Source organism: Mesorhizobium sp. W067 (assembly GCF_054719525.1).
Window position 1 is genome coordinate 4485972 of record NZ_JBTTII010000001.1, and the last position, 115343, is coordinate 4601314.

Genomic DNA, 115343 nt, shown 5'->3' on the forward strand with positions numbered 1-115343 from the left:
ATATGGTCGAGCTTGTCGGCCTGCGCCTGGTCGATGCCATCGGCGAAATCCTTAAAGTAGCCGCAGCTGTAGACCATGCGCTCGTCGAGGAAGAGCCGGTAAAAGGCATTCGAAATGTCGTAGTGATGCTGGATCGCCTCCTGGCTCGACCCGCTGACATAGGGGTTGCGACCCGACAGATCGGTGCGTGCACTCATCTGCTTGCGTGACAGGAGCACCGCCGGCAGGTCGCGCAGGATCGCCAGCTTCGGCAGCGACTTGAGCTTGGTCCTGAGCTTGCCTTGCGACGGCAGTGCGTAGAAATCGAAAATCGTCCCGTCTTCGATGTCTATCGTCTTGGAGATCCACATCTCGATCAGCGTCGACAGCGATGGCCGCTTCACCACCTGCCAGACGATGTCCTGGTCGTTGATGGTGAGCACGGGCCCGATGGCGGGACCGATCCGCTCGCCGGTCCACAGCTTGACCGCAAAACCCGGCTTCAGCGTTTCGATCACCGTTCGCACGATGCGCGCGGCCTTCTCGGCTGCCTCCATGGCCATCCTCCCGAGTCCTGACAATCCACCTTGCATGGATTTTGCCCGCCCTCGCGGCTCTTCGCAACCCGGCGCAAAAGGCGGCTCGCCAGCTATTTCAAATCGGCATCTTGTTTTTTGCTGCAACGCACCCCATCATCTGTACGTGTTCAACAAATCGAAAGGAGGTGATCCGATGTCGAGTGATTTCGTTTTCCAGAACGTGGCCTCAGCGGATTGCACTTTCGGGAAGCAGTCTTCCCGTTAAGGCGCGATAAGCGCGGCGGGTGACCTCGGTCGCCGCCATTGGCCGCGCCACGGACGGAAACACGGAAGGCCGCCGGCTTCGTCAAGAAGCGGCGGCCTTTTCCATTTCCGGATTGTGTGTCGAAGCAGATCAGAATCCGGTCACGCCAGCATCCGCGCGCTGATCGTCTTGTCGACGCCGTGATAGGGCGGATTGAACAGCTTGCCTTCCTGCTCGTAGGTCCAGACCTTGAACAGCGAGAGTTGGTGTGGGCCGAAACTGTGCAGCAGCGGGACATCCGTGGCATCGCGGCCGCGCGCGATGACGACGCGGCCGATCCTGGGTTTGTTGTGGCGCGGGTCGAACGTGTACCACTTGCCGTCGAGGAACACTTCCATCCAGGCTGAAAAATCCATCGGCGCCGGGTCGGCCGGTACGCCGATGTCGCCGAGATAACCGTTCACATAGCGGGCCGGGATGTTCATGCAGCGGCAGAGCGTGATCGCCAGATGGGCGAAGTCGCGGCATACACCAACCTGCTCCTCATGCGCTTGGGCTGCGGTACGCGTCGACCGCGCATAGCCATAGCCGAAGGACAGCCGGTTGTGGACATAGTCGACGATCGCCTGCACCCGCGCCCAGCCGGAGGGAACATGGCCGAAAAGCTGCCAGGCCAGACTGCTCAGATGATCGGTCTCGCAATAGCGGCTGCCGAGGAGGTAGCCGAGCACATCGTCCGGCAGTTCCGCCACCGGCACTTCCCTGGCCAGCGTGTTGACCGCGTCAGGCTCCCCGCTGTCCTCGACGGCTGCGTCATAGAGAATGCGGAAACTGCCGGCGGGTGCGGTGAAGCGGCGGCAGGTATTGCCGAACAGATCGTGATAGACCTTGCTCGGCACTGAAGGCGACGTCAGCACGCGCGTCTGCCGTTTGATGTCGGCCTGACGATCCCTGTGGATATCAAGCAGCGAGATGACCGGCGTGGCGCCGACGCATTCAATGGCGATTTCGTAGCCGAGCCGGATCAGCACAATGATTGCCCCTTCGATCCCGTGGAAAACAGTATGCTCAAAACGCCAGAGGCGGGACCATGGTTCCCTGGAACTATCGAAAAGGCTCTCCCGCGGCTTCCCAGGCAGGCGTGGCGACGTTACGGTCGCACGACATGTTTCGACCCTCCCGAAACGATCCCTAACCCCGTGGAAAATCTGATGTTTGCAGGCAGAAAATTCGCCGCGTTGCTGTTCGATATGGATGGCACGGTGCTCAATTCGATCGCCTCGGCCGAGCGCGTCTGGGCGGCGTGGGCGCTTAAGCACGGTCTCGACGTCGAAGCCTTCCTGCCGACGATCCATGGCGTGCGGGCGGTCGAGACCATCACCAGGCTGGCGCTTCCCGGCCTCGACCCTGTTCATGAGGCGTTTGTGCTGTTGCAGGCCGAGTCGGACGATGTCGAAGGCGTGCTGCCGATCGCCGGCGCCGTGCCGTTCCTCAACGCTTTGCCGCCAGAGCGCTGGGCGATCGTCACCTCGGCGCCGCGCCCGTTGGCGCTGCTGCGCATGCGGGCCGCCGGCATCCCGGTTCCCGCCTTGGTGGTCGCGGCCGAGGATGTGTCGCACGGCAAGCCGGCGCCCGACTGTTTCCTGCTGGCGGCAAAACGGCTCGGCGTCGATATCGGCGACTGTCTGGTCTTCGAGGACGCACCGGCCGGTATCGCGGCGGCGGAAGCAGCGGGCGCGTCGGTGATGGTGATCAGCGCCACTCACCAGCATCCAATGACGACTCAGCACAACTCGATTAGCGGCTACGAAACCGTCTCTATCGCCATCGATGACAGCGGCTGGATGACGCTGGGAGCACAGCGCAGCGCGGCCTGAGGAACTGGAGGACTGGAGGACTGGAGGACTGGAGGACTGGAGGACTGGAGGACTGGAGGACTGGAGGACTGGAGGACTGGAGGACTGGAGGACTGGAGGACTGGAGGACTGGAGGACTGGAGGACTGGAGGACTGGAGGACTGCTATGCGCCTTTTTCTTCAACTCTTCAGTTCACCAGTTCCCCAGTTCTTCCGTTCCTGAACCCCTAGAAATCGCTAGCCAGTCCCTTCACTTCCCAGTCGCCGTAGCGGCCGGGTTCCTTGCCGCCGCGGCCGCCGATTTCCTTCGGCAACGCAGCTTCCTTCTGGCGATACGCTTCACGGCGCGCCTCGGCTTCAGCCAGCGCCCGGCTGGCCGCCGGCGTCAGGTCCTTCTCCCGGTCGGCATCAGCTTTGCTGGGTTGGTCGGTCATGCGATAGTCCGGGCGGATTGAAACGAAGGGCGGCGTTTCCCATCATATAGCCATGAGTTCACCCCGATCGACCTTTTTTTGCCACGGCCGCACAGGGAGCAGATGATGAGAACGCTACGCACCACCATGCTCCTGGCCGCGATGACGGCGCTGTTCATGGGCGTCGGTTTTCTGATCGGCGGCACCGGCGGCATGATGATCGCCTTCCTGGTCGCCGCGGGCACCAATCTGTTCAGCTACTGGAATGCCGACAAGATGGTGCTGTCGATGAACCACGCCGTCGAGGTCAACGCGAAGAACGCGCCCGAATTCCACGCCATCGTCGAGGCGTTGGCCAAGCAGGCCGGCCTGCCGATGCCCAAGACTTATCTGATCGACAATCCGCAGCCGAACGCCTTCGCCACCGGCCGCAATCCCGAGAACGCCGCGGTCGCGGCCTCGACCGGGCTGCTGGAGCGCCTGTCGCATGAGGAGGTGGCGGCAGTCATGGCGCATGAGCTGGCCCACATCCAGCATCGAGACACGCTGACCATGACCATTGTCGCGACACTCGCCGGCGCCATCTCGATGCTCGGCAATGTCGCCTTCTTCTTCGGCGGCAGCCGCGACAACAACAACCCGTTCGGCTTTGTCGGCGTGCTGGTGGCGATGCTGGTCGCGCCCTTCGCCGCCATGATCGTGCAGATGGCGGTCAGCCGCACCCGCGAATACGAAGCCGACCGGCGCGGCGCCGAAATCGTTGGAAATCCGCTTTGGCTGGCATCAGCGCTTGACAAGATCGCCCGCGGCGCCGAACGCATCCGCAACCCGGATGCCGAACGCAATCCCGCGACCGCGCATCTCTTCATCATCAATCCCCTTCACGGCGAGCGAATGGACAGCCTGTTTTCGACCCACCCGAACACCGACAACCGCATCGCCGCGCTGCAGGCGATGGCGCGCGACATGGCAGGCCGCCAGCCGGCGCCGCGCCAGGCGCCGACGCCAGAGCAAACAGAAGAATTCCCGGCCGATGTCGAGCAAGGCCCGTGGGGCAAGGCAGCACAACCCACGCCGCCGACCAAACCGGCCAAGCCGAAAGCCAATCCGTGGGGCCGCAACCCGACCGGACCCAAAGGTCCGTGGTCGTGAGCGGCGCCAGACCCCGGCCCGCACATTCAGGCGTTCGCGAAAACAGCTCGGACGAATTCGTCGCCGGCCTCGCCGCGCGCAAGGCAGCGGCGCGGCTCCTGGCCGCCGTTATCGACGCCAAAACGCCGCTCGACGGGCTGACGGACCACGAGAACGGCCATCCGCAATACAAGGTGCTCGACCTGCGCGACCGCGGCCTGGTGCGCGCCATACTGGTGACCGCGCTGCGCTACCGCATGACCATTGCCGGGCTCCTCGCCCGCCGCCTTGAAAAGCCGCTGCCGCCCAACGCCACAGCTTTGTCGCACATCCTGCATGTTGCGGCGGCGCAGATCCTGTTCCTCGACATCCCCGACAGCGCCGCCGTCGATTTGGCTGTGACCCACGCCAAGTCGGACCCACGCACGCAGCGCTTTTCCGGCCTCGTTAATGGCGTGCTGCGCACTTTGGTGCGCGCCAAGGAGACCGAACTGCCGGCAGCTCTTGCCGCCACCGACGAGGCGCCAAAATGGTTCTCCGACCGGCTGAAGGCCGCCTATGGCGCCGAGATGACCAGACAGATCCTGGCGGCGCATCGCGTTGAGGCGCCGGTCGATTTCACGGTCAAGGCCGATCCCGAATTGTGGGCCGAAAAGTTCGGCGGCATCGTGCTGCCGACCGGCACGGTGCGAGTGGAAAAGCTCAGCGCCTCCGTCACCGAACTGCCGGGCTTCAGCGAAGGCGCATGGTGGGTCCAGGACGCCGCCGCCAGTTTTCCGGCGCGGCTGTTCGGCGATGTCAAAGGATTACGCGTCGCCGACCTCTGCGCCGCCCCCGGCGGCAAGACCGCTCAGCTTATCCTTGCCGGCGCCAAAGTCACCGCCTTGGACACCTCGAAGAACCGGCTGGCGCGGCTGACGCAGAACCTCGAACGGCTTGGGCTGTCCGCCGAGATCGTGCAGGCCGATCTGCTGAAATACCAGCCGGCGGAGCTTTTCGACGCCGTCCTGCTCGACGCGCCCTGCTCTTCCACCGGCACGGTTCGGCGCCACCCGGACGTGCCATGGACCAAGACGGTAGCCGACGTCGAAAAGCTAGCCGATCTGCAAGCAAAGCTGCTCGCCCGCGCCGTCACTTTGGTCAAACCGGGCGGCCGGATTGTTTTTTCCAACTGTTCGCTGGACCCGATCGAAGGCGAGGATCTGTATCGCGCCTTTCTGGCCGGCAACAAGACCGTCGCCGACGATCCGCTGCAGCCCGGCGAAATCGCTGGCATCGACGCCTTCCTGACCCCGCAAGGCACGCTGCGCACCACACCCGCCGATCTTGACCTTGGTTCGCCAGGGGTTTCCGGCCTGGACGGCTTCTTCGCCGCCCGCATGCGACGTGTCGCCTAGGATTTTGTCGGCAGAGCCGCAGCCCTTCGTGACTTCGTCATCCACGGGCGGAGCAAGGAGCGTAGCGACGCAGCGCAGACCCGAGGATGCCATGCCGCGACACATGAGCGCCGCTACGACGCAGAATTCTGCTCCGCTGCAACCCACGGCCAAGGTCACGGAATGGATCCCAGGGCCTCCGCGACGGAGCTTCGCTCCTGCTTCGCCCTGGGATGACGAAGTGCGAATGCCTCGACTAATCCCGAACGGCTGCGCCCCCTAAAGCATGTCGTCCAGGGACCAGTGCTTCCCCCACCTTGCATCGATCTCATCATCGACATTCTGGTAGCGGATATCGGTGGAGAGCCGGATACGCCCCTCCGCACTCTGGTTGGTCGTCGAGGCGTGGATCATGTAGGGCGAGTGGAGGACGACATCGCCGGCCTCGAAGTCCGCGATCAGCCAGCGTGTATCGAACCGCTCCGCCATGTCGGGCAGGTCCTTCGACACCCAGCCGCCCTCGCTCATGTTCCTGTTGTAGGCGCTGATGCGCTCCTGCGGGCTCAGCCCGGCATTGTCCCTGGCGAACCGGGCCTCCATGTCGAGGCCGATGGCGTGCGATCCCTCGAGATAAACCAGGCCGCCCATGTCGACGGGAACGTCGCCGATCGGGATCCAGGCCGTGACGATGCGGCTGGTGCCGCCGCGAAGATAGACGAGATCGTAATGCGCCGGCGTCGCCACGGTGGTGCCCGGTTGGGTGAAGCGCATGATCTTGCGCTTGTGCAAATAGGACAGCCCGCCGACGAACGCATCCATCAGCCGGGCCATCCGGGGCTGTGCGCAGAACCCTTCATAGGCGGTGGAGCGAACCAGCGCCATCAACCGGCGATCGGCGAGCTGACGGTCGAACGTGCCGGCCGCCAGGCCAAGCGCGGGATCGGACCCGGGCTGCAGCAAGCCGGTGTCGGCCAGATACGAAAACACCCAGCCGCGAAAATCTATGACGTCGCGGCGCGGCAGGATACCTTTCAGCCAGACATAGCCTTGCTCGGCAAGGAGGCCTCGAATGGCATCGATGCCGATCCCGGCGTCGGTTGGCACGAGATGACCCAACCGGTTCGGCGCCATCGATAATGTCTTGCCGTTGGCGTTCAGATCGATTGACGCAACAGGACTCCGTCGTTGCATGCCACCTGTTGAGCTTGACATTTCAGCCACCTGCGATTTTCCATCCTTAGCTGGAAATGCCATACTGTTTGCACACTCGCCCATGGACGTAACGAAGCCATGGACTTTTCGCTCATGAACGATCTCTCTTACGCACTCTACAGATCCGCACCGGCCGCGGCCGGCGGCCTGTCGGTTACAGGGATTGGTCGGCATCGCGTCACGCAGGCGATCCAAGCGCGCAAATTGCCGGAATTCGCCGTGGTGCTGATTGAGAACGGTCAAGGCTGGCTTGAAACCAGGACTGCCGGCATGCAGACGATCCAAGCGCCGGCCCTGTTCTGGCTGCTTCCCGGGAGGATGCATTCCTACGGGCCGGACGCATCGGGCTGGCTCGAACGCTGGGCGCTCTTCGACGGCGCCTTGATACGCGATTTCACCCGGCTGCGGCTGATTGCCGAGGACGCCCCTGTCGTCCCCTTGCGCGACCTCGGCAAAATGCAGCGGCTGTTCGACAGGCTGCATGGTGAGCTGTCGCTCGATACGATGCTGAGCCAGGCAGAAGCCGCCGCCACGATGCATCGCATCGTCGTGCGTGCCGCCCGCCAGGCAATGGATTGGAACAACCGTCAACGAAACCCCAGCCTCCAGGATGCCGCCGACATGCAGCCCATCGTCGACGAATTGCGCCGCTGCGCGTGCGACCCGGTCGATCTCGATGCCTTCGCCGCGAAATTCTCGATGTCGCCGGCAACCTTGCGGCGCAGATTTGCGCGGGCAGCCGGCATGTCGCCCAAGGCCTTCCAACTGCGCACGAGGCTCGACCGCGCCAAACAGATGCTGGCCGCCTCCGATTCGCCCATCGAGTCCATTGCGGCCGCCGTCGGCATCCACGACGCCTTCTATTTCTCCCGTCTGTTTCGCGACCGCGAAAACTGTTCGCCCAGCGAATTTCGGTCTCGCCACAACCGCAAGTGAGTGCAGGATTGCCGGGCTTAAACCCGCGAAGCGCTTGACTTTTTTCGGGGTGGGTCGGTGGCCGGCAGCGTGAGGCGCTTCACGTCGGCGGAATTCGACTTCGCATAAGTTCTTGAATCATATAAGCTTGTGCTGGGGTACCGGAACATGATGCCGAAAAGTGTGACGCGGTTTTCGGGCGACATCATGCTCTATCTCCAGGCGACGAGGAGGGGTTTTGGCACTGGCTGCCGGCAGCACGACACGTCTGTGGACGCTTGTCGCTAAGGAGTTTTGGCGCAAGACGCGCCGGCGCCTTCGCGCGGGGCCAGTTTATCGCTGGCGCTATTCCGGGCGCACGCCCGAACGCGTCCTGATTGCACCGCCCGACCTCAGGCTCGCCGATCCGCAGATCGCGCTCGAGATCTACTATGGCCGCTATCCGCTGTCGGGACACCTCGTCGAGACCGGCGGCAAATCGCCATTCCAGATCGATGTCGCCAATCGCGGCTGGGTGAAGACGCTGCACGGCTTTCGTTGGCTGCGCCATATGCGCGCCGCCGGCACCGAGCTGGCCGCCGCCAATGCACGCGCGCTTGTCTCCGACTGGATCGCCATGCATGGCAACCAGATTTCCGGCATAGCCTGGGAGCCCGGCACCACCGCCAAGCGAGTCATTGCCTGGTTGCAACACTCCTCGGTTGTCCTACAAGGGGCCGAATTTCCGTTCTATCGCGCCTTCCTGAAATCGCTCGCCGTGCAGATCCGCTATCTCCGCTCGATGGCGCGCGAAATGCCGGACGGCAAGGACAGGCTGCGCGCTCGCATCGCGCTTGCCTTCGCCGCGCTGTCGCTGCCGGCGCCGGCCTCGGCACTGCGCGGCGCCACCCGCAACCTGGCGGAAGAACTCGACCGCCAGATCCTTCCCGACGGCGGCCATATTTCGCGCAACCCGATGGCGGTTCTCGAACTGCTCGCCGATCTCCTGCCGCTGCGTCAGACCTATGCCAATCAGGCCGAAACGCCACCGGCAGCCCTGATGGGCGCCATCGACCGCATGCTGCCGGCGCTCCGTTTCTTCCGCCATCAGGATGGCAGCCTGGCCCGCTTCAACGGCATGGGCGCGACCATCCACGACCGCATTGCCACCATCTTGCGCCACGACGACACCGCCGGCGCGCCGCTGCTGCACGCGCCGCATTCCGGCTATGAGCGGCTGTGTATGGGCGGCGTTACGGTGATTGCCGATACCGGCCCGTCGCCGGCCGTCGATGTGTCCAACGCCGCGCATGCCGGGTGCCTGGCCTTCGAACTCTCGTCCGGTCGCCAGCATTATATCGTCAATGCCGGCATCGACACCTATGGCGCTGCCGAGTTCCGGCCGCTGGCCCGTGCCACTGCGGCGCATTCGACCGCCACCATCAACGACACCTCGTCGGCGCGGTTTTCCCATTCGCTGCGCGTCAACGACCTGCTCGGCTCACCCTTGCTCGGCGGCCCGCAGCATGTGCCTTGCAAGCGCATCGACCAGAAGGGCACGCAAGGCTTCATCGCCCGCCATGACGGCTATATGCAGCGCTTTGGCTTCCTGCATGAGCGCGAGCTGAAACTGTCGAGCGAGGGCAATGTGCTCGCCGGCAGGGATCGCTTCCTCCGCCCGGGCGGTGCGGCGATCCGCAACAATGGCCGCGACTTCGTCGTGGTGCGCTTCCACATCCACCCTGACATCAACCTTTTGCAGGACGAGCATGACCGCCTGGTGCTGACCGCCGACCAGGCCGACACCTGGGTGTTCACCTGCACCGAAGTGGTGCCGGAGGTCGAGGAATCGATCTATTTCGCCGGCCTTGGCGGCCCGCGCCGCAGCCGCCAGATCGTGCTCGCCTTCAAGGCCTCGGAGATCGCCGAGGTGCATTGGCAGCTCACGCGCACCGGCATCGCCGGCTATCCCGAGAACAGCTGAGCGTCGTTGCCGGCGCCGGCTTGATCGAGCTTCCGGCTTGATTTCCTGACCTCATGTGCTACGGCCCGGCAACGCTCTCCAATCAGCCCTGAAAGGCCGCCAGCCCATGGCCGTCTCCGCCAAGAACATTCCGGCACCCGACCTCGTTCCGGTCCGCCGCGCCCTGCTTTCCGTCTTCGACAAGACCGGCCTGATCGACTTCGCCAAAGGGCTGGTCGCGGCCGGCGTCGAGCTGGTCTCGACCGGAGGCACGGCAAAGGCGATCGCCGAGGCGGGGCTGGCGGTGCGTGACGTCTCGGAACTGACCGGCTTTCCCGAGATCATGGACGGCCGCGTCAAGACGCTGCACCCGTCGGTGCACGGCGCGCTGCTCGGCGTGCGCGACGATCCCGAACACGCCAAGGCGATGCACGATCACGGTATCGAGCCGATCGATCTGCTCGTCTGCAATCTCTACCCGTTCGAGGCGGTCCGCCGCTCCGGCGCCGACTATGCCGCTGTTGTCGAGAACATCGACATTGGCGGCCCGGCGATGATCCGCGCCTCGGCCAAGAACCATGCCTATGTCGCCATCGTCACCGATCCCGGCGATTATGCCTCGGTGCTGAACGCGCTGGAGATGAACATCGGCTCGCTGTCGCTGGATTTCCGCCAGAAGCTGGCGGCAAAGGCCTTTGCCCGCACCGCCAGCTACGATGCGGCGATCTCCGGCTGGTTCGCCGAAACGCTGGAGATCGAGCATCCGACCTGGCGCGCCTTCGGGGGCAGGCTGGAAAGTGTCATGCGCTATGGCGAGAACCCGCATCAGAGCGCCGGCTTCTATGTCAATGGCGACAAGCGGCCGGGGGTCGCCACGGCTCGCCAGTTGCAGGGCAAGCAGCTGTCCTACAACAACATCAACGACACCGATGCCGCCTTCGAGCTGGTGGGCGAGTTCGACCCCAACCGCTGCGCCGCCGTTGCCATCATCAAGCACGCCAACCCGTGCGGCGTCGCCGAGGACGCTTCGCTGGCTGCTGCCTATGCGAGAGCGCTGGCCTGCGACCCGGTTTCGGCCTTTGGCGGTATCGTCGCCATGAACCGCATCCTCGATGCCGAAGCGGCGCAGGAGATCGTAAAAACCTTCACCGAGGTGATCATCGCGCCGAACGCGTCGGAGGACGCTGTCCGCATCATCGCCGCCAAAAAGAATTTGCGCCTGCTGGTCACCGGCGGTCTGCCCGATCCGCACGCCGGCGGCATCACTGTGAAAACCGTCGCCGGCGGCATGCTCGTCCAGGGCCGCGACAACGCGGTGGTCGACGATTTCGAACTGAAGGTGGTGACCAGGCGCGCGCCGACGGCGGCCGAGATGGCCGACCTCAAATTCGCTTTCCGCATCGCCAAGCACGTCAAGTCGAACGCCATCGTCTATGCAAAAGACGGCGCTACCGTCGGCATCGGCGCCGGCCAGATGAGCCGCGTCGATTCCTCGCGCATCGCCGCCCGCAAGGCGCTCGACGCCGCCGAGGCGGCGGGCTTGGCCGAGCCGCTGACGCAAGGCTCGGTGGTCGCCTCCGACGCTTTCTTCCCTTTCGCCGACGGGCTCATATCCGCGATCGAAGCCGGCGCCACGGCGGTGATCCAGCCCGGCGGCTCGATGCGCGACGACGACGTTATCGCCGCTGCCGACGCGCATGGCATCGCCATGGTGTTTACCGGCGTGAGGCATTTCAGGCATTGAGCGCCTCTGCCTTTTCCCACAAGGGGAGAAGGAAAAGTGCGGCGCTATTCCACCGGCTGATCCGCCGGGTACGGCGTCCAGATCAATATCGCGATCCCAACGCCCAGGAACAGCACGATGGCCGCCATGCCGAGCCGCGCCGAGCCGCTGGCGAGCGTGATCGACGCCACCATGAACGGCGCCAGGAAACTCGTGGCCCTTCCGGCCAGCGCATAGATGCCGAAATAGCGGCCGGATTCGGCTGCGGTCACGCTGCGCGCCATGTAGGAGCGTGACGACGCCTGCACCGGTCCGAACGCCAGCCCGATCAACAGGCCATAGAAAATGTAGGCCTTTTCCGCCGCCGTGCCGAACAGGCCGCCACTATCGGCTCCCGGCATCATCCAGGCGCCGAACAACGTGTAGCCTGGCCCGGTCGAAACGATGCCGATGGTGGCGATGCTGAGCAGGACGAGCGAAATCATCACGATGGTCTTGGAGCCAAGCGCGGTGTCCAGCCATGCGGCAACCAGGCAGCCGACGATGGCGATGACGTTGAGAATAATGCCGAACATGCCGATCTCGGTGATCGACCAATGGAACATCGCTGCCGCAAAGGTGCCGCCCAAAGCGAGCAGCGCATTGACGCCGTCCTGATAAATCATGCGGGCGACAAGGAAGCGGAAGATGCCTTTGCGCCGGCGCACTTCAGTCAGCGTCGACTTCAGCTCCGACAGCCCCTCGCGCACCGCCGGCCCGATCGGAATGCCTTTGATGGCGTCCGGCGTGAAGAAGAACATCGGCAGGATGAACAGGAAATACCAGCCAGCCGACAGCGGCCCGGTGGCGCGCGCGTCCTCGCCGAGTTTCGGGTCGAGCCCAAAGAGCGGGTCGATGCCGATGATCGTCTTGCCGGTCTCCGACGAACCCGCCAGACAGGCGACGACAAAGATCAGCGCGATCATGCCGCCGAGATAACCAAGTCCCCAGGCAATGTTGGAGACGTGGCCGATCTCGCTCTTCGGCACCAGGCGCGGCATCATCGAATCGTTGAACACGGTCGAGAATTCCGCCGCGACCGAAGCGAGAGAAAAGAACAGCACCACCAGGAAAAGGTTCGAGCCGGGAGCGGCGAACCATAGCAGGCAAAGGCTGATGATCTTGATCGAGGCGAAGAACGCAATCCACGGCTTGCGCGGCCCGGTCTGGTCGGCAATCGAGCCGAGGATGGGCGACAAAACGGCAATGACCAGGCCCGCAACAGCGATGCCGTAGCCCCAGGCCGCCTGGCCTGAGACCGGATCGCTCGCCATGCGCGAGACGAAATAAGGCCCGAAGATGAAGGTGGTGACGACGGTGAAAAACGGCTGCGCCGCCCAGTCGAAGAACATCCATCCCCAGATGCCACGCCCGGATGCCCGCTGCACTGCATCTACCGCCGCCATGATGATTCCCCCGGACACCGCGCTTGTCGGACGCCATGTCTGCATGTTTCGAATGCTCATGCAAACCGCCAAAGATTCGCGCTGCCCCTCACCTGGATGTCGCCGCTGTCTACCTGCATAGAGACGCGAAGAAAGGCGCCGCGCCTCTACCTCCCCCTTGTGGGGACGTCGGACCGAAGGTCCGGGTGGGGTCGGTGCCGCACCCCCACCCCGCTGCTTCGCAGCGACCCTCCCCACAAGGGGGAGGGCAAAGTCCCGAGCCTCACATCCCCGTCAGATCGCTCATCAGCCCCGAAGCCACCGACAGCCTGGACACGGTGATATCCCCGCCTTCGGTCAGCGCCTGCAGCCGCTCGCGAATGCGCGCCACGCGCTCGCCGCCGGCTTCCAGCCAGGCCGCCACAGGATCCGCCGTCCCGGCATGGCCGGCGAGAGCCGCCACCGCGATGCCGCGCCGCGCCGCGCCGATCGTGTCGGTGGCGCGCGACAGCGCCAGCTGGTCGTAATAGTCCGACGGCGTGATAGAACGCGCCGCCTCTTCGACGCGCGGAATGCGGAAGGCATCGCTGACGGCGAAGAACGCCTTGGCCGAGGCGACGACGTCGGCATTGGCCGTGCGCGCCGTCAGTGCGATGTCGGGGATCAGTCCCGCCACATCGGCCATTGCCAGCTGCCCGGCGAGCTTTTCCGGGGCGCCGGCCTTGAACAGGCCATACCGCCTCTCCTCGACCCGCTCGCGCGAGAAGGCCGGCAGCAGCGAGAGCAGCTTCGGCTCCAGCGCCATGCGCGCCTCTTGCAGTTCGGCAATGCGCTGGCCGAGCGCTGCGGTGCCGGCATCGTTCTTCAGATACCAGCCGCTGGTCACGAAGATAAGCCGGCTGACGGACTGGTAGAGATCGAGCTGCGCCTGGCCGTCGATGTGGCTGTCCAGCGCATCGATCTCCCGATAGAGCGCCGGCAACGCGAAGCCGTCGCGCACCACGGCGAAGGTGCGCACCACGTCGGCCGCGCTGCGCCCCGTGGCTTCCTGCAGCCGGTTGACGAATGACGGTCCGCCGCGATTGACGAGATCGTTGGCGACGACGCGGGCGATGATTTCGCGGCGCAGCCGGTGGCCATGGATCTCGGCCGCATATTTCTTCGCCATCCGGTCAGGGAAATAGCCCATCAGATCGCGGTCGAAATGCGCGTCGTCAGGCACGTCGCTGGCGACGATGTCGGAAAACAGCACGATCTTGGCATAGGCGAGCAGCACGCCAAGCTCCGCCCGGGTCAGCGGCTCGCCACGCGCCTCGCGCTCGGCAAGGGCGGCCGGCGACGGCAGCGTCTCGACAGCGCGGTCGAGCAGGCCCCGAGCCTCCAGCGCCGCCATGAACCGGCTCTGGTGCGCGATGTCAGCAAGGCCGCGCTTGCGGGCGATGGAAAGCGCCAGCGTCTGTTCGTAATTGTTGGACAGCACGAGGCCGGCGACCTCGTCGGTCATCTCGGCCAGCAGCTTGTTGCGCGCCGGCCGGGTCAGCGATCCCTTGCGCATGGCGGACGCCAGCGCGATCTTGATGTTGACCTCGACGTCGGAGCAGTTGACGCCGCCGGAATTGTCGATGGCATCGGAGTTGCAGCGACCGCCATTCATGCCGAATTCGATGCGGGCACGCTGCGTGACGCCGAGATTGGCGCCCTCACCGATCACTTTGGCCCGCACATCGAGCGCGGTGATGCGGATGGCGTCATTGGCGCGGTCGCCGACTTCGGCATTGGTTTCGCCCGAGGCCCGTAAATACGTGCCGATGCCGCCGAACCACAGAAGGTCGACGTTCGCCTTGAGGATGGCGGTCATGATCTCGGCCGGGGTCGCGGTGGTCTTGGCGAGGCCAATCGCCGCCGCCGCTGCCGCAGGCAGCGTGATCGACTTCTGGCTGCGCGAGACGATGACGCCGCCTTCCGACAGCTTGGTCTTGTCATAGTCCTGCCAGGACGAACGCGGCAGCGCGAACATGCGCTCGCGCTCGGCCATCGACGCCACTCTGTCTGGATCGGGATCGATGAAGATGTCGCGATGGTCGAAGGCGGCGATCAGCCTGGTCTGCGGCGACAGCAGCATGCCGTTGCCGAACACGTCGCCCGACATGTCGCCGACGCCGACGACGGTGAAGGGGGTGGTCTGGATGTCGCGGTTGATCTCGCGGAAATGCCGCTTGACCGCTTCCCAGGCGCCCTTGGCGGTGATGCCCATCTTCTTGTGGTCGTAACCGGCCGAGCCGCCGCTGGCGAAGGCGTCGTCGAGCCAGAAGCCGTGGCTTTCGCTGATGGCGTTGGCGGTGTCGGAAAAGGTCGCCGTGCCCTTGTCGGCGGCGACGACGAAATAGGGATCGTCGGGGTCGCGCCTGACAACGCCGGCCGGCGGGATGACACCGTCCAGCCCGATATTGTCGGTAATCGACAACAGGCTGGAAACGAAATTCTTGTAGGCCGAGGTGCCGGCCTCGAAGATGGCGTCGCGGCCGGCGCTCATCGGCAGCTTCTTCGGATAGAAGCCGCCCTTGGCGCCGACCGGCACGATGACGGCGTTCTTGACCTGCTGCGCCTTGACCAGGCCGAGCACCTCGGTGCGGTAATCCTGGGCGCGGTCCGACCAGCGCAGGCCGCCGCGCGCAACCGGGCCGAAGCGCAGATGCACGCCTTCGACCTCGGAACCATAGACGAAGATCTCGCGCCACGGCCGCGGCGCTGGCAATCCTTCGACCGCCTGCGAGTCCAGCTTGATCGCCAGCGACTGGCCCCGCGCCTTCGTTCCCGCAACGAAATGGTTGGTGCGCAACGAGGCTTCGGTCAGGTTGAGATAGCGGCGGATGATCGTGTCGTCATCAATGTTAGGGACTTCCTCCAGCGCGTCCTTGATCTTGGCCTTGAGGTGCTTGGCGGCGATCACGCCTTCCGTCTCGGCGGTCGGGCCGAGACGAGCGACGAACAGCGCATGCAGGCCGCGCGCAATGTCGGGATAGCGGTTGAGCGCGGCCGCGATGAAATCCTGGCTCTGCGGGATACCGGCTTGCTGCAGGTAGCGGCCATAGGCGCGCAGAATGCTGACTTCGCCCGACCACAGGCCGGCGGTCTGGGCAAGCCCGTTATAGCTGTCATTGTCGATGTCGCCGCGCCAGACCGACAGGAACGCGTCCTCGAACAGCGCGCCGCCATCGCTGAGGTCGATCGGCTTGCCGTAGCTGTTCTCCAGTTCCATGTCGTGGACGAAGACGGTGTCGCCGCCGTCCTCGCCAACTTCGAAGGTGCGCTCGCTGATGACGCGGAAGCCGATGTTTTCCAGCACCGGCACGCGACGCGACAGCGCTACCGGGCTGCCGTGGTGGTAGATCTTCAGCGCTGCCTGATGCGGTTTCTGCTCGGCATGGCGGTAATAGTCGATGGCGATCGGGTTGGCGGTGCTGATGCCGGCGATGCGCCCCGCATCCTTCAGCGCGACGGCCGCGCTGAAGGAATCGCGATAGCTCTCAGGCAGACGCGCGGCGATCGCCTTCAGCGATGGATCGCCGCCGACGGCTTCCGCGGCTTCGGCCAGCGCGTCGTCCCAGGTTCGCACGATGTCGCGGATCGCCGCTTCGATCACCGCCTGCTCGACCTTCGGCGTCTTGCCGCCGGAGCGGCCGATGATGAAATGCACACGCGCCAGCCCGCCCTCGGGGAAAGCCGGATAGTAAGCCGACAAACGGCCCTCGAAGACGGTCTTGAGATAGGTGCCGATCTTCTCGCGCACGACGCTGTCATAGCGGTCGCGCGGCACGAAGACGAGGATCGAGACGAAGCGGTCGAACTGGTCGGCGCGCACCAGCGCCCGCACCCGCGGCCGCTCGACCAGGCCGAGAATGGCCGCGGCGTGCTTCTTCAGGATCGGCACCGGCACCTGGAACAGTTCGTCGCGCGGATAGCTCTCCAGAACGTTGATCAGTGCCTTGCCGGAATGGTCGTGCCGGTCAAAGCCGGACTTGGCGATGATGGTCTCGGCCTTTGACCTCAGATACGGGATTTTCATCACCGAGCGCGTGTAGGCAGTCGAGGTGAACAGGCCGACCATGCGCAACTCGCCGGCAAGCGTGCCCTTGGCGGTGTAGGTTTTGACGCCGATATAATCGAGATAAATGCGGCGGTGCACCAGCGACTTGGCGTTGGCCTTGGTGACGATCAGCGGCTCCGGCCCATGCAGGAAGGCACGGATTTCGGGCGTCGTCGTCACCGCCTCGGTGCCGCGCCGGAGCACCAGCACATCCGGGTCGGCGAGGATGCCGAGACCGGGTTTGTCGGCGCGCTCTAGATTGCCGCTCTCCGCGCCGCCGGAATATTTGAACTCGCGCATGCCAAGGAAAGTGAAATTGTCGTCGCGCAGCCATTCAAGGAAGGCGATGGCCTCGGCAACGCTCTTCTTGTCGAGCGGCACGGCGGAATAGCGGAATTCGGAAATCGCCTGGTCGAGACGGGCGAGCATCGGCTTCCAGTCGCTGACGGCGGCGCGCACCTGGTTGAGCATCTTGCGCAGGCGGTCGGCCAGCGCGTCGGCCTGCTCCGCCGTCAGGCGCGGAATATGGACATGGACGACGCTCAGCCGGTCGTGATTGCCATCGTCCTTGAGGGCGCTGCCGTCGCCGAGGATCTCGTCGACGCCGGCCTTGCCGTGACGCACGACGATGACCGGATGGGTGACCAAAGTCGGTTCGCCGGCAGTTTCTGTGATCTCGCCGAGGATCGAATCGAACAGGAACGGCATGTTGTCGTTGACGACGGTGATGATCGTCATCGGGCGGCCCTCGCGGGAGACGCCCGACCCGGCATCGACGGCGACGACACTTTGGCCCTTCTTGTGGGCGGCGACCGCACGTCCTGCCAGGTCGGCGGCGCGCTCCAGGTCGGCGGCGTCATAGGCGGCAATGTCTTCGGCCGGCGCGCGGGCCAGCAGATAGTCGGCGAGCCTGGCCGGCTTCCCGTCGGGTTTCACCCCGGCAGTGGCTGTTTTCTTCGGCTTAGCTGCGGATTTCACGCTCGCCATGTTGTCCTCCCGTCACATGCTTTTACGACTATGGTAGCAGATGACCGCTGTTTGGCGACAAAGGTTTGACGGCTCGATAAGAATTACAGGAATTCGACGGTCAGGCGGCGGTGAACCAGGAGGAGACCCCATGTCCGGCAAAATCAGCGCACTTGACCTCGGTATCGCGGAGCTGAGCGAGGCGACAAAAGCCTATTTCGCCAAATGCGAGGAAAAGCTCGGCCTGGTTCCCAACGTGCTTCTTGCCTATGCCTTCGACGAGAAGAAGCTGCGCGCCTTTACCGACACCTACAATGATCTGATGCTGAGTGAATCCGGCCTGTCGAAGCTGGAGCGGGAGATGATCGCGGTCGTCGTCTCCTCGATCAACCATTGCTATTATTGCCTGACCGCGCATGGCGCGGCGGTGCGCCAGCTCTCCGGCGATCCGGCTCTCGGCGAGATGATGGTGATGAACTTCCGCGCTGCCAATCTTTCACCGAAACAGACGGCGATGCTCGAATTCGCCGTCAAGCTGACGGAACAGCCGGCAAAGATCGTCGAGGCGGACAGGGAAGCACTGCGCAACTCCGGCTTCACCAACCGCGACATCTGGGACATCGCCTCGACCGCCGCCTTCTTCAACATGTCGAACCGCGTGGCGGCGGCCATCGACATGCAGCCGAACGACGAATACCACGCCATGGCGAGGTGAGGGTTAAGTGGTTCGAGCTTCTATCTTTGCAGCCGCCATCGTATCGGTTTTGCTGGTAGGCCATGAAACGCATGGTGAGACAACCGCCCCCGCCGGCGCATCCATTTCCCTTCCCTACCAACCAACCGCGGGACAAGTCTGGCTTGTCGAAATAGAGCGGACGAAGACGATTGCCGATCGCGGCGTCACCTCAACGGAAAGAGGCAGGATCAGCGGTCGATATGAAGTGATAGAAAGCCGCGAAGGCGGCTATTCCTCTGCCTGGACCACTACAGAACTTAGCAGCGGGCCAGTCCCGCTTTACAATTGGGCTACCGTCTCGGCGCTTCGCGGAATGCGCATCGAGTTCGATACCGACATTCGGGGAGCGCCTGTTGCCCTGAAGAGTTGGCCAGCTTTTCGAGACGTCGTCGAGAAGGAGCTGTTCGCACTGCCCAAATACGCCAATCACGAAGCAGCTCAAAATACGATTCGTAAGTTTTTCGCGGGTCTAACTCCCGAGACGGCTGTTCCTTACTTCCTACAGGAACTTGATATCATAGCGGCCTGCCAGAACAGCGATTTACCCATAGGCAGGGAAACAGCGTCGACCGACACGACGCTAAATGAAGCCGGTGACCCCTTCGCCAATTCGCGCTCGAGTCTGCTCGTTGGCGTCGATCAGATTGCGCGGACGGCAACGTTGAAATTCCACATGACCTCGGATGCCGAGAAACTCTCCGGGGTTCTTGTCGACACGGTCGAGAAACTGAATCCAGAAACGGGTAAAACGGAGAAGCAGATCGTCCGTACCGATGCTGCGGTTCACAAATCAAACACAGCTGACTGCACGGTCGACATCGATAGCGGCGTGACCAGACATGTTTTGTACGAGGAAAAGCTTGAGGCAATTGGGCAGAACAGGACAAAGGTGTTCGGCGACATATGGAACATAACTGTTACGCCGACAGCTAAATAGAGAGTCGTAACGGCGGCCATCGATATGCGGCCGAACGAACGATATCACGCCATAGACGAGATAACTCATGACCATAGACACCTCAGGCAAATGGTGGGTTGGAGGGAACCACGGACATCGCAGAATACCTGGAGGGGTATGCCTCCGAAGGATATGAGGTTCACGACTTCAGGCTCGCCCGCTGCAAGTGCGGTTCCATCTCGTTTCTCCTCGATGCCGACGATGACGAGGGTGTAGCGCGACGAACATGCACAGCCTGTGGCTCCGAGCATCTTATCTGCGACAGCGAGGAATTTTGGGACGAAGCCCAGCCGGAACGATGGGCGTGCACCGAGTGCGGCTCCGAAGCTGCAAACATCGGCGTCGGGTTTTCCATCTACCCGGGACGTGGCGGCGTTCGCTGGCTTTATGTTGGCGAACGATGCGCGCCTGTGGCGTTTTGGGATGCTTCGCCGGCTGGAAAGTGGGCACCGGCGACAGCATGGACCTGTTGGACAAAGTCTAGTTTTGAGGTGCCATAGAAAGGCGATCAGGATCGCGCCGCGATGGCCGCGGCGGCGCCGGCCATCGTCGTGGCGCTGACGCGGTTGGCGATCTTCATGGCGCGCTTGCTTTTCAACAGCTTGCGCGCCTGTGACGCCGCGATCACCCAGGCGAGATCGATGGCGATGAGCACAACCGCCATCGTCGCCGTCAGTTCGACCCAGCCGATGACGCTGACCGAAGCAAGGTCGATGATCGTCGGCAGCAGGGCCAGATAAAACATCATGATCTTGGGGTTGCCGAGCGTCACCGCCATGCCGGCAAAGAAGAGCTTGAGCGGCGAATCCTCACGCGGCATCTCGCCTTCCCTGGCCTCGACCGGCGCCGTCCACATCTTCCAGGCGAGGTAAGCGAGGTAGGCGACGCCCACCCATTTCACGACGACGAAGGCGAAATGAAACGTCTGCGCCACGACCGCCAGCCCGAACACCGCCAGCGACAACCAGATGCCCTCGCCGATCCACATGGCAAGCAGGAACGGGAACACGTCGCGAAAGCCCTTCGAGATGACGCGGGCGACAAGGGCTGCGATCGACGGTCCGGGCGAACCGGCGGCGACGAACAAAGCGGCGGCGAAGATCAGGAGCGAGGTGAGGTGCATGACGGAGCCTTCGAGCGTTGGATGGCGAAGAATATCCGATCGGCGTCAATTTGGCACCCCTCTGCCTGATGGGCCAACGAACGCGACACATTTCGGAGATCGGACTTGCCCGTGCCAGCGGTTTGAGAAAGGATCGCGGCCGTGAAATCAATCGTCATCCACGCCGCAAAAGACCTGCGCATCGAAGAGACCGATTCGGGCGCGCCTGGCGCCGGACAGGTCGAAATATCGGTCGAGGCCGGCGGCATCTGCGGCTCGGACCTGCACTACTACAATCATGGCGGCTTCGGCGTGGTGCGCCTGCGCGAGCCTATGATCCTCGGACATGAGGTCGCCGGCACGGTGAAGGCGCTTGGCGCCGGCGTCTCCAGCCTCGCCGTCGGCGACCGCGTCGCTATTTCGCCCAGCCGGCCCTGCAATGCGTGCCGATACTGCCTGAAGGGCGTGCAGAACCAATGCCTCGACATGCGATTCTACGGCAGCGCCATGCCGATGCCGCACATACAGGGGGCCTTCCGCCAGCGCCTCGTCGCCGAGGCTTGGCAGTGCCACAAGATCGCCGATTATGTCTCCATCAACGAAGCCGCCTTTGCCGAGCCGTTCGCGGTAACGCTGCATGCCGTCAACCGCGCCGGCTCGCTGCTCGGCAAGCGGGTCTTGGTCACCGGCTGCGGGCCGATCGGTGCGCTCAGCATCCTTGCCGCACGTGTCCACGGCGCGCGTGAGATCGTCGTCACCGATGTCATGGACGCGGTTCTGGCCAAGGCCAACGAGATCGGCGCCGACCGCACCATCAATGTCGCCACAGATGCCGACAAGCTCGCTGGCTACAATGTCGAGAAGGGCAGTTTCGACGTCATGTTCGAATGCTCCGGCAATGAGCGCGCGGTGCGAGCCGGGCTCGATGTGCTGAAGCCGCGCGGGGTGCTCGTGCAGCTCGGCCTAGGCGGCGACATGTCGCTGCCTCAGAATCTCATCGTCGCCAAGGAGATCGAAATGCGCGGCTCCTTCCGTTTCCACGACGAGTTCGCGCTGGCCGTCGATCTGATCAACAACCGTCGCGTCGACGTTAAGCCGCTGCTGACCGGCATCTATCCAATGGACGAGGCGGTTGCGGCTTTCGAGATCGCCGGCGACCGCAACAAATCGATGAAGGTACAGATCGCCTTCGCCTGAGCAGGGCGAGACACCCTATGAACCTTGCCCGCTCGGCATCTTGCCGCTAGAAGAACCGTCCCGACATTCATTTCGAGCTTCATTTTGCCTCAGTAACCGCCGGTCTCGCCAACTCCCCTGATCACACTTGGCAGGGCGCCGCACTAAGCGGTGCCTGCTCCATTTCACGTGTTCCTCAGGCGGCGGTTCGAGACCGGTTTGGCACTGCTGAACCGTTGTCGCGCGCTTTGCCGCCCGTGACAGCTGATTTCCGACATAGCTAGCTCTCGCCACGCCGTGCCCGCATGGGCATCTCGCCATTGCCGACCTGAAGAACTTCCACACTGGAAGGTCTTCCGGCTTGTCCCAACATCTCGCTATCCACTTGGCAATCACGCCCGAAATCGCGCCTCGACCCCTGGTCCACTGCAACCGCTGCAGCGCCGTGAAAGCCTATCGCTGCAGCGACAAATTCCGCGTCAACGCCAATGGCAAACGCATTGATGTCTGGCTGATCTATCGCTGCATCGACTGCGACAATTCGTGGAATTTCGGCATTTTCGAACGCTGCAACCGCCGCGACATCGAACACGCGCTGCTGGCAGCGCTCGAAAGCAACGATCCGGCCCTCGCCCGCCGCCATGCCTTCGATGTCGTGGCTTTGAAACCGGGTCAGCCGCGTCGAGGAGTTTCCCGATGTCGCCGTTCACAAACACCGGCTCGGCGGCGAAGGCCGACCCGCAGCCGCGCTTGAAATCAGGCTTGGGCTGGAAATGCCGACATCGCTGCGGCTCGACCGTCTGCTCGCCGGCGAACTCGGCATCTCCCGATCAAGGCTTCAGGCGCTGGAGGAGAAACGATTGCTGGTTGTTGTTCCCGAAGGCGCCAGAGCTTTGCGCAAGCCGGCCGGCGACGGCACGGCGATTCGCATTGACCTGGCCGACGAGCCGGATCGTGAAGCCATCATTTCGGCTGCCGTGGGTGAATGACAAGAGGGGCGAAGCACCGGTGCTTCGCCCCTCTCGAATTTAGACAATCAGACGATTACGCCGCGCCCACAACCTTGGCCGACTTCTCGAAGCGCTTGCGCTCGTTCGGGTCGAGATAGAGCTTGCGCAGGCGGATGGTCTTCGGCGTCACCTCGACCAGCTCGTCGTCCTGGATCCAGGCCAGCGCGCGCTCCAGCGTCATGCGGATCGGCGGCGTCAGCTTCACCGCCTCGTCCTTGCCGGCGGCGCGGATGTTGGTCAGCTTCTTGCCCTTCAGCACGTTCACTTCGAGGTCGTTGTCACGGCTATGGATGCCGATGATCATGCCCTGATAGACCTTGACGCCCGGGTCGATGACCATCGGGCCGCGGTCTTCGAGGTTCCACATGGCATAGGCCACTGCCTCGCCCTGTTCGTTGGAGATCAGCACGCCGTTGGTGCGGCCCGGCAGTTCGCCCTTGTAGGGCTGGTAGGCGTGGAACAGCCGGTTCATCACGGCGGTGCCGCGCGTGTCGGTCAACAGTTCCGACTGGTAGCCGATCAGTCCGCGCGTCGGCGCGTGGAAGACGATGCGCTGACGGTTGCCGCCCGAAGGCCGCAGCTCGACCATCTCGGCCTTGCGCTCCGACATCTTCTGCACGACGATGCCGGCGTGCTCCTCGTCGACGTCGATGACGACTTCCTCGACCGGCTCCAGCAATTCACCGTTCTCGCCCTTCTGCATGACGACGCGCGGACGCGACACGGCGATTTCAAAGCCTTCGCGGCGCATCGTCTCGATCAGCACGGCCAGCTGCAATTCGCCGCGGCCGGAAACGAAGAACGAATCCTTGTCGGGCGATTCCTCGATCTTGAGCGCGACATTGCCTTCGGCTTCGCGCAGCAGGCGGTCGCGGATGACGCGGCTGGTCACCTTGTCGCCTTCAGTGCCGGCGAGCGGCGAATCGTTGACCAGGAAAGACATGGTCACGGTTGGCGGATCGATCGGTTGCGCATGCAACGCCTCGGTCACCGCCAGGTCGCAGAACGTGTCGGCGACGGTGCCTTTGGACAGGCCGGCAATGGCGACGATGTCACCCGCCTGCGCCTCTTCGATCGGCTGGCGCTCGAGGCCACGGAACGCGAGGATCTTGGAGATGCGCCCGGTTTCGATCTGCGTGCCGTCATGGTGGAGCACCTTGACCGCCTGGTTGGACTTCAGCGTGCCGCTCTCGATACGGCCGGTAATGATGCGGCCGAGGAACGGATTGGCTTCCAGGATGGTGCCAATCATGCGGAACGGGCCGGGATGAACGCTCGGCTCCGGCACATGCTTGATGACGAGGTCGAACAGCGGCGCCAGGCCCTGGTCCTTCGGGCCTTCCGGATTTTCCGAGACCCAGCCATCGCGGCCAGAACCGTAGAGGATCGGGAAGTCGAGCTGCTCGTCGGTGGCGTCAAGCGCTGCAAACAGGTCGAACACCTCGTTGACCACTTCGACGTGGCGGGCGTCCGGACGGTCGATCTTGTTGATGACGACGATCGGCTTCAGGCCGACCTTGAGCGCCTTGCCGACGACGAACTTGGTCTGCGGCATCGGGCCTTCGGCCGCGTCGACCAGCACGATCGCCGAATCCACCATCGACAGGATGCGCTCGACCTCACCTCCGAAATCGGCGTGGCCGGGGGTGTCTACGATGTTGATGCGGGTGTCCTTCCAGTCGACCGAGGTCGCCTTGGCCAGGATGGTGATGCCGCGTTCCTTTTCGAGGTCGTTGGAATCCATGGCGCGCTCGGCGACGCGCTGATTGTCGCGGAAGGAACCGGATTGCCGCAGCAATTGGTCGACGAGGGTGGTTTTTCCATGGTCGACGTGCGCGATGATCGCGATATTACGAATTTTCATTTTGTGGTCTCGGGAGCGTTGCAGGCAGCAGGCCAAAAGGCGCCGCCTCTTTCGGTTGCGCGGCTCATACAGGGTTTTTCGCAATTGCGAAAGAGGAGGCGCACCACCAAATACTCATCAAATCTTAAGCATCTCGGTGTGAGATGGTTTTGTTAACCAAGGCGGGAACCTTTCTGGGCCCGGGTAGTTCGAAATTCATGACCGACAAACTCAACCGATTTTGGCCCCTCATCGCTTCGGTCGCATTCGCTGCCGTGCTGGCGGCCAATGCCGCTCAATCGGCCGCCACGGTGAAGGAAGCCAATCCGGCTTCGTCGTCCGACCGGACGGCCGAGCAGATGTTTGCCGACGCCCCTGATGGCGTCGACCCCGTGGTCACCGGCCCGGTCAGCGCCTCTTTCAAGCAGAGGCAGCAGGTTGCAGGCTGCGACAGCGCGGTGTGGCCGAAGATTCCGACGGTTTGCTACCCGGACTGACGGCTGCCCATTCCAGGCATAGCGATCCTTCGCACCGACCCAAAGGCTTACGCCGACCGCACCGGATCGAGCGTCACCTTGTAAAGCTCGATGTCGTCGCGATCCATCAGCCGCACGGTCAGCTGCTCTGTCGCCCCTGAAATGTCCACCAGGCCAAAGAACTGCAGGCCGGCCGAGGGTGGCAGGTTCTGGCCCTGTTCGGTGGTCGGCGCCTTGATGAATTTCAGCTCCGGGCCGAAGGTCATGTCGAAATCATTGGGACCGAAGGTACCGGCGTGGATCGGGCCCGAGACGAATTCCCAGAAAGGATTGAAATCCTGGAACCGCGCCTTGTCGGGGTTGTAATAGTGCGCCGCCGTGTAGTGGACATCGGCGGTCAACCAGACCGTGTTGGTGATGCCGGCAGTCTTGATGTAGCGCAACAGGTCGGCGATCTCGAGCTCGCGGCCTTTGGGCAGGCCATTGTCGCCATTGCTGATGGCTTCCGCGCCGACCTTCTTGGCGCCGTCGTCCCAGACGACGAGGCCGAGCGGCATGTCGGCGGCAATGATCTTCCAGGTCGCCCTGGAATTCGTCAGCTCGCGCTTCAGCCATTTCGTCTGCTGTTCGCCCAGCATGCGTGACTGCGGCGTCATGTCCTCCTGCATGTCGGGGCCGTTCGGGCCGCGATAGGAGCGCATGTCGAGGAAGAACACGTCGAGCAGCGGCCCATGCGCGATCTTGCGGTAGACGCGGCCGGGCTCGGACGGCTCGTAGCGGATCGTCGTCATCTCATGGAAGGCGCGCGCCGCACGCGCCGCGAGCACATGGATGGATTTTTCGGTGTAGCGGCTGTCGGCGCCGAGATTCTTCGAATCCGACCAGTTGTTCAGCACCTCGTGATCGTCCCACTGGTAGAAGGTCGGGCAGATGGCGCTCAAGGCCAGAACGTTTTTGTCCATCATGTTGTATTTCCACTGGTCGCGGTACTCATCCAGCGTCTCGGCCACCTTGCGCTTGCCGTCGATCAGGACGACGTTTTTCCACTTGCCGCCGCCAGGCAGGTCTACCTCGTCCTTCATGGCGCCATCGGCATAGATGGTGTCGCCGGAATGCAGGAAGAAATCCGGCGTGTGCCTGGCGATGGTGGCGTAGGTTTTCATGCCGGTCTCATCGATTCCCCAGCCCTGGCCGGCCGTGTCGCCCGACCAGGCGAATTTTATGTCGCGCTTCGAGGCGGGTGCTGTGCGGAAACGGCCGACGATCGGTTCGGAAACGGCGTTGATATCCGACAGGTCGGCGGCAGTCATCCGGTAGAAGATATCCTGGTCGGAGGCGAGGTCGGTGAGCAGGCGCTTGACCGTGAAGTCGCTGGCCGGCGAGGTATCGAGCGGCGCCAGCCGCGTCGCATTGGCGAAGTTTTCCGTCGACGACACTTCGAACATGACGCGCGAAGGCCGGTCGGTGCGCGTCCACACCATGCCGCTCGAGGCATCGACATCGCCGGACTGGACGCCATGGGTGAAGGCCGGGCGCTGGCTGGCGCGCGAATAATAGGGCAAAGCGAGCCCCGATGCGCCGAGCAGACCGGCGGCGCTGGCAGAGGTGACGAAAGCGCGGCGGGTCAACGAGATCTTGTTCATGGCTGTCTCCTGATGGCTTCGAACGGTGCCAGCAAGCTCCAGCTTCAATGTTTCAGCCACATCTCGGGAAGATGAAACTTTGATAACAATCGACAGGTGATCTCCGCCCTTGAGGGGGGAGATGTCGCCGAAGGCGACAGAAGGGGGTCGCCTCGCTTGGAGCGCCGACCTCCTATGCGCAAGAGGCTGAGTCCGGTCGCACGGACCCCCTCTGGCCGCTTCGCGGCCATCTCCCCCCTGAGGGGGGAGATTAGTACCGCGCCTTACGCCGCTTGCGGCTCCGGATCGAAAGCCGGCCTGCTCGTATTGATCAGCAGCGACAGACACGCAGCCACGATCGCCGTCAAGCCGGCGATCAGGAAGGCCAGTTCGTAATTGCCCTGCAATTCGCGCATGGTGCCGCCGAAGGCAGCGGCGGTGGCGGCCCCCACCTGGTGGCCGGCGACGATCCAGCCGAACACGATCGGGCCGCTGCGGTCGCCGAAGGCCTCGTTGGCGAGCCTGAGCGTCGGCGGCACGGTGGCGATCCAGTCCAGACCGTAGAGCACGGCGAAGATGATCAGGCTGGTCGCCGAGAAGCCGGAATAGGGCAGATAGATCAGCGCCAGGCCGCGAATGCCGTAGTAGACGCCGAGCAGCTTGCGCGGGTCGAAACGGTCGGTGAGCCAACCCGACAAAGTCGTGCCGATCAGGTCGAAAATGCCCATCAGCGACAACAGGCCCGCGGCCTGCACCTCGGGGATGCCCATGTCGCCGCAGAAGGAGATCAGATGCGTGCCGACCAGCCCGTTGGTGGTGAAACCGCAGATGAAGAACGTGGCGAACAGATACCAGAAGACGCGGGTGCCGGCAGCGCGGCGCAGCGTGTTGAGCGTATGCGCCAGGAAATTGCCTTGCGATGCCGGCGACACCGGCGGCACGTCATCCGCCCCGGCGCCATAGCGCACCATGCCGATCGAAGCGGGACGCTCCGGAACCAACAGCCAGACCAGCGGCAGAAGACAGGCAGTGGCGATCGAGACGGCGGTAGCGACGGGCTGCCAGCCGCCCGACTGGGCGAGCGATGCCAGCAGCGGCAGGAACACCAAGAGGCCGGTGGCGCTGGAGGCCGACATCAGCCCCATCACCAAGCCGCGATTGGTCTTGAACCAGCGGTTGACGATGGTGGCGCCGAGCACGGTGGCGACCGCGCCGGAGCCGATACCTGAAAACACGCCCCAGGTGAGGAACAGATGCCATGGCTCGGTCATCAGCAGGCTGAGCGCGGTCGAGCCCGACATGATCACAAGCGAGGCAAGCAGCGTGCGGCGCAAGCCGATACGCTCCATCAATGCGGCGGCAAACGGCCCGGTCAGGCCGTAAAGGAAGATGCCGATCGCGGCGGCAATCGAAACCGTATCGCGCCCCCAGCCGAAGCTTTTATCCAACGGCAGCATCATCACCGAGGGTGCGGAACGAAGCCCGGCCGCGATCAACAAGCAGAGGAAGATGACGCCAACCACGACGAAAGCGTAGCGCTGGCCAAAGGGACGGGATTGAGCTATCATGTTACTGACCGGTACGTTGCAGGGTGAGGACATGTATACGTACCGATCGGTAACACGTCAATCGAGTCATACCATGCCAACGGACAAAAATATTGAACTGACCATCAAAGACGGTCATGCAGCCGCACCGCCCAAGGCTGCCAAGAAAATCCTCGACGTGGCGTACGACCTGTTCTACCGCCGCGGCATCCGGGCGATCGGCGTCGACGAGATCGTCAAGCGCGCCGGCGTCACCAAGCCCAGCCTCTACCGCAGCTTTCCCTCCAAGGACGAGCTTGCCGCTTCCTATCTCAGGCAATATGACCGTGAGTACTGGGAGCGTTTCGACGAAGCCGTGGCTGCCCATCCCGGCGACCCGCGGGCACAGCTCAGGGCTTTCCTGACTCGCGTCGGCAAGCGCACGCAAAGGCCGGACTATCGCGGCTGCGGCATGACCAACGCGGCGGTGGAATATCCCGAACATGGCCATCCGGCGCGCGTCGTCAGCGAGGCCAACAAGCAGGAGTTGCGCCACCGCCTGCGCGCGATGGCCGCAGCGATGGGCGCTAAAGACCCTGACACGCTCGGCGACGGCCTGCTGCTGTTGATCGAAGGCGCCTATATCAGCGGCCAGCTCTTCGGCCTCGGCGGCCCGGCGCAATCGGTGGCCCACAACGCCGACCTGCTGATCGAAGCGAGCTTGAAGAAATAGCATTTTCTAACGTTGGCGCCGCCCCTCACCTGCCGGCATCCTTTCCCGGAAATGGGGCGAGGAACGCTCTCATCACGATTTCGCCAATTGCCAGCGTTGCAAGGTTGTCGCCAGCGGCGCAGCCGGCCACTTTCTCCCGTTCAGGGGGAGAATTGCCCGGCAGGGCGATGTGGGTGGCGCCAACGTTGAGATTGGCACGCTAGGCCGGCCGCAGATTTGGCGATAGGCTGGGGCGAACTTCACGGGAGACGTCCGCATGCGAACCCTGCTGCTTGTTCCATTCGCCCTCGCCGCCCTATCCCAAACCGCCCATGCCGACGGAATATCCAGCGTCTACACCGACCTCGACTCGCAAAAGGATTGCGTCACCTATGCGCAGGCCGAGGAAGGTGACGGCGACTGGGCCGAACTCGCCTGCTCCGGCTATCGCGGCTATCCCGTGCTGATCGCCTATGACGATGCGCGTGAATCGCTGTTCTACGGGTTTCCGCCCGGCGGCGAGATGACCTCGGTCTGGGAGAGCTTTTCCGGCTTCAACTCGTCCGGCGCCAGGGTCGAATGGCGCATCGAGACCAAGGGCGACGTTGCCGTTCCCTTTGCTGTCATCCACCGCCGCTCGATCAGCAATCCCGAGGACGAGAACAAGCCGACCGAAGTGCTGCTCGTCGCCAAGGTCGCCCAGATGGAAGCCCGCGACGGCTGCACCATCGGCCTCGTGCTGGCCACCGGCAACCCGCAGGCCAACGACCAGGCGCGCAAGCTGGCGGACGAGGCGAAGAGTTTCGCCTGTGGCAGGGACAAGCACGCCGTCATCGGCAACGTGCCGGCGTTTGGTCGGGTGGATAACTAGCCACGCGGGTGCAAGGCACCCCCCCTCTGCCCTGCCGGGCATCTCCCCCTCAAGGGGGGAGATTGGCAGCTTCGCTGGCGGTGCTTTTTCTTTCGGCGCTGAAAATTGACGAAAGCCGTTGCGACTCCCCCTTTGAGGGGGAGATGGCCGGCAGGCCAGAGGGGGTGCCTCGCGCTGGCGTTTGCCGCTTACTTGAACGAGACGCAGGCCTCTCTCGGCGCTACTTTGCCGCCTTCGCCCGTGCGATCGCGTCGACGATCATCTTCTTGGCGTATCTGGAATCGTGCCAGCCTTCGATCTTGACCCATTTGCCGGGCTCGAGATCCTTGTAGTGCTCGAAAAAGTGCTGGACCTGGTCGCGGGTGATCTCGGGCAGCTGCGTGTATTCGGTGACGTTTTCGTAGCGCAGCGTCAGCTTCGGCGACGGCACGGCAATGACCTTCTCGTCCTGGCCGGCATTGTCTTCCATCACCAGCACGCCGATCGGTCGCACATTGATGACGCAGCCCGGCACCAACGCGCGCGTGTTGCAGACCAGCACGTCGATCGGGTCGCCGTCGCCCGACAGCGTGTGCGGCACGAAACCGTAATTGCCGGGGTAGCGCATCGACGTATGCAGGAAACGGTCGACGAACAGCGTGCCGGCCTCCTTGTCCATCTCGTACTTGATCGGCTCGCCGCCGATCGGCACCTCGATGATGACGTTGATGTCCTCGGGCGGGTTCTTTCCGATGGCAATGGCTTCGATTCGCATGGCTTAAATCCCTCTCTCGATGTCCAAGATCGATAGCGGGCGGCGCGGCATGGTGCAATGCGGCGATTGGTGCGAAGCGCTAACGGAAGCGCACGGTTTATGATGATTTGTAACCGAGGCCGGTCATTCCCAGACGAAGGCGACCTTCTTGAGCGCCCTCTGCTCGAAAACCTCGACGCCTTCGGCGACGTCACGGCCACCCGCGCCGGCATAGAAGGAAAGTGCGTTCTGGTTGTCTTCCAGCGCCCACACCACCATTCCCTTCAGCCCGTGGTCGGCAAGCCGCGCCCGCGCCGCCTTGAACAGCCGGCTGCCGAGCCCGATGCCTTGATATTCCGGACGCAGGTAAAGTTCGTAGATTTCGCCCTGTTGCTTCAGCTCGCGGGCGCGGTTCTTGCCGATCGTGGCATAGCCGGCGATGGTGCCGCCGATCTCGACCACCAGAACGGTGGCGGCGCGGCGGATGGCGTTGGCCCACCAGTCGGCGCCGCGGCGGTTGATCATCGAGGTCAGCGAGCGATGCGGGATGATGCCGGAATAGGCGCCCTCCCAGGCCAGCTGGTGCACGTCGGCAATGGCGCCGGCGTCGCGCGGTTCGGCTTTCCTGATGTCGATGCTCAGCGTATTCATGATTTGTTAACCATAAACCCGCATCGGCCATTTGCAAGAGTCGAGGTCAGCCCGCCGACCGCTTTCTCACAGCCGATGGCGACACTGCTGACAATGGGCAAAGCCTGCCTGGAAAACGCGCCCAGCCGGCGCGGTCAGGCGTCCGTCCGGGTAGCGCGTGCAGGCTCTTCAGATCTCGACGAGATGATCGTCCAGCTCATTGGCGTCGCCCGACGTCACCGGGAAATGCTCGGCCAGCACCGCGCCGACCTGCCCGATCGCCTTGACGAAGCCGTCGGCGAGCCGGTCGTCACCGGCATGCTGCAGGAGATCGCGCACCACGCCGTCCCAGACATGCTGGCCGACCTTGCTGTCGATGCCCGAATCGGCGACCACTTCGGCATAACGCTCGGCGATCGACACGAAGACCAACACGCCGGTGCGCGCCGTGGTGCGGTGGACGTTGCGGGCGAGGAACTGCCTGAGCGCATTGTCATGTGCCGCCTGGTAACGCTGCCGGCGCGGCACCAGATGGATGCGCAAGCCGGGCAGCGCCCACAAAAGCACCAACACCGAGGCCAGTGCCAGCAGTTGGACAATGACGAAATGCGGCAGCCGGATCGACAGCCACCAGGCTTCCAGCCCATAGGCGGCGGCGAGGCTGGCAATCAGCATGCCTGATGTCGCCATGAAGGCGGCGGGAAAGAAATAGCCGTCGCTGGCATGCGCAACGACGCAGTAGATCTCGCCGTCGGTTTTGGCCTCGGCCGCGCGGATCGCGGTGGCGATGCGCTCATGGTCCTGTGGGCTGATCGGTCGTGTTGCCATCTTCTCTCACCAGCTCCCTGAAGACCCGCCACCGCCGGACGAACCGCCGCCGCCAGAAAACCCGCCGCCGCTGCTTGAGCCCGAAGACCAGCTGCTGCCCGAACTTCCCGATGACCATCCGCTGCCCGACGACGAACTTGTTGTCCAACTGCTGGAGCCCGAGGACGATCCGCTCGGCCCCTGGCCGTAGCGAAAGGTCATGCCCAGCCATTTATACACGCCCGGCGACAGCTTGGTGCCGAAGATCGGCGGCAGGAAGGCCATCGCCAGGCCGCCGAAGAACATCGCCGCCCACAGGATCAAGAAGACCGCGACTATAGGATCGACGGGCGTGCTGTGGTCGGCCGGGTTGCGCTTGCCGCGCGCCTCCAGCTCTTCCGGATTGCCTTCCAGCACCATGACCATGTCGTCAACGGCCGTGGAAATGCCGCCGGAGAAATCACCGGCGCGGAACGCCGGCACCATGTCGTTTTCGATGATCAGCTTGGTGTGCAGATCGGTCAGCGTGCCTTCCAGCCCGTAGCCGACCTCGATGCGCATCTTGTGGTCGTTCTTGGCCACCAGCAGAAGCACGCCGTTGTTTTCGCCGGCCTGGCCGAGTTTCCAAAAGCGGAACAGCCGGTTGGCGTAGGGTTCGATCTCCTCGCCGTCCAGGCTGGGGATGGTGGCGACGACGATCTGGTCGGAGCCTTTGGTCTCAAAATCCGCGAGCTTCTGCGTCAGTGCCGCCTTGGTCGCGGCGTCGATAATACCGGCATTGTCGACCACCCGCCCGGTGAGTGCCGGCAGGTCTGCCGCCAAGGCTACAAACAGCATGGTGAGCATCGTCAACAGGGCGATGCCGATCGTCGCGGCTGCGCGGCCAGGTCTTGGCGGATTGAAGACGCGTACTGTCATGCCGTCACCAGCTCCCCTCAACCACCATGACTGTCCTCAATCACCATGATCATGTCGTCGACCGCTTTGGAAATACCGCCGGAGAAATCCCCGGCGCGGAAGGCCGGCACCATGCCTTCAATGATCCGTGTGGCGTGCTGGTTGGTGAGCGTGGCTTCCAGCCCGTAGCCGACCTCGATGCGCATCTTGCGGTCGTTCACGGCCACCAGCAGAAGCACGCCATTGTTCTTGGCCTTCTGGCCGAGCTTCCAAGCGTTGAACAGCCGGGTGGCGTAAGGCTCGATCTCCTCGCCGTCGAGGCTGGGAACCGTCGCGACGACGATCTGGTCGGAGCCTTTGGTCTCGAAATCGGCCAGTCTTTGGGTGAGCGCCGCCTCGGTCGCGGCATCGATGATGTCGGCATTGTCTACCACGCGTCCCGCGAGGGCGGGCAGCTCCGCCGCCAGCGCCGCGACGCTGACGAGCAAGACCAGCAAGGCAGCGCCGGTCATCGTGGCGAAGCGGCCATGCCAGGGATTGGCGATGCGTGTGGTCATCTCTTCACCAGCTTCCCGAGGAGCCGCCGCCGCCGGACGAACCGCCGCCGCCGGAAAAGCCGCCACCACCGCTTGAACCCGACGACCAGCCGCCCCCGCCCGAAGACCAGCCGCCGCTGGATGACCGCTTGTGCGGCTCGAATGTCATGCCGAGCCAGCGATAGCGGCCGGGACCGAGTTTTTGGCCGAAGATCGGCGGCAGGATGGAGGCGGCCATGCTGCCGAAGAACATGATTGCCCAGATGCTGATGAAGACGCCGAAGAACAGATTGTCGGTATTGATGGGCGGCTTCTGGTTGCGCTCGCCGCGCGCCTCCAATTCCTCCGGATTGCCTTCCAGCACCATCACCATGTCGTCGACGGCCTTGGAAATGCCCCCGGAGAAATCGCCGGCGCGGAACGCCGGCACCATGTCGTTTTCGATGATCAGCTTGGTGTGCAAATCGGTCAGCGTGCCTTCCAGCCCATAGCCGACCTCGATGCGCATCTTGAGGTCGTTCGGCGCCACCAGCAGCAGCACGCCGTTGTTTTCCTTGGCCTGGCCGAGCTTCCAGAAGCGGAACAGCCGGTTGGCGTAAGGCTCAATCTCCTCGCCGTCGAGGCTGGGGATGGTTGCGACGACGATCTGGTCGGAGCCTCTGGTCTCGAAGTCGGCGAGTTTCTGGGTGAGCGCGGCTTTGGTGCCTGCATCGATGATCCCGGCATTGTCGACGACGCGGCCGGTCAGCGCGGGGAGGTCGGCGGCGAAGGCGGTGAGGGGCAGGAAGACGGCCAGAAAGGCGAGAAGAACACCAAGGTTGGCGTTCCTTCGCGTCCCCCTCTGTCCTGCCGGACATCTCCCCCTCGAGGGGGGAGATTGGCAATCTCGCTGCCGACGCTCAGCCGGCAACGCTGATAATTGGCGCAAGGACAGAAGACAGCTGATCTCCCCCCTTGAGGGCGAGATGTCCGGCAGGACAGAGGGGGGTGTGAAGGAACGCAAGGCTGGCAAAGGCCAAGCTCACCCAGACGTCATCACCCGCCCTGCTTCGTGCCGAAATCGACCTTCGGCGGCTGCATCTTGTCCTCTTCGACGGTGAAGTTGGCGAAGGGCTCGTTGCTGCGGAACCAGAAGGTTGCCCATAGCACCGACGGAAAGGTCCTCAGCGTCAGATTGTAATCCTTGACCGCCAGGATGTAGTCGCGCCGCGCCACCGCAATGCGGTTCTCGGTGCCTTCGAGTTGCGCCTGCAGCGCCAGGAAATTCTGGTTGGCCTTGAGGTCGGGATAGGCCTCCGACACCGCGATCAGCCGCGACAGCGCGCTGGTCAGCCCTGATTGCGCATCCTGGAACTTCTTGAGCGCTTCGGGGTCCTTCAGCGTTTCCGGCGTCACCGTGATCTGCGTTGCCTTGGCGCGCGCCTCGACCACCGCATCGAGCGTGTCCTTTTCATGCGAAGCATAGCCCTTCACCGTCTCGACCAAATTGGGAATCAGGTCGGACCGACGCTGATACTGGTTCAGCACCTCGCTCCATGCCGCCTTGGCGTTCTCCTCCGCCGTCGGGATGGTATTGAAGCCGCAGCCGGCGAGCAGAGGCAGCACGACGGCCATCATCAGCACGGCCGGCAGACTGCGGAAAGGGAAGGCAAGGCGCTGGGCAAACATGGTGAGGTCCCTCGACAGAAGTTGCATGCGAAGCATTAGCACAATCCGCGCTCAAGAAAATGTCTGCCGCTGGCGCGCATTCCTGGCGCGCATTCATGCGCCGGCGAGGCCCTGTGATTGATCGCGCGAACACGATATGGTTGCCGGCAAACAGGACAGGATCATGGCGGAACGCCGCGACGATGACAGCGAATCGCGCCGCATTATTGAGCGCGTGGCGAACGAGGGCGGCCTTGGCGGCGCATCGCTGGTGTCACGGGCAGCGAAAGGCGCCCGCGATCATGTTACCGCAGCCGAGGCCGACCGATCCGATCCGATCGAGGTCTGGGGCACCCGCATCGGCCGCACACTTGGGCTCATCGTCGCCCTCGGCCTTTTGATCTGGCTCGTGTACTACGTCTCCCGGGGCAGCTAGAGCATGATCCTGAAAAGTGGGATCTAGGAATTTCCATGAACAGCGAAAAAGCCGACGCGCCACGCGCGGTCATCGTCATTTCCAGCCATGTCGCCCGCGGCTCGGTCGGCAACCGCGCCGCCGTGTTTGCACTGGAGACACTGGGCTTTCCAGTGTGGGCGGTGCCGACCGTCATCCTGCCCTGGCATCCGGGTCACGGCCGCGCCACGCGCATCGTGCCGCCGCTCGACCAGTTCAAGGCGCTGATGGCCGATCTCGAACGCGCGCCCTGGCTAAGCGAGGTGGGCGCCGTGCTGTCGGGCTATCTCGGCGAGGCGGCGCAGGCCGAGGCCGTCGCCTCGCTGGTGTCAGCGGTCAAGGCGAAGACGCCGGACGCGATCTATATCTGCGACCCGGTGATGGGCGATTCCGGCGGGCTCTACGTGCCCGAGCCAACGGCCGCCGCCATGCGCGACCGGCTGATGCCGATCGCCGACATCGCCACCCCCAACCGCTATGAGCTGGAGTGGATGGCCGGCGCGCCCTTGCCCGATCTGAAATCGGTGATCTCCGCCGCCCTCCATGCCGGGCCGTCAACAATGCTGGTGACGTCGGCACAGTCGATGATGACCGGCGGCACCGGCAATCTGCTGCTTGATGGCACCCATGCGCTGCTGGCCGAACACCGCCTGATCGACAAGCCGCCGAATGGCCTCGGCGACCTGACCGCGGCCGTCTACCTCGCCCGCATCCTGTCGGGACAGCCGCCGATCAAGGCACTGCAGTCGACCACGGCGGCCGTCTACGAAATCCTGGCACGCACCGCCAAGCGCGGCGGCGACGAGTTGCAGCTGGAAACCGATGCCCAGAGCCTGTCGCATCCGATGGCGATGGTGCAGTTGCGCCACCTCACACATCCGGGGCGGGACCGCCGGGCGTGACATCCCGCAATGGTGTGTTTGTCGGCGTTGACGGCTGCAAGGCTGGCTGGATCGCAGTCTACCGCGCCCCCGGCGTTTCGCCGTCGGTCTCCGTCTTTGCGAGCTTTACAGCCCTTCTCGACGCGTTGCCCGCCGATGCGACGATCGCCGTCGACATGCCGATCGGCCTGCCGGATTTTTCGCAGAGAGGCGGCCGCGGGCCGGAAGCGCGGGTGCGGCCGCTACTCGGGGCACGACAATCCAGCGTCTTTGCTATTCCCTCGCGCGCCGCCCTTTATGCCGACACCAGCGACTTCACCACGATCGAGGCCTGGTATGACGCGCATCGCCGCGCCAGCGAAATGGCCAAGGCAACCTCCGACCCGCCGCGCGGCGTCTCGATCCAGGCCTTCGGCATCTTTGCCAAGATCCGCGAGATCGACGCGTTGCTGATCGCGCGTCCCGAACTGCGCCGCCGCGTCTTCGAATCGCACCCCGAAGTCGCCTTCTGCCGGCTGAACGGCGAAAAACCGATGACGCTGCCGAAGAAGATCAAGGGCGCCGTCAATCCGGCCGGGATGGAGGAACGTAAGGCACTGCTGTGCCGGCATGGCTATGTCAGGGACTTTCTCGACCAGCCGCTGCCCCGCGGCGCTGCCGCCGACGATTTCCTCGACGCCGCCGTGATGATGCTGATTGCCGGGCGCATCGCCGGCGGCGAAGCAAAGCCGTTTCCCGACCCGCCGCTTGCCGACCGTTTCGGCATTCCCGTCGCCATCGGGGCGTGAAGCATGCCTCGAGCCATGCATGCCGCATGGCGATTTGCGACGGAGCCATCCGCAATTCGGCATTGCCCGGGATGGCCTTTTGCCGTTAGAGCCTTCCTGACCTGAGAACGAGTTGCCGCCACCAACCCGGAAAGGCTTCATCCCTAGCCCATGCCCCATCTCCCCGAACATCTTTGGACCGGCTACCGCAACTTCATGAACGGCCGCTATCTCACCGAAAGCGGACGCTATCGTGAGCTCGCCCGCGAGGGGCAGGCGCCCGAGACCATGATCGTTGCCTGCTGCGATTCGCGCTCTGCCCCCGAAGCGATCTTCGACGCCGGCCCGGGCGAACTGTTCGTGCTGCGCAATGTCGGCAATCTGGTGCCGCCCTACGCGCCGGACGGCGAATTCCACTCGACCTCGGCCGCGCTTGAATTCGCCGTGCAGAGCCTGAAGGTGAAAAACATCGTTGTGATGGGCCATGGCCGCTGCGGCGGCATCCGCGCCGCCCTCGACACCAATTCGGCGCCGCTGTCGCCCGGCGACTTCATCGGCAAATGGATGAGCCTGATCGCGCCGGCGGCCGAAACCGTATCGTCCAGCACTTTCATGACGGCGACGGAACGGCAGACGGCGCTGGAGCGCATCTCCATCCGCTATTCGATCGCCAATCTCCGGACCTTCCCTTGCGTCTCGATCCTCGAAGGCAAGGGGCGGCTGTCGCTGCATGGCGTCTGGTTCGACATCTCGACCGGCGAGCTTTGGGTGATGAACAAGGACACCGGCGATTTCGAGCGGCCGGATTTGACGTAGGAGGGAGCAGTGCAAGATCGCCATTCGATTGTTTTCGCCGTGGCGGCGCTGCTCTTCTCGCTCACCCCTGCCCGCGCCGATGACGGCGCCATCATCGACCGCTGGTATTCGGCGCTGCTGGTCGCCGACCGCACCGAATTGTCGGACCTGCTGGCCGACGATGTCCGCATAAAGCTCGACGATCTCGGCATCGTGCAGTCGAAGCAGGAATTCATCGCGTCGATCGACGAGTGGGAGGGTGCTGTCGCAGGCGCCGCGATCCGCCATCGCATCGAAAAGAGCGAGGCCGGCGTCACCACCGTCATCGCCTGCTACGATTTCCCCAACAATGACATGCTGATCCAGGAGACCTTTGCCGTCGCCGGCAACCGCATCACCGCAAGTTCGCAAGCCGCGATCGCCGAAAATTGCGACGGCTTCTGACGCAGCGCCGGACTAGTACCAATGTCGGTGAACGACCAATGACAGCTATCTGGCTTCGATCGCTATTCAAGAATTACAAAGATCAGCTGCTGTGGGTTTGGGAGTCGCTTGTGCGCTGCTGAAGTCTTTATTAAAATGGTTCAAAAAAGTCTCAATTAAGTGGCCGTGATAATAGGCATAGGTTTCTAATTCAACATTAGCATTTTGGGGTTTTCTTATGTTAAACGTCAGGCGATCACTCGAAATCACAGGCTTAAACCATGCTTTCTTTGCCCATCCTTGCGATTTGTGAGTGTAAAACTTTCCATCGTCACTCTTTTCCCAAGTAGTTATCTTTCCTTTTTGCTCTTTTTGCGCGATTCTTGCGTCGAAATTATTGAGAAGCTTCTGAGCTTCGGTGGTTATAAAAAGCGCCGCCATAAATACCTCCTAAGAAATACACTTACAAATACATAAGGAGGGTAGGAACGAGATGCAAGCGAGTGGGATCTCCTCACCGCAAGCAAGGTTGCCTAGCCGGCTGCATCACCTTACATCCAAGAGTACCTATCGCTCAGTCCGACCATCGAAAGATCCTCCATGCCGTCCACGAAGACCGTCGATCTCGCCGCCCATCCGCTGACCAAATGGCAAGGGCCGTTTGGCCTGCCTGATTTCACCAACATCGGCGACGGCGATTTCTCCCCGGTGTTCGACGCGGCGCTGAAGGCGCACGAGGCGGAGATCGACGCCATCGCCGGCAACAAGGATGCGCCGACCATCGAGAACACGCTGGCCGCACTGGAGCTCGCCGGCGAGCCGCTCGACCATGTCTCGTCGATCTTCTGGTGCCGGGCCGGCGCCCACACCAATGATGCGATCCAGGCGCTGGAGCGCGAGATCTCGCCAAAGATGTCGAGGCATTTCTCAGCCATCTCGATGAACGAGAAACTGTTTGCCCGCATCGACGATCTCTACCAGCGCCGCGAGACGCTAAAGCTCGACGCCGAGACACTGCGGGTGTTGGAAAAGACCTGGAAAGGTTTCGTCCGCTCCGGCGCCAAGCTCGACGCCGACGGCAAGAAGCGGCTGGCCAACATCAGCGAGGAATTGTCCTCGCTCGGCACCAATTTCGGCCAGAACGTGCTTGCCGACGAGCGCGACTGGGCGCTGTTCCTCGACGAGGCTGACCTTGCCGGCCTCCCCGATTTCCTCAAAAGCGCCATGGCCGAGGCTGCCGAGATGCGCGGCCAGAAGGGCCGCTATGCCGTCACCTTGTCGCGCTCGATCTATGAACCGTTCACCACTTTCTCGGAACGCCGCGATCTGCGCGAGACCGCTTTCCGCGCCTTTACCATGCGCGGTCAGAACGGCGGCGCCAGCGACAACACGTCAGTGGTGCGCGACATGCTGAAATTGCGCGCCGAAAAAGCCAAGCTGCTCGGCTATGGCTCTTTCGCCGCGCTGAAACTCGACGACACCATGGCCAAGACGCCGAAGGCGGTGCACGATTTGCTCGACCCGGTTTGGGAAAAGGCGCTGGAGAAGGCCGCAGCCGACCAGAAGGAGCTGGAGCGGCTGGCAACCGCGGCCGGCAGCAATGAAAAATTCGCAGCCTGGGACTGGCGCTTCTACCAGGAGAAGTTGCGCACCGAAAAATTCGCTTTCGACGAGGCGGAGCTGAAACCCTATCTGCAGCTCGATCGCGTCATCGAAGCCTGCTTCGACGTTGCGACAAAACTGTTCGGCATCACCTTCGAGGAGAAGAAGGGCATCGCCGCCTGGCATCCCGACGCGCGCACCTTCGTGGTGAAGAACGCCGACGGCAGCGAGCGCGGCCTGTTCCTCGCCGATTATTTCGCCCGGTCTTCGAAGCGCTCCGGTGCCTGGATGAGCGCGCTGAAGTCCGGCTACAAGCTTGGCCATGGCTCGAAGCCGGCCATCTACAACATCATGAATTTCGCCAAGCCGCCGGCCGGCGAAGCAGCCCTTCTGTCGGTCGATGAGGCCAAAACCCTGTTCCACGAATTCGGCCACGCGCTGCACGGCATGCTGACCGATGTCACCTGGCCGTCGGTGGCGGGCACGTCTGTCAGCCGCGATTTCGTCGAACTGCCCTCGCAGCTCTACGAGCACTGGCTGACCGTGCCGGCGGTGCTGGAAAAGCATGCGCTGCATGTGAAGACCGGCAAGCCGATGCCCAAGGCGCTGCTTGACAAGATGCTGGCGGCCCGCACTTTTGGGGCCGGCTTCGCCACGGTCGAGTTCACCGCGTCGGCGCTCATCGACATGGCCTATCACGCAAGGCCGGATGCGCCGGCGGAACCGCTGCGTTTCGAAGCCGAAACGCTGGAAAAGCTTGATATGCCCGACACCATCGCCATGCGTCATCGCACCCCGCATTTCGGCCACGTCTTCTCCGGCGACGGTTATTCAGCCGGCTACTATTCCTACATGTGGTCGGAAGTGCTCGACGCCGACGCCTTCGCCGCATTCGAAGAGACCGGCGACCCCTTCAACCCGGCGCTTGCCGAACGGCTGCGCAAGAACATTTATGCCGCCGGTGGCTCGAAGGACCCGGAAGAGCTGTACACGGCGTTCCGCGGCAAGATGCCTTCGCCTGAAGCGATGATGGTGAAAAGAGGATTGGTGTAGCGCCAGCTTATCTTCCCCCTCGAGGGGAGATGGCCGCAAAGCGGCCAGAGGGGGTCGGTCCGACTTGGCTCGACCTCCTGCGGCGGCAGATGAAGGTCGGCGCTTCACGCGAGAGGACCCCCTCTGTCGCCTTCGGCGACATCTCCCCCTCAAGGGGGGAGATTACACCCAAGGATCCGCCACCCTCGGCCAAACCGGCCGCGTCAGCTTCCTGTAATCCGTCACCGCCGGATTGCTCGGATACGAACTCGGCGCCGAGACATAAATAATCTCCGCCGCGATCGGTTCAAAGCCGGCGTAGAAATGATTGGTCGACTTGATCAGCAATATGTCCTTGCGCATCGGATCGACGCCAATGTTGGAGAAAATATCCGGCTCGAAGGTCTGCGTGCGGTTGGTGTTGAGGATGATGTCGATTTCGGTGCCTTCGATGCGCACCAGCGCCGTTGGCCCGAGCGTCACCCGGCTCGGCCCGAAGCTTTGCCAGCCCTCGGCGACCGCCTTCAGCACCCGCACCTTCGCGTCGATCGGTTCGCCGGCCAGCGGACCCGCCTTGCCGCCGAAGCGCAGGTCGATGACGGCGCCTTCGCCTGCCGCCTGGCAGAAGGTGACGGCGATCGGGTCCCAGATTGTCGCCACGCCAATGTTGTGAACGCCGCGCTCCAGCAAGGCGCGCAGCACCATGGTGCCGTCGCCGGCGACGCCGCCGCCGGGATTGTCCCAAATGTCGGCGATGACCACCGGCTTATCAGGGTTTTCCTTGCGCACAGCCAGCGCCCGCGCGATGCCGTCCTCGATGTTCAGCATCGTCATCGCCGTCTTCTCGCGCATGGCATAGAGTTCGCGCCCCAGCCGCTCCGCCAGCGCATCGCCCTTGGCCTTGTCATTGTCGGTGACGACCAGGATGCGGGCGCCCATTTCCGGTACGTCGGCCGCCATAAAGCCATGGATGACCGAGACCGACAGCACACCGTCCTTGCCGTGCAGCGCCTTGATGCGGTCGACGAAGGAGCGCATCGGCTCGCGGCTGGTCGGCAGCACCTGGATCATGCGGCAGTCGAAGGTCGAAATCACCGGCTTGATCTCGCCGCGTGCCGCCGCCAGTCCAAGCTCGACGACATGCTCGCCGCGCTCATAAAAATCGGTGTGCGGGAATTCGAGGAAATAGGCCATGACATTGCATGCCGCGACGCGCTTCGGCGTCAGATGACTGTGCGGATCAAGCTCCACCGCGATCACCACATCCGGCCCGACGATGGCGCGAACCCGTTCGAGCAAATCGCCCTCGCAATCGTCATAGCCTTGCGCCACCATGGCGCCGTGCAGGCCGAGGATGACGGCGTCGACCGGCAAGGCTGCCTTCAACTGGCCGAGAATCTCGTCGCGCAACGCCTCATAGGTCTGCCGCTGCACCAGCCCGCCCGGCTCCGCCCAGGTGGCGGTGCCTTCGATGACGGTCAGCCCTTCGGCAGCCGCACGCCGGCGCAGCGCAACCATCGGCGACGAGCACAAGGTCGGCGTGTCCGGGTGTTTTCCGGGCCCAGCATAAAACGCCATCTCGAACGACGCCCGGTCAGTCGGCACCGGCGAGAAGGTGTTGGTTTCGGTCGCCAGCGAGGCGGTGAAGATGCGCATGAAAGCTCCGCGTAAATAACGGCTATTTGACCGCCCCGAGCGCCAGCCCGCGTACGAGATAGCGCTGCAGCCAGGTGAACAGGATCGCCACCGGCAGCGTCGCCAACAGCGTCGCCGCCATCACATGGTGCCATTCGATCGTGTAGCGGCCGGCGACCAGCGAGAACACCTGGATCGGCAGCGTGTAGCTTTCCTGGCTGCGCAGCATGGTGAGCGCGACGACGAACTCGTTCCAGGCGTTGATGAAGGTGAAGATGGCGGTGACAGCGATTGCCGGCAGGCAGAGCGGCAGAAATACTTTTCGCAGTGTCAGCCAGCGGCCGGCGCCTTCCATCCAGGCGGCTTCCTCGAGATCGCGCGGGATGGTGTCGAAATAGCTCTGCAGCATCCACACGGTGAAGGCGACATTGAAGGCCATGTAGATGACGCCGAGCGCGGTGGTCGATTCGATCAGGCCCCAGGCGGCCATCAGCCTGAACAGGCCGAGCACCAGCACGATCGGCGAGATCATCTGCGAGATCAGCAGGAACTGGCGGAAGGCGCCGTAGCCGGCGAAGCGAAACCGCGACATGGCGTAAGCTGCCGGCACCGAGATCAGGATGGCGCCGACCGTGGCGATGACCGAGACATAGAGCGAATTGGCCAGCGCCTGGCCGAATCCCGTCGCCACCCACATGTCGGCAAAATTAGACCAGTGGAACTCGCTCGGCCACCAGGTCGGCGACAGCACCTCCTGCCTAGGCTTGACCGCGGTCAGGAACATCACCGCGAAGGGAAAGATCGTCACCACGAGCAGCGGCGAAAGCAGCAGCCAGGCGATGATGGTGCGTTTCAGCTTGGGCGTCATGCGCGTTGCTCCCGCATGGCGAGGCGCACATAGATCATGGTGAAGATCAGCAATATGGCGAACATCAGCAGCGACACCGCCGAGGCCTCGCCCAGTTTGCCGATGCGGAAGGCCAGTTTGTAGAGGTGGGTGACCAGGATATCGGTCGAGTTGGCCGGCCCGCCCTGCGTCATCACCCAGATGATCGGGAAGGAATTGAAGACGTAGATGGTGTTGAGGACGATGGCGATGTTGATGAACGGCTTCAGCAGCGGAAAGGTGATCTCGCGGAACTGCTGCATCGGCGTCGCCCCTTCCAGGGCGGCCGCCTCGTATAGGTCGTCCGGGATTGATGACAGGCCGCCGAGGAAGATCGTGGTGGTGAACGGCACCGTCACCAATATGCCGATCAGCACCTGCATCGGAAAGGCGGTCTCGGCGCGCGCCAGCCACTGGATGTTCTCATGGATCAGACCAAGCCCCATCAGTGCCGAGTTCAGCATGCCGCTTTCGCCGTTGAGCGCCCAGCGCCAGACCACCGCCGTCATCGTCAGCGACACCGCCCAGGGCAGCATGATGATGACGCGGGCAATGCCGCGGCCGTAGAAATCGGTATTGAGGATCATCGCCACGGGGACGGACAACAGCAGCGCGCCGCCGACCACCAGCACGGTCCACAGGCCGGTGCGCCAGAGTGCCGCCAGGAAATCGGGATCGGCGAGGAAGGCGGAATAATTGGCGAAATCGTTGAAGTCCCGCAGCTGCCCAAAACGGCTGACATCATGCGTCGATATCTGGATCAGGTCCCAGACCGGCCAGAAGATGACGACTGCGGCTAGAAACAGGCTGGGCAAGGTCAATAAATAGGGCAGGTAACGATTTTGCATCGGCCGGATTCGTACCGTGTTGGACATAAGTGGCGCTGGCGCGCCAGCTCGGATCAATCTCGCATATCGGTCTAAGGCAGCGCTTCAGGGTTTGAATCTCCTGCGGACGTTTGCGCTGCCCCTCACCTGCCTGCCCATCCTCCGCAGCGGTTGCGGAAGGGAGCCCTTCCTCTCCCCCGTTGATCGGGGGAGAGGTGTCGAGCGAAGCTCGACGGAGTGGGGGTCGACGGAGTGGATGTCGACCCTTGGGGCGCAAGGCGAGGTGATGTTTGCCCCTATTGCCCTTCCTATGTCCGTTCGCGGCGGTTGCCAGGTGGTTCCCCCACTCGTCTCGGCTTCGCCGAGCCACCTCTCCCCCCTCCGGAGGGAGAGGAAAGTGTGGCGCGCCCCGATCTCAGGGGCGCGCCGGGCGCAGGGAGATACGCCCTATTTCTTGATCACGGCGTTGGCCTTGGCAGCCGCTTCCTTCAAGCCTGCCTCGGGGTCGCCGCCGAGATAGATCTTCTGCATGGCATCCGAGGTGATCTGGGCGACTTCTTCCCAGCCGGGGATGACCGGCGCAAAGCGGGCGTCGGGCAGCAGCGCGGTGAACGCTGCCAGATCGGCATTGTTGACGTAATAGTCCATCTTGGCCTCTTCCTTGTTCACCGGCAGGAAGCCTTCCCCTTGCGTGAACTTGGCGCGCTGTTCGGTGGTGAACAGGAAGTCGAGCAGCTTCCAGGCCTCATCCTTGTTCTTGGAATTCTTGAACATGATGATGGAATCGGTGACGCCGTACGTGCCGCGCGCGCCGGTCGGTCCGGCGGGGATAGCGGCCACGCCGTATTTCAGGTTCGGCGCCTCGTCCTTGATCTGGTTGGACAGGAAGGGCGCGGTGATCATCATGCCGACCTTGCCCTGCTTGAACAGGTTCTGGACGTCCTCGCGGTTGTTGGAGGTGACGCCGGGTTCCGTCAGGCCTTCGTCGATCATCGACTTGTAGAGCTTGGCGGCTTCGAGCGCGCCCGGCGTGCCGAGGCCCGACGTGCCATCCTTGTTGAGAATCTCGGTGCCTTGCGACCACATCGCATAGTAGTAATAGACGTCGGTCTCGATCTCCTTGCCCTGCAGGCCGAAGCCGAACGTGCCGGTGCCAAGCGCCTTGATCTTGCGCGCATCCTCCTGCAACTCGGTCCAGGTTGCCGGCGGGTTGGCGATTCCGGCCTTCTCGAACAATTCCTTGTTGTAGTACATGGCGCGCGCCGAAGCCGCGATCGGCAGGCCATAGGTCTTGCCCTCCATGATCGACGGCGACAGGAAGGTGTCGATGAAGCGGTCCTTGAAGTCTGGCTTGATGTAGGCGTCGAGCGGCTCGGCGACATCCTGCTGGACGAAATCGATCAGCCAGCGGGTGCCGATGATCGACAGGTCGGCATTGGTGCCGGCGGTGATGTCGGTGGTCAGCTTCTGTAGCAGCACGTCCCACGGCACAACTTCGAACTTGACGGTGATACCCGGGTTGGCTGCCTCGAATTCCTTTTTCACCGCTTCGAAATACGGGCCGGTCTTGGCGCTGTATTCGGCGACGGTTACGCGCACCTCGCCGGCATCTGCTTGGGATGCCAGGGCGAGCAGGCTCATTCCGGCCATCAGGCCGACAGTCCATTTTGCAAGCTTCATTCGATCTCTCCCATTTGATTGGCGCCTGCGCTCTTGCGGCTTTCAGGCGGCCAAGGCTTTATGTGACTTTCCTACATTATCCCTCATTTCACGCCGTGCAAGCGGATTTATCCTGTTGCTTAATTACATTTCCTAAAATAGCGTTTTCCGACTATCGTGGATCCCAGGGAGGCGCGCAGGGTGGTTTCAACGGCCGAATTCGCGGGCAAGACCGTGCTGGTGACCGGCGCCGGCGGCGGGCTCGGCTCGGCTATTGTGGCGCTGCTGGCCGAACGAGGCGCGCGGGTCGTCGGCTGCGACCAGTCGCAAGATGCGTTGCGCAGCCCACACCTGGCGTCGCGTCACGCCTTCGACCTCCTCGACCGGGCTTCCATCGAGGCGGCGATACCAGCGATCCTTGAGAAAGATGGCGTTCCCGACATGCTGATCAACAATGCCGGCTGGACGCGCGCAGAGACGCTTGCCGCATTGACACCCGATAAGATTGAGCACGAGCTCGACCTCAATCTGACCGGGGTGATGCTGTTCGCCGATCCACTGATCAAGGCGATGGCCGCGCGCGGTTCGGGCAGCGTCGTCTTCATCTCTTCCGTCAACGCCATCGCCCACTTCGGCAACCCGGCCTATGCCGCAGCCAAGGCCGGCATCAATGCCTATGCCAAAGCGATCGCTGTGGAACTCGGCCGCAACGGGCTGCGCGCCAATGTCGTCTGCCCCGGCTCGATCCGCACCGCCGCATGGGACCATCGGCTGGCCAAGAACCCGGATGTTCTCGGCAAGCTCAAGCGGCTCTATCCGCTCGGCCGCATCGTCGACGCCACGGAAGTGGCCGAAGCGGTGGCCTTCCTTGTTTCGGATCGCGCATCGGGGATAACCGGCGCGGTGGTGCCGGTCGACGCCGGACTGACCGCCGGCTTCCTGCCCTTCATCGACGACATATTGGGAGCCTGACCATGACCGATGTCGAGTTCCGCGACCTGTCGAAATCCTTCGGACGCCACAAGATCCTCGAAAACATCAGCCTCGACATCAAGAGCGGCGAGTTCGTCGTGCTGGTCGGCCCTTCCGGCTGCGGCAAGTCGACCTTGCTGCGCATGCTGGCCGGGCTGGAGCCGATCACCGCAGGCGACCTCTTGATCGGCGGCGTGCGCGCCAACGATTTGCCGCCACAGCAGCGTAACATCGCGATGGTCTTCCAGTCCTATGCGCTGTTTCCGCACCTGAAAGCGGCCGACAATATCGGCTTTGGCCCAAAGATCCGCGGCGAAAGCCGCACGGCAATCGACGCCAAGGTGAAAAAGGCCTCTGGCGTCCTCAACCTGTTCTCCTATCTCGACCGCTATCCCCGGGAACTGTCGGGCGGCCAGCGCCAGCGCGTCGCAATGGGCCGCGCCATCGTGCGCGAACCCTCGGTGTTCCTGTTCGACGAGCCGCTCAGCAATCTCGACGCGCAATTGCGCGTGCAGATGCGCACCGAGATCAAGGCGCTGCACCAGCGGCTGAAATCGACCATCGTCTATGTCACCCACGACCAGATCGAGGCCATGACCATGGCCGACCGCATCGTGGTGATGGACCGCGGCAAGATCCAGCAGGTCGGCGCACCGCTGGAGCTCTACGACCGTCCCGCCAACAAATTCGTCGCCTCCTTCATCGGCTCGCCGTCGATGAGTTTTGTCTCCGGCGCCCTGAAGACGACGCCCGATAAAAGCTGGTTCGAATCGGCCGGCGGAGGGCGACTGGCGCTCGGCAGCAAGACGGTGCCGGCTGGCAGCACGGTCGAGGCCGGCATACGGCCCGAACACTTCGTCATCGGCGAGGCTGTCGACGCGATGGCGATCAAGGTCGATGTCGTCGAGCCGACCGGCTCGGAAACCCATGTCTATGGCGCCATCGGCGCTGACACGGTGCGCGCCGTGTTCCGCGATCGGATACAGGTCAAGCCGGGTGAAATGCTGCCGGTCTCGGTCGCGCCTGCAAACATCCATCTGTTCGACACGGCGACAGGCCTGCCGCTATGAGAGCGCCGGCATGAAAACGAAAACACCACGATGAAGACGACAACCCAGAAATGAAAACGCCGGCCGACATCATCACGCGCCTGCAGCTGATGTCGCAGGACGGCACCAAATCGGACCGCCGCCTGGCCGGCCTCGTGCTGACCGATCTCGACTTCGCCTCCAAGGCGGCAATCTCGGAAATTGCCGCGCGCGTCGGCGTCAGCGAGCCGACGGTCACCCGTTTCTGCCGCAATCTCGGCTGCGAGGGTCTGCGCGATTTCAAATTCTACCTGGCGCAGGCGATCGCCATTGGCGGCCAGTATCTATCGCCCGAACCGCTGAACCGCGACGCGCGCGAGCAGCGCATTGCGTCGGCCATCACCGAAGCGGCAATCGCCGCAATCCAGCGCGCCAGCGAAAACCTCGACATGAAGACGCTGGTGGGCGTGGCCGCGCGCATCGTCAGTTCGGGCAATGTGCTGTGCATCGGCTCCGGCGGCATTTCCTCGATGATGGCGACCGAGATGCAGAACCGGCTGTTTCGGCTGGGCGTGCCGGTGCTGGCGCAGATCGACGGGCAATTGCAGCGCATGTATGCCGCGGTCGCTACGTCGGAGACGACGTTGATCGCGTTCTCGGTGTCCGGCTATGCGCGATCGGTCATCGACGCCGTGCAGGTGGCCCAGCAATATGGCGCCACCACCATCGCCGTAACCCCGCCGGAATCAGCGCTCGCCAAGGCCGCCGATACCGTCATCCAGTTCCAGTCGCTGGAGGACGGCAACATCTACAAGCCGACCTCGTCGCGCTATGCTCTGCTGTCGATCATCGACATGATCGTCACCTCCGTGGCCGAGACGCGCGGACCCAGGGTTCTCGAAAACCTGCGCCGCATCAAGCAGAGCGTGAACACGCTGAAGGTCGACGATCCAAAGTTGCCGCTGGGGGATTGAGGACTAACGGCCGAGCGCTTTGATGCTCGTCACCAGCGCCGCCGGATCGCCATTCACGCGTAGCGTCTTCAAGCGAGCGGTAGCGCCAGCAACGACCGACACCGCCGATGCGGGAACTCCCAGCGCCTTGGCGACAAGTCTTTGCAATGCTTGATTGGCGGCGCCATTCTCCGGCACGGCGCGCACGCGGGCTTTTAGGTGGCAGCGCCCGTCGGCCGCCGTCTCCGCGCCTTCGAGCCTGTCCACCGCTGCCTTGGGCGTCAGCCGCACGAACAGGTCGATGCCGTCCTCGCGCAGACGGTACGGCAAGCTGGTGGCAGAGGTCACATCGGCCCGATGCCGAACATCGGCTGAACGGTGTAGTTCAAGAACATGCTGATAAATGTCAGCGCCAAAAGCAGAATGATTGGTGAAATGTCTACACCGCCGAGGTCGGGCAGAAGGCGGCGAATCGGTCGCAAAGCCGGCTCGGTCAGTCGATAGAGCGTGGTACCGATGGAGTTGACGAGCTGATTGCGTGAATTGACGACGTTGAAGGCGTAAAGCCACGAGAAGATGGCCGCGCCGATTATGATCCACCAATAGATACTTAGTGCGGCATGCAGCGTGTAAAAGACGGCGACCATCAGTAGCTCCTTGCGAACGCACGACATGTAGCCACTGCATCCGGAACCGGCAAGACCCGCTTTCCCAAGTGCGCCATGCCGCTATCTTGGTGAGCCGTTTCGTCTTGACAGGAAACCGCAGCCTTCGATAAATGCGCCATCCGCTGGACGGGGCTGTAGCTCAGCTGGGAGAGCGCGTCGTTCGCAATGACGAGGTCAGGAGTTCGATCCTCCTCAGCTCCACCAGCGGATTTTTCCTGCCTGTCGACACATCTGACTTCCGAGACGTCTCGTCAAAGCCCCGTCTTCGCTGCGAGATAGGGCGCCAGGGCAAGCGAGTAGCTGGCGGTCAGATGATGACTGTCCCGCCAGACGATGATGTTGCCGACAACTGCCGGGCATAGTTGCGGCCCGCAAATCGCATCGACCATATCGATAGCGCGCACATTTTTCTGTCCCTCCGCGGCCAGCGCCAACACGTTGCTCCGCTCAATATCGCTCAGTTTGGTGACGCATTTCGTTGGCGTCGAACTCAGGCATTCGCCCGGGTCGAATTTCATATAGGGCGTGTTGCGGATGGCAACGATTTGCGAGCCGGCGTCCGTCAGCCCGCCCCAGAGACTTCGCAGCCCCTCGATCATCACGTCTTGCTGAACCGCTCCGTAATTGGACTGGCTGGTGAAGATCAGATCCGGTTTCAGCTTTAGGATCTCGGCCAGCACCTTTTCGTGCCACTGCGCGCATAAGACGTTGGGTTTGCCATCCGCCGTGATGGCCACGCGGGTGAATGGGCAGGCGGATTTTGTAAAGGTAACCAGTTTGAAGTTGCGGTCCTTTGAGATCTTGTCCAGTGCCGGCACCCACTGGGCTGCATGAGAATCTCCCACCAGAACCATTGTTTTCGCACCCGTGGGATCGCCTAGAGAGCATCGTTTGGGCTCCGAGCTTTCCTCCTGGTGGCACTTCCTTGCATACACGACCGGCACGTCCCGCCTCAGCCGGGCCAGCGGCGGCAGAAGGTTCACACCGTCCGGGACCACGGCGCCGGAGACGAGAGCGGCGGGCCCAGGGTAGGAAGGCGTGCCGATCAGCGCGGTGTCGATGCGTTCGGTCTTCAGAAAGAGCAGCAGGCTGCCGGATGCGGCCACGCATGTGAGAACCGCCGCGGTGCCGTATCCCAGCGGCTTCCACCAGGCGCCGCCCCGAGCTTGCCGGTAGCGCTGCTCAACATATCGATAGGACAGATCCGATAGAAGCAGGGTCGCCGCAATCAGGCCGAAACCGCCGGCAAGGGTCAGCGAATGACCCTGCGCCTGGAAGATGGTGATCAGCGGCCAATGCCATAGATAGACCGAGTAGGAGCGATCGCCGATGAAACGAAGTAGCAAGGAATCGAGCCCACGAAACCGGCCGACTTCAACCTCGCCAGCCAGGATGACAAGCACGGTGGCCAAGGTCGGCAACAACGCACTGACACCGGGAAATGGAGTTGCAGCGGAAAACAGCAAGGCGGACGAAACGATGCCCAGGATGCCGGCAATCGCCAGCCACTGTCTAGTGAGTGCCGCCAGTCGAAACCGGTGTTCGGTCAGCACCAGCAGACCACCCAACGCCAATTCCCACAGGCGGGTATGGCTGACGAAATAGGCCTGGGCCGGATCCGTTGCCGTCAAAACGACAGAGGCGACAAGCGATGCCGCGAAAATGAGCGACATCGCCCCGATCAGGCAGGCTCGCAGCGGAAGGTCACGGCGGCGCGCCAGCCAGATCACGCCGATCATGAGCACCGGCCAGACGATGTAGAACTGCTCTTCGATGGAAAGCGACCAGTAATGTTGCACCGGGCTCGGCAAGGTGTCGGCCTCGAGATAGCTGACCGCAATCGAGGCCAGCCGCCAGTTCTCGACATAAAGAGCGCTCGCCACGATCTGGTTGCCTATTTCCTCCCAGCGCGCCTTTGAGATGAAAAGCAGCGTGCCCAGCAATGCGACCAGCAGCACCAGGGTTGCTGCCGGCAACAACCGTCGCACCCGTCGCGAGTAGAATTCGATCAGTGAGACGCGACCGTCGCGCAGCGCCATCTGTGCCAGCAGGCCGGTGATCAGATAGCCAGAGATGACGAAAAAGACGTCGACGCCGACATATCCGCCAGGCAGCACAGCCGGCCATATGTGATAGACCACGACAAGAGCGACGGCCAGTCCGCGCAACCCCTGTATTTCGGGCCGAAACCGGCGGTCCTGATCGATTGTCACCGGGTATCCCCCAACAGTCTCAGCCGGCCTGGATCAACCGGCCAGTCCCCGCCACGATCTTCATAAGGGCAGAGTGCCGTGAGGCAAGAGCCGATCGCAGCAGTTCATTCCCTTTCCGTCTCCAGCCCGCTCACCAGCGTGTCGACGAAACCCAGCAGCTCACTTTCGAGGTCGGTGGACGCCAGGCCAATGAAACGGTCTTCGAGCGAGATGGCGACGATCCCATGCACGGCGGAGAACAGCGTGCGCGCGCGGGCCAAAAGCTCCGGCGTTGCCGCCGCCGGGAGCAGCGCCGCCAGCGGCTCGACCAGATGCTGGATCAGCACCGCATGTTCGGCCAGATGCCATTCGGGCACCGCCACGCCTGGCGCCATACGGTGCTCGAACAGCGCCTTCCACGCCATGCGATTGTCGCGGGCGAAGCCGAGATAGGCCTCGGCCAGCGCCTTCAGCCTTGCCCTAGGCTCGGCGACGCCGGTCGCCTCTTGCTGCAGGGCCGCCCCCAGCCTGGCCAGTGTGATCGAATTGACGTGCAGGATGAGCTCGTCGAGGTCTGCGAAGGCGGTGTAGAGCGCGCCCAGCGCGCAGCCGGCATCGGCCGTGATGTCGCGCGCACGCAGACCGGCGAGCCCCGAGGACTGGATGCGCGCTTGCGCGGCCTCGATCAGCCTGCCTTTGAGGTCCTCGCGTTTGGCGTCCCGTTTTACGGTCATTAACCTTCTCTTATGCGCAATTATGAACACCGTTCATTTTCTCCTTGAACGCCGTTCACAATGTGCTACTTTGCCTCATGAACAACGTTCATAGAGGAGAAACGGAAATGTTGAAACAGTTTTTTGCTCTCGTTCGCGGCCGAAGCTACGAAGCCGCCGAGGCGGTCGTCGACCGCAACGCGCTGATAATCCTGCGCCAGCAGATCCGCGATTGCGCCGACGCTATCGCGGCCGCCCGCCGGGCGGTTGCAATTGCCATCGCCCAGAACGAACAGGAAGTCGCGCAGTTCAAGAAGCTTGTCCTCCGCATCGACGATTTGGAGAAGCGCACGATCGCCGCGATCGAGCAGGGACAGAATGAACTGGCCCGCGAAGCCGCCGAAACCATCGCCATGCTGGAAGCCGAACGCGACGCCTCCGCCGAGGCGCAGAAAAGCTTCGGCACCGAGATCGAGCGTCTCAAGCGGATTATCCGCGTCTCCGAAATGCGCCTGCGCGAATTGCAGCGCGGCCAGCGCATCGTTGCCGCGGTCGACTCGACCCAGCGCCTGCGAGAAAGCGCGCCCGGCTCCAGCCTGTCGGCGCTCAGGGACGCCGAGGAGACGCTGCTGCGCCTGCGCACCAGGCAAAAGCAGATCGACGCCACCGCGGCCGCCATGGCCGAGATGGAACAGTCGGGCGATCCTGCCGCGGTCTCAGAGAAGCTTGCGGCCGCCGGCTGCGGCGCGCCGCTGAGAAGCAGCGCCGACGCCGTGCTCGAACGGCTCACGAAGACCATGACCAAGCCGGCCTGATTGTTATCCAGTCTGATTGTATCCGGCCTGATGGTATCCAGCCTGATTGTATCCAGCCTGAAACAGACCCACGCCCAACCAACCTAACCTTGAAACGAAAGGACCATATCGATGACCCCGAACACCTATTCCCCCAAGGACTCAAGCGCCTGGAAGACCTTCACCATGGCCAGTTTCGCCGTTGCCGCCACAATGATGGCCGGCGGCATCTACTTCATGGAGGCTAGCTTCGCCGCCAAGGGGTTTTATGCCATGGCCGCCATCATGCTCGTGCACACCTCGATCACCATCACCAAGACACTGCGCGACTCGGAAGAGGCAAGCCGCTTCATCAACCGGCTGGAAGACGCCAAGACCGAGAAGTTGCTGATGGAAGTCAGCCGCAGTAACGAAGTGTAACCGGGTTCCCGCTAAACAAGGCTCAACGCGCAAGACCGCTGATCAATCCAGCCAGGATTTTAATCGGTCTTGCCCAATGGAAGTCGCCGCTATGGAAATCGCCCCGATCAACCGACCGACAGCTCATCTGATGACGTCCAGGCGCTTTGCGCCCTTGTTCTGGACGCAGTTCCTGTCCGCCTTCAACGACAATTTCCTCAAGAACACGCTGGTGTTCCTTATTCTGTTCACGCTGGCGGCGGACCAGGCGGCATCACTGGTCACCTTGGCGGGCGCCGTCTTCATGGCCCCCTTCCTGCTCCTGTCGGCGCTCGGCGGCGAGCTCGCCGACCGCTTCGACAAGGCTCTCATAGCCAAGCGTCTGAAATTCGCCGAGATCGCCGCGGCGGGTGTCTCCGTCGTCGGCATCGCCCTGTCGTCCATTCCCGTGCTGATGACGGCGCTGTTGATGTTCGGCATCATCTCGGCGCTGTTCGGACCGATCAAATACGGAATCCTGCCCGATCACCTCGAACGCAAGGAACTGCCCAAGGCCAACGCCTGGATCGAGTCAGCCACGTTTGCCGCGATTCTCGGCGGCACCATAGCCGGCGGCGTCGTTTCCGCCGATGGTATCGGCGTCGCGGTGTTCGGACCGATCATGATGGCGCTCGCCGTCGGTTGCTGGCTCGTCAGCCGCTATATCCCGTCCACCGGTTCGGCGGCGCCCGACCTTGTCATCGACAAGAACATCTTCCGCTCGACCTGGCGCCAGGTCACCGAATTGCGCACCGACACGCGCATCTGGCGCGCCGGCCTGATGACGTCTTGGTTCTGGCTGATCGGCGCCATCGTGCTCTCGCTCCTGCCGGTGCTGATCAAGGATTCGCTCGGCGGCAACGAAATGGCCGTCACCGTCTACCTCGCCGTGTTCGCCGTCTCGATCGCCATCGGTTCGGCCATCGCCGCCTGGATGTCGCAGGGCCGCATCGTGCTGTTGCCGGCACCGGTCGGCACGGCGCTGCTCGCCCTGTTCGGCCTGCATCTCGCCTGGACCATCTCCGGCATGACGCCGTCGCCCCAGGCGGAAACCCTTGGCGCATTCTTCGCCGGCCCAAACACGATCCGCGTCGCCATCGACCTCGCCGGCATGGCCATTGCAGCCGCTTTCCTGGTGGTGCCGACCTTCGCCGCCGTGCAGGCCTGGTCGCCCGAAGCGCGGCGCGCCCGGGTCGTCGCCGCCGTCAGTATCGTCAATGCCGGCTTCATGACTGGCGGCGGCATCATCATGGCCCTGATCCAGACGAAGGTCTCGACCGGCGGCATCCTGTTCGGCCTCGCCGCGGCCAATGCGATTGCCGCCTGGCTGATGCTGAAATATTTGCCGACGAACCCCTTCCGTGACTTCGTCTCCATCCTGTTCCGCGCTTTCCTGCGCCTCGAAGTCGAGGGCATGGAAAACCTCAAGGCGGCCGGCAAGGCGCCGATCCTGGCGCTCAACCATGTCAGCTTCCTCGACGGTCCGCTCGCCTTGACGCTGACCGATGAGGAGCCGGTCTTCGCCATCGACTACACCATTGCCCAGGCCTGGTGGATGAAGCCGTTCATGAAACTTGCCCGCGCTTTGCCGCTCAACCCGGCCAAGCCGATGTCGACCCGCACGCTGATCAAGATCGTGCAGGGCGGCGATCCGCTGGTGATCTTCCCGGAGGGACGCATCACGGTGACCGGCGGCCTGATGAAGGTCTATGACGGCGCCGCCATGGTTGCCGACAAGACCGGCTCGATGGTTGTGCCGGTGCGCATCGACGGGCTGGAGAAGACCTACTTCTCGCGGCTGAGCTCGCAGCATGTGCGCCGCCGCCTGTTCCCGAAGGTCAAGGTGACCATTCTGGAACCGGTCAAGCTCGAGGTGCCGCAAGAGCTGAAGGGCCGCAAGCGCCGCGCCGCGGCGGGTTCCGCGCTCTACCAGGTGATGTCGGATCTCGTTTTCCGCACCCAGGACATCGACAAGACCGTACTGGAAAAGATCATGGAGACGGCGAACGAACGCGGCATGAAACAGCTCGCAGTTCAGGATCCGGTCACCGGTTCTCTCAGCTACAGCAAGCTGCTCACGGCTGCCGCCGTGCTTGGTGAGAAGTTCCAGAACCTTTATGCCGACCAGCAGACGCTGGGCATCATGCTGCCCAACGCCAACGGCTCTTGCGCGACGCTGCTCGGCGTCATGTCCGCCGGCAAGGTTCCGGCGATGATGAACTTCACCGCAGGTGCTGCCAATATTCTGTCCGCCTGCAAGGCCGCCGAAGTCCGCACCGTGCTGACGTCCCGCGCGTTCGTCGAACAGGCAAAGCTCGGCGCTGTAGTCGAGGAACTCGGTCGCTCGGTCGACATCGTGTGGCTCGACGATCTCAGAAAGACCATCAGTCTCAAGGATAAGCTGCTCGGCTTGCTGCGCAAGTCGACGCCGCGCGCGAAACGCAAGCCCGGCGATGCGGCGGTGATCCTGTTCACCTCGGGTTCGGAAGGCACGCCGAAGGGCGTCGTTCTGACGCACCGCAACATCCTGGCCAACGCCGCCCAGGCGGCGTCGCGTATCGACTTCCATTCGGGCGACAAGGTGTTCAACGTGCTGCCGATCTTCCACTCCTTCGGCATGACCGCGGGCACGGTGCTGCCGTTGATCTCCGGCGTGCCGGTCTATTTCTACCCCTCGCCGCTGCACTACCGCCTCGTGCCGGAACTGATCTACGGCTCGAACGCGACGATCATCTTCGGCACCGACACCTTCCTCTCCGGCTACGCGCGCACCGCGCACCCCTACGACTTCCGCTCGATACGCTATTGTTTTGCCGGCGCGGAACCGGTCAAGACAGCGACGCGCATGACGTATATGGAGAAGTTCGGCCTACGCATCCTCGAGGGCTACGGCGTCACCGAGACGGCGCCGGTGATCTCCATCAACACGCCGATGTACAATCGCTCCGGAACCGTCGGCAAGATCATGCCCGGCATGGAATACCGCCTCGATCCGGTCCCCGGCGTCGACGAAGGCGGCCGGCTGTTCGTGCGCGGCCCCAATGTCATGGCCGGTTATCTCCGGGCCGAGAAGCCCGGCGTGCTCGAACCGCTCGACGACGGCTGGCATGATACGGGCGACGTCGTCGCTATCGACGAAGGCGGCTTCATCACCATTCGCGGCCGCGCCAAGCGCTTCGCCAAGATCGGCGGCGAGATGATCTCGCTCGCCGCTGTCGAAGCGCTGGCCGGCGAATTGTGGAAGGGCTCGCTGTCGGCGGTCGCCACGGTGCCCGACGCGCGCAAGGGCGAAAAGCTGATCCTCATCACTGAGGCATCCGGCGCCACACGAGCGGAATTCCTCGCCTACGCCAAGGCCAACGGCGCCATGGACCTGATGGTCCCGGCCGAAGTGCGGGTGGTCTCAAAGGTACCGGTCCTTGGCTCCGGCAAGCTCGACTTCGCCGCCGTGACAAAAATGGTGCGCGACGAAGAGGCCTTGAAGACCAAGGCCGCCTGACCCGGCTACGGCAACGGGCCGACGCAAGAGCCGGCCCGTTCAGATGATCAACCCTTCGCATGCCGCTGCGAGATCAGCATCGCCATGCGCTGGACTGCCCGCAGCTCCATTTCCACGCCCGGCGACGATGCCAGCGCCGGCATGTTGAGCGCCACCACGGTCAACGGCTCGAGCGTCGCCAGCAGCACATGGGTCGCCTCAAATTTCTCGAACAGCCATGCCAGCTGCTCGCGTATATCCTGGTCGACTGGCGCCCCCGGCTGCGTATCGGCGAGCGAGCGCACGGGCTCCTGCTCCAGTGCACGGGCCAGCACCTTCAGGTCGAAGTCGCCGAGGTCCCCTGCCGGCAGGATCAGCGCACCGTCGACAAGGATATGGCTCTGCAGGCCGCGCAGGAAGCGCGCCGAATCGGTGAGGTCGCCCTCGGCCATATGCTTCAGCAACGAGTCGCGGCGCTTCTCCGCGGTGAGGCTGACGCTGTCATTGTAGATGACTGCCAGCAGCGTCGCCGACAGCACGATCACCACGCCCTGCACACTGCCGCGCCAGCCGAGATCGTCGATGCCGCCCAGCGCCAGCCCGGCGAAAACCGAGCTCAGCGTAATCACGGTAAAGGCGCCGATCGTGTCGCGATGGCCGAGGCTGGCGCGTCCAAGGCCGATCGTCAGCCAGCACAGGAACAGGATGGCGATGCCGCCAAGCCGAACCGGCACTTCGAACAGGCCGGGCCGGTAGTCGGTGACCATGAACGGAATGATCAACAGCAGCGACAGCGCCATGCGCTCGACCGTGCGGTTTTCGGCCGCCGACAGGCTGTCGCGATCGCGCGTCATCACCAGCCAGCCGATGGCGAGAAAACCTCCGAACTGGAAGGCAAGTAGTACCGCCATTCGCCATGGTTCAGCGAAACGTGCCGGGATCGGCGCCAGAAGGAAGAACAGCAGGGCACCGCCGGCGGCGAACAATTTGAGAGCGAACGGCGCGTGCCGGCGCAGCAGGCCTTCGGTCAGCAGCAGTGCGGCCAGCGGCAGCAGACCCGCCGCCGTGATGGTGACGAACCGGAAAAAGGCAAGACCCGTGGTCCAGTCGAGGATGCGGCAGGCAAGCAGCACTGCCAGCACCTTGAGGCCGAATAGAAAGCGCCGCGACAGCGGATCGCCCGTGTCGCGCCCGCCTATGATCGATATCACGACAAGCAGGCCAACCAGCGCCGCTAGCGAGGTGATGGTGTCGGCGACGAGCGTGCCGTCGAGGTTCATCATCGGCCGGCTGCCATCAGCTTGCGGATAAACCGAGACGCCACGAATGAAGCCATCAGCGTGTCCATGGTCTCAGCACATTCCATTGGCGGGTGCTATCGGCCCAGTGAACCACCGGCAGCACCAGCCGCTGCAGCGTGGCGGCCGCGCCGGCCACGGCAAGTGCTGCAAGCGAGCGGCGCGGAACCGTGTCGGCGAGAAAGGTGCGCGCCGACTGGAAGCTCATCTGGCCGATCTGCAGCACATCGTCGCCGCGCCCGTAGTCGAGTTCCTTGCGGCAGAACTCGTTAAAGGTCTCCTCGCGGTGCTTGGCCGTCTCGTCGAAGGTTTTCTTCAGATCGTCCGAGCCGCCCGTATAGGCATTGGTGATGACGAAACGCTCTTCGTCGAAACGCGCTTCGGGGCCGACGCCGAAGACATGGCGGTGCCGCGCCATGATCTGCCGCGCCAGAAGCACATGGGTCAGCGAGCGCCGCGCGCCGGCATGCGGTCCGGGAAACACATTGCTGAACGCCTCCGCGACCATGCCGACGACGGCCGGCACCTGGCTGACGTTGGAGATCCAGATCGGCCTGAACTGGTTGCGCAAAAACATCAGGAAGCAGGTCAGGCCGTAGAGGATCCAGCTGAGACCGCGGCTGCGCTCGTCCGGATCGATCATGACCAGACCGAGGTGCAAGACTTCATAGGGCTTGCCGGCCAGCGAAATCTCCATCAGCGCCAGCGCGTTGAAGGCGATCGGCCGCCCGTCGCTGCGGCGATAGACGATGGTGATGATGGAATGTTCCAGCCGGCTGCGGTCGCCGGAAAACACACCGTAGGTCAGGCTGCCGACTTTCAGCGTCTTCGACGCCACCAGCCGCAGATCGCTGCTCAACTGCTCCAGCTCGGCCGCCTTCATCCAGCGCCCGGGCCGCTCCACGACACGCGTCTCGTAGTCGGCGGATACGCGCATGCGCACATCCATGAACCGACCCGGCAGCAGCTGCAGAACCGCCTTGAGCACTATTTTTCCCCGTGGCAAGAACTCCGACCGTATAGTGGCCGCCGTCCACCTAAGACGCGGTAAACCCGAGACGGCAGTTCTTGGTTGTACTCAACAAAGTAAAAGAACAGCTGCCAGCCAGTGCGGGCTCAGCTTTCCGCAGCAACCAGATGGCCGCCGCCGACATCGTTCAGCGCCAGCTTCAGCGGCGCCTCCCCGATCCTGCGGGTGGCGCTCGGGATTTCCTGGTCGAGGCGCGCGAAGCGCGTTCTGCGCTGCGCCGGATCGGGCACCGGCACGGCGTCGATCAGCCGCCTGGTGTAGGGATGGCGCGGGTTGGAAAACACCTGGTCGCGCGTGCCCATCTCGACGATCTGGCCGAGATACATGACGGCAACGCGGTCGGAAATGTTCTCGACCACCGCCATGTCGTGCGAGATGAAGAGATAGGCGACGCCGAATTCGCGCTGCAATTCCTTCAGCAAATCGAGCACACGCGCCTGCACCGAGACGTCGAGCGCGGAGACGCTTTCGTCAGCGATGATCAGTTTTGGTCGTAGCGCCAGCGCTCGGGCGATGCAGACGCGCTGGCGCTGGCCACCGGAGAATTCGTGCGGGTAAAGCTCCATCTGGTCGGCCGACAGGCCGACGCGCTCGAACAGCGCCCCCACTCGTTCGCGGCGCTCGTCCTTGGAGGCGATGCCATGAATCACCAGCGGCTCGGCGACGAGCTCGCCGACGCGCATGCGCGGATCGAGCGAAGCGAAGGGATCCTGGAAAATCATCTGGACGTCACGGCGCACCGCCTTGCGCTCGTCGCGGCCAAGACCGGAGAGATTGCGCCCGCCAATGACGATGTCGCCGCTATACGGCGCCAGTCCGGCCAGCGCCTTGGCGGTCGTCGACTTGCCGCAGCCGGATTCGCCGACCAGAGCAAGCGTTTCGTTGGGCGCGATCGAGAAGCTGACGCCCTCGACGGCGTGGACGCGGCGGGTGACCCGGCCAAAGATGCCGCCACGCAGATCGAAGCGGACATGCAGGTCGTTGATCTCGGCGACATTGGCCGGTTTCAAGACGTCAATCGCATCCCTGGATTTCTGTCGACCGACGCCACTGCCGATGCGCGGCACGGCAGCCAGCAGTTCGCGCGTATAGTCGGCCTGCGGCTGGACAAAAATATCCGATGTCGTGCCTTCTTCGACCATGCGGCCGTCGCGCATGACGATGACCCGGTCGGCCATTTCGGCAACCACGCCCATATCGTGGGTGATCAGGATGACGCTGGTGCCATGCTGGCGCTGCAGGTCGCGCAACAGCTCCAGCACTTCGCCTTGCACGGTGACGTCGAGCGCCGTCGTCGGTTCGTCGGCGATCAGCACGTCGGGCTCGAGCGCCAGCGCCATGGCGATCATCACCCGCTGGCGCATGCCGCCGGAGAGTTCGTGCGGAAACTGCTTTAACCGGCTTTCCGCCTCCGAAATGCGCACCGCCTTCAACGCCTCGATGGCGCGCCGGCGGGCTTGCGCCGACGACAGGCTGGTATGCGCCTCGATTGATTCGGTGAGTTGCCGGCCGATCGACAGAACCGGGTTGAGCGAGGTCATCGGCTCCTGGAAGATCATGGCGATGCGGTCGCCGCGAATGCGCCGCATCTGGCGTTCGTCGAGGGTTGCTAGGTCGGTGTCGCCCCGATTCCCATCCCGAAGACGGATCATGCCTGACGATATGCGCGCCGCCGGCTGCGGCAAAAGCTGCATGATCGCCAGCGCGGTCATCGACTTGCCGGAGCCGGATTCGCCGGCAATGCAGAGCGTCTCGCCGCGCGCCAGCGTCAGCGACAGGTTGGAGACGACATCGCGCTCGCCGTCCTCGCCGCGCACGCTGACGGAGAGGTTGGCGATGGAGAGGATGGGGTTGTCGGCGAGGGTCATTGTGGGTGGAGCCCTGCGACGGATTGGTTCCGTCGCACCATTCGCACAAACCTTGGCGCTGACCCCCACCCGGACCTCCGGTCCGACCTCCCCACAAGGGGGAGGTAGGGTGGCAGCGCTTTACCCTCCCCCTTGTGGGGAGGGTCGCTGCGAAGCAGCGGGGTGGGGGTGCGGCGCCGACGTACCGTCATTCAAACACGCAACGCGGAAAATAGAACGACACCACCCAGTTCGGCATGTCGACGATCTCGCTGATGCGCAGGTCCCCGCACACCGAGGCCAGCATATAGGCCTCGACCGGATCGATCTGATACCGCCCAGCAAGCAGATGGACCATCTGCGCCACCGCCTCCTTGGCGCCGGTCATCAGGTCCGGCCCGATACCCGTCGTCACCTCATAGCCCTTGGCGTCGAGATGGCGCGTCACCGGACCGGCGGTGGTGAAGCGCGGCGTCTTCAGCCTGGCGTCCTTGACAAGGTCGAGCTTGAGCACGACGTCCATCGGGCTCTCGATCGCCGTGCCGCAGACCTCGCCATCGCCTTGTGCGGCGTGCGTATCGCCGACCGAGAACAGCGCGCCGGCCACCTCAACCGGCAGATAGAGCGTCGTGCCGGCAGCGAGATCGCGGATGTCGAGATTGCCGCCGACCCGCCGTGGCGGCACCACCGAGTGAAGCCCCATCTCAGCCGGCGCATTGCCGATGGTGCCGGCGAACGGCTTCAGTGGTACGCGCGCGTTTTTCCCGAACAGCGCCGGTTCGAGCGCGGCTGCATCGTATTTCCAGATGTTCAGCGCCGGTTCCGTGAAGTCGTCGGCGAGCAGGCCGAAACCCGGAATGTTCGCCGTCCAGCCGAAGCCGGACGGTTTGAACATCTCGATCGTCACCTTGAGCGCGTCACCCGGCTCGGCGCCCTCGACGAAGATCGGCCCGGTCACCGGGTTGACCCCGGCGAAGTCGAGCTTGGCGATTTCGGCAACCGTGCTGTCGGCGTTCAGCTGGCCGCCGGCGGCATCGAGGCACTGGAACTCGATGGTCGCGCCGGGCGCCACCCGCTCGGCCGGGACAAAGGAATTGTCCCAGCCGAAATGGTGGTGGCGCCCATGGATGGTGTAGTCGCAGTTATTGCACATCTTTTACGTACACATTGTCGTAGTTGATCGGGATATGGACCGGGTCGACATAGAGGTTGTCGGCGCCGCCCATGCGCGCGGATTTCATGGTGAAGCGCTGTTCGTTGAAGACCGGCGCCCAGGGCGCGTCTTCCATCACCTTGTCGTAGATGGCGCTCCACATCTTGTCGCGTTCGCCGGCCTTTGCCGGGTCGACCACCGAATCCGCCTCGGCCGCCTTGGCGTCGAGATCCTTGTTGCAATACCACGACCAGTTCCAGCCGCCGGGCACCGCGCCGGCGCAGCCGAGGATCGGGCCGTAGAAATTCGACGGATCGGGGAAGTCGGCGATCCAGGCCATGCCGCCCGACCAGATCATCGGCGCGCCGGCCTTGTCACCGCCGGCGGCGATGACATTGGCCTGCGCCAGCGACTGGATGCTGGCCTTGATGCCGATCGCCGCCAGGTCCTGCTGGATCGCTTGGGCAATGCGCGGGTTGGGATCGGTGTTCATGGCGAACAGCTGCGTGTCGAAACCATCGGCATGACCGGCCTCGGCCAGCAGCGCCTTGGCTTTGGCTACGTCATAGGGATAACCCTTGTAGTCCTTGTCGTAGCCCGGCATCGACGGCGGCAGCGGCTGGTTGGCCGGCACGGCGCGGCCGTTGATGATCTGGATGATGCGCGCCTTGTTGAGCGCCATGTTGACGGCCTGACGCACCTTAACATTGTCGAACGGCGCCATGGTGGTGTTCATGGTGACGTAGCCGGTGTGCAGCTGACCGCCTTCGACGACACGCGCCTTCTGCTCGGGATCGGCCATCACCTCCTGGAACTTGGCCGGCGGAATGCCGTCGCCGGGAACATCGATCTCGCCCTTCTGCAAGCGCAGCAGCGCCACGATCGGCTCCTGGCCGATCTCGAAGGTGATCTTGTCGAGATGCGGCAGGCCCTTGTGCCAATAGTCCGCATTGCGCTCGAAGACGATGCGCTGTCCCAGCGTCCACTCGGCGAGCTTGAAGGCGCCGGTGCCGACCGGATGCTTGCCGAAATCGGCGCCATATTTCTCGACCTCTTCCTTCGGCACGACATGGGCGAAATTGATGGCCATGACATGCAGGAAGGTGGCGTCGGGCCGGGTCAGTTCGAACTTGACCGTGTAGGGGTCGACGACGGTGACACCGGACAGGCCTTCGGCCTTGCCGGCGGCGACATCGTCATAGCCCTTGATCGAGCCGAAGAAGCCGGCGCCGGGGCTCTGCGTCTTCGGATTGGTGACGCGGTCGAGCGAATATTTCACGTCGTCGGCCGTCATCTCGCGGCCATTGTGGAATTTCACGCCATGGCGCAGCTTGAAGGTGAAGGTCTGGCCGCCGGGCGAAATCTCGTAGCTTTCTGCCAGATCGGGCTTCAAATTGGTGGTGCCCGGCTCGTAATCCATCAGCCCATCGAACAGGCTCTTGATCATCGACCAGTTCTGCCAGTCATAGCCGATCGCCGGATCGAGGGTCGCAACATCGTCCTTGTAGGTGATGGTGATGGCGCCGCCTTGCTTGGCGTTGGGATCGACCGTGTCTTCGGCGCGGACGCTTGTCATGCCGAGCATGAGGGCCAAGGCCGATGCCGCGACTGTGGATGCGAGAAACTTTTTCATTGTTGTGTTCCCTTTCTCTGTTTCATTTTCATCTGAGCTTGATGCGGGGATCGATGAACGGCGCGATGATGTCGGCGAGCAGATTGCCGAGCACGATGGCGAAGGCCGAGACCAGCGTGACGCCCATGATGATCGGAATGTCGACGCGCTGGATCGCCTGCCACGCCAGCTGACCGATACCCGGCCAGCCGAACACGCTTTCGACGACGACGATGCCGCCCATGAAGATGCCGATGTCGATGCCGATCATGGCGATGACCGGCAGGATGGCATTCGGCAGTGCGTGGCGGAATATGATGGCGCTGCGCGCCAGGCCCTTGGCCCGCGCCGTGCGGACATAATCCTGGCGCAGGACGTCAATCATCGACGAACGCATCATGCGCGCGTACCAGCCGGCGCCGAGTATGCCCATGGTCAGCGACGGCAGCACCAGATGGCGCCATGTGCCGTAGCCGCCGATCGGAAACCAGCTTAGCCGCACGGCAAAGACGTAGAGCAGCAACAAGCCGACGACGAATTGCGGCGCCGAGACGCCGACGAAGGAGGCCACCATCAGGGTCTGGTCGGTGGCGGAGCCGCGCTTGACGGCGGCGATCAGCCCCATCGAGAGCCCGATCAGCAATTCGCAAAGGATGGCGCCGACCATCAAAAGCAGGCTGGCCGGCAGCCGCGAGACGATGAGTTCGGTGACCTCCGAGCGCTGGATGTAGGAGCGGCCGAGATCGCCGCTGAGTAGCTTCGTCAGATAGTGCCAGTACTGGACCACGAAAGGCTGGTCGAGGCCGAGTTGCTGGCGGATGTTTTCCACCGTCTGCGGCGTGGCACTGCGGCCGGCGATCTGCCGCACCGGGTCGGCCGGCAAGAGGTAGAGCAGCGCAAAAGTGATCAGCGAGACGCCAAGCAGGATGAGCAGCGACTGGATCAGCCGGCGGCCGAGATAGGCGATCATGACCGGCCCCCCATTATTCCCGGCCCCTTTGCGTCGGATCGAGGATGTCGCGCAACGCGTCGCCGATCAGATTGAAGGCCAGCGCCAACGCGAGGATTGCGGCGCCGGGGAAGAACACCAGCCAGGGCGCGGCCTGGAAATAGGTCTGGTTCTCGAAAATGATGTTGCCCCACGACGCGGTCGGCGGCTGCACACCGATGCCGAGGAAGGAAAGCGTCGCCTCGAGCAGAACCGTGGTCGAGATGCCGAGCGTGCCCCAGACGATGATGGTCGGCAGCAGATGCGGCAGGATGTGGCGAAATAGGATGCGCGGCGCACTCGCCCCGATGCTGCGCTCGGCATCGATGAACTCGCGCTCGGCCAGCGATGAGGTCTCGGTGTAGATGACACGCGCCGTCTGCACCCAGTTGACCAGCGCGATGACCATGGCGACGATCCACAGACTCGGCTGAAACACTGCCGCCAGGCAGATGGCGAGCAGCAGCGCCGGGAACGCCATCATCAGATCGGTGAAGCGCATCATCGCACTGCCGATCCAGCCGCGGAAATAGCCTGCGGTGACGCCCACCAAAGTGCCGATCAAAAGCGCCACGCCATTGGCGACGATGCCGATGATCAGCGAGGTGCGGGCGCCGTAGAGGATGCGGGTCAAGAGGTCACGTCCGAGCAGGTCGGTGCCGAGCCAATACTGGGCGCTGGGCGGCAGCGGCGAGCCCTCGATGGTCAGGCCGTCGAACATCTGCTCGTTGGGATCGTAGCCGGTCAGCCGGGGCGCCAGCACGGCGCCGGCGACAACAATGGCGACGATGACCAGCCCGAGCAGCGCCAGGCGGCGTTTGACCAGCCGACGCCAGACGCCGGCGCGCGGTTTTGCCGGCATGCGTACCGGGAGATCAGGCGCGATGGGACTGGTCATCGCCGCCTTCCTCATCCGTCATTGCCACGATCCTGCGCGCGGCATCCTCGACGCTGATCTGCCAGCTCATCGCCAGCGATCGCAGTTGTGCATAGGCACGCTCGTCATCGCTGCCTTTCGACAGCGCCGTCACCGCGCGCACAATGGTCTGGCGCTCGGCGACGCGCTGGCGCAGCGACGCTATCTCGCCGGCTAAATGCTTGCGTGCCTCGAAGCTCTGCCTTGCGATCAGCAATGCGCTGTACACACCGGCATTGCCGACCGGCTTCAGCAGCTGCGCATCGGCCTTGTGCGACAGCGCCCATTCGATACGCCCCGGCGCCTCGGAACCGATCAGCGCCACCAGCGGCATCGGCGCCTCGCCCGGCTTCCACGGGAATTGCTCGTCAAAGCCGAGATCGGCATCGAAGAAAACGAAATCGGCGGCGAGAGCTTCCGGCGGCAATTCCGGCCAGCAGTCGATCGTAGCCAGGCCGATGGCCGACAATTGCCTGGTGATGGCCTGCACCGTCGGATGCGGGCGATGCAGGATGAAAGCCCGCGCGCCGCCGAGATTGGGGATGCGCGTCCGGGTCATGACACCACCCTCAGGCGCGGACGGCCGAATGTCTTGGCGGGGTCGTAGCGCGACAGATAGGGATCCGGCGCGACCTCATCCTCCTGGCTGACGACCTCGAAGAAGCCATCGGCGATCCGGCCGATGATCACCGGCAGCGTCGCGTGCTGGGAGTGGGCGTCGATGGCGATCGGCCCGAGCCGGGTGGAGAAGCGTCGCTCGGCGAAGGCTTTGGAAAATTCCGCCGGGCCGGCATCAGTGTCGCGCGACAGCACGTCGGCCATCACCTGCACCGAGGCATAGGCGGAGGCCTCGAAGGACGAAGCGAAGGCAGCCGGCCGGGGCGCGAAATAGGGCCCGACCGACAGATGCCCTTTCCCTGTCTCGCCGATCGCCGGCAACTCGCCTTCGGTGAGGTTGCAGGAGATGACGGGGCAGTTTTCCGGCCTGAATGCCGCATCCTCATCGCCCAGCTCGCGGTAAGCCGCCAGGAAGGCGTAGGATGAGGTGCCGATCAGATTGTTGAGGATGAAGCTCGGCCGCGTCGCCCGGACCTCGGCGATCAGCCGCGACACGTCGGTCTCGCCGATGCGCAGATAGCGCTCGCCCAGCACTTTGCCGCCGGCATCCGCGATCAGGTCGCGCGCCACGCGGTTCATCTCCCAGCCCCAAATGTAGTTCGAGCCGAGCAGGAAGCCGTTGGCGCCGAAACGCGGCACGACATGCGCCATCAGCGGAACCAGATGCTGGTTGGGGCAGGCGTGCATGTAGACGACATGCTCGTTGGCCTCGAACCCTTCATAGGGGCAGGCATACCAGAGCATGCCGCCGGCCTTCTCCAGCACTGGGATGGTTTCCTTGCGGCTCCACGAGGTGACGCAACCGACGACATGGCGCGCGCTGCTGGTCCTGAAAATGTCCTCGCACAAAGTCGCGTAGCGATCGGCATTACTTTGCGGATCGCGCTCGACCGGAACCACTTCGATGCCATAGCTCCGATCGGCATTGATGTCGGCGATGGCGCGCATGGCGCCCATCCGGCACGCATCGGAGACCAGCTGGTAGCTGCCCGAGCGGGAATACAGGATGCCGATCTCGATACGCCGTTTCAAACCGATCCTCAGAAATGACAATGCCCCGCAGCCAGCGCCGGAGGGCGAGGCATGCGAGGCATATTTGCCGCCCGGCGACCAAGGCCGGTATTTTGCGCTAGCGTATTCGGTCCGGCGGGTCAGTCAAGCGGGAAAGTACGTGGTCATGGGATCGGCCTTGTCCGGCTGCTTCTAGTTCCGCAGCGTGAACATCAAAGGCGCCACGACAGCCGTACCGGCCTTCTCAGGCGGTGGCGCGGGCACCGTCGCACCCTGCAGAATGCCGAGCGCGGCGCGATCGAGATCGGCGTCCCCCGAAGATCGGGTCAGCCGGACGGAGGTCACCTTGCCCGAAGCGCTGACGACGAAGGTCACATTTGCGGTACCCACGGCGCGCCGCGACCTTGCCGCGCTCGGGTAGCGCTTGTGCCGATTGATCCATCCGATCAGCTGGGAGTTCCATTTGCTTGCACTGACTGATGATCCACTCGATTGCGAAGCCTTCGGCGCCGACGCCTTCGCCGCTGCCTTTTGATCGACACTGGCGGTCACGACCGCTTTCGCCGGCGCGGCCTTTTCCTTCTTCTCTTTCTTTGCTTTCGGCTTGGGTTTTTCGGCAGCCTTCTTCGCCTTCTCGATCGGCTTGGTCTCCGCCGGCTTGGTCTCCGCCGGCTTGGTCTGGGGCGGCGGAATGACCACATCCGGCGCTATGGTCGGGACGATGTCGGGCACCACCTCATCCAGCGGCGGCGATTGATCGGGCTGCTCGGCCGCTGCCGTCTCGATCGGAGCGGCGGGTTGAACCGCTTCCGTCTTCTCGGCGACCGGCCCCGGCTGACCGGGCTCGGGCTCCACGACGGGCTTCAGTTCGGCAACCGCCTCCTCGATCTGGTTCGGCGGCTCAGGCGTCACCACGTCGGCCATCGAGTCCTCCTGCACCGCCGGCGCCACCATCATCGGCGACAGCTCGATAGCCACAGCCGGCGGCGGGCCGCCATCGGCCATGTTGGCCAGGCTGAAGCTCTGGACGGCATAGGCGATCGCGACATGCGCGCCGACAATGACAATGGCCGCAGCCGCCCACAAGCCAATTTCGCGCAGGCCGGCGCGTGGCGGGTCGGCCGCGGGTGCGGCGGCGGCCAGTTGCGTCACGGGGCGGCGCCCCGGTGCGCCGCGGATGCGTCCGCCGGCACCGTCTCCAGCCCCACCAGCGCGATCTTCAGATAACCAGCGCCGCGCAGCAGGTTCATCACCTCCATCAGCTCGCCATAACCGACCGCCTTGTCGGCACGCAGGAAGATGCGGGTCTGCTTGTCGCCCTTGGTTCTGCCGTCGAGCACCGCGGCGAAAGCCTGGCGCGGCACGCTGTCATTGCCGATCGCGAGCGTCAGATCGTCCTTCAGGGTCAGGAACAGCGGCGTTTCCGGCCGGGGTGCTGGCGTCGCCGTCGAACCCGGCAGATCGACATTGACGTCGACTGTCGCCAAGGGTGCAGCGACCATGAAGATGATCAGCAGCACCAGGATGACATCGATGAACGGGGTGACATTGATCTCGTGGTTTTCCTCGAGATCGCCATCGATAGCCTCGCGAATTCTAGCCGCCATAGCCCATCACTCCGCCGCCAGCGCGGGCGCCTGCGGCACCGTGCGGAAATCGAGATCGCGGCTGACCAGCCGCTCGACCCCGGCCGAGGCATCGGCAAGGAGCTGCCGGTAGCCGGCTATCGACCGCGCAAAGACGTTGTAGATGACCACCGCGGGAATGGCCGCGACCAGGCCCATCGCCGTGGCGAGCAGCGCCTCGGCGATGCCGGGCGCGACGACCGCGAGGTTGGTGGTCTGCGCCTGCGAGATGCCGATGAAGGCGTTCATGATGCCCCAGACGGTGCCGAACAAGCCCACGAAGGGCGCCGTCGAGCCGATCGTCGCCAGCACGCCGGTGCCGCGCGACATGCGCCGCGCCGCCGCCGCTTCGATGCGCGACAGGCGCGACGTCACGCGTTCCTTCAGCCCGTCGCCGGTGACATGGCCGAGCGCACCGGCCGAAAGGGCAGTCTCTTCCTCGGCCGCCCGCACCAAAAGCGCACCGGGGCCGCCACTGTTGCCAAGCGCGCGCCCGGCCTGGCGCAGCGTGGCGGCATTGCCGATGGCGCGCGCAGCGCGACGGGCGCCGAGCTTGCCGAAGAGAATCTCCAGCGATTTGGCCAGCCACACCGTCCAGGTGACCAGCGAGGCGAAGGCCAACCCGATCATCACCGCCTTGACGATGATGTCGGCGGCCATGAACATGCCCCAGGGCGACAGATCGTGCGGCAGCGTCAGCGATATTGCCGAAGGCTCGGCCTGCGCGGATGCACCGGGCTGGGTTGCCGGCTGTGGCGCGGTCGGCGCCGCCTGCCCGGCAGTTGGCGAAGCCGGCGCGACAGGCGCAGCCGGTGCGGGCCGTTCGACTGCGACCGGGGAAGGCTGGGCCGCCGACCGGGCAGCTGCAGCGGGTTCCGTCGTCACCCTGGGCTGCGTGTTTGGCTGCTCTTGCGCAGCAGCGCTGCCGGCCGACAGCATGACCGCGGCCAGCGCCGCCAACAAACCATTTCTGGACACGCTTCTTCCTCGCTTCGTCATTGCACGTACGATCGGCTGGTCGGTGACGGAATGTCGACCCCGGAAATCCAGCCACTGGTTCTGGCTTCTCTCAAACGCGGCACAGCCGCTGGAAACAATTCAGGCGGCCGAGTGCCCTGCTTGACTATAAAACATGAGTTTACTAGTCAACAAACAAGATGGCTTTTTTGGCCAACGATTATCGGCGCGATGTCTCAGCGGCACATCGTCCTGGCGTCGGTCTACCTGGTGTCGTCGCACTGAGGGATGGACGGCCGCAGGGTTGCTGGGCCACGATACCGGGCAGCAATTGAGGCAGGCTGCGATGATCAAGGCGATACCGTTCGATTTCCCCTATGACGGCCGGCTGGTGCCGGCAAACACCGCGTTGCTGGTCATCGACCTGCAGGAGGATTTCCTCTCGCCGACCGGCTATTTCGCCAGGAAGGGTTATGACCCCGCGCCGCTGCGCGCCATCCTGCCGACAGTCAACCGACTGATATCAGCGGCACGCGCGGCCGGCCTCACCATCATTCACACCAGGCAGGGATATCGCGGCGACATGGCCGACATGACGCCGTACGAGAGATGGCGCCGCAAGCGGGCGGGTCTCGAAGGCACCGACGTGCTGCTGCGCTCCGGCCCCGGCTTTCAGATCGTCGCCGACATCGACGTCGCGCCGCACGACATCATCGTCGACAAGACCTGCAACAGCGCCTTCACCTACACCGACCTGGAACTTGTGCTGCGCGCACGCGGCATCACCCATCTGATCTTTTCCGGCTGCACGACCGATGTCTGCGTGCACACGACGCTGCGCGAGGCCTGCGACCGCAATTTCCAGTGCCTGACCATCGCCGATGCCTGCGCCAGCGGCGACCAATACGCGCATGACGCGGCGCTGCATATGGTGACGGTGGAGGACGGGGTATTTGGTACGCTGACGGAATCTGACGCGGTGTTGGAGGCGCTGGCAGTGCTGAGTGGTGATTAGACGCTGGCGGGACAGCACCCCTCTGCCCTGCCGGGCATCCCCCGCAAGGAGGGCGATCAGACATCACGTCGGCTTTCGCCAATTACCAACTTTGAGAGCCGGCGCTCAAGCTGCCAATCTTCCCCTTTGAGGGGGAGATGTCCGGCAGGACAGAGGGGGGTGCTGTCCCCGCCGGCGTTCCCGATCGCGATCTCGCTACCCAGCTGCGTGAATATCCGACCCGCCCCGCGAGGCAAACGCGCCGGGCTGCGGCACCTCCGCCTCACGGCGTGCCAGCGAATTACGCAAGAGCGCGATCGTCTCGCGGCCGACGCCGGCGATCTCGCGCGGCCTGTCGACGCCAACGATCATGAACTCGCTGATGCCCAGCGCCGCATAGGACAGCAGCGACAGGGCGATCTGCGCCGGTGGTCCGGAAAGTTCGACCGCCTTGTGTCCGACGGTAGAGGCGCCACCCTCCGAGCGGACCCGGACCGGAAGCGCAAAACGCAGCTTGCCGGCGCGGCCATGCTCGGCGGCGGCGCTGCGCGCCCGTTCCATCAGCTGGCGGATCTCGTCGGGCGAACCAGGCGCCAGCTCGAAGACGTCGGCATGGCGGCCGGCGACCTTCAGCGCCGTGCCGGACTGGCCACCCATGCGGATGGTGATATCGACGCCATGCGGCCCCTTGCGCGGCACATAGCCACCCTTGATGCTGTAGAACGCACCTTCATGGTCGAAGGGCCGGTCGTTCGACCACAGCCGCTTCAGCAGCACCAGATATTCGTCGATGCGCTGCCAGACCACGGTGTGGCCGACCGGACGCGTCTCGGCATCGTCGTCATCCAGCGGCTCGCTCAGCATCCTCAGCGCCAGCCGGCCGCCGCTCCTGGCGTCGAGCGCCGCCAGTTGCCGCGCCGCAACCGCAGGCGCGATCACGCCGGCCCAGTGCGTCAGCACCACTTCCAGCGACGAGGTGCGGTCCAGCGCCTGGGCGGCGATGTCCATATTGGTCAACAGCCCGGCCGGGTCGTCGACGACGATGTTCTGGAAGCCGGAATCCTCGATCAGCGACAGCTTTGTCGCCGTCTCGACGAAATCATAGAAGAACGGAACGGCCGAACCGGCGTCGGCGGCATGCGTTTTACCGGGAACATGCGTGAACTCGATCGGCATTGCCATCTCCTCCATCACGTTGGATGTATGTCGCCCAAAAGTGGCCCCGGTTTTTGAGACGACGACATGCGTAAAAACAAGCGGTCAGCGCCAAAGCGCATCCGCATTCGGTTCATCAACTCCGGTCACTCACTGAAAGCGATAGGTCGCCACCCTTCGGCCTGAACGGGTCAGGGAATCAAGCCGAGCACGACTGCCCCGGTGAACACGAACGCAAGGGCAAAGACGAGATAGGCGAAGGCGCCGGCATAGGCCGGGCGGAAAGCCTGGCTATTGGCCAGCCTCTGGCTGGTGCGGTCCGTCTCGGCGTTCTGGATATAGGACATATCGACCTCCGTCTTGCGGATTAATCTATAAAATCAGTAGACTTTGTCGAGTGCTATTTTTTGGCGATATGTAGAACGATTTTCTCAGTATGCCTTATTATTTGGTTTTGGATTGCTGGGGGACCCCTGCTGGCGACAAGCGAGCGACAAGCTTGGCCGACGTCTGCATAGGCGATAGCATCGCCATTCCGGCATAAATGCGGATCATTTCGATCGGGAACGGGAACAGAACATGGGTACAAGACTAGCCGGCAAAATTGCAATCATCTCGGGCGGCGCGACCGGAATGGGCGGAGCGGCCTCGGAATTGTTCGCCGCCGAAGGCGCCAAGGTGGCGATCATCGACCGCAATGGCGAGGCGGCGGCAGCCACTGCGGCGGCGATACGCGCGCGGGGACATATCGCCGAACACTGGGTGGCCGACGTCTCGGACGAGGCGCAGGTCGAGGCCGCAGTGAAGGCGGCGACTGCCAGGCTCGGCCCGGCCACGGTGTTGTTCAACCATGCCGGCACCATCGTGATAAAGCCGTTCCTGGAGACGACAGTGCAGGAATGGGACTGGCTGCATGCGGTCAATGTCCGCTCGATGTTCCTGATGACGCGCGCCGTGTTGCCGGGCATGATCGCTGCCGGTGGCGGTTCGATCGTCTGCACCTCGTCGATCTCGGCTGTGGCGGCCACACCCATGGAGGTGCTCTACGACACCACCAAGGGCGCCTGCCACATGTTCGCGCGCGCCATCGCAGTCGAATTCCGCGACCGCAACATACGCTGCAACGCCGTCTGTCCCGGCTTCATCCGCACGCCGCACGGCCTGCGCGAGGTCGCCGATCTCGGCAAGCTCGGCGTCGACGTGTCGGACGCCGCATTGGCCGCACAGCAGGGCCGCATCGGTGAGCCGGAGGAAGTGGCCAAGGCAGCGCTGTACCTCGCCAGCGATGAGTCCAGCTTCGTCAATGGCACGCATCTGTTTGTCGATAATGGTTTTACGGCGATGTGAGTATCCCAGGCTTGGCGCCCTTCCTCTCCCCCGTCGATCGGGGGAGAGGTGTCGAGCGCAACTCGACGGAGTGGGGGTCGACCCTTGGCGCAAGGAAGATTCATGCGCACCCGTTGGCAACAGTGGCGAGGTGGTTCCCCGCTCCGTCGCTGCTTCGCAGCGCCACCTCTTCCCCCGGAGGGAGAGGAAGGGCGCCAAGTCCTACTCGCCTTACCGCTCTTCTCGTCGAAACGGCTTCAGCAGCGCCGACGGCGCAACCGCGTTGCGTGACATCACGGCCATCGCGACGATGGTGAAAATGAAGGGCAGCATCAAGAACGCCTCATAGGGAATATGCCCGAGGCCGCTCGCCTGCATGCGCAATTGTAGCGCATCGACGAAGGCGAACAGCAGCGCCGCGCCCGCAGAGCGCCACGGGTCCCAGCGGCCGAACACGACCAGCGCGATCGCCACCCAGCCACGGCCCGACACCACACCAAAGGTGAAGGCGTTGAACTGTGCCATGGTGAGGAAGGCGCCCGCAAGCCCCATCAGCGCACCGCCGAGGATGACCGCCTGGAAGCGCGTGGCGATGATGCTGACCCCAGCGGAATCAGCGGCGCGCGGGTTCTCGCCGACCATCCGCACCGACAGCCCCCAAGGCGTGCGGTAGAGCACGAAAGCAGCGAGCGGGATGGCAATGATTGCCAAGTAGACCAGCGCAAACTGGTTGAAAACCGCTGACCCCAGAACCGGAATATCCGACAGCAGCGGGATCGGCACCGTCTGAAAACCCTTGATGCTGGGCGGCACCGATTGCTGGCCGAAGGTCAGACGGTAGAGGAAATAGGCAAGGCCGGACGAGAACAAAGTAACGCCGATGCCGCAGACATGCTGGCTGAGGCCGAGCGCCACCGTGAACAGCGCATGCAGCGCGCTCATCGCCATGCCGGTCAACACCGCGGCCAGCACGCCGAGCCACAGGCTGCCGCTGAGGCTGGCGGCGGTGAAGCCGGTCATCGCGCAGAGCAGCATGATGCCTTCGATACCGAGATTGAGCACGCCGGCCCGCTCGGAGAACATCTCGCCCAGCGTGGCAAATGCCAGCGGCGTGGCGATGCGGATAATGGCGGCGAGGAAGCCGACCTGAAAGATCTGTTCGAACACCGCGCTCATAAGGCGGCACCGACGCGGCGGATGCGATAGGCCGTGAACAGCAGCGCCACCAGCATGGCGAGCAGCGCCGTGCCCTGGATGACATCGCTGAGGAACGCCGGTACGCCGGTGGCGCGCGACATCGCTTCGGCGCCGGTCATCACGGCGGCCAGGAAGATCGCCGCCGGTACGACGCCGAGCGGATTGAGCCTGGCCAGCATGGCAACGACGATGCCGGAATAGCCATAGCCCGGCGAAATGTCGCTCATCACCTGGAAATGCACGCCGCCGACCTCGCCGACGCCGGCAAGCCCGGCCAGCGCGCCCGACAGCAGCGCCGTCGAGATCAGCACCCGCTCGACATGTATGCCGCCATAGCGGGCGGCTTCCGGGCTTTCGCCGGTGACCCTGATCCGGAAGCCGAGCGTGGTGCGCACGATCAGGAACCAGATCAACGGGGCCCCGATCAACGCGGCGATGACACCCAGATGCAGCCTTGTGCCTTCGAGCAGCACCGGAAAATTCGCCGAATCCTCGATCGGCGGCGAGATCGGATAGCCGCTGAACGAGTCCTTCCACGGCCCCTCGATCAGCGCCATCAGCGCATAGTAGATGACCGAGTTGAGCAGCAGCGAGCTGACGACGTCATCCACCTTGAATTTGACCCTGAGCGTCGCGGGCACCAGCGCTACCGCGGCACCGGCAGCAGCGCCCGCCAGCGCCATCGACAGGATCGCCAGCGCGCCCGGCATCGGGATGGCGCCGACGAAGCAGCTGGCCACGGCGCCGGCCAGCAATTGGCCCTCGGCGCCGATGTTCCAGAATTTGGCCCGGAAGGCGACGGCCACAGCCAGCCCGGTGAAGATCATCGGGGCGGCGCGCACCAGCGTTTCGGTGATGGCATAGCTGTCGCCGAACGAGGCCGACAGCATCACGCCATAGGCCTCAAGCAGGCCGGCGCCGGCCAGCGCGATGAGGCCGCTGCACAGGGCAAGCGTGGCGCCGATGGCCAGCAGCGGCAAAGCGAGATTGAACCAGGCGGGGGTGGAACTGCGGGCTTCGAGGCGGAACATCAGCTATGCCCCTCCGCCGCCCAGACGGTCGCGCCGCCCCTCATCCGCCTGCCGGCATCCTCTCCCCGTATAGACACGGGGAGAAGGGATCTGGGCCCTATGGCAACTCCCCTCTTGCAGCTGTGGCGATTGGCGAAACCATGGGTGAGAGCCCCTCTCTCCGTCTCTATACGGGGAGAGGATGCCGGCAGGCAGGTGAGGGGCAGCGCTGACGCTTAAAGTCAGCCAAAAGCGGGCAGTATTATTTGAGGTTTCTGCGAGGAACCGAGTGAGAAAGTCCATCTAGGCTCTGCCCTCCGCCCCGGTCATCAGCAGCCCAAGCCGCGCGATGGTCGCATCGGCGCTGTCCAGCGTGCCGGCGATGCGGCCCTCATACATCACCGCGATGCGGTCGCAGAGCACCAGCAGCTCTTCGAGATCCTCGCCGATGACGATGATCCCGCAGCCCTTGGCACGTCGCATGTCGAGGAATTTTTCGTGGATGAAGCGGGCGGCACCGATGTCGAGGCCGCGCGTCGGCTGCGAGACGATCAGCACCTTCGGGTCGAAAGCCAGTTCGCGCGCCAGCAGCGCCTTCTGCAGATTGCCGCCCGACAGCGCGCCGGCGCGGGTCATCGGCCCGGGGCACCTGATGTCATAGGCCTTGATCTGTTCTTCGGCGAAGGCGCGGATCGCATCTGGCTTGAGCAGGCCCCGGCTGCTGAAAGCCGCAGTACCAATGCGCGGCAACACCATGGAATCGGCGAGCGGCAGATTGGTGACCAGCCCGGTCGTCATACGGTCTTCCGGGATGCGGCCAAGGCCGAGCGCCTGCACCTCGCGCGGCGAGAACCGCGTAACAGGTTTGCCGGCTATCGTCATCGCGCCGGCGTCGGGCGCGCGCGTGCCGGAAATCACCTCGGCCAGCGCCCGCTGGCCATTGCCGGAGACCCCGGCAATGCCGAGGATTTCGCCCGCGCGAACGGCAAGCGATACATCGCGCAGCGGCGTCCCCGAATGCCGTGAGGTGGAAATACCGTCGAGCGTCAGCACCGCCGCGCCTGGGGTCGAAGGTCCTCTTGCCGGCGGCACGATCTCATGGCCGCACATCAGCTGCGCCATTTCTGCCGATGTCGTGTTCGCCGGATCGTCGACACGGCCGGCGACGCGGCCGTGCCGCAATACGGTGCAGCGATGGGTGAGCGCCCGCACCTCGTTCAATTTATGCGAGATGAAGATGATGCCGAGCCCCTGCGCCGCCATCGAGCGCAGCGCCGAAAACAGCCCGTCGACCTCGCTCGGCGCCAACACCGCCGTCGGCTCGTCGAGGATTAACAGCCTGGCGCCGCGAAACAGCGCCTTGACGATTTCGAGCCGCTGCTGCTCGCCGACCGACAGCGCGGAGACAGGCAGGTTGGGGTCCAGCGTCAGCCCATGCTGACGGCTGATGTCGGACAACCGGGCAAGTCCGCCGGCGCGGTCGATGCGGCCGGATTTGCCGGGAATGCCAATCAGAAGGTTTTCCAGGACCGTCAGCCTTGGCGCCAAATGAAAATGCTGGTGCACCATGCCGATGCCGGCGGCCAGCGCATCGGCCGAACTGGTGATCCGCACGGTCTTGCCCTGGATAAGAATTTCGCCGGCATCCGGCGCATAGGCGCCGAACAGCACATTCATCAGCGTCGTCTTGCCGGCGCCGTTTTCGCCCAGCAGGCCGAGGATCTCACCTGGGGCGACGCTTAGATCGACAGCCTCATTCGCCTTGACGGCGCCGAAGCTCTTGGTGATGCCGCGCATTTCGATGAGAGGGGCGGACAAGGATGCTCCTGCGGAGATACCCCTCCCCCTCGAGGGGAGGGTGCCGAGCGAAGCGAGGCGGGTGGGGTCACCTCAACTGCCTCAACCCATGACTTAGCAGGATGGAGCACTTCGCGGAGGACCCCACCCGGCCCTGCGGGCCACCCTCCCCTCAAGGGGAGGGGGTGCGCCGAGCTAATCCGAAACCGGCGTGTTCTCATCCACATCCACCCGGAAATTGCCTTCCAGGATCCCGGCCTTCTTCTTCTCGACCAGATCCTTCACATCCGCCGGCAGCGTCTTGTCGAATTTATGGTAGGGCGCCAGGAACGACCCGCCCTTGGCCATGCGCGAGAAATCGCCATAATCCTGCGCGGTGAAGACACCGGCCTTGACCAGCTTGATCGCCTGCTCGACCGTCGGGTACATGTCCCAGACCGGCCCGGTTATGACCGTGTCGGGGCCGAGGCTCGACTGGTCGGACATGTTGGAGATGGCGAGGATCTTCTTATCCACCGCCGCCTCGATGACGCCGAAGCGCTCGGCATAGATGACATCGACGCCGGCATCGATCTGGGCGACCGCCGCTTCCTTGGCCTTGGGCGGATCGAAGAACGAGCCAATGAAGGCGACCTTCTTCTTGATGTTGGGATTGACCTCCTTGGCGCCGGCAAAGAAGGCGTTGACCAGCCGGTTCACTTCCGGAATGCCCATGGCCGCCACCGCGCCGATCGTGCCCGACTTCGACATCTTGCCGGCGATCATGCCGGACAGATAGGCCGGCTCGTGGATCCAGTTGTCGAAGACGCCGAAATTGGGCTCGGCCGGGCCGGCGCCCGAGCCGAACAGCCATGCCGTCTTCGGGAACTGCTTTGCCGTGCGGCGCGATTCACGCTCGGCGGCGAAGGCGTCGCCCAGCACCAGCTGGTACCCGCCTTGCGCATATTCGCGCATGACGCGGCTGAAATCGGCGGTCTGCACCTTTTCCGACCATTTGTATTCGATGCCGAGTTCCTTCTCGGCCTTCTGCAGGGCGACGTGGATCTGGTTGTCCCACGGCTCCTCGATCGGCGTGGCGAAGATCGCCGCCACCTTCAGCTTCTTGTCCTTGGCGAAGGCTGCACCCGGCAGCATGGCTGCGGCCAGGCCAAGTGCGCCGAGTTCCAGCACGTCGCGCCGCGACAGGCCGGTCGATTGCGATTTGTTTTTCCGGTTTTCCATCTAGTGCCCCTCTGTTTGACAGCCGTGTCGAGCCGGCTGTTCCGAAATCAGACGCGGAACTATGGAACGGGTGCGGACTTTTGTCCACATGGTCAAATTTAGCGGGACTGCTGCCGGGCTCACGCCTTTTAGCGCAGCGCCTTCTCGCCGCCGGCTACGGTGATGACGCCGACGATGATCAGCCCGGTCAGCAACAGCCGAACGCCGGCGCTGACGCCGAACGTGTTGAGCATGGTCAGAAGCAGTACCAGGAACAGCGCCGCGCCCCAGACACCGGGAACATTGGCCTTGCCACCGGCGACCGAGGTGCCGCCGATGACGACGACGGCGATCGAGGCCAGCAGGTACTCGTTGCCGATATCGACATTGGCGCCGCGGAAATAGCCGGCGAGCAGCGCCCCATCCATGCCGCCGAGCGCGCCCGACAGCGTGTAAGTCAGGAAGCGGGTGCGGCCGACATTGACGCCGGCAAGCCACGCGGCGCGGATGTTCTGGCCGATCGCCAGCACCGAGCGGCCATAGATCATGCGCTGCAAGGCGATGGCCGCACCGATGCTGAACAATACGGTAAGGATCGCCAGCACTGGAATGCCCAGGATTTGCCAGTTGGCAAAATCGGCAAAGCCGGGCGGCGGCTTGATCTGCAGGCCACGCCCATAGCTGATGTCGATCGACTGGATGATGAAGCTGGCCGACAGAGTGGCGATGATCGGCGGGATCCTCAGCGCCCAGATCAGGAGATAGTTGACGGCACCGATGGCGGCGCCGCAGGCGAGCGCGGCGAGCAGCCCGACCACGATCATGGAATCGCTGCCGCCCATGACCTTCATGGCGACGGCACTGGCGAGCCCGATATTGGCCGGCAGCGACAGGTCGACATTGCCTGGCCCGAGCGTGATGACGAACATTTGGCCGACTCCGACGATGACGGTGAACACCGCCAGCGACAGTGCCGCCGTGACCATGCCACCGCCGCCATAGCCGCCGGTGAAAGCGATGGTCGCCAGCCAGACGAACATCGCGCCGATGAACGACCATATCCAGGGTTTGGCGGCCAGCGATTTAACCAGCGTCATCGCTACCTCTCCCTGCGGCTGATCAGGACGCGGGCTGCCAGCACGATGATCAGGATGGCGCCGTTGGCGGCGACCTGCCAATCCGGCGGAATGTGCATGAAGGTGAGCAGAGGCGATGCCGCCAGCGCCAGTGTCAGCGCGCCGAGCACGGCGCCGATCGGCGACACCCGGCCGCCGACGAACTCGCCGCCGCCGAGAATGACGCCGGCGATCGCCAGCAGCGTGTAGCCATTGCCGATATTGGCGTCGGCCGAGGTGGTGATGCCGATCAGCGCCATGCCGGACAGAACGCCGAATAGGCCGGTCAGCGCAAACAGCACGATCTTGGTTCGAAGCAGCGACCAGCCAGCGCGCCTGAGCGCCGCCGGATTGCCGCCGGATCCCCGCAGGATGACGCCATAGGAGGTGCGCATCAGCCCAAAATGCACCACCGCTGCGATCGCCAGCGCGGCGATGATAGGGAACGGAATGAAGGGCGGCTTGAAGGCCATCAGCGACAAGAGCCAGTCCGGCGCCTTGCCACCGGGCTTGGGCAGCACCAGAATGGCAAGCCCCTGCCAGACGAAGCTCATGCCCAGCGTCACCACGATCGACGGCAGATTGCGCAGATGGATCAGTGCGCCGAGCAGCGCATAAACGCCTATGGAGCCGAGCAGGATGATCACGCCGAGCAGCGGCGCGTCCTTCAGCCAGGTCGCGGTGACGCAGCCGACAAAGCCGACAAAGGTGCCGATCGACAGATCGAGCTCATTGCCGGCGATGACGAACATCTGGGCGATCGTCGCCAGCGCGATCGGAATAGCGAGGTTCAACATCAGGCTGAAGCCGAAATAGCTGATGGCGCGTGGGTTGAGCCAGGCGATGGCGATAACCACCAGCGCCAGCGACAGCGCCGGCAACAGGCTGCGCAGCAGGCGCGCGCGGGCCGCGCTGCTGCGCGGCGAGGACGTAGGGCCGGGAGCGACTGCCGTCATCTCAGGCCGCGTCGCCGAATGAGGACTGGATGATCTTTTCCTCGGTCAGCTCGTCGCGCGTGAGATTGGCGACGATGCGGCCGTTCTTGAAGACATGGATGTGGTCGCAATTGTCGAGCTCTTCGGTCTCGGTGGTGTACCAGAGGAAGGTCCGGCCCTTGGCCGCCTCCTCGCGCACGAGATCGTAGACCTCGAGCTTGGTGCCGATGTCCACGCCGCGCATCGGATCGTCCATCAGCACGATCTGCGCATCGGAACCCAGTGCGCGGGCAAACAGCGCCTTCTGCTGGTTGCCGCCGGACAGCGAGAAGATGTTGTTGGTCATGTCAGGCGTGCGGATGCCGATCTTCTGCTTCCAGAACTCGGCAAGCTCGGCCTCGCGCTGCGGCGAGATCAGCAACCCTTTGCGCAGCCGCGCCAGCGAGCGGATGCCGATGTTTTCGGCAATAGACCATTGCGGGAAAATGCCGTCCGATTGGCGGTCTCCGGCCACCAGCGCCACCGGGGCGGTCACCTCGATATCAAGCCTTCTACGCGTCGCGGCGGCAAAGATCGCCAGCAACAGGTCGGTCTGGCCATGGCCGGCAAGCCCGGCAAGCCCGATGATCTCGCCGGCGCGAGCGACAAGCTCCTTGCCGTCCTGCTGCCGCTCGGGCCGCGCCCGCACCCTGAGCGGGCCCGCCGCCGGCCTGGCGGCGATCTCCGCCGCGATCTTCTCGCGCGCTTCCGCGCCGCCCATGGTGGCCACCAGCCGGTCGCGGTCGAACGCTTTTGCAACGTCCGTGGCGACCACCTTGCCGTCGCGCATGACCACGATGCGGTCGGCATTCTGCAGCACCTCGCCCAGCACATGCGAGATCAGGATGCAGCTGCCCCCGGTGGCTACGAAACGGCGCACGAAGGCAAGCAGCTGGCCCGCAGTATGCGCGTCCAGCGAAGAGGTCGGCTCGTCGAGAATGACCAAGTCGAGCGGATCGCGCGTCACCGTGAAGGCGCGCGCCACCTCGACCATCTGCCGCCGGCCGATGGAGAGATCGCCGGCAATGTCGTCTGCCGAGATGCCGTGATCCGGAAAGATTTCGTCCAGCTTGGCGGCAATGAGAGCAGCCGCCTTGCGTCGCCAGCCGAAGCCGGTGAGCGCCGGATGGTTGATGCGCGTATTCTCCGCGATACTGAGGTTAGGGCAGAGCGACAGTTCCTGGAACACGCAGCGTATGCCGAGTTTCAGCGCGCGCGCTACCGAGTAGTCGGTTTCGGCATTGCCACGCACCGCGATCTCACCGCCATCGGGCTGCAGCGTACCGGCCACCATATGCATCAGCGTCGATTTGCCGGCTCCGTTGTGGCCGACCAGCCCGACGCATTCGCCTGATACAACATGGAAGTCGACGCCGTTAAGCGCCCGAACGGCGCCGAAATGTTTTTCGGCGCCGTTAAGCCTGATGATGTCCAAATGGGCGGCGCCGAAATGTTTTTCGGCGCCGCCCAGTCTGATGATGTCCGTATTGGCCTCAGGCATGCTCAACGATATCCGGTCGGTCATGCCGCTGGCAATGAATGCAATGCATCACTTGATATTGGCTTTGATCGCCGCGATTGCGTCTTGCTGGCTGTATTCGTGGGTGGCGACGCCGCCCTCCTTGATTTTCGGCAGCTCGGTCTCGAAATTGTCCTGGGTAAAGGCGAGATACGGCACCAAAAGGTCATGCGGAATGTCGGTGCGGCCGTCGAGCACCTGCTGCGCCACCCAGAAGGCCAGCGACGACACGCCGGGCGCGATCGAGGCCGACCAGGTCAGGTAGCCATCCTTGTCCTTCTGCTCCTTCCACCATTTCAGCTCGTCCTGGCGGTTGCCCATGATGATGGTCGGACGCGGCTTGCCTGCGGCGGCAAAGGCTTGTGCCGCGCCATAACCGTCACCGCCCTGGTCGACGATGCCGACGATGTCGGGCAACGAAGGCAGGATCGTCGCGACCGCCTTCTGCGCCGTCGTCTGGTCCCAGTCGCCGGTCACCGAACCGACGATCTTGAACTCGGGATGGGCGGCGACGCCTTCCAAGATACCGGCATGGATGGCATCGTCGATCGAGGTGCCGGCAAGGCCGCGGATTTCCAGCAAATTGCCGCCCTTGGGCTGGAACTTGGCCATCTGCTCGACTTCCTGCTTGCCCATGTCCTTGAAGTCGACGACGACGCGGTAGGCGCAAGGTTCGGTGACGGTCCCGTCGAAGGAGACGACGACGATGCCGGCATCGCAGGCCTGCTTGATGGCGCCGTTCAGCGCATCCGGCGATGCGGCATTGATGACGATGGCGTCATAACCCTGCAGGATCAGGTTCTGCACCTGGGCAGCCTGGGTCGGCACTTCCTTGTCGGCGGTGGTGAAGATGTCGGCGGCGCCGACGATCTTATCCTCCACCGCCTTCTTGGTGACGATGCCGTAGCTGTCGAGCATCGCCTGGCGCCACGAATTGCCGGCGTAATTGTTGGAGAAGGCGATCTTCTTGCCGCTGGTGTCGGCAAGCGCCGTGCCCGAGGCGAGCATCGCCGCCAGAGCGCTCAGGACGAGCAGTGTCTTCATGTCATAATCCTCCCATGGATTGTCGGCCCCGCCGACTGTTGCAGATGGTTTTGGCGTTGTCTGCCTGTTTTTTATCTATTGTCAGACAAATTCAGATACGCCCGCTTGTCAACTGCGATCGATCACGCTTGGACGATCAACTTCAGGTGCGGCGGTTGAAAAGCCTTCGCGTGCTGGTCTAGGGAAGGGTCCAGGAGACCATGCATGGCAGCGATGCCGCCGACCCTTCCCCCCAGTGCACCCAAAAGAATGGGCGCCCCCGGAATTCCGGCGCGCTGGACGTCAAGCGCCAAGAGCGGCGTAGGTGCCGCGCTTTCGCCGGCGAGCCGCGTCTGGTTCACGCTCAGCCATGGCATCGTAAACGAGGTCTATTATCCCGGCCTCGACAGCGCCTGCACGCGCGACATGGGACTGCTGGTCACCGGTCCCGGCGGCTGGTTCTCCGAGGAGAAGCGTGACGCCACGCATGCCATCGAGCCGTTCGAGGACGGCGTGCCCGCCTACCGGCTGGTCAACGCGACGGCGCGTTACCAGATCGAAAAGCGCATCCTGGCGGATCCGGCGCGCCCGGCCTTGCTGCAGGAAACCAGCTTCACGGCACTCGAGGGCGTGGCCACGGACTACCGCGTCTACGCCCTGCTGGCGCCGCATCTGGTCAGTGCCGGCATGGGCAACACCGCCTGGACCGACGAGCACAAGGGGAGGCCGATGCTGTTCGCGTCCGGGCGCGGCACCTGCCTGGCGCTTGCATCCTCGCTGCCCTGGGGTGATTGCTCGGCCGGCTATGCAGGCTTTTCCGACGGCTGGCAGCAACTCAGCCGCGCCGGCCGGCTCGATCCGGCCTGCCAAAGGGCGGAGGACGGCAATGTCGCGCTGACCGGCGAGATCGGCTTTTCCTTACGCAACAGCAAAGCCTTGCTTGCGCTTGGGTTTGGGGCAACGCCGGATGAAGCGGCCGAAAACGCCGCCGCCAGCCTGAAACGCGGTTTTGAGCCGGCGGCAAAGGTCTATGTCGCGAAATGGCGGAAATGGCAGGCAGGCCTGACGGCGCTCGACCACCATGATGCATCCGGCCTCAACACCTACCGCGTCAGCACAGCGGTGCTGGCGACACACCTGTCGCTGGCGAGGCCCGATGCGGCCGTCGCCAGCCTGTCGATCCCCTGGGGGTTCAGCAAGGGCGACGACGACCTTGGCGGATATCATCTGGTCTGGCCGCGCGACCTCGTCGAAACTGCGGGCGGCTTCCTCGCCGCCGGCGATCCGGCGCAGGCGCTTGAGATCCTCGCCTATCTCCGTTCCATCCAGCAGCCGGACGGCCACTGGCCACAAAATGTGTGGCTCGACGGCTCGCTCTATTGGCCGGGCATCCAGATGGACGAATGCGCCTTCCCGCTGCTGCTTGCCGATGCGCTGCACCGCGCCGGCCACCTGCCGCGCGCAAAGCTCGCCGCCTTCATGCCGATGGTCGAGAAAGCAGCGTCCTATATCGTGCGCAATGGCCCCGTCACCGGGCAGGACCGCTGGGAAGAGGACGCGGGCTACAGCCCATTCACGCTCGCCGTCGAAATATCGGCACTGCTTGGCGCCGCCGATCTGTTCGACGTCAACGGCAAACCCGAGCCGGCTAACTATTTGCGCGAGGTCGCAGATTGCTGGAACGACCAGATCGAGCGCTGGACCTATGTCAGCGGCACACCGGAGTGCCACGAGGCTGGCGTCGACGGGTACTACATCCGCATCGCACCGGCCGACGCTTCAGGCGCCGCATCGCCGAAGGACGGCTTCGTACCGATCAAGAACCGTCCGCCGGGCGATACCGACAAGCCGGCCGAAGCGATTGTCAGCCCGGACGCGCTGGCGCTGGTCCGCTTCGGCCTCAGGGCCGCGGACGATCCGCGCATCGTCGGCACGGTCAAGATCATCGACGCGCAACTGCGCTGCGACCTGCCGCAAGGGCCTCTATGGTACCGCTACACCAGCGACGGGTATGGCGAACACGCCGACGGCGCCCCCTTCGACGGCAACGGCCAGGGCCGACCCTGGCCGTTGCTGGCCGGCGAACGCGCCCACTACGAGCTGGCCGCCGGTAACAAGGACAGGGCGGCAAGCCTGCTCAGGACATTCGAGGCTTCGGCTGGTGTGGGCGGTCTGCTGCCGGAACAGGTCTGGGACGGCGCCGACATACCGGAGCGCGAATTGTGGCTGGGCAGGCCGTCGGGCAGCGCCATGCCGCTGGTCTGGGCGCATTCGGAACACATCAAGCTGTTGCGCTCGCTCCGCGACGGCGCCGTCTTCGACATGCCGCCGCAAGGCGTCAAGCGCTATGTCAGGGACAAGACCGGCTCGCCGCTGAGGATATGGCGCTTCAACAACAGGCTGCGCACCCTGGAAGCCGGCAAGACGCTGCGGGTTGAACTGCTGCAGCCGGCGCTGATCCACTGGAGCGGCGACCAGTGGCAGACCAGCCATGAAATCAACACGTCCGTGAATGTCTTTGGCGTCCATATGGCGGATCTGCCGGTGACCGATATTCCGCGAGGTAATACGATCGTCTTCACTTTTTTCTGGCCCGACGGCGACCGTTGGGAGAATGTCGACTTCACCGTCGGCATTGAGAACTAACTCGCCAGCAATTTCTTTCCTCAAGCGACTAGGACAAGACCATGCAGATCGGAATGATGGGACTGGGCAGGATGGGCGCCAACATGGTGCGCCGCCTGATGCGCGACGGCCATGAATGCGTCGTCTACGACATCAACCCGGCAAGCGTTGCCGCCCTGGTTGCCGATGGCGCCATCGGCGCCGCCTCCATGGAGGCGTTCGTCGGCAAGCTTTCCAAGCCGCGCAGCGCCTGGCTGATGCTGCCGGCGGCGATCACCGGCAAGATCGCCGACCAGGTGGCAGCATTGATGGAGCCCGGCGACATCATTATCGACGGCGGCAATTCCTATTATCACGACGCTGTCGACCAGGCGGCCGAGCTTGCGGCCAAGGGCCTGCACTATGTCGATGTCGGCACCAGCGGCGGCGTTTGGGGCTTGGAGCGCGGCTATTGCCTGATGATCGGCGGCCCCGATACGGCGGTCAAACACCTCGATCCGATCTTCGCCACGCTGGCGCCCGGCGCCGATGCCGGCGCCACGCCCGACAAGGCGGGCGGGACCGCACCCTTTGGCTACCTGCATTGCGGACCGAGCGGCGCCGGCCATTTCGTCAAGATGATCCACAACGGCATCGAATATGGCGTCATGGCCGCCTACGCCGAAGGCATGAACATCCTGAAATCGGCCAATGCCGGCAAAAGACAGCGCACGGCGGACGCCGAGACCAGCCCTTTGGAAAACCCGCAATACTATCAGTTCGACATCGACCTGCCGCAGGTGGCCGAGGTCTGGCGCCATGGCAGTGTGATCGGCTCCTGGCTGCTCGACCTCACCGCCGGCGCTCTGAAGAGCGACCCGGCATTGGCCCAGTTCGGCGGCCGCGTCTCCGATTCCGGCGAAGGCCGCTGGACGCTGAAGGCGGCGATCGACACCGGCGTGCCGGCGCCGGTTCTGTCCTCGGCTTTGTTCGACCGCTTCTCCTCGCAGGGCGAATCCGAATTCGCCGACAAGCTGCTGTCGGCCATGCGCTATGCCTTTGGCGGCCATGTCGAAAAGCCGAAGGCCGGCAAGTGAAGGCCGCAGGGGAGACGCGCAAGATGAGCCCGGAACGGTCCGACACGCTGGTGCTCTTCGGAGCAACCGGCGACCTTGCCCACAAGAAGATATTTCCGGCCCTCTACCAGATGGTAGCCAAGGGGACGCTGACCGAGCCGGTGATCGGCGTCGCCTTCGATGCCTGGGACATCAACCAATTGCAGGCGAGGGCACGCGACGGCATCGTCAACGCTCTCGGCAAGATCGACGAAAAGATCTTCGCCAAATTCGCCAGTCTGCTGCGCTATGTCAGCGGCGACTACCGCGACGGCGCGACCTTCGAGAAGCTGAAGACGGCGCTCGGCTCGGCGCAGCGGCCTCTGCACTATATGGCGGTGCCGCCGACCATGTTCGAGACCGTCGTCCAGGGGCTGGAGCAATCCGGTACCGCGCATGGCGCGCGGCTGATGGTGGAAAAGCCGTTCGGCCACGATCTCCAATCGGCGCGCTGGCTGAACCGCGTGCTGCATCTGGTGTTCGAAGAGCAGTCGATCTTCCGCATCGACCACTATCTCGGCAAGGAGGCGATCCAGAACCTGCTCTATTTCCGCTTTGCCAATTCCTTTCTCGAGCCGATCTGGAACCGCAACTTCGTCGAAAGCGTACAGATCACCATGGCCGAGGACTTCGGCGTCGAAGGCCGTGGCAAATTCTATGACGATGTCGGCGCTATCCGCGACGTGATCGAGAACCATCTGCTCAACATCCTTTTGCTGCTCGCCATGGAACCGCCGGTCGGCCGCTCGGCCGACGATCTGATCGACGAGAAGGTGCAGGTGCTGCGCGCCATCCGCACGCTGACCAAGGACGACGTCGTGCGCGGCCAGTTCACCGGCTACCTCGCTGAACCCGGCGTGAAGCCGAACTCGCCGGTCGAAACCTTTGCCGCGGTGCGCTTCATGGTCGACACCTGGCGCTGGCAGGACGTGCCCTTCTTCATCCGCACCGGCAAGAACATGCCGGTGCATGTGACCGAAGTGATCGTGCGGCTGAAGCGGCCGCCGCTCGACGTCTTCGATCCGATCAAGCCCAGCGACGCCAATTACGTGCGCTTCCGCATCGACCCGCAGGTGGCGATCTCGATCGGCGCGCAGCGCAAGGCGCCCGGCGACGACATGGTCGGCGAGCAGGTCGAGCTCACCGCGCTGGACGATTCGAAGGGCGACATGCCGCCCTATGAGCGGCTGATCGGCGATGCCATGAACGGCAATGGCCAATTGTTCACCCGCCAGGATGCCAGCGAGCTTGCCTGGCGCATCGTCGGCCCGGTGCTGGGCGACACCACGCCGCCGCATATGTATGAGCCGAAGACCTGGGGGCCTGCCGACGCCATGGCCAGCTTCGGGCCGCCCAACGGCTGGATCAATCCGAGTTGAGCAATTCCAGGAAAAGTGCGAGCGGTCTTTCCGTCCGAAATTGGGTAAAAACAAAGAGTTGGAGCATTCCCCCGTTTTCCTGAAACGCGGGAATGCGCCAAGTGAGCGGAGGAAACGACATGGCCAAGGCAGCCAGGCCCGCGAAGGCCAAGGCCGAACCGATCGTGCTGACGATCGATGTCGGCGGCTCGCATGTGAAAATCCTCACCAGCGCAGGCGGCGAGATGCGCCGCGCCGATTCCGGACCGGACCTGACGCCGCAGCAGATGGTCGCCACGGTGAAGACGCTGGCCGAAGGGCTGGCCTATGACCTGATCTCGATGGGCTATCCCGGCCCGGTCAGGCACAACAGGCCTTCGCTCGATCCCGCCAATCTCGGCAAGGGCTGGGACGGCTACGATTTTGCTGCCGCCTTCGGCAAGCCGGTCAAGGTCGTCAACGACGCGCTGCTGCAGGCGATCGGCAGCTACGATGGCGGGCGCATGCTGTTCCTCGGCCTCGGCACCGGCCTGGGCGCGGCGATGATCCTCAACAATGTCGGCCAGCCAATGGAACTGGCGCATCTGCCGTACCGCAAGGGCGGCAGTTTCGAAGATTATGTCGGCGAGCGCGGCCTGGAGAAATACGGCAAGAAAAAATGGCGCAAATACGTTTTCGACGTCGTCGGGCGGCTGCGTGCGGCGCTGCAGCCGGATTATGTCGTCATCGGCGGCGGCAATGTCGACAGACTGGATGAATTGCCCGCCACATCCAGGCGCGGCGACAATACGCGCGCTTTCGAAGGCGGTTTTCGACTATGGCGCGACAAGGCGCTCATCGTCTGATAGTATTAAAATTCAGTATAGTTGTTCAAAATGACGTGTGGCGCGATACGAAGTCATTGCGTTACGCAGATTTGGCGATTAGATCGGTGGCACCGGATGGAATCATCTGGCGCAACCGCACATATGCGGCAAGACAAATGACTAGAGCGGATTTCCGGCTCCGCTGGGACCACTCTGGGAGTTTCCGCCACCCCCCTAGCGACGGAGAGATAAATTGGCCGACGACAGCAACGACTCTGACAAGGACATCGACCTGCTCGAGCTTACCGCCCATATCGTGTCCGCTTACGTCGAGAAGAACCGCTTGCCCGTTGCCGGCCTGAGCGATCTCATCGCCAGCGTTGCGGCGTCGATCGGCGGACTCAGCCAGCCGCCGGCCCCAGTGGCGGCGCCGCAGATCCCGGCTGTCAATCCCAAGCGGTCGGTGACGCCGGATTACATCATCTGCCTCGAAGACGGCAAAAAATTCAAATCGCTGAAGCGCCATCTCGGCGTCCATTTCAACCTGACGCCGGAAGCCTATCGTACCAAATGGGGCCTGCCGGCCGACTATCCGATGGTTGCCCCCAACTACGCGGCGTCGCGCTCCGAGCTGGCCAAGTCGATCGGCCTCGGCCGCAAGGCTGCAGTGGCCGCGCCGGCGAAAGCCAAGGGTCGGAAGGCCAAAGTTCCGGCCTGAGTGGGATCAGCGCCTCGGCCCTGAGCCAATCGTTTGGACGACTGGAACAGAAGCCTGCCGGCGAATGAGCCTTGGCAGGCTTCGTGCTTTTGTGGCTTGGATACACCACAGAGATTGCTTTGGGGGAGCAGCGATGAACTACGCCAGAATGGTGATCGAGAAAGAGGCGCCGGAGGAATACGGCTACGATCGCATTCGGTTCAATCTCTCCGAAAGCTCGATCGCCGATCAGAAACTCTCCGACGTCGGCCTGTCGCTGCCGGATCTCACGCTGTTCTACGGCGAGCATCGCGGCGACAAGGAGTTGCGGGCGCTGATCGCGGCGCAAGACAAAGGCATCTCCGCTGACGATGTTCTTGTGACCGCCGGTGCGGCGGGCGCGCTCTTCATCATTTCGACCTCGCTTCTGTCGGAGCGCGACCACCTTGTCGTCGTCCGGCCGAACTACGCCACCAACATCGAGACCCCCAAGGCGATCGGCTGCGCCATCTCCTATGTCGATCTCGATTTCGACGCAGGCTTTGCCATCGATTTCGGCCGCGTCGCCGCCAGCATGCAACCGAACACCAAGCTGATCAGCGTCACCTGCCCGCACAACCCGACCGGCACGATGATGGGCCGGGCCGATCTCGACGCGCTGATTGCGCTGGCCGAAGCGAGCGGCTGCCATCTGCTGGTCGACGAGACCTATCGCGACCTCTCCTATGGACAGCGCCTGCCGGCGGCGGCTTCTCTCAGCCCCAAAGCGATCAGCGTCTCGTCGCTGTCGAAAGCCTTCGGCATTCCCGGCATCCGCATTGGCTGGCTGATCACCAGCGATGCCGAACTGCAGGAGCGCTTCCTCGCCGCCAAGGAGCAGATCGGCATTTGCGGCAGCGTCATCGACGAAGGCATTGCGCGCGGCATGCTGGGGCGCCGCGACGCTTTCTTGGGCGCGCTGCTGCCCGAGATGGCGAAACGCCGCGACATCGTGCAAGACTGGATCGACCGCGAGCCGCTGGTCGACTGGGTGCGGCCACAAGGCGGCGTCGTCGGATTTCCAAGGCTCAATGTCATTCCAGACTTCGACCTCGACCGTTTCTACGTCAATCTCTTGGAAAACCACGGCACCTATGTCGGTCCCGGCCACTGGTTCGATATGCCCAAGCGCTTCTTCCGCGTCGGTTTCGGCTGGCCGAAAGAGGCGGAATTACAGGGCGGCCTCGACGCCATCACCGCCGCGCTGAGGCAGTAACGTCCGCGTGCAATCGGGCGAGCGGCTGGAAAACCGCTTGATCCAGGCCCGATTTTCACGCATACGCGCCCCGAACTTTGATAAGTTTCATTGGCCGGAACAGCGCCCATTTCCGGGAAGTGCCCCGCCGGCCAATGCAAGCAACGGGGCCTGTATCCATGACATCCCATTCCCATACACCGCCTGACCGGCGTTACGCCGCCTTCCGCCATCGCTCCTTCCTGAGCTATTGGGCGGCGCGTTTCCTGACCACCTTCGCCACCATGATCGTGTCCGTCGCCGTCGGCTGGCAGATCTATGATCTGACGCGCGATCCCTTCGATCTCGGCATTGTCGGCATCGTCCAGTTCCTGCCGTCGCTGCTGCTGGTGCTGGTCACCGGCGTTGTCGCCGACCGTTTCGGCCGCCGCCTGATCATGGCGCTGGCGACGGTAGTCGAGGCAGGTTGTGCGCTTGTCCTGTTGTACTTCACGCTGCGCGGTCTCGTCAGCCCGCTGCCGATCTTCATCGTGCTGGCTATGTTCGGCCTGGCGCGCGCTTTTTATGGGCCGGCCTCGTCGTCGCTGTTCGCCAACCTTGTTCCGCCGGAAGATTTCGGCAATGCGATCGCCTGGAACTCGTCCGCCTGGCAAACGGCGACCATTGTCGGCCCGGTCGCCGGCGGCCTGCTCTATGGCGTCTCGGCCGAAGCCGCTTACGCCGTTGCCTCCGTGCTGATGCTGGTGGCCGGTCTGCTGATCTTCACCATTCCGAAACCGGCCCAGCAGAGCGCCACCGACAAGCCGACGATGGAGACGCTGTTTGCCGGCTTCCGATACATCTGGAGCGAGAAGATCGTCCTGGGCGCCATCTCGCTCGACCTCTTCGCCGTGCTTCTGTCCGGTGCCTCGGCGCTGCTGCCGGTCTATGCCCGCGATATTCTGGAACTCGGCCCGTGGGGCCTCGGCCTGCTGCGCTCGGCGCCCGGCATCGGCGCCATCTGTGTCGCGGTCTGGCTTGCCGGGCATCCGCTGCGCGACAGTGCCGGCAAGATCATGCTCGGCTTCGTCGCCGGGTTCGGCGCCTTCACCGTGCTGTTCGGCGTCTCGACCATCACCTGGCTGTCGATCCTGGCCCTTGCCGGCCTCGGCGCCACCGACATGTTCAGCGTCTATATCAGGGAGACGCTGATCCAGCTGTGGACACCCGACGAGGTGCGCGGCCGCGTCAACGCCGTCAACCAGGTCTTCGTCGGCGCCTCCAACGAAGTCGGCGAGTTCCGCGCCGGCACCATGGCGGCGCTGATCGGCACCGTGCCGGCGGTGGTGATCGGCGGCGTCGGTGCGATTGCCGTCGCCGGACTGTGGGCGGTGCTGTTTCCGCAACTGCGAAGGGTGCGGCATCTCAACAGCCGCAACTGATCGAGTAAGCCGCAGGATCCGGCGCTCGGTCCAAATCAGCTTGCGCCGATGACGGCTGAGATGGGCCGGAAGCGGATGGGCCGGTTCTGGGCGAACTAGCCAGATGGCGGGGCAGCCGCAGGGTGGACATTTCAGTCCATATGGAAAATGATTATGTTGCCATGCACAATACTGCAGTGCTCTGGTCTCGACGAGAAACCTTAAATATAGAAGAGAACCACCCGACCTCCGGGTCCAGCGAGCGGGGACGCAAATGGACACTTCAGGGAATCGGCAATCGCATCGCGACGCAAGCGGGCGACCCAGCCGATCGGTCGGCTGGCTGGCCCGCTCCGCCGTCCCAGTGGCATTCCTGCTCGGCATGGCTTTCAGCAGCAACGCGTTTGCGCAGGACCAGCAACTGCCGGTGGTGACGGCGGCCAAGCCGGTGGTGCGTGAAATCGTCGAAGACGACGAGTTCGTCGGGCGCTTCGAAGCCGTCGACGAGGTCGCCATCCGTTCGCGCGTCAGCGGCTATCTGGACAAGATCAGCTTCCAGGACGGCGCACTGGTCAACAAGGGCGACCTGCTCTTCACCATCGACCAGCGTCCGTACCAGGCGGCCTACGATGCCGCCAAATCGCAAGTGGACGTCGCCAAGTCTCTGCTCGAATTCTCCAAGATGCAGCTGGATCGCGCCGATGAGCTCGCCAAGACCGGCAATATCTCGGCCGCGACGGTCGACGACCGCCGGCGGGAATACCTTTCGGCGCAGGCGCAGATGCAGGGCGCGACGGCGGCGCTGACGACGGCCAACCTGAACCTGGAGTTCACCGAGATCAAGGCGCCCTTGTCCGGCCGCATCGACCGCCGGCTGGTGTCGGTCGGCAACCTCGTGCAGCCGGATTCCACCTTGCTGACGACCATCGTCACGCGCGATCCGATCGACTTCTATTTCGACGTCGATGAGCGCCTGTATTTCAGCTACGCCCGCGACGCGAAGGAGCGCGGCGGCAGCATGCAGGAAGGCGCCGGCGGGCTCGAGGTGGTGGTTCGCGTCGCCGACCGCGCGGAGGCGGTATTCAAGGGCAAGCTCGATTTTGCCGAGAACCGGATCGACAACGCGACCGGCACCATGCGGGTGCGTGCAAGGTTTGCCAACGCCGACGGCGTTCTCCAGCCAGGCATGTTCGGGCGCATCAACGTGCCGGGGTCGCTGCCGCATAGCGGCGTCCTGGTGCCCGACGAGGCGGTCGGCGCCGATCAGGATCGCCGCATCGTGTACCTGGTGGATGAGGCTGGGATGGTGTCGGCGAAGCCCGTGCGCACCGGCCCGCTTCTCGACGGCTACCGGGTGATCCGCGCGGGCCTGACCGGCGACGAGACGATCATCGTCAACGGGCTGATGCACGCCAGGCCCGGCACCAAGGTGAAGGTCGAGATGGTGACGTTGCCGCCCAAGGTCGAGACCGCCGGGTTGCAGCAATGAGGTTCGCCCATTTCTTCGTCGACCGTCCGATCTTCGCATCGGTGGTTTCGATAGTCCTCCTGATCCTCGGCGGGATTGCTTATACCCAGCTGCCGATCGCGCAATATCCCGAGATCGCGCCGCCGACCATCGTCGTTCGCGCCCAGTACCCGGGCGCCGACGCCGAGACGGTCGCAGCGACGGTGGCAACGCCGATCGAGCAGGAGATCAACGGCGTCGAGGGCATGCTTTACATGTCGTCCTATTCGTCCGGCGACGGAGCGATGGCGCTGACCATCACCTTCAAGCTAGGCACCGACCTCGACCAGGCGCAGGTGCTGGTACAGAACCGCGTCTCGGTCGCCGAGCCGCGCCTGCCCGAAGAAGTCCGCCGCCTCGGCATCACCACCATCAAGAGCTCGCCCGACCTGATGATGGTCGTGCACATGCTGTCGCCCGACAATACCTACGACCAGCTCTACGTCTCGAACTACGCCCGCTCGCGGGTGCGCGACATACTGCTCAGGTTGGACGGCGTCGGCGACCTCATCATCTTTGGCGAACGCGAATATTCGCTGCGCATCTGGCTCGATCCGGAAAAACTGTCCGCCCTGGGGATGACCTCGGGCGATGTGGTGCAGGCGCTGCGCGACCAGAACGTCCAGGTGTCGGGCGGCTCCATCGGCGCGCCGCCGACCAATACCGGCACGGCGTTCCAGTACACGGTCACCACGCAAGGCCGTTTCAACGACGCACGCGACTTCCGATACGTGATCGTCAAATCGGCCGAAGACGGCCGCCTGATCCAGCTGCAGGACGTGGCGCGCATCGAGCTCGGCGCCAAGGATTACGTCACCAACTCCTATCTCAACGGCAAACCGGCGGTGGCGCTCGCCATCTTCCAGCGGCCAGGCACCAATGCGCTCGCCGCAGCCGCGGAGATCCAAGACAAGATGAAGGAGCTTTCCCAGGACTTCCCGAAGGGGTTGAGCTACGACATCGTCTACAATCCGACCGAGTTCGTCGCCGAGTCGATCCAGGAGGTCTACAAGACGATCCTCGAGGCGATGGTGCTGGTCATCATCGTCATCATCGTCTTCCTGCAATCGTGGCGCATGGCGATCGTGCCGATCGTGGCGATCCCAGTGTCGCTGATCGGCACGCTGGCGGTGCTTTACGCCGCCGGCTTCTCGCTCAACATGCTGACGCTGTTCGGCCTCGTGCTGGCCATCGGCATCGTCGTCGACGATGCGATCGTCGTGGTCGAGAACGTCGAGCGCAATATCGCCAGGGGGCTGGCGCCCAATCCGGCGTCGCATCTGACCATGGACGAAGTCGGCACGGCGGTCATCGCGATCTCGCTGGTGCTGATAGCCGTGTTCGTACCGACAGCCTTCATCCCCGGCATTTCCGGGCAGTTCTACCTGCAGTTTGCGATCACCATCGCGGTGTCGACGGCGATCTCGGCATTCAATTCGCTGACGCTCTCGCCGGCGCTGGCCGCGCTGCTGTTCAAGCCGCACCACACTGCTGCGGCGCCGCCGCGCTTTTTCCTGGCGCGGTTCGGACGGGCGCTCGCCGACGGCTTCAACCGCGGCTTCGACAAGGTCGCCCATTGGTATTCGAGCATCGTGCGCGTGCTGGTCGGCTCGCGGATAGCGATCGCCGCCACGCTAGCCGTTTTCGCGGCCCTCATCTACGCCACGGTCTATATGGTGCAGACGGTGCCGCGCGGTTTCATTCCGTCGCTCGACCAGGGCTATGCGATCGTCGTCGTCCAGTTGCCGGACGGCGCCTCGCTATCGCGGACCGATGCGGTCATCCAGCAGGCGTCGCAGATCATCCAGAAAACGCCAGGCGTCGACTACGCGGTCGCCTTCGCCGGCTTCTCCGGTGCCACCTTTACCAATGCCAGCAACGCGGGCGTGATCTTCGCCAGGTTCAAGCCGTTTGACGAGCGACTGGAAGCCGGCCAGTCCGCGACCCAGGTCATCGGCAATTTGTTCGGCAGCCTGCAAAGCATCAAGGAAGCCTTCATTATCGCACTGCCGCCGCCGCCGATCCGCGGCGTCGGCAATGCCGGCGGCTTCAAGCTGCAGATCCAGGAGCGCAACAGCGCCGACATGCGGCAGATCCTGGCGCTTGCCTATGAAATTGCCGGCAAGGCCAACAAGACGGCGGGGCTGACCGGCGTGTTCACCACTTTCTCCGCGTCCAGCCCGCAATTCTTCCTGGCGATCGATCGCGACAAGGCGCGCATCCTGAACGTGCCGATCCCCAACATCTTCGAGACGCTGTCGATCAATCTGGGCACCGCCTACGTCAACGACTTCAACGCTTTCGGGCGCGTCTACCAGGTGCGCGCGCAGGCCGACCAGGCGTTCCGCCTCGATCGCGCCGACATCTTGAAACTGAAGGTGCGCTCGGCGACCGGCGCGCTGGTTCCGCTGGGCACGTTGATCGAGATCCGCGACGTCACCGGCCCGGCGCTGGTCCAGCGCTACAACATGTACGTCTCGGTGCCGCTGCAGGGCAACGCCGCGCCCGGCGTTTCCACCGGCGATGCGCTTGCCAAGATGGAAGCGATCACGGCACAGACGTTGCCGGCCGGTACCTCCTATGAATGGACCGAACTCGCCTATCAGGAGCGTAACACCGGCAATGCCGCAGTCTATATCTTCGGACTGTCGGTGCTGTTCGTGTTCCTGGCGCTGGCGGCGCAATATGAAAGCTGGGTGCTGCCGTTCGCCATCGTGCTGGTGGTGCCGCTCGGCGTGCTGGCGGCGTTGCTCGGCGTGTCGTTCCGAGGGCTGGACAACAACATCCTCGTGCAGATCGGCCTCATCGTGCTGATCGGGCTTGCCGCCAAGAACGCGATCCTGATCGTCGAGTTCGCGCGGCAGGCCCAGGAACGCGGCCTGTCGGCGGCCGAGGCTGCCGTCGAAGCCTGCCGGCTCAGGCTGCGGCCGATCCTGATGACCGCCTTCTCGTTCATCCTCGGCGTCGTGCCGCTGATGATCGCGACGGGCCCGGGCGCGGAAATGCGCCAGTCGCTCGGCACCGCGGTGTTCTCCGGCATGCTGGGCGTCACTTTCGTCGGCCTGTTCCTGACGCCGGTGTTCTACGTCACGCTAAGGTCGCTGTTCTCACGGCGCAAGCCGCATGCCGAGGCCGAGTCTTCGGCACCGGCAGAGGTGCCGTCCGAGACGGCCGCCGAGTAGTGTTACACGGGCAGTTCGTGGCGCTGCCGACTATTTCGTTTTGGTGTTGAATTCACGGTTTGCAGCATAGTCGATAGTGAAGGTGCCCGCAGGAGCGCGAACGCCCTGCTTCACGTTGGATATGGTAACTGTCGAGGTAAGGCCCCTCTCGTCAGTCAGGGTCCATCTGCGTAGATCGAGCGATTCTCTGTCAAACACCATAGTGATATTCGAATTGCCGAAAGCCGACTTGTCGGCCAGCCTGATGATCACCTGGGCGCCATCGTCCTTGATACTTTTGAGGCGATTGCCGGAAAAGTTGACCTGATTGTCGAGGAGCAGCTTGAGCGGCGTCTTCGAGAGAGCATAAAGCCGCGATGTCTTGAGCTTCTTGTTATAGACCACCAAGGATTTTCCATCTGCAATTACGCTGACCCCTGATTGGCCTGCATAGTTGAACCGGATCTTGCCCGGCCGCTGGAGGAAAAACTTCCCTTTGGTCCTTTCCGCTATTGGGCCCGACTGGACAAAGTCCCCGGACATGGACTTTACCGATGAGAAGTGATCGGCAATCGTCTTCGCTTCTACAGGTGCGGCCAAGGCCGCGGTCGAAAGTTCGGCGTTTATCGCGACAGCGCTGACAACGAACCAGAAAGCCAGCAGTCTTTTGCTGTTATATGCCATTCAGTTATCCTACCCCGAGCAGGCGCGTGATCGAAAGAGATCACGCGCCTTTGAGATCAGTAGCCGTCCGGGCACTGAGCAACGTAAACTCGACCGTTCCGACCGCGATATCTGCACTGGCCGGCTTCGCTGGCGTGCCCGATGACCGCCCCGGCCAGCGCTCCGACCGCACCGCCAACAACCGCCCCTTTTACCGGGTCGCCGGCCACTGCTGCGCCTACAGCTGCGCCACCCAAACCACCGACGGCAGCGCCTTGTTCGGTGCGGGAGCATGCCGCGAGCGGAATGAGTAGGCTCAAAATGAGCAGCGTCTTCTTCATTGATTCTCTCCTGGGGCCGTTATTAGCCGAAGCTTAAATGCGCCACGGAGTTTTTCGATCCATCGGAGTGTTTGGGGCGCAATCCAAATCTGCGGGAACGGGCTAAGGTCCCGAATCCATCGTACACGCCTCCCAGAGGTAAGTCGTCTTTGGGCAAGCTCGGCCGTTCAGAGTAGTTGGATTTGCTCTATCCCTCAGTAGGCTTGCCGAAGATCAGGCTCAAAAACTCGCTCAGCCAGCGCTTGAGGTGCATATCCCAGATCAGCCGGCCGCCGAGATGGTCGCGGCCGGGCTGCGCGCCGGGCAATTCGAAACGGTGTGCGCCGCGCACCACCCAGCGCTGCATCATCAACCGGGTCAGTTCGCCATGGAACTGGATGCCCCAAGCATTGTCGCCATAGCGAAAAGCCTGGTTGGGGTAGGTTTCCGCCGTGGCCAGCAGCGTCGCATCCCTGGGCAGCGAAAAGCCTTCGCGGTGAAACTGGTAAACCATGTCGGGCCAGGGCAGCAGCTTTTTGCCGGCTTCGGTCGGCTTCAGCGGATACCAGCCGATCTCGACCAGCCCCTCGCCATGCCCCTCGACCTTGCCGCCGAGATGATTGGCCAGCATCTGCGCGCCAAGGCAGATGCCGAGGAAGGGCCGGTTCTCCTTTAGCGGAACATTGAGCCAGTTAGTCTCGCGGCGGACGAACTCATCTTCGTCATTGGCGCTCATCGGCCCGCCGAACACCACGGCGCCGGCGTGTCCCTCCAGCGTCTCCGGCAGGCTGTCGCCGAGAGGCGGCCGGCGGATGTCGAGGTCGAAACCTTCCTCGAGCAGCATGTGGCCAACCCGGCCGGGGCTCGAAGTCTCCTGATGCAGCACGATCAGGATTTTTGGTTTCGAGCTCGGTCTGGGCGGCATGGAAAGGCGGAATCCTATTCGTCGCTCGACGTTCCGCTGGCGCCGGGCGCGGCGGCCGCCGCCTTGCGGCGCGCCTCGACGCGGTCGTGGCGCTCGACGCCGATCAGTTCGGCGACGCGCCAGACGGTGTTGTCCTCCAACTCGTGCAGTTCGCCATCGGCATAGACGATTTCCCACATCAGGCCGATGAAAGCCTTGCGCGCCTCGGCGTCGAGATGGCGCTTCAAGACGCTGGTGAAGGCATAGAGGTCGATCGCCTCATTGTCGGCGCGCTCGCCGGCGGCAGCCAACGCATCGAGTTCGTCGCCGCTGATCGAATAGCTCTGCGCCAGCACCTGCTTGAACCGCTCCCACTCGACATCCTGGCGCACGCCGTCGGCATTCATCACATGATAGAGCAAAGCCGACGCCGCAACGCGCGGATCGTCCGCATTGGCGCGAGCCCCAGCCCCGGAGGGCAGGTCTTTCAGAAAGGCCAGGACGCGTTCGAACATGGTGCTCACTTCACATTATTGGAGCATGATCTTTTCCAAAAACCGGTATCCACTTTTTGGGATCATACTTCAGGGATCAAAACAGGCGGAAGCGGCGCGGTGACTTCTCCGCTTCGTCATCGGGGTCGACGCCGGGGTCGTCGGGCAGCCGCGCCAGTTCCTCGGCAGGTTCGACGGGTTCGGCGTCGTTTGGTATTGCGGCGAAAGCGGCGGCGGTGACCGGCGTGACCTGGTCATCGCCCACAGCGGGCTTGGGCTCGGTCGGCGCCTCGCTGATCGTCTTGGCAACGGCGGGATGATCGATCATTTCGGCTTCCTTTGTCGGCTTGGCGGGTGCCGCAAGCACCGGCACATCGGCTTCGTCTTCATGGCTGTCGATGAGCTGGCCCAGCCGCTCCATCGGTGCGCGCCAGGCGAAAGCGTCGAGCTTGCCGCTGACCGGCGATACCGGCGCCCAGCGTTCGGAGACGACGCCGTCGGCGACCCAGGCCGGATCGCGCGGCGCCCTGACCGCCTTGGACAGCAATTGCCTGATCTTGCCCTGGTCGCCGGTCTCTGCCTCCTCGATATCGGCCAGCAGCAGGTAAGCGCCTTCCCGGCGATCCATGCGGATCGCCGCTTCCGCCTCCCGGCGGGCGGTGGAAAAATCCTGCGCATCGAGCGCGGCGCGCGCCACCGTCATCGACGATTCGGCATTGTTGCGCTTCAGCTCCTGCAGCTTCTTCGCCCGGTTGAGACGATCGACCACGGCATCTCCCGGCCTTGCATGGGTGTAGAGCTCGGCGATCTCGGGATGCGGCTCCGCCTTCCAGGCTGCCTCAAGGATCTTCGAGCCTTTGCGCACATCGTTCTGTTTGAACAGAAGATTGGCGGCTGCAACCGCGGCCGGTGCGAAATCGGGCGCGAGCTTGTTGGCCTCGAGTGCCGCTGTCTTGGCTGCATTGGGGTCGCTATCGGTCAGCGCCTGCGCCTTGGCGGTCAACAGCACAGCGCGGCGGCGATTGGCGGCGTCGCGTTCGATCTGCCTGGTCGACTTCTGCGCCTCCACCAGCTTCAGCGCGCCGTCCCAGTCGCCGCGCCCGGTCAGATCCTCCAGCGTCGATTCGGCGGCCCAAGCCAGTTGCGGCGCGACGGAAGCGGCGCGCCCGGCATAGTGACGCGCCGCGTTGCGGTCGCCGAGCCGCTCGGCTTCGAGATAGAGCCCGCGCAGGCCAAGCAGCCGCATTTCGGGATCGTCGAGCATCGCCTCGAATTTTTCGCGCGCGCCCTCATGGTCGCCTTCGAGCAGCGAGGCTTGCGCTTCGAGCAGCTGGATCAGCGGCTCCTGGTCGGAGCGGATCAGTTTGGCGGCTTCCTTGGACTTCTTGCGGGCCAGCGCGCCATCGCCGGCGCCGGCTGCGATCATGCCGGTCGACAGCGCCTGATAGCCACGGTCGCGGCGGCGGACGCGGAAATAGTGCGAGATCGTGTACGGGCTGTTCCACAGCGACTTGATCAGCCACCAGACGATCATCACCGCTGCGACGACGGCAACGATCGCCACCGCCGCCACCATCAGGCTGACCTGGTATTGGTAACCGTTGAAGGTGACGACCATCTCGCCGGGACGATCGGCCAGCCAGGCAAAGCCGAGGCCGAGCGCGAAGACGGCGGCGAGAAAGGTGAGAATGCGGATCATCGTGTCGTCCTCATGCCTTCATCGCACCTGCAATCAGCGCGTCGACCTGCGTCTCGACGTCGATGCGCGCCTTCAGTTTGCCGGCAAAGTCGGCGCCGGCAGCCTTGACCGCATCCGGCAGCGTTGCGTATTCGCTGAGCGCCTTGGCGTAGTCGCCCTGGTTGACCGCCACTTCGATGCGCGCCACGGTTTCCGGCGCGCCGGCGCCTTCGACGGCGCCAATCGGCCGGACCTTGACCAGCGATTCGGCGCTCGACAAAAGGTTCTCGAAGAAGCCGGCATTTTCATCGACCGGCGTCGCCGCCGCGACCATCGCATTGGCCGCGGCGTCGGCCTCGCCGGCGATCTCGGTGCGGGTCGGGACGCCCTTTTCAGCGTAGGGGCGCAGCGCTGCAATCTGCGGTGCATCGGGCGAGATCGCCGCGAAGGTCTCCAACTCGGCGGCGAACGGCGCGCCGCGGTCAAGCGCCGCCTTCAAGGCCGAAGCGGCGATGGCCATCGCGATCTTTGGCTGCGAGGCCTGCGCATCGACCTTGCCGGCGAGCTGCGTCACCGACTGCTCCAGCGCGGCGATCTTGCCTTCCTGCGTCTTGGCTGCCTCACCGGCCGATTTCACCAGTGCGTCGAGGCCCGCCAGTCTTTCATTGAGCGGCGCGAGATCGACGGGCGCTGCACCACCGGCCTGGCCAAGGGCGGCGACCGCGGTCTCGATCTGCTTGACCTTGTCGCCAAGCGAGGCAAGCCCGGCATTGTCGCCGGCGCCGCCCCTTTCGACCGCCGATTTCAGCGATGCGACATCGGCCTTGACCTGGTCCAGCGCCGAATACAGCCCGTCGACCTTGGCCGTTGCGGCGCTATTGCCGCTGGCTTCCCTGAGGTCGGCGATTTCGCGCTTCAGCGAAGCGATCTCGCCATTGACGCCGTCGAGCCAGACCGTGCCCGCCCCTGAGCCCGGAGCGCCAAGCACGCCGGCAAACTGCAGCCCGCCGGCGGCAGCCAGCGCGATGACACCGCCGATGATGCCGGCGGCAATGCCGCTCGTGCGCTTCGGTTGCGCGGCCATGGGCTGGTTCCCGGCTGTCCTTGGGGTTTCCTTGGGTGCACCCGGCTTGGGCGAGGTATCCTCGAAACTGTAGTCGGAGGTTCTGGCGCGCGGTGGCGCATCCGAAGCGGTGGGGTAAGGCTGCTCCGCCTGGGTGGACGCCTTGGCATCGGCGCTTTCGGGAGCGGCCTGCGCCGCGGCGTCGGAGTGCTCCCACGGCTCGAGATCGGCTTGATCGGCATGAACGGGCTCGTCAGGCGTCTCCGGCTGCGCATTGGCCATGGCAGCGGCATCCTCAGCCGCAACCGACCCTGCTGGGGCCTCGACGTCGTCCGAGTTGGCGACATCCGTCTTGGCGGCATCCGCATCGGCAATGCGCGAGACAGCGCCGGGTTCGAGTTCGATGGTCACCGGCTCGCGGTGGCTTTTCGAATGTCGCATCTTCGGCGTCTTGACCATGCCTGGGCTCCGCAATCCTGCTTCGTCTGGGCGCCCGACGGCGCGTGATGGTTTGAAAAATGGTCTAGCACATCATCATCAGGTGAAAAGGGGCGGCGTGATGACACGGCGCTCAGTCGCCGCGGTGCAACAGCTCAAGCAGCGCCTCCTCCTGCGGTTCCCGCGCAATGCGTATTTTTTTGCCGGCGGCATTGTCAAACGCCGCTGCCACGCGCTCGGAGAGCGCAAAAGCCTGCATGTTTTCAAAGAGATCGCGCAGTTCCGCCCGGCTGGCCAAGGCCTGCAACGCTGCCGCCGCCTTGGCTGAATAGAGCAGCACCGCGTCGACCGCCTGATCGGACAGGCGTGTACGGATTTCAGCATCGGAATAATCGAGCGAAATCGTGTCGTAGGTTTCGACGGTGCGGACCTCGACGCCGGCCTTTCGCAGCCGCGCCTCGAATGCCGGAAACCGCACGCGCCCTGTGAGATAGACGACCGCCTTGCCGGAAAGGCCGGCAGCAATCGCCTCGGCCAGCCGCTCGGCGTCGCCCGCCCCTTCGCTGACCGACAAGAACCCTGTCGAACGTGCCGCTTCAGCCGTCCTGCGTCCGACGGCATGGCAAGGCAAGGCGGCGAGCGCACGAATGAGTTCTTTCGGCGCATGCCGCACCGCATTTGCGCTGGTCACAGCGACGGCCACGGCATTGTCGCTCGCAGCATCGGCGCCAACCCGCAGTGTCACCGTTTCGGTCAGCGGCAGAAGGAGCGGCTCAAATCCCAATTCCTGCAGCCGCCGCATGGTTCGCGACGCCCCAGGTTGCGGCCGCGTCACCAGGACACGCATATCAGACCCAGCCGTCGAAGAAGGTTTCGCCCGCTTTGACCCGCACCATCCTGGCCGCGTCCGTGCCGATGTCAGCGGCATCCAGCGCCAAGCCTTCGGCCTTGACCTCATGCGATTGCGTGCCATCGGGCGAAATGATCAGCCCGGCGAAAACCAGCCTGCCGCCCGATATCGTCGCATAGCCGGCGATCGGCGTGCGGCAGGAGCCATCGAGCGCCGCCAGGAAGGCGCGCTCACAGGCCAGCGCCTGGCCTGTCGGCACATCATGGATGGCCACCAGCATCTTTTCGACCTCGCTGTCGCCGATGCGGGTTTCGATGCCGATTGCGCCTTGTCCCGGCGCCGGCGGAAAAGCATCGAGCGGCATCAGATCGGTGACGACATGGCCGAGCCCGAGCCGCTTCAGCCCGGCATAAGCGAGGATCGTGCCTTCGGCGACGCCTTCCTCCAGCTTGCGCAGCCTGGTCTGCACATTGCCGCGGAACATGACCACGTCTAGGTCCGGCCGCATGCGCCGGATCAGCGCCTGGCGCCTGAGCGAAGACGACCCGACCTTGGCGCCTTGCGGCAAATCAACAATGCGCTCCACCGCCTTGCCGATGAAGGCGTCCCGCGCATCCTCGCGCGGCAGGAAGGCGGACAGCTCCAGCCCGACCGGCAGCACTGTCGGCATGTCCTTGGAGGAATGCACGGCGATATCGATCGTGCCGGCCAGCAGCGCCTCTTCGATTTCCTTGGTGAACAGCCCCTTGCCGCCGGCTTCCGACAGCGGCCGGTCCTGGATGCGGTCGCCGCTGGTCGAAATGACGACGACCTCGAAGGCTTCCGCCGGCATGCCATGCGCTTCCATCAGCCGCGCCTGCGTCTCATGCGCCTGGGCGAGCGCCAGCGGGCTGCCGCGTGTTCCTATTTTCAAAGTTTGCATGGCGCGCGGTCCGTGATAACCCCCGGCTGGCTTTGCGTTTCCGGCGCTCTCCCTGTAGCGAGGCCCGCCTCTACTAACTAGGAAAGTCCGGCGACACAATCTCTGGAGATAGCGACGAATTGATCCGCGTTCTGGGCATTGAGACGAGTTGCGACGAGACCGCCGCCAGCGTGGTGACGCTGGACGGCGATTCCGTGCCGGTGATTGCGTCCAACATCGTGCTCAGCCAGATCGAGGAGCACGCCGCCTTCGGCGGCGTCGTGCCGGAGATCGCCGCGCGTGCCCATGTCGAGGCGCTGGACGGCATTGTCGAGGCCGCTCTTGCGGATTCGGGCGTAGCCCTGGCCGACATCGACGCCATTGCCGCCACTGCCGGCCCCGGCCTGGTCGGCGGGCTGATCGTCGGCCTGATGACGGCCAAGGCGATTGCAGCGGCCGCCGGCAAGCCGCTGATCGCCATCAACCATCTCGAAGGCCACGCATTGACCGCAAGGCTGACCGACGGGCTCGACTTCCCCTATCTGCTGCTGCTGGTCTCCGGTGGCCACACCCAGATCGTCGCCGTGCGCGACGTCGGCGACTACCAACGCTGGGCGACGACCATCGACGACGCGCTCGGCGAAGCTTTCGACAAGACGGCCAAAATGCTCGGCCTGCCCTATCCCGGCGGCCCGAACGTCGAAAAGGCGGCAATGTCCGGCGATGCGACGCGCTTTGCCTTTCCGCGGCCGATGAGGGGCTCGGCGCAGCCCGATTTCTCCTTCTCCGGCCTCAAGACCGCCGTGCGCCAGGCGGCGACCGCCATCCAGCCGCTAAGCGAGCAGGATGTCGCCGACATCTGCGCCTCGTTCCAGGCGGCGGTAGCCGATGCGCTGGGCGACCGCGTGGCCCGCGCGCTGGCCCGCTTTCGCGACGAATTTCCGGACAAGGCCAAGCCGGCGCTGGTCGTTGCCGGTGGCGTCGCCGCCAACAGAGCGATCAAGGCGACGCTGCAGAAGCAGTGCGCCGAGGCCGGCTTCGCCTTTGTCGCGCCGCCGCTGAAGCTTTGCACCGACAATGCGGCGATGATCGCCTGGGCCGGGATCGAGCGGTTGCGGGCTGGCCTGTCGCAAGAGAACGGCTTCGATTTCGTGCCGCGTTCGCGCTGGCCGCTGGACAGCATTTCGGCGCCGATGGTCGGCTCCGGCCGGCGTGGAGCGAAAGCATGAGCGCCGGCAACACAAGCGGCAGGGACAGAACCGGCTGGCGCGTCGCCGTGCTTGGCGGCGGCGCCTGGGGCACGGCGCTGGCGCTGGCGATGCTGCGCGCCGGTCACGATGTCCGGCTCTACGCCCGCGACGAAGAGACGGTTTCCGCGATCCGCCGCGGCGAGAACCCGCGTTATCTCCCCGGCATCGCCATTGAAACAGGCATTGCGGCGACGAGCGATATCGGCACGGCCCTGACCGATGCCGATTGCGCGCTGGCCGTGGCGCCGGCGCAGGCGCTGCGCGCCATGCTGACGACGGCAAAGCCCCATATGCCGAAAGGCATCCCGCTGGTTCTCTGCGCCAAGGGCATTGAGCGCGACACCGGCGCGCTGCTGTCGGCGATCGTTGATGAGATTCTGCCCGAAACTCCGGTTTCGGCCCTGTCCGGTCCCAGCTTTGCCGTCGACGTCGCCAGGGGTCTGCCGACCGCTGTCGTGGTTGCTGCACGCGACGACGCCTTGGCGGCCGAGCTTGCCGCGCGCTTTTCGGCGCAGAATCTGCGCTGTTATTCCAGCGACGATTTGATCGGCGTCGAGATCGGCGGCGCTTTGAAGAATGTCTTCGCCATTGCCGCTGGCGCCGTCACCGGCGCCGGGCTCGGCGCCAGCGCGCAGGCCGCCATGGTGACGCGCGGCTTCGTCGAACTGCGCCGCATCGGCGCGTCCTTCGGCGCCAAGCCGGAGACGCTGATGGGGCTTTCCGGCCTCGGCGACCTTTTGCTCACCTGCTCTTCCGCCCAGTCGCGCAATTTCGCCTATGGGCTGGCGCTGGGGCAAGGTAAGCCCTTGTCCGGACTGCCGCTCGCCGAAGGCGTGCCGACGGCGGCGATCGCCGCCCGCATCGCCACCGAGCGCCACATCGACGCGCCGATCATCGCTGCGGTGTCGGCGATACTGGACGGCACGATCACCATTCGGCAGGCTGTGTCCGCGCTGATGACGCGACCCCTGAAAACCGAAACCGACCTCTGATCCCCAAACAAACCGGAGTTTAACATGCTGTTTGCGTTGATTTGCAAGGACAAGCCGGGCAGCCTGCAGGTGCGGGTCGATACGCGGCCGGTGCACGTCGCCTTTCTCGAAGGCCTGAACGCCGACAACAAACTGGCCTTTGCCGGCCCGTTCCTCGACGCCGAAGGCAAGCCCAACGGCAGCCTCGTCGTCGTCGAAGCGCCCGATCTCGCCGGTGCGCAGGCGCTGTCGGCTGCCGACCCCTATGCCAAGGCCGGGCTGTTCGAAAGTGTCGAAACCCGCCAGTGGAACTGGACCTTCAACAAGCCGGCGGCTAGTTAGTTCCGGCGGCGCTTAGAGCGATCCCAGGAAAAGTGTGTAACGGTTTTCCGTCCGGAATTGCGCAAAAATAGTAGTTGGAGCAAAGACATGAACTACTGGCTGTTCAAATCCGAACCTTCGGTCTTCTCCTTCGAGGCGCTGAAGGCCAAGGGCAAGGCCGGCACGCAGTGGGACGGCGTGCGCAACTATGCAGCGCGCAACAACATGAAGGCGATGCAGATCGGCGATCTCGGCTTCTTCTATCACTCCAATGAGGGGCTGAACGTCGTCGGCATTGCCGAGGTCTGCGCGCTTGCCCATCAGGATACCACCACCGACGATCCGCGCTGGGAATGCGTCGACATCCGCGCCTTCAAGGACGTGCCGAACCCGCCGACGCTGGAGCAGGTCAAGGCCAATCCGAAGCTTGCCGAGATGGCGCTGGTGCGGCTTGGACGGCTTTCCGTACAGCCGGTGACGCCGGCCGAATGGAAGGAAGTCTGCCGCATGGGCGGCCTGACGCCGGCTCCGTGACGGTCCTCACGCCGAACAGCGCGAAAAAGTTCATTCTCGACAACACGGCGCTTATGTCGCCGCCGCATGTGCCGGAGATTGTCCTCAATCTTGCCGAAGAAGCGCATGACCTCTGGCAGCGCACGGAGAACGAGCTGATTGAAATCGGCCTGCCGCCGCCGTTCTGGGCCTTTGCCTGGGCCGGCGGTCAGGGCCTTGCCCGTTACGTGCTGGACAATCCGTCGGATGTGCGGGGCAAACGCGTGCTCGACTTCGCCTCCGGCTCCGGCCTTGTCGCCATCGCCGCCGCCAAGGCGGGTGCGGCGCAGGTGATCGCCGCCGACATCGACCCGTTCTGCGAAACGGCGATCCGCCTCAACGCAGAGGCCAATGGCGTTGCCATCGACTTTTGCGGCACGGACTGCATCGGCACCGACGCCGGCTGGGACGTGGTGCTGGCCGGCGACGTCTTCTACGACAAATCCTTCGCCGACATGCTGATGCCGTGGTTTTCGACACTGAAGGCGCGCGGCGCTGACATCCTCGTCGGCGATCCGGGCCGCTCCTACATGCCGAAGGCGGGACTGGAGCCGCTCGCAGTCTACGAAGTGGCGGTGACGCGGGCGCTGGAGGACGCCCTGGTCAAGCGCACCACGGTGTGGCGCTTCGCTTGACGGCATTGCCGAACAGGCGTTCCATCGCGCATTGATTTGAAGAATACGCATGTCGTTATCCCAGAACCGTCAGGCTTTGGGCTGCATGCTTGAGGGGAGGACTTTATGGATTTTTCAGTGGTGAACTGGCTGGCGGTGGTTGTCGCGGCCGTCGCGGCGTGGCTGTTTGGCGCCGTCTGGTACACGGCCCTCAGCAAGCCTTGGATGAGGGCGGCCAGGATCGATCCGTCAACGTCAAAGAAATCGATATTGCCCTTCATCATCTCCTTCATCGCCGAGCTGATCATGGCGCTGGTCTTGGCCTTGGTCGTCGGCGCGATGACCGGCGGCGAGCCGGTCCTTGTCGCAGGGCTGGTCTTCGGCTTCGTCCTCTGGCTGGGTTTCGTCGCCACGACGCTGATGGCCAACCATCGCTATGAGAATTTCGGCTGGGACCTGACCCTGATCGACGGCGGCCACTGGCTCGGCGTGGTGTTGATCATCGGCGCGGTGATCGGCTGGTTCGGGGCGCCGGTCGTCGCCAGCTGAGGCCTGCAGAAGTCGTCAGGTCTGCGTCCTGGCGACTTCGTCGAGGATCCATTCGCGGAAAGCGATGATGCGCGGATCGTTGGCAGTGCTCTCGGGATAGACCAGGAAGTAGCCGAACTCCGGCCCCACGCGCAGACCGAGTTCAAAGGGCTGCACCAGCCTTCCCTGGGAAAGGTCGTTTGCCACCATGGCGAACTCGGCGAGCGCCACGGCATTGCCGTCGAGCGCCGCCTGCACGGCATCGGTAGAGGTTCCAAACACGATAGTCCGACTGTCGTCGAAATCGTTGATGCCGGCCGCCGCCATCCACATGCGCCAGTTCGGCCATGTCACGCCTTGGCGCGACCATTCGATATGGGCAAGCGTGTGGTTGAAGAGGTCGCGCGGTTCGCGCAGCGGCGGGCCGGAGGTCAGCAGGCTCGGGCTGCACACCGGAATGAGGATGTTGTCGAACAGGCGATGGGCGCGAAGCCCCGGATACTTGCCGACCCCGAACCGGATGCCGACATCGACGTCGTCGAGTTCGAAATCGCGCACTTCGTAGCCGATGTCGAACCTCAGCTCGATACTGGGCTGAAGTTTGCGAAAATCGTCGACGCGCCGCATCAGCCATTTTGACGCGAACTGCGCGTCGAGCGTCACCTTCAGCAATGCCGTGCCGCGCGTCAGCTTGCGCGCCCGCGACACCGCCCGGTTGAGCAGGTCGAGCGCATCGATCGAGGCCTCGAACAGCACCGTACCTGCCTCGGTCAACCGGATGGTACGACTGGTTCGCGTGAACAGCACCAGCCCGAGCTGATCCTCGATTTCCTTGATCTGGTGGCTGACCGCCGCCGGCGTCAGCCCGAGCTCGTCGGCAGCGCGGGTGAAATTGAGGTGGCGGGCGGCGGCATCCAGAGTCCTCAGCGCGCGCGTTCCGGGCAACAGACGGGACATCACCGTATCCTCAAATAAAACTTGACGATCCGAAAAGAACTACTCGTTTCTCTTATGGATTTCAATGCGGCATGATGCATCCATCGAAACACCATCAAGCCGGATTTGATATCCGGCGGAACACGGAGCGCATCATGTCCATCTTCGTTTTGAACTCGCCAGCAGCTCGCTCGAACTGGTTGCATGCCGTAACGGACTGGCTTCGCCAGGCGAAAGTCGCCATCAACCTGCCGCGCCAGGACGTGGAGGACCTTTCGGATCGCCAGTTGCGCGACGTCGGCGCGCAGCGCAAGGACGTGACGCGGGCCGTGGACCGGGAACTCGGCCGGCTTGGATTGCTGGACACTGGGTGGCAGAAGCCGAGAAGGCGTTAGGCAATGGTGAGTAGGGAGTAGTGAGTAGTGAGTAGTGAAGGATTGAAACGACGCCGAGACCATCCTACTCCCTACTCCCTACTCCCTACTCCCTACTCCCTACTCCCTACTCCCTACTCCCTACTCCCTACCTCACCACCCTCACCACCGTCCGGTCCGACACCAGCGGCAACAGCCGCGCCATTGTCCGCGCCGTCACCGCCACGCAGCCTTGCGTCGGTGTGAAGCCTGGGCGCGCCAGATGGAAGAAGATGGCGCTGCCGCGGCCGCGCCGGCGCGGCGCCATGTTCCAGTCGAGCACAAGGCAGGCGTCATAGAGGCGGTCGTCGCGCCGCATTCGCTCATGGCTGGCGCCATAGGGGATTTTCACCGGTCGGTTGTAGTTGCGGTCGTCCGGCACCTCGCACCAGCCGAGATCGGCGCCGATCGGCGCCATCGCCAGCCGGGTTTTGCGGCCGGCCGCGAAATGATCGCCCCGAAAATATCCTGACAAAATCCGCATCTCGCCAAGCGGCGTCGCACCGTCGCCTTCGCGCTTATTGGCCGAGATGCCGCCGCGTCCGAGCGCACAGGCAAACACCTTGCTGCCGGCCTGCAATATCCCCTGGCTGGGGTTGCCCGGCCTCGCCCGAACCACCAGCACACGCAGCCCTTTCGGCAAAATTGCGCCGGCTGCATTGCGATCGCGTTTTTTCTTGTATGATCGTGTCACGGAACAAATCACTGTGATCGGACTGTTGCGCCGGTCAGCTTCCGCATAAATGGGGGGCGGTCAACTGAAAATTCTTTTCAAAACAATGGATTGATCCATGACATCACGTACCATTCTGATCGTTGACGACGATGACGACCTGCGCGGAACCCTCGTTGAGCAACTGGCCCTTTACGAAGAATTCGACGTCTTGCAGGAAGCGACCGCAGCCAAAGGCGTCGCCGCGGCGCGCGGCGGCCTCATCGACCTGCTCATCATGGATGTCGGGCTGCCGGACATGGATGGCCGCGAGGCGGTGAAGATCCTGCGCAAGGGCGGCTACAAGGCGCCGATCATCATGCTGACCGGCCACGATACCGATTCCGACACAATTCTGGGCCTCGAGGCGGGCGCCAACGACTATGTCACCAAGCCGTTCCGCTTCGCCGTGCTGCTCGCCCGCATACGCGCACAACTGCGCCAGCACGAGCAGAGCGAGGACGCCACCTTTTCGGTCGGGCCCTACACGTTCAAGCCCAGCCAGAAGCTTCTGATCGACCAGCGCGGCGGCAAGGTGCGGCTGACCGAGAAGGAAGCCTCGATCATCAAATATCTCTATCGAGCCGACCAGAAGGTGGTGACGCGCGACGTCCTGCTCGAGGAAGTGTGGGGCTACAATTCCGGCGTCACCACGCACACGCTGGAAACTCACGTCTACCGGCTGCGCCAGAAGATCGAGCGCGATCCTTCCAATGCTGAAATTCTTGTGACAGAAAGCGGCGGCTACAAGCTGGTTCCTTAAACTTTTCATTGTTCGATAAGCGGTCGGGGCGGGACTGTTTCGGGGAGGATCCGGCTGGGGGAGCCTGGATCGGCCCGTTGCGCAGATTGAAGTGTTAGAGCGTCCTTTGCGCGTTCAATTGGACACGCGGCGCTCTAAGGGAGGGATTGGACTGACCGTTCGGGGACGCAGCTAGAGATGGCGCTGGATGACGACATCCGCATCCTGTCCGCCGTGAAGCTCTTTGAGGGTTTCACGCAGGAACAGCTGCGCCTGCTCGCCTTCGGCGCCGAAGCCACCCATCTGCAGGCCGACCGCAAGCTGTACCGCGAGGATGACGAAGCCGACTCAGCCTATATCGTGGTCAGTGGCCGCATCGTGCTCTACCGGGAGCAGGATGGCGACCGCATCCCGATCGGCACCGCCGGCCCCGGCACGATCCTCAGCGAACTGGCGCTGATCGCCGACTCAAGACGGCTGACCAGCGCCTCGGCCGAGACCGATTCGGAAGTGATAAGGTTGAGCCGCAAGATGTTTCGCCGCATCCTGGAGGAATATCCCGAGGTGGCGGTGAAACTGCACCAGCGCATCCTCGATGATTTCCAAGCCATGATCGCCCGCATCGAGAAGCTGGCGCCAAGGTTTGGCGGGTAGGTCCCCGCGACCGCGCTCACGCTTGGGTGTGTCGAGATTCAGGTCAGACCGAGTCGAAAATGGCTGATACCGAGAACCGGAGCGGAGCGTACTCAAAGTACGCGAGCACCGGAAGCGCAGGTATCGGCCATTTGCAGGCCGGCCTCACCTGAATATCGGCACGCCTAATCCAGGTCGAACCGCGCAATCACCGGCACATGGTCCGAGGGCCGCTCCCAGCCACGCGCCTCTCGCAGGATCTCATAGCCGGCAAAGCTCGGCACCAGGTTCGGTGACGACCAGACATGGTCGAGCCGGCGGCCGCGGTTCGAGGCTTCCCAGTCCCGCGCGCGATAGCTCCACCAGGTGTAGAGCTTCTGCTCTGGGGGCACGTCGAGCCGCATCAGGTCGACCCAGTCGCCGGCGATCCGCATCGCGTCGAAATTTTGCGTCTCGACCGGCGTGTGGCTGACGACGTTGAGCAATTGCTTGTGCGACCAGACATCGTGCTCCTGCGGAGCGATGTTGAGGTCACCGACCAGGATCGAGGCCGACACCTCGTCATGCGCGGCGCGGATGGCGTTCATCTCGGCAACGAAATCGAGCTTGTGGCGGAACTTGCGGTTGATCTCCGGATCGGGCTCGTCGCCGCCGGCCGGCACGTAGAAATTGTGGACCAGGATTGCCTTGCCGCCGGCCTGCACCTTGACCGACAGATGCCGGCTGTCATCGATCTCGCAGAAGCGCCGTTTCTCGACAATCTCGATCGGCCGCCGCGCCACCGTCGCAACGCCGTGATAGCCCTTCTGGCCATGGAATGCGATGTGCTCGTAGCCGGCCTTGCGGAACGCCTTTTCCGGAAACAGCTCGTCGGGAACCTTCGTCTCCTGCAGGCAAAGCACATCGGGCGCCTGCTCCGTCAGCAGCCGCTCGACGATCGGCATGCGCAGGCGCACGGAGTTGATGTTCCAGGTGGCGATGGAGAAGGGCATGCGGCGGTCCGAACAAGGTCGCCGATCTACTGCCAGCCTAGCGCCACAAACACAAGCCAGCCTTTGCGGGCGGCGGCTCTGATTCAGGTCAGGCCGAGTCGAATGGCGGTCTCCGAGAACCGGAGCGGAGCGTACTTAAACCACGTGAGCACCGGAAGCGCAGGAGATCGCCATTGGCAGGCCGGCCTCACCGCATCTAGCGCTGGTTGGTGTTCAGCTCGCGGTTCGCCGCATAGTCGATGGCAAAGGTGTCCGCAGGGAAGCTGACGCCTTCCTTGGTGTTGTAGATCATCACCGTGGTGTCCTTGCCCTGCGCGTCGGTGATGGTCCACTGGCGCAGATCATAGGATTTCGGATCGAACATCATGGTGATCTTCGAATTGCCGAACACCGACTTGTCGGCAAGCTGGATGGTGGTGAGGTCGCTCTCTTCCTTGATCGATTTCACGCGGCCCCCCGAGAGGTCGATCTTGGTGTCGAGCAACAGCTTCAGCGGCGTCTTCGACAACGGATAGAGATCGGACGTTTTCAGCCGCTTATTGAGGATGACCACCGACTTGCCGTCGGAAATCACCCGGAAATTCGACTTGCCGTCATAGTTGAAGCGAATCTTGCCTGGCCGCTCAAGGAAGAACTTGCCGCCGGTCTGCTGGTTGTTGGGGCCGAACTGGACGAACTCGCCGCTCATCGATTTGACCGAGGAGAAATGGTCGGCGATCTTTTGCGCCGTCGGCGGCACTGCCGCCTGCGCCGAGGCCAAGAGCTGGAACCCCGGCACGACGTTGATGGCCGCGGCGCCGGCAAGCATCAGGCCAAGGCCGAGCAACTGGCGACGGTTTGGAGCGAAATCGCTGATCGCGGAAAGATCGTTTTTCATGCCGGTCACTCTCGTGTGGTGTGTGTCTCGTTGCAGTCCGTGGACCCCCAGTTAGACTTAAGTTTGGCGGGCCGGACAGCGCTCAGTCGCTGTAACGCGCCAAAAGGTTCAAGGTTGCCGCCGGGCCGTATCGGCTGATCAGAACTTGTCGTCCTCGGTCGGCACCAGGATTTCGCGTTTGCCGGCATGGTTGGCCGGGCCGACAATGCCTTCCTTCTCCATCTTCTCGATGATCGAGGCGGCGCGGTTGTAGCCGATGCCGAGCCGGCGCTGGATATAGCTGGTCGACGCCTTGCCGTCGCGCAGCACGACCGAGACCGCCTGGTCGTAGGGATCGTCGGAATCCTCGAAATTGCTGTTGCCGCCACCGCCAGCGCCGCCCTTGCCCGACGGCTCGTCATCGTCCTCGCCGTCATCCTCGGTGATGGCGTCGAGATATTCGGGCACGCCCTGCAGCTTCAGATGGGCGACGATCTTCTCGACCTCGTCGTCGGCGACGAACGGGCCGTGCACGCGCTGGATGCGGCCGCCGCCGGCCATGTACAGCATGTCGCCCATGCCGAGCAGCTGCTCGGCGCCCTGCTCGCCCAGAATGGTGCGGCTGTCGATCTTCGACGTCACCTGAAAGGAGATACGGGTCGGGAAATTGGCCTTGATGGTGCCGGTGATGACGTCGACCGACGGACGCTGCGTCGCCATGATGACATGGATGCCGGCCGCGCGCGCCATCTGTGCCAGGCGCTGCACCGCGCCTTCGATGTCCTTGCCGGCGACCATCATCAAATCGGCCATCTCGTCGATGATGACGACGATGTAGGGCATCGGCTCGAGATCGAGGTTCTCGGTCTCGTAGATCGCCTCGCCGGTCTGGCGGTCGAAGCCGGTCTGCACGGTGCGCGAGATTTTTTCGCCCTTCTTTTCAGCCAACTGCACGCGCGCGTTGAAGCCGTCGATGTTG

Annotated in this window: 105 protein-coding genes, 1 tRNA gene and 2 pseudogenes (2 of these 108 cut by a window edge); 47 read left to right on the forward strand and 61 right to left on the reverse strand. The window is 63.8% G+C overall.

Annotation, left to right across the window (positions count from 1 at the left end; translation table 11 throughout):
- Both ACYG97_RS21890 and ACYG97_RS21895 read right to left on the reverse strand, forming a co-directional pair.
- Positions 1-536, reverse strand: the start of a protein-coding gene (locus ACYG97_RS21890) for an SAM-dependent methyltransferase (RefSeq protein WP_023688864.1). 733 nt of this gene lie to the left of the window's left edge; 536 of the gene's 1269 nt are visible here — the first part of the coding sequence; its start codon is at positions 534-536; its stop codon lies off the left edge, out of view.
- Positions 537-923: 387 nt separating this feature from the next.
- A complete protein-coding gene (locus ACYG97_RS21895) occupies positions 924-1793 on the reverse strand; it encodes a transglutaminase-like domain-containing protein (RefSeq protein ID WP_023732957.1) in 870 nt (289 codons plus the stop codon).
- Between the two features lie 180 nt (positions 1794-1973).
- On the opposite strand from ACYG97_RS21895, the gene ACYG97_RS21900 reads away from it, so the two are divergent.
- The gene (locus ACYG97_RS21900; protein ID WP_023732956.1) at positions 1974-2639 is read left to right on the forward strand and encodes an HAD-IA family hydrolase; all 666 of its coding nucleotides are present in this window, start codon (positions 1974-1976) and stop codon (positions 2637-2639) included.
- A 206-nt stretch (positions 2640-2845) separates the two neighbouring features.
- Here the strand turns inward: ACYG97_RS21900 and ACYG97_RS21905 are convergent, their stop codons facing one another.
- Positions 2846-3052 (reverse strand): DUF1674 domain-containing protein, encoded by a 207-nt coding sequence (locus tag ACYG97_RS21905; protein ID WP_023688862.1) that lies wholly within the window; start codon positions 3050-3052, stop codon positions 2846-2848.
- Positions 3053-3157: 105 nt separating this feature from the next.
- Here ACYG97_RS21905 and htpX point away from each other — a divergent pair, with 105 nt between their 5' ends.
- Positions 3158-4183 (forward strand): zinc metalloprotease HtpX, encoded by a 1026-nt coding sequence (gene htpX / locus ACYG97_RS21910; RefSeq protein WP_023732955.1) that lies wholly within the window; start codon positions 3158-3160, stop codon positions 4181-4183.
- Positions 4174-5559 (forward strand): RsmB/NOP family class I SAM-dependent RNA methyltransferase, encoded by a 1386-nt coding sequence (locus ACYG97_RS21915; protein ID WP_023698250.1) that lies wholly within the window; start codon positions 4174-4176, stop codon positions 5557-5559. The genes htpX and ACYG97_RS21915 overlap by 10 nt, the downstream gene beginning before the upstream one ends.
- A gap of 258 nt (positions 5560-5817) precedes the next feature.
- Here the strand turns inward: ACYG97_RS21915 and ACYG97_RS21920 are convergent, their stop codons facing one another.
- A complete protein-coding gene (locus ACYG97_RS21920; protein WP_460221630.1) occupies positions 5818-6669 on the reverse strand; it encodes a phytanoyl-CoA dioxygenase family protein in 852 nt (283 codons plus the stop codon).
- 159 nt (positions 6670-6828) lie between these two features.
- Between ACYG97_RS21920 and ACYG97_RS21925 the strand changes: the two genes are divergently transcribed.
- The 3 genes from ACYG97_RS21925 to purH all read left to right on the forward strand — a co-directional run bounded on the left by ACYG97_RS21925 (position 6829) and on the right by purH (position 11351).
- Complete coding sequence (locus tag ACYG97_RS21925) at positions 6829-7686, forward strand: helix-turn-helix transcriptional regulator (protein ID WP_444848998.1); 858 nt, start codon at positions 6829-6831, stop codon at positions 7684-7686.
- A 217-nt stretch (positions 7687-7903) separates the two neighbouring features.
- Entirely contained in the window at positions 7904-9628 is a 1725-nt protein-coding gene (locus ACYG97_RS21930; protein WP_023732954.1) for a heparinase II/III family protein, read from the forward strand.
- A gap of 106 nt (positions 9629-9734) precedes the next feature.
- The gene (gene purH, locus ACYG97_RS21935; RefSeq protein WP_023732953.1) at positions 9735-11351 is read left to right on the forward strand and encodes a bifunctional phosphoribosylaminoimidazolecarboxamide formyltransferase/IMP cyclohydrolase; all 1617 of its coding nucleotides are present in this window, start codon (positions 9735-9737) and stop codon (positions 11349-11351) included.
- Between the two features lie 44 nt (positions 11352-11395).
- On the opposite strand, the gene ACYG97_RS21940 is transcribed toward purH, so the two are convergent.
- The gene (locus ACYG97_RS21940) at positions 11396-12775 is read right to left on the reverse strand and encodes an MFS transporter (protein WP_023732952.1); all 1380 of its coding nucleotides are present in this window, start codon (positions 12773-12775) and stop codon (positions 11396-11398) included.
- Positions 12776-13037: 262 nt separating this feature from the next.
- Complete coding sequence (locus ACYG97_RS21945) at positions 13038-17828, reverse strand: NAD-glutamate dehydrogenase (protein WP_023732951.1); 4791 nt, start codon at positions 17826-17828, stop codon at positions 13038-13040.
- Positions 17829-17958: 130 nt separating this feature from the next.
- Between ACYG97_RS21945 and ACYG97_RS21950 the strand changes: the two genes are divergently transcribed.
- Together ACYG97_RS21950 and ACYG97_RS21955 are read left to right on the forward strand one after the other, a co-directional pair.
- The gene (locus ACYG97_RS21950) at positions 17959-18522 is read left to right on the forward strand and encodes a peroxidase-related enzyme (RefSeq protein ID WP_023712042.1); all 564 of its coding nucleotides are present in this window, start codon (positions 17959-17961) and stop codon (positions 18520-18522) included.
- A 7-nt stretch (positions 18523-18529) separates the two neighbouring features.
- Positions 18530-19480, forward strand: coding sequence for a hypothetical protein (locus tag ACYG97_RS21955; protein WP_156935557.1), 951 nt, complete (start codon positions 18530-18532; stop codon positions 19478-19480).
- Positions 19481-20009: 529 nt separating this feature from the next.
- On the opposite strand, the gene ACYG97_RS21960 is transcribed toward ACYG97_RS21955, so the two are convergent.
- The gene (locus tag ACYG97_RS21960) at positions 20010-20624 is read right to left on the reverse strand and encodes a LysE family translocator (RefSeq protein WP_023712044.1); all 615 of its coding nucleotides are present in this window, start codon (positions 20622-20624) and stop codon (positions 20010-20012) included.
- A gap of 141 nt (positions 20625-20765) precedes the next feature.
- Here ACYG97_RS21960 and ACYG97_RS21965 point away from each other — a divergent pair, with 141 nt between their 5' ends.
- The 3 genes and pseudogenes from ACYG97_RS21965 to ACYG97_RS21975 all read left to right on the forward strand — a co-directional run.
- A complete protein-coding gene (locus ACYG97_RS21965) occupies positions 20766-21800 on the forward strand; it encodes an L-idonate 5-dehydrogenase (RefSeq protein ID WP_023732950.1) in 1035 nt (344 codons plus the stop codon).
- A 424-nt stretch (positions 21801-22224) separates the two neighbouring features.
- Positions 22225-22533, forward strand: coding sequence for a DUF1062 domain-containing protein (locus tag ACYG97_RS21970; RefSeq protein ID WP_280940045.1), 309 nt, complete (start codon positions 22225-22227; stop codon positions 22531-22533).
- Positions 22520-22768 (forward strand): annotated as a pseudogene (locus ACYG97_RS21975) (DUF1062 domain-containing protein); the annotation flags it as partial. The gene ACYG97_RS21970 and the pseudogene ACYG97_RS21975, both read left to right, overlap by 14 nt.
- Before the next feature lie 55 nt (positions 22769-22823).
- Here ACYG97_RS21975 and typA read toward each other — a convergent pair.
- The gene (gene typA / locus ACYG97_RS21980) at positions 22824-24653 is read right to left on the reverse strand and encodes a translational GTPase TypA (protein ID WP_023732949.1); all 1830 of its coding nucleotides are present in this window, start codon (positions 24651-24653) and stop codon (positions 22824-22826) included.
- Between the two features lie 197 nt (positions 24654-24850).
- Here typA and ACYG97_RS21985 point away from each other — a divergent pair, with 197 nt between their 5' ends.
- The gene (locus tag ACYG97_RS21985; RefSeq protein ID WP_023753187.1) at positions 24851-25129 is read left to right on the forward strand and encodes a hypothetical protein; all 279 of its coding nucleotides are present in this window, start codon (positions 24851-24853) and stop codon (positions 25127-25129) included.
- Positions 25130-25176: 47 nt separating this feature from the next.
- Here ACYG97_RS21985 and ACYG97_RS21990 read toward each other — a convergent pair whose 3' ends face one another.
- Together ACYG97_RS21990 and ACYG97_RS21995 are read right to left on the reverse strand one after the other, a co-directional pair.
- Positions 25177-26751 carry an alkaline phosphatase D family protein gene (locus ACYG97_RS21990; protein ID WP_023700189.1) on the reverse strand — a complete coding sequence of 525 codons (1575 nt, stop codon included), beginning with the start codon at positions 26749-26751 and terminating at the stop codon, positions 25177-25179.
- Positions 26752-27014: 263 nt separating this feature from the next.
- Positions 27015-28298: an MFS transporter gene (locus ACYG97_RS21995; protein WP_031199478.1), complete on the reverse strand. Its 1284-nt coding sequence runs from the start codon at positions 28296-28298 to the stop codon at positions 27015-27017.
- Between the two features lie 73 nt (positions 28299-28371).
- Between ACYG97_RS21995 and ACYG97_RS22000 the strand changes: the two genes are divergently transcribed.
- Together ACYG97_RS22000 and ACYG97_RS22005 are read left to right on the forward strand one after the other, a co-directional pair.
- Complete coding sequence (locus ACYG97_RS22000; protein ID WP_023732948.1) at positions 28372-28989, forward strand: TetR/AcrR family transcriptional regulator; 618 nt, start codon at positions 28372-28374, stop codon at positions 28987-28989.
- A gap of 256 nt (positions 28990-29245) precedes the next feature.
- Positions 29246-29839 (forward strand): hypothetical protein, encoded by a 594-nt coding sequence (locus ACYG97_RS22005; RefSeq protein WP_023732947.1) that lies wholly within the window; start codon positions 29246-29248, stop codon positions 29837-29839.
- Positions 29840-30059: 220 nt separating this feature from the next.
- Here the strand turns inward: ACYG97_RS22005 and ppa are convergent, their stop codons facing one another.
- The 7 genes and pseudogenes from ppa to ACYG97_RS22040 all read right to left on the reverse strand — a co-directional run bounded on the left by ppa (position 30060) and on the right by ACYG97_RS22040 (position 35110).
- Entirely contained in the window at positions 30060-30593 is a 534-nt protein-coding gene (gene ppa, locus ACYG97_RS22010) for an inorganic diphosphatase (protein ID WP_023732946.1), read from the reverse strand.
- A 123-nt stretch (positions 30594-30716) separates the two neighbouring features.
- On the reverse strand, positions 30717-31223 hold the full coding sequence (locus ACYG97_RS22015) for a GNAT family N-acetyltransferase (RefSeq protein WP_023732945.1): 507 nt from the start codon (positions 31221-31223) through the stop codon (positions 30717-30719).
- Positions 31224-31391: 168 nt separating this feature from the next.
- On the reverse strand, positions 31392-32030 hold the full coding sequence (locus ACYG97_RS22020; protein ID WP_023732944.1) for a TPM domain-containing protein: 639 nt from the start codon (positions 32028-32030) through the stop codon (positions 31392-31394).
- A 6-nt stretch (positions 32031-32036) separates the two neighbouring features.
- Complete coding sequence (locus ACYG97_RS22025) at positions 32037-32927, reverse strand: TPM domain-containing protein (protein WP_023732943.1); 891 nt, start codon at positions 32925-32927, stop codon at positions 32037-32039.
- 35 nt (positions 32928-32962) lie between these two features.
- A pseudogene (locus ACYG97_RS22030) lies at positions 32963-33418 on the reverse strand (TPM domain-containing protein); the annotation flags it as partial.
- 49 nt (positions 33419-33467) lie between these two features.
- A complete protein-coding gene (locus ACYG97_RS22035; RefSeq protein WP_198029684.1) occupies positions 33468-34238 on the reverse strand; it encodes a TPM domain-containing protein in 771 nt (256 codons plus the stop codon).
- A 239-nt stretch (positions 34239-34477) separates the two neighbouring features.
- Positions 34478-35110, reverse strand: coding sequence for a LemA family protein (locus tag ACYG97_RS22040; RefSeq protein ID WP_023681434.1), 633 nt, complete (start codon positions 35108-35110; stop codon positions 34478-34480).
- Positions 35111-35273: 163 nt separating this feature from the next.
- Here ACYG97_RS22040 and ACYG97_RS22045 point away from each other — a divergent pair, with 163 nt between their 5' ends.
- From ACYG97_RS22045 to ACYG97_RS22065, 5 genes are all read left to right on the forward strand, one after another.
- Entirely contained in the window at positions 35274-35525 is a 252-nt protein-coding gene (locus ACYG97_RS22045; protein ID WP_023732941.1) for a hypothetical protein, read from the forward strand.
- 35 nt (positions 35526-35560) lie between these two features.
- On the forward strand, positions 35561-36445 hold the full coding sequence (pdxY, locus tag ACYG97_RS22050; protein ID WP_023732940.1) for a pyridoxal kinase PdxY: 885 nt from the start codon (positions 35561-35563) through the stop codon (positions 36443-36445).
- A complete protein-coding gene (locus ACYG97_RS22055) occupies positions 36442-37212 on the forward strand; it encodes a DUF429 domain-containing protein (protein ID WP_023732939.1) in 771 nt (256 codons plus the stop codon). Before pdxY ends, ACYG97_RS22055 begins: the two co-directional genes overlap by 4 nt.
- Before the next feature lie 150 nt (positions 37213-37362).
- Complete coding sequence (locus tag ACYG97_RS22060; RefSeq protein WP_023732938.1) at positions 37363-38007, forward strand: carbonic anhydrase; 645 nt, start codon at positions 37363-37365, stop codon at positions 38005-38007.
- 9 nt (positions 38008-38016) lie between these two features.
- Positions 38017-38430, forward strand: a complete 414-nt coding sequence (locus ACYG97_RS22065) for a hypothetical protein (RefSeq protein ID WP_023732937.1) — start codon at positions 38017-38019, stop codon at positions 38428-38430.
- Between the two features lie 66 nt (positions 38431-38496).
- On the opposite strand, the gene ACYG97_RS22070 is transcribed toward ACYG97_RS22065, so the two are convergent.
- Entirely contained in the window at positions 38497-38850 is a 354-nt protein-coding gene (locus ACYG97_RS22070; RefSeq protein ID WP_084023697.1) for a hypothetical protein, read from the reverse strand.
- Positions 38851-39009: 159 nt separating this feature from the next.
- Between ACYG97_RS22070 and ACYG97_RS22075 the strand changes: the two genes are divergently transcribed.
- Entirely contained in the window at positions 39010-41064 is a 2055-nt protein-coding gene (locus ACYG97_RS22075) for a M3 family metallopeptidase (protein ID WP_023732936.1), read from the forward strand.
- Positions 41065-41226: 162 nt separating this feature from the next.
- Here the strand turns inward: ACYG97_RS22075 and ACYG97_RS22080 are convergent, their stop codons facing one another.
- The 4 genes from ACYG97_RS22080 to ACYG97_RS22095 form a co-directional block, all read right to left on the reverse strand.
- Complete coding sequence (locus ACYG97_RS22080) at positions 41227-42699, reverse strand: M81 family metallopeptidase (RefSeq protein ID WP_023732935.1); 1473 nt, start codon at positions 42697-42699, stop codon at positions 41227-41229.
- Positions 42700-42721: 22 nt separating this feature from the next.
- Complete coding sequence (locus tag ACYG97_RS22085) at positions 42722-43546, reverse strand: carbohydrate ABC transporter permease (RefSeq protein WP_023732934.1); 825 nt, start codon at positions 43544-43546, stop codon at positions 42722-42724.
- A complete protein-coding gene (locus ACYG97_RS22090) occupies positions 43543-44412 on the reverse strand; it encodes a carbohydrate ABC transporter permease (RefSeq protein ID WP_023732933.1) in 870 nt (289 codons plus the stop codon). Before ACYG97_RS22090 ends, ACYG97_RS22085 begins: the two co-directional genes overlap by 4 nt.
- A 426-nt stretch (positions 44413-44838) precedes the next feature.
- Complete coding sequence (locus ACYG97_RS22095) at positions 44839-46071, reverse strand: ABC transporter substrate-binding protein (protein ID WP_023732932.1); 1233 nt, start codon at positions 46069-46071, stop codon at positions 44839-44841.
- A 180-nt stretch (positions 46072-46251) separates the two neighbouring features.
- Between ACYG97_RS22095 and ACYG97_RS22100 the strand changes: the two genes are divergently transcribed.
- The 3 genes from ACYG97_RS22100 to ACYG97_RS22110 are packed head-to-tail and all read left to right on the forward strand — an operon-like array spanning position 46252 to position 49024.
- Positions 46252-47022, forward strand: coding sequence for an SDR family NAD(P)-dependent oxidoreductase (locus ACYG97_RS22100; RefSeq protein WP_023704977.1), 771 nt, complete (start codon positions 46252-46254; stop codon positions 47020-47022).
- 2 nt (positions 47023-47024) lie between these two features.
- A complete protein-coding gene (locus ACYG97_RS22105; protein WP_023732931.1) occupies positions 47025-48092 on the forward strand; it encodes an ABC transporter ATP-binding protein in 1068 nt (355 codons plus the stop codon).
- A gap of 50 nt (positions 48093-48142) precedes the next feature.
- Entirely contained in the window at positions 48143-49024 is an 882-nt protein-coding gene (locus tag ACYG97_RS22110; protein WP_023704979.1) for a MurR/RpiR family transcriptional regulator, read from the forward strand.
- A 3-nt stretch (positions 49025-49027) separates the two neighbouring features.
- Here the strand turns inward: ACYG97_RS22110 and ACYG97_RS22115 are convergent, their stop codons facing one another.
- Together ACYG97_RS22115 and ACYG97_RS22120 are read right to left on the reverse strand one after the other, a co-directional pair.
- A complete protein-coding gene (locus ACYG97_RS22115) occupies positions 49028-49351 on the reverse strand; it encodes a DUF167 family protein (protein ID WP_023704980.1) in 324 nt (107 codons plus the stop codon).
- On the reverse strand, positions 49348-49650 hold the full coding sequence (locus ACYG97_RS22120) for a YggT family protein (RefSeq protein WP_023704981.1): 303 nt from the start codon (positions 49648-49650) through the stop codon (positions 49348-49350). The genes ACYG97_RS22115 and ACYG97_RS22120 overlap by 4 nt, the downstream gene beginning before the upstream one ends.
- Before the next feature lie 149 nt (positions 49651-49799).
- On the opposite strand from ACYG97_RS22120, the gene ACYG97_RS22125 reads away from it, so the two are divergent.
- A tRNA-Ala gene (locus ACYG97_RS22125) sits at positions 49800-49875 on the forward strand.
- Between the two features lie 47 nt (positions 49876-49922).
- On the opposite strand, the gene ACYG97_RS22130 is transcribed toward ACYG97_RS22125, so the two are convergent.
- Together ACYG97_RS22130 and ACYG97_RS22135 are read right to left on the reverse strand one after the other, a co-directional pair.
- Positions 49923-51884: an acyltransferase family protein gene (locus ACYG97_RS22130; RefSeq protein WP_084013599.1), complete on the reverse strand. Its 1962-nt coding sequence runs from the start codon at positions 51882-51884 to the stop codon at positions 49923-49925.
- Positions 51885-51988: 104 nt separating this feature from the next.
- Positions 51989-52597 (reverse strand): TetR/AcrR family transcriptional regulator, encoded by a 609-nt coding sequence (locus ACYG97_RS22135; protein WP_023732930.1) that lies wholly within the window; start codon positions 52595-52597, stop codon positions 51989-51991.
- 107 nt (positions 52598-52704) lie between these two features.
- On the opposite strand from ACYG97_RS22135, the gene ACYG97_RS22140 reads away from it, so the two are divergent.
- The 3 genes from ACYG97_RS22140 (at position 52705) to ACYG97_RS22150 (ending at position 57307) form a co-directional block, all read left to right on the forward strand.
- Complete coding sequence (locus ACYG97_RS22140) at positions 52705-53391, forward strand: PspA/IM30 family protein (RefSeq protein ID WP_023681449.1); 687 nt, start codon at positions 52705-52707, stop codon at positions 53389-53391.
- Between the two features lie 111 nt (positions 53392-53502).
- Complete coding sequence (locus ACYG97_RS22145) at positions 53503-53790, forward strand: YiaA/YiaB family inner membrane protein (RefSeq protein ID WP_023668598.1); 288 nt, start codon at positions 53503-53505, stop codon at positions 53788-53790.
- A gap of 91 nt (positions 53791-53881) precedes the next feature.
- Positions 53882-57307, forward strand: a complete 3426-nt coding sequence (locus ACYG97_RS22150; protein WP_023732929.1) for an acyl-[ACP]--phospholipid O-acyltransferase — start codon at positions 53882-53884, stop codon at positions 57305-57307.
- A gap of 47 nt (positions 57308-57354) precedes the next feature.
- Here the strand turns inward: ACYG97_RS22150 and ACYG97_RS22155 are convergent, their stop codons facing one another.
- From ACYG97_RS22155 to exbB, 12 genes are all read right to left on the reverse strand, one after another.
- Positions 57355-58569, reverse strand: a complete 1215-nt coding sequence (locus tag ACYG97_RS22155) for a hypothetical protein (protein WP_023668596.1) — start codon at positions 58567-58569, stop codon at positions 57355-57357.
- A gap of 52 nt (positions 58570-58621) precedes the next feature.
- A complete protein-coding gene (locus tag ACYG97_RS22160; protein WP_031261999.1) occupies positions 58622-59572 on the reverse strand; it encodes a hypothetical protein in 951 nt (316 codons plus the stop codon).
- Positions 59573-59700: 128 nt separating this feature from the next.
- Positions 59701-61482, reverse strand: a complete 1782-nt coding sequence (locus ACYG97_RS22165) for an ABC transporter ATP-binding protein (RefSeq protein WP_023732927.1) — start codon at positions 61480-61482, stop codon at positions 59701-59703.
- Positions 61483-61669: 187 nt separating this feature from the next.
- Positions 61670-62614 carry an acetamidase/formamidase family protein gene (locus ACYG97_RS22170; protein ID WP_023732926.1) on the reverse strand — a complete coding sequence of 315 codons (945 nt, stop codon included), beginning with the start codon at positions 62612-62614 and terminating at the stop codon, positions 61670-61672.
- Positions 62604-64199 carry an ABC transporter substrate-binding protein gene (locus ACYG97_RS22175; protein WP_460221631.1) on the reverse strand — a complete coding sequence of 532 codons (1596 nt, stop codon included), beginning with the start codon at positions 64197-64199 and terminating at the stop codon, positions 62604-62606. The genes ACYG97_RS22170 and ACYG97_RS22175 overlap by 11 nt, the downstream gene beginning before the upstream one ends.
- A gap of 76 nt (positions 64200-64275) precedes the next feature.
- Positions 64276-65196 (reverse strand): ABC transporter permease, encoded by a 921-nt coding sequence (locus ACYG97_RS22180; RefSeq protein ID WP_023693234.1) that lies wholly within the window; start codon positions 65194-65196, stop codon positions 64276-64278.
- 13 nt (positions 65197-65209) lie between these two features.
- Positions 65210-66112 (reverse strand): ABC transporter permease, encoded by a 903-nt coding sequence (locus tag ACYG97_RS22185; RefSeq protein ID WP_023732924.1) that lies wholly within the window; start codon positions 66110-66112, stop codon positions 65210-65212.
- Positions 66090-66689, reverse strand: a complete 600-nt coding sequence (locus ACYG97_RS22190; RefSeq protein ID WP_023715884.1) for an ANTAR domain-containing response regulator — start codon at positions 66687-66689, stop codon at positions 66090-66092. Before ACYG97_RS22190 ends, ACYG97_RS22185 begins: the two co-directional genes overlap by 23 nt.
- Entirely contained in the window at positions 66686-67780 is a 1095-nt protein-coding gene (locus ACYG97_RS22195) for a transporter substrate-binding protein (RefSeq protein ID WP_023732923.1), read from the reverse strand. The genes ACYG97_RS22190 and ACYG97_RS22195 overlap by 4 nt, the downstream gene beginning before the upstream one ends.
- Before the next feature lie 171 nt (positions 67781-67951).
- Positions 67952-68911, reverse strand: a complete 960-nt coding sequence (locus ACYG97_RS22200) for an energy transducer TonB family protein (RefSeq protein WP_023713408.1) — start codon at positions 68909-68911, stop codon at positions 67952-67954.
- On the reverse strand, positions 68908-69366 hold the full coding sequence (exbD, locus tag ACYG97_RS22205; protein WP_023710186.1) for a TonB system transport protein ExbD: 459 nt from the start codon (positions 69364-69366) through the stop codon (positions 68908-68910). The genes ACYG97_RS22200 and exbD overlap by 4 nt, the downstream gene beginning before the upstream one ends.
- 6 nt (positions 69367-69372) lie before the next feature.
- Entirely contained in the window at positions 69373-70362 is a 990-nt protein-coding gene (gene exbB, locus ACYG97_RS22210; protein WP_023687757.1) for a tonB-system energizer ExbB, read from the reverse strand.
- A 325-nt stretch (positions 70363-70687) separates the two neighbouring features.
- Here exbB and ACYG97_RS22215 point away from each other — a divergent pair, with 325 nt between their 5' ends.
- Complete coding sequence (locus ACYG97_RS22215) at positions 70688-71356, forward strand: cysteine hydrolase family protein (RefSeq protein ID WP_023686098.1); 669 nt, start codon at positions 70688-70690, stop codon at positions 71354-71356.
- A gap of 195 nt (positions 71357-71551) precedes the next feature.
- Here ACYG97_RS22215 and ACYG97_RS22220 read toward each other — a convergent pair whose 3' ends face one another.
- Complete coding sequence (locus ACYG97_RS22220) at positions 71552-72511, reverse strand: LLM class flavin-dependent oxidoreductase (RefSeq protein ID WP_023732922.1); 960 nt, start codon at positions 72509-72511, stop codon at positions 71552-71554.
- A gap of 170 nt (positions 72512-72681) precedes the next feature.
- Positions 72682-72837: a hypothetical protein gene (locus ACYG97_RS22225; RefSeq protein WP_023670454.1), complete on the reverse strand. Its 156-nt coding sequence runs from the start codon at positions 72835-72837 to the stop codon at positions 72682-72684.
- A 232-nt stretch (positions 72838-73069) separates the two neighbouring features.
- Between ACYG97_RS22225 and ACYG97_RS22230 the strand changes: the two genes are divergently transcribed.
- Positions 73070-73837: an SDR family NAD(P)-dependent oxidoreductase gene (locus tag ACYG97_RS22230; protein WP_023686096.1), complete on the forward strand. Its 768-nt coding sequence runs from the start codon at positions 73070-73072 to the stop codon at positions 73835-73837.
- Positions 73838-74047: 210 nt separating this feature from the next.
- On the opposite strand, the gene ACYG97_RS22235 is transcribed toward ACYG97_RS22230, so the two are convergent.
- From ACYG97_RS22235 to ACYG97_RS22270, 8 genes are all read right to left on the reverse strand, one after another.
- The gene (locus tag ACYG97_RS22235) at positions 74048-74992 is read right to left on the reverse strand and encodes an ABC transporter permease (protein ID WP_023732921.1); all 945 of its coding nucleotides are present in this window, start codon (positions 74990-74992) and stop codon (positions 74048-74050) included.
- The gene (locus tag ACYG97_RS22240) at positions 74989-76044 is read right to left on the reverse strand and encodes an ABC transporter permease (protein WP_023694456.1); all 1056 of its coding nucleotides are present in this window, start codon (positions 76042-76044) and stop codon (positions 74989-74991) included. The genes ACYG97_RS22235 and ACYG97_RS22240 overlap by 4 nt, the downstream gene beginning before the upstream one ends.
- 282 nt (positions 76045-76326) lie before the next feature.
- The gene (locus tag ACYG97_RS22245; protein ID WP_023732920.1) at positions 76327-77841 is read right to left on the reverse strand and encodes an ABC transporter ATP-binding protein; all 1515 of its coding nucleotides are present in this window, start codon (positions 77839-77841) and stop codon (positions 76327-76329) included.
- 174 nt (positions 77842-78015) lie between these two features.
- Complete coding sequence (locus tag ACYG97_RS22250; protein WP_023732919.1) at positions 78016-79041, reverse strand: BMP family protein; 1026 nt, start codon at positions 79039-79041, stop codon at positions 78016-78018.
- 128 nt (positions 79042-79169) lie between these two features.
- Complete coding sequence (locus ACYG97_RS22255) at positions 79170-80117, reverse strand: ABC transporter permease (RefSeq protein ID WP_023694459.1); 948 nt, start codon at positions 80115-80117, stop codon at positions 79170-79172.
- A gap of 2 nt (positions 80118-80119) precedes the next feature.
- Complete coding sequence (locus tag ACYG97_RS22260) at positions 80120-81091, reverse strand: ABC transporter permease (RefSeq protein ID WP_023694460.1); 972 nt, start codon at positions 81089-81091, stop codon at positions 80120-80122.
- Position 81092: 1 nt separating this feature from the next.
- The gene (locus ACYG97_RS22265) at positions 81093-82610 is read right to left on the reverse strand and encodes a sugar ABC transporter ATP-binding protein (RefSeq protein WP_023732918.1); all 1518 of its coding nucleotides are present in this window, start codon (positions 82608-82610) and stop codon (positions 81093-81095) included.
- Positions 82611-82658: 48 nt separating this feature from the next.
- A complete protein-coding gene (locus ACYG97_RS22270) occupies positions 82659-83672 on the reverse strand; it encodes an ABC transporter substrate-binding protein (protein ID WP_023732917.1) in 1014 nt (337 codons plus the stop codon).
- Positions 83673-83876: 204 nt separating this feature from the next.
- Here ACYG97_RS22270 and ACYG97_RS22275 point away from each other — a divergent pair, with 204 nt between their 5' ends.
- The 9 genes from ACYG97_RS22275 (at position 83877) to ACYG97_RS22315 (ending at position 97554) form a co-directional block, all read left to right on the forward strand.
- Complete coding sequence (locus ACYG97_RS22275; RefSeq protein ID WP_031261995.1) at positions 83877-86297, forward strand: glucan 1,4-alpha-glucosidase; 2421 nt, start codon at positions 83877-83879, stop codon at positions 86295-86297.
- Positions 86298-86338: 41 nt separating this feature from the next.
- A complete protein-coding gene (gene gnd / locus ACYG97_RS22280) occupies positions 86339-87352 on the forward strand; it encodes a phosphogluconate dehydrogenase (NAD(+)-dependent, decarboxylating) (protein ID WP_023704997.1) in 1014 nt (337 codons plus the stop codon).
- Positions 87353-87375: 23 nt separating this feature from the next.
- Complete coding sequence (zwf, locus tag ACYG97_RS22285; protein WP_023687745.1) at positions 87376-88749, forward strand: glucose-6-phosphate dehydrogenase; 1374 nt, start codon at positions 87376-87378, stop codon at positions 88747-88749.
- A 119-nt stretch (positions 88750-88868) separates the two neighbouring features.
- Positions 88869-89573, forward strand: a complete 705-nt coding sequence (locus ACYG97_RS22290) for an ROK family protein (RefSeq protein WP_023670469.1) — start codon at positions 88869-88871, stop codon at positions 89571-89573.
- A 214-nt stretch (positions 89574-89787) separates the two neighbouring features.
- Complete coding sequence (locus ACYG97_RS22295; protein ID WP_023687743.1) at positions 89788-90252, forward strand: Ros/MucR family transcriptional regulator; 465 nt, start codon at positions 89788-89790, stop codon at positions 90250-90252.
- Between the two features lie 133 nt (positions 90253-90385).
- Complete coding sequence (locus tag ACYG97_RS22300) at positions 90386-91486, forward strand: aminotransferase class I/II-fold pyridoxal phosphate-dependent enzyme (protein WP_023732915.1); 1101 nt, start codon at positions 90386-90388, stop codon at positions 91484-91486.
- 158 nt (positions 91487-91644) lie between these two features.
- Positions 91645-92886, forward strand: coding sequence for an MFS transporter (locus ACYG97_RS22305; RefSeq protein ID WP_023670472.1), 1242 nt, complete (start codon positions 91645-91647; stop codon positions 92884-92886).
- A gap of 361 nt (positions 92887-93247) precedes the next feature.
- Entirely contained in the window at positions 93248-94354 is a 1107-nt protein-coding gene (locus tag ACYG97_RS22310; RefSeq protein WP_023687741.1) for an efflux RND transporter periplasmic adaptor subunit, read from the forward strand.
- Positions 94351-97554: an efflux RND transporter permease subunit gene (locus tag ACYG97_RS22315; protein ID WP_023732914.1), complete on the forward strand. Its 3204-nt coding sequence runs from the start codon at positions 94351-94353 to the stop codon at positions 97552-97554. Before ACYG97_RS22310 ends, ACYG97_RS22315 begins: the two co-directional genes overlap by 4 nt.
- A 30-nt stretch (positions 97555-97584) precedes the next feature.
- Here the strand turns inward: ACYG97_RS22315 and ACYG97_RS22320 are convergent, their stop codons facing one another.
- From ACYG97_RS22320 to hemC, 8 genes are all read right to left on the reverse strand, one after another.
- Positions 97585-98217, reverse strand: coding sequence for a LolA family protein (locus tag ACYG97_RS22320; RefSeq protein WP_023732913.1), 633 nt, complete (start codon positions 98215-98217; stop codon positions 97585-97587).
- 56 nt (positions 98218-98273) lie between these two features.
- A complete protein-coding gene (locus tag ACYG97_RS22325; RefSeq protein WP_023670477.1) occupies positions 98274-98537 on the reverse strand; it encodes a YMGG-like glycine zipper-containing protein in 264 nt (87 codons plus the stop codon).
- Positions 98538-98724: 187 nt separating this feature from the next.
- Positions 98725-99441, reverse strand: coding sequence for a glutamine amidotransferase (locus ACYG97_RS22330; RefSeq protein ID WP_023834670.1), 717 nt, complete (start codon positions 99439-99441; stop codon positions 98725-98727).
- Between the two features lie 14 nt (positions 99442-99455).
- On the reverse strand, positions 99456-99935 hold the full coding sequence (locus ACYG97_RS22335; RefSeq protein ID WP_023698391.1) for a tellurite resistance TerB family protein: 480 nt from the start codon (positions 99933-99935) through the stop codon (positions 99456-99458).
- A gap of 76 nt (positions 99936-100011) precedes the next feature.
- Positions 100012-101613, reverse strand: a complete 1602-nt coding sequence (locus ACYG97_RS22340; RefSeq protein ID WP_023732912.1) for a heme biosynthesis protein HemY — start codon at positions 101611-101613, stop codon at positions 100012-100014.
- A 10-nt stretch (positions 101614-101623) separates the two neighbouring features.
- Positions 101624-103114 carry a COG4223 family protein gene (locus ACYG97_RS22345; RefSeq protein WP_023732911.1) on the reverse strand — a complete coding sequence of 497 codons (1491 nt, stop codon included), beginning with the start codon at positions 103112-103114 and terminating at the stop codon, positions 101624-101626.
- Positions 103115-103226: 112 nt separating this feature from the next.
- Positions 103227-103940: a uroporphyrinogen-III synthase gene (locus tag ACYG97_RS22350; RefSeq protein WP_023687736.1), complete on the reverse strand. Its 714-nt coding sequence runs from the start codon at positions 103938-103940 to the stop codon at positions 103227-103229.
- Between the two features lies 1 nt (position 103941).
- Positions 103942-104865, reverse strand: coding sequence for a hydroxymethylbilane synthase (hemC, locus tag ACYG97_RS22355; RefSeq protein WP_023683914.1), 924 nt, complete (start codon positions 104863-104865; stop codon positions 103942-103944).
- Between the two features lie 122 nt (positions 104866-104987).
- Between hemC and tsaD the strand changes: the two genes are divergently transcribed.
- The 6 genes from tsaD to ACYG97_RS22385 all read left to right on the forward strand — a co-directional run bounded on the left by tsaD (position 104988) and on the right by ACYG97_RS22385 (position 109101).
- A complete protein-coding gene (tsaD, locus tag ACYG97_RS22360) occupies positions 104988-106073 on the forward strand; it encodes a tRNA (adenosine(37)-N6)-threonylcarbamoyltransferase complex transferase subunit TsaD (protein WP_198029682.1) in 1086 nt (361 codons plus the stop codon).
- Positions 106070-107086 carry an NAD(P)H-dependent glycerol-3-phosphate dehydrogenase gene (locus ACYG97_RS22365; protein ID WP_023732909.1) on the forward strand — a complete coding sequence of 339 codons (1017 nt, stop codon included), beginning with the start codon at positions 106070-106072 and terminating at the stop codon, positions 107084-107086. The genes tsaD and ACYG97_RS22365 overlap by 4 nt, the downstream gene beginning before the upstream one ends.
- Before the next feature lie 24 nt (positions 107087-107110).
- Positions 107111-107407, forward strand: a complete 297-nt coding sequence (locus ACYG97_RS22370; RefSeq protein ID WP_023732908.1) for a YciI-like protein — start codon at positions 107111-107113, stop codon at positions 107405-107407.
- Between the two features lie 87 nt (positions 107408-107494).
- Complete coding sequence (locus tag ACYG97_RS22375; protein ID WP_023670487.1) at positions 107495-107920, forward strand: EVE domain-containing protein; 426 nt, start codon at positions 107495-107497, stop codon at positions 107918-107920.
- Complete coding sequence (locus tag ACYG97_RS22380) at positions 107875-108573, forward strand: class I SAM-dependent methyltransferase (protein ID WP_031261994.1); 699 nt, start codon at positions 107875-107877, stop codon at positions 108571-108573. Before ACYG97_RS22375 ends, ACYG97_RS22380 begins: the two co-directional genes overlap by 46 nt.
- A gap of 105 nt (positions 108574-108678) precedes the next feature.
- On the forward strand, positions 108679-109101 hold the full coding sequence (locus ACYG97_RS22385) for a DUF1761 domain-containing protein (RefSeq protein WP_023732906.1): 423 nt from the start codon (positions 108679-108681) through the stop codon (positions 109099-109101).
- Between the two features lie 15 nt (positions 109102-109116).
- Here the strand turns inward: ACYG97_RS22385 and gcvA are convergent, their stop codons facing one another.
- Positions 109117-110037 (reverse strand): transcriptional regulator GcvA, encoded by a 921-nt coding sequence (gene gcvA / locus ACYG97_RS22390; RefSeq protein ID WP_023732905.1) that lies wholly within the window; start codon positions 110035-110037, stop codon positions 109117-109119.
- Between the two features lie 134 nt (positions 110038-110171).
- Here gcvA and ACYG97_RS22395 point away from each other — a divergent pair, with 134 nt between their 5' ends.
- Positions 110172-110411 carry a hypothetical protein gene (locus tag ACYG97_RS22395; RefSeq protein ID WP_023670491.1) on the forward strand — a complete coding sequence of 80 codons (240 nt, stop codon included), beginning with the start codon at positions 110172-110174 and terminating at the stop codon, positions 110409-110411.
- Positions 110412-110538: 127 nt separating this feature from the next.
- On the opposite strand, the gene ACYG97_RS22400 is transcribed toward ACYG97_RS22395, so the two are convergent.
- On the reverse strand, positions 110539-111075 hold the full coding sequence (locus ACYG97_RS22400; protein WP_196813612.1) for a L,D-transpeptidase family protein: 537 nt from the start codon (positions 111073-111075) through the stop codon (positions 110539-110541).
- Between the two features lie 145 nt (positions 111076-111220).
- Here ACYG97_RS22400 and ACYG97_RS22405 point away from each other — a divergent pair, with 145 nt between their 5' ends.
- Together ACYG97_RS22405 and ACYG97_RS22410 are read left to right on the forward strand one after the other, a co-directional pair.
- Positions 111221-111904 (forward strand): response regulator transcription factor, encoded by a 684-nt coding sequence (locus ACYG97_RS22405; protein ID WP_023670493.1) that lies wholly within the window; start codon positions 111221-111223, stop codon positions 111902-111904.
- A 177-nt stretch (positions 111905-112081) separates the two neighbouring features.
- Positions 112082-112537, forward strand: a complete 456-nt coding sequence (locus ACYG97_RS22410) for a cyclic nucleotide-binding domain-containing protein (RefSeq protein WP_023730228.1) — start codon at positions 112082-112084, stop codon at positions 112535-112537.
- 164 nt (positions 112538-112701) lie between these two features.
- On the opposite strand, the gene xth is transcribed toward ACYG97_RS22410, so the two are convergent.
- The 3 genes from xth to ACYG97_RS22425 all read right to left on the reverse strand — a co-directional run.
- The gene (gene xth, locus ACYG97_RS22415; RefSeq protein WP_023670495.1) at positions 112702-113508 is read right to left on the reverse strand and encodes an exodeoxyribonuclease III; all 807 of its coding nucleotides are present in this window, start codon (positions 113506-113508) and stop codon (positions 112702-112704) included.
- 196 nt (positions 113509-113704) lie between these two features.
- A complete protein-coding gene (locus ACYG97_RS22420; protein ID WP_023670496.1) occupies positions 113705-114385 on the reverse strand; it encodes an outer-membrane lipoprotein carrier protein LolA in 681 nt (226 codons plus the stop codon).
- Positions 114386-114523: 138 nt separating this feature from the next.
- Positions 114524-115343, reverse strand: the final stretch of a protein-coding gene (locus ACYG97_RS22425) for a DNA translocase FtsK (RefSeq protein WP_023732904.1). 1850 nt of this gene lie beyond the right edge of the window; only the last 820 of its 2670 coding nucleotides appear in the window; its start codon lies beyond the right edge, outside the window; it ends in the stop codon at positions 114524-114526.

Bases quoted from the DNA above. Each gene is read 5' to 3' on its own strand.
- ACYG97_RS21900 (WP_023732956.1), top strand. From the start codon at position 1,974: ATGTTTGCAGGCAGAAAATTCGCCGCGTTGCTGTTCGATATGGATGGC.
- ACYG97_RS21905 (WP_023688862.1), bottom strand. From the start codon at position 3,052: ATGACCGACCAACCCAGCAAAGCTGATGCCGACCGGGAGAAGGACCTG.
- htpX (WP_023732955.1), top strand. From the start codon at position 3,158: ATGAGAACGCTACGCACCACCATGCTCCTGGCCGCGATGACGGCGCTG.
- ACYG97_RS21920 (WP_460221630.1), bottom strand. From the start codon at position 6,669: ATGGCGCCGAACCGGTTGGGTCATCTCGTGCCAACCGACGCCGGGATC.
- ACYG97_RS21925 (WP_444848998.1), top strand. From the start codon at position 6,829: ATGGACTTTTCGCTCATGAACGATCTCTCTTACGCACTCTACAGATCC.
- purH (WP_023732953.1), top strand. From the start codon at position 9,735: ATGGCCGTCTCCGCCAAGAACATTCCGGCACCCGACCTCGTTCCGGTC.
- ACYG97_RS21940 (WP_023732952.1), bottom strand. From the start codon at position 12,775: ATGGCGGCGGTAGATGCAGTGCAGCGGGCATCCGGGCGTGGCATCTGG.
- ACYG97_RS21945 (WP_023732951.1), bottom strand. From the start codon at position 17,828: ATGGCGAGCGTGAAATCCGCAGCTAAGCCGAAGAAAACAGCCACTGCC.
- ACYG97_RS21950 (WP_023712042.1), top strand. From the start codon at position 17,959: ATGTCCGGCAAAATCAGCGCACTTGACCTCGGTATCGCGGAGCTGAGC.
- ACYG97_RS21960 (WP_023712044.1), bottom strand. From the start codon at position 20,624: ATGCACCTCACCTCGCTCCTGATCTTCGCCGCCGCTTTGTTCGTCGCC.
- typA (WP_023732949.1), bottom strand. From the start codon at position 24,653: ATGAAAATTCGTAATATCGCGATCATCGCGCACGTCGACCATGGAAAA.
- ACYG97_RS21985 (WP_023753187.1), top strand. From the start codon at position 24,851: ATGACCGACAAACTCAACCGATTTTGGCCCCTCATCGCTTCGGTCGCA.
- ACYG97_RS21990 (WP_023700189.1), bottom strand. From the start codon at position 26,751: ATGAACAAGATCTCGTTGACCCGCCGCGCTTTCGTCACCTCTGCCAGC.
- ACYG97_RS21995 (WP_031199478.1), bottom strand. From the start codon at position 28,298: ATGATAGCTCAATCCCGTCCCTTTGGCCAGCGCTACGCTTTCGTCGTG.
- ACYG97_RS22000 (WP_023732948.1), top strand. From the start codon at position 28,372: ATGCCAACGGACAAAAATATTGAACTGACCATCAAAGACGGTCATGCA.
- ACYG97_RS22005 (WP_023732947.1), top strand. From the start codon at position 29,246: ATGCGAACCCTGCTGCTTGTTCCATTCGCCCTCGCCGCCCTATCCCAA.
- ppa (WP_023732946.1), bottom strand. From the start codon at position 30,593: ATGCGAATCGAAGCCATTGCCATCGGAAAGAACCCGCCCGAGGACATC.
- ACYG97_RS22015 (WP_023732945.1), bottom strand. From the start codon at position 31,223: ATGAATACGCTGAGCATCGACATCAGGAAAGCCGAACCGCGCGACGCC.
- ACYG97_RS22020 (WP_023732944.1), bottom strand. From the start codon at position 32,030: ATGGCAACACGACCGATCAGCCCACAGGACCATGAGCGCATCGCCACC.
- ACYG97_RS22025 (WP_023732943.1), bottom strand. From the start codon at position 32,927: ATGACAGTACGCGTCTTCAATCCGCCAAGACCTGGCCGCGCAGCCGCG.
- ACYG97_RS22040 (WP_023681434.1), bottom strand. From the start codon at position 35,110: ATGTTTGCCCAGCGCCTTGCCTTCCCTTTCCGCAGTCTGCCGGCCGTG.
- ACYG97_RS22045 (WP_023732941.1), top strand. From the start codon at position 35,274: ATGGCGGAACGCCGCGACGATGACAGCGAATCGCGCCGCATTATTGAG.
- pdxY (WP_023732940.1), top strand. From the start codon at position 35,561: ATGAACAGCGAAAAAGCCGACGCGCCACGCGCGGTCATCGTCATTTCC.
- ACYG97_RS22060 (WP_023732938.1), top strand. From the start codon at position 37,363: ATGCCCCATCTCCCCGAACATCTTTGGACCGGCTACCGCAACTTCATG.
- ACYG97_RS22070 (WP_084023697.1), bottom strand. From the start codon at position 38,850: ATGGCGGCGCTTTTTATAACCACCGAAGCTCAGAAGCTTCTCAATAAT.
- ACYG97_RS22075 (WP_023732936.1), top strand. From the start codon at position 39,010: ATGCCGTCCACGAAGACCGTCGATCTCGCCGCCCATCCGCTGACCAAA.
- ACYG97_RS22080 (WP_023732935.1), bottom strand. From the start codon at position 42,699: ATGCGCATCTTCACCGCCTCGCTGGCGACCGAAACCAACACCTTCTCG.
- ACYG97_RS22085 (WP_023732934.1), bottom strand. From the start codon at position 43,546: ATGACGCCCAAGCTGAAACGCACCATCATCGCCTGGCTGCTGCTTTCG.
- ACYG97_RS22090 (WP_023732933.1), bottom strand. From the start codon at position 44,412: ATGCAAAATCGTTACCTGCCCTATTTATTGACCTTGCCCAGCCTGTTT.
- ACYG97_RS22095 (WP_023732932.1), bottom strand. From the start codon at position 46,071: ATGAAGCTTGCAAAATGGACTGTCGGCCTGATGGCCGGAATGAGCCTG.
- ACYG97_RS22105 (WP_023732931.1), top strand. From the start codon at position 47,025: ATGACCGATGTCGAGTTCCGCGACCTGTCGAAATCCTTCGGACGCCAC.
- ACYG97_RS22110 (WP_023704979.1), top strand. From the start codon at position 48,143: ATGAAAACGCCGGCCGACATCATCACGCGCCTGCAGCTGATGTCGCAG.
- ACYG97_RS22120 (WP_023704981.1), bottom strand. From the start codon at position 49,650: ATGGTCGCCGTCTTTTACACGCTGCATGCCGCACTAAGTATCTATTGG.
- ACYG97_RS22135 (WP_023732930.1), bottom strand. From the start codon at position 52,597: ATGACCGTAAAACGGGACGCCAAACGCGAGGACCTCAAAGGCAGGCTG.
- ACYG97_RS22140 (WP_023681449.1), top strand. From the start codon at position 52,705: ATGTTGAAACAGTTTTTTGCTCTCGTTCGCGGCCGAAGCTACGAAGCC.
- ACYG97_RS22145 (WP_023668598.1), top strand. From the start codon at position 53,503: ATGACCCCGAACACCTATTCCCCCAAGGACTCAAGCGCCTGGAAGACC.
- ACYG97_RS22150 (WP_023732929.1), top strand. From the start codon at position 53,882: ATGGAAATCGCCCCGATCAACCGACCGACAGCTCATCTGATGACGTCC.
- ACYG97_RS22155 (WP_023668596.1), bottom strand. From the start codon at position 58,569: ATGATGAACCTCGACGGCACGCTCGTCGCCGACACCATCACCTCGCTA.
- ACYG97_RS22165 (WP_023732927.1), bottom strand. From the start codon at position 61,482: ATGACCCTCGCCGACAACCCCATCCTCTCCATCGCCAACCTCTCCGTC.
- ACYG97_RS22170 (WP_023732926.1), bottom strand. From the start codon at position 62,614: ATGTGCAATAACTGCGACTACACCATCCATGGGCGCCACCACCATTTC.
- ACYG97_RS22175 (WP_460221631.1), bottom strand. From the start codon at position 64,199: ATGCTCGGCATGACAAGCGTCCGCGCCGAAGACACGGTCGATCCCAAC.
- ACYG97_RS22180 (WP_023693234.1), bottom strand. From the start codon at position 65,196: ATGATCGCCTATCTCGGCCGCCGGCTGATCCAGTCGCTGCTCATCCTG.
- ACYG97_RS22185 (WP_023732924.1), bottom strand. From the start codon at position 66,112: ATGACCAGTCCCATCGCGCCTGATCTCCCGGTACGCATGCCGGCAAAA.
- ACYG97_RS22190 (WP_023715884.1), bottom strand. From the start codon at position 66,689: ATGACCCGGACGCGCATCCCCAATCTCGGCGGCGCGCGGGCTTTCATC.
- exbD (WP_023710186.1), bottom strand. From the start codon at position 69,366: ATGGCGGCTAGAATTCGCGAGGCTATCGATGGCGATCTCGAGGAAAAC.
- ACYG97_RS22215 (WP_023686098.1), top strand. From the start codon at position 70,688: ATGATCAAGGCGATACCGTTCGATTTCCCCTATGACGGCCGGCTGGTG.
- ACYG97_RS22220 (WP_023732922.1), bottom strand. From the start codon at position 72,511: ATGCCGATCGAGTTCACGCATGTTCCCGGTAAAACGCATGCCGCCGAC.
- ACYG97_RS22225 (WP_023670454.1), bottom strand. From the start codon at position 72,837: ATGTCCTATATCCAGAACGCCGAGACGGACCGCACCAGCCAGAGGCTG.
- ACYG97_RS22230 (WP_023686096.1), top strand. From the start codon at position 73,070: ATGGGTACAAGACTAGCCGGCAAAATTGCAATCATCTCGGGCGGCGCG.
- ACYG97_RS22235 (WP_023732921.1), bottom strand. From the start codon at position 74,992: ATGAGCGCGGTGTTCGAACAGATCTTTCAGGTCGGCTTCCTCGCCGCC.
- ACYG97_RS22240 (WP_023694456.1), bottom strand. From the start codon at position 76,044: ATGTTCCGCCTCGAAGCCCGCAGTTCCACCCCCGCCTGGTTCAATCTC.
- ACYG97_RS22250 (WP_023732919.1), bottom strand. From the start codon at position 79,041: ATGGAAAACCGGAAAAACAAATCGCAATCGACCGGCCTGTCGCGGCGC.
- ACYG97_RS22255 (WP_023694459.1), bottom strand. From the start codon at position 80,117: ATGACGCTGGTTAAATCGCTGGCCGCCAAACCCTGGATATGGTCGTTC.
- ACYG97_RS22260 (WP_023694460.1), bottom strand. From the start codon at position 81,091: ATGACGGCAGTCGCTCCCGGCCCTACGTCCTCGCCGCGCAGCAGCGCG.
- ACYG97_RS22265 (WP_023732918.1), bottom strand. From the start codon at position 82,610: ATGCCTGAGGCCAATACGGACATCATCAGACTGGGCGGCGCCGAAAAA.
- ACYG97_RS22270 (WP_023732917.1), bottom strand. From the start codon at position 83,672: ATGAAGACACTGCTCGTCCTGAGCGCTCTGGCGGCGATGCTCGCCTCG.
- ACYG97_RS22275 (WP_031261995.1), top strand. From the start codon at position 83,877: ATGGCAGCGATGCCGCCGACCCTTCCCCCCAGTGCACCCAAAAGAATG.
- gnd (WP_023704997.1), top strand. From the start codon at position 86,339: ATGCAGATCGGAATGATGGGACTGGGCAGGATGGGCGCCAACATGGTG.
- zwf (WP_023687745.1), top strand. From the start codon at position 87,376: ATGAGCCCGGAACGGTCCGACACGCTGGTGCTCTTCGGAGCAACCGGC.
- ACYG97_RS22290 (WP_023670469.1), top strand. From the start codon at position 88,869: ATGGCCAAGGCAGCCAGGCCCGCGAAGGCCAAGGCCGAACCGATCGTG.
- ACYG97_RS22300 (WP_023732915.1), top strand. From the start codon at position 90,386: ATGAACTACGCCAGAATGGTGATCGAGAAAGAGGCGCCGGAGGAATAC.
- ACYG97_RS22305 (WP_023670472.1), top strand. From the start codon at position 91,645: ATGACATCCCATTCCCATACACCGCCTGACCGGCGTTACGCCGCCTTC.
- ACYG97_RS22310 (WP_023687741.1), top strand. From the start codon at position 93,248: ATGGCTTTCAGCAGCAACGCGTTTGCGCAGGACCAGCAACTGCCGGTG.
- ACYG97_RS22315 (WP_023732914.1), top strand. From the start codon at position 94,351: ATGAGGTTCGCCCATTTCTTCGTCGACCGTCCGATCTTCGCATCGGTG.
- ACYG97_RS22320 (WP_023732913.1), bottom strand. From the start codon at position 98,217: ATGGCATATAACAGCAAAAGACTGCTGGCTTTCTGGTTCGTTGTCAGC.
- ACYG97_RS22325 (WP_023670477.1), bottom strand. From the start codon at position 98,537: ATGAAGAAGACGCTGCTCATTTTGAGCCTACTCATTCCGCTCGCGGCA.
- ACYG97_RS22330 (WP_023834670.1), bottom strand. From the start codon at position 99,441: ATGCCGCCCAGACCGAGCTCGAAACCAAAAATCCTGATCGTGCTGCAT.
- ACYG97_RS22335 (WP_023698391.1), bottom strand. From the start codon at position 99,935: ATGTTCGAACGCGTCCTGGCCTTTCTGAAAGACCTGCCCTCCGGGGCT.
- ACYG97_RS22340 (WP_023732912.1), bottom strand. From the start codon at position 101,613: ATGATCCGCATTCTCACCTTTCTCGCCGCCGTCTTCGCGCTCGGCCTC.
- ACYG97_RS22345 (WP_023732911.1), bottom strand. From the start codon at position 103,114: ATGGTCAAGACGCCGAAGATGCGACATTCGAAAAGCCACCGCGAGCCG.
- ACYG97_RS22350 (WP_023687736.1), bottom strand. From the start codon at position 103,940: ATGCGTGTCCTGGTGACGCGGCCGCAACCTGGGGCGTCGCGAACCATG.
- hemC (WP_023683914.1), bottom strand. From the start codon at position 104,865: ATGCAAACTTTGAAAATAGGAACACGCGGCAGCCCGCTGGCGCTCGCC.
- ACYG97_RS22365 (WP_023732909.1), top strand. From the start codon at position 106,070: ATGAGCGCCGGCAACACAAGCGGCAGGGACAGAACCGGCTGGCGCGTC.
- ACYG97_RS22370 (WP_023732908.1), top strand. From the start codon at position 107,111: ATGCTGTTTGCGTTGATTTGCAAGGACAAGCCGGGCAGCCTGCAGGTG.
- ACYG97_RS22375 (WP_023670487.1), top strand. From the start codon at position 107,495: ATGAACTACTGGCTGTTCAAATCCGAACCTTCGGTCTTCTCCTTCGAG.
- ACYG97_RS22380 (WP_031261994.1), top strand. From the start codon at position 107,875: ATGGAAGGAAGTCTGCCGCATGGGCGGCCTGACGCCGGCTCCGTGACG.
- ACYG97_RS22385 (WP_023732906.1), top strand. From the start codon at position 108,679: ATGGATTTTTCAGTGGTGAACTGGCTGGCGGTGGTTGTCGCGGCCGTC.
- gcvA (WP_023732905.1), bottom strand. From the start codon at position 110,037: ATGTCCCGTCTGTTGCCCGGAACGCGCGCGCTGAGGACTCTGGATGCC.
- ACYG97_RS22395 (WP_023670491.1), top strand. From the start codon at position 110,172: ATGTCCATCTTCGTTTTGAACTCGCCAGCAGCTCGCTCGAACTGGTTG.
- ACYG97_RS22405 (WP_023670493.1), top strand. From the start codon at position 111,221: ATGACATCACGTACCATTCTGATCGTTGACGACGATGACGACCTGCGC.
- ACYG97_RS22410 (WP_023730228.1), top strand. From the start codon at position 112,082: ATGGCGCTGGATGACGACATCCGCATCCTGTCCGCCGTGAAGCTCTTT.
- xth (WP_023670495.1), bottom strand. From the start codon at position 113,508: ATGCCCTTCTCCATCGCCACCTGGAACATCAACTCCGTGCGCCTGCGC.
- ACYG97_RS22420 (WP_023670496.1), bottom strand. From the start codon at position 114,385: ATGAAAAACGATCTTTCCGCGATCAGCGATTTCGCTCCAAACCGTCGC.